Here is a 115343-nt window from a genome sequence, read left to right as displayed (position 1 = left end):
GTGTTGGCCGGGCATCAGCCCTGGCTGGTGTCTTTTACTCAGATGCTGGAAGCTGGACAGCGCAGCGTGGAACATGGTCGGCTATTTATTTTCGAATGTGCCGATGCGATCAAAGCCTATAAACAGCAACCACTTAGCCAGAGTTTTCAGCCAGAACAATGGCGTAAACTGCTGCTAAGTCAAAACCCGGAGTTATGCCAGCAACTGATGCAACACATGGCGTTATCCAACACCTGGTGGAGCCCTACCTTACTCACTTTGCAATTGGGCGCTAAAGCTGGTGATGCCGAATTCCGGCAGGATAAACGCCTGAAATTTGTGCCTTATCTGCTGCAGTTACTCTGGCAAGGCGATGCTGATGCCATGTTGAAAAAGGCCTACGATAGCAAAAGCCTGAATGTACATATCGAGTTGCTGCAGTTAGCGCAGCAGCAAGTAAAACAAGCTCAGCAAGCCGGAGTGAAAATTCTGGCAGGCACAGATACACCCGACTCTTTTGTCTTTGCAGGCTCTGGTTTACACGACGAGCTGGCCTTGTATCAGCAGGCAGGTTTAACAGCTTTAGAAGTGATTCAAACCGCCACTATAAATCCTGCTGTTTTTTCTGGCATGGCAGCACAAACTGGTTCAGTGGCAGTGGGTAAAACGGCTGATTTACTGCTGCTAAATGATAACCCCCTGTTGGATGTAGCCAGTATGCGTGAACCTGAAGCTGTGGTTGTGGCTGGGCACTGGTATCCAAAAACTGTACTACAACAGCTGGAAACTTTTGCTGAAGAGCAGGCCAATAGCATCAGGCTCAACCTGCATTTATTGCGGAATGCTTTGATCAGTGCGCCTATGCGCCAGCAGTTTGCGGACTGACAATACCCGTCGTACTTGCAGCCACAGCTTTGTTGTCTAACCAATAACATAACTCGCTTGTCCTGCTTCACCTGAAATAAAACTGCCGCTCAGGCCCAGCAATACTGGATGGGTAGCGCTGCTGATAATGACAAACTGGCTTTTGGCGATGCCCTTCTCAAAAGTGCCATCCTGTTTCAGCGTGAGTTGACAAGGTGTATCACCAAGGCTGCCGGTAATAAATTCAAAGCCGTTAAAGCTGGCATCTCCGGTGCTTTCGTAGCTCAGTTGGTAGTGTACTTCACTGCTGCCGGTGATATCGCCACTGTAGCTCTGGCTTACCAGCGCTTTGCTGAGTTTGGCTCCTTGTTCAAAGGATGTGGTGACCGATTCTTGCCAGTCGGTAATTTGAAAGGTGCCTTTCAATTGCATTAGTTTTTCTGCCTTGCCTGAATCATTGTGCTGATTTAACAGTATCATGTGGCGGATCTAAGGTATTGTAAAAACACGTCATTCAGAGGTTTTGTTGTGGAGTAGGGTTTTGCAAAGCAATCACAATCCAATCACCGGAGTGCTACACCAACGCCAAAGCGCTGAGCTCTACCAACTACGGCGTTATCTCCCAGATGCCGCACTGGCTGAATTGATTGAGCAATTTTGGTTGGTCGATTGGGACTTGCGTGGCCAAGCCGCTCATATTCAACAAAACTTACCAGACCCGAATTTCCACTTAGTGATCAACACTGGTACAGCCACTCTGCTTGGGCCTGTCAGCAAAAGTTATAGTTATGAAATGCAAGGCAAAGGCCAGATTATTGGCGTTAAGTTTGCGTTGGGTGCATTGGCTGAACCATTGAATTTCAAACCTGCTGACTTTATCGATAAGCAGCTTAAGGTGGATCAGGTTTTTAATATGGATATCAGTCGGCTGCTGTCTGAGTTGTCGGCGGCAAACTCAGATCAACAACGGGTAGCCATACTGCAATGCTGCTTTAAACCCTTTGCTATTGCGCCATCTGCTCAAGGTGCCAGAGTGCGGCAACTGGTTAGTCTTATCAAACAGCACTCAGACATCACTAAGGTTGAGTTGCTGTCTGAACGTAGCAATCTTTCGGTGCAGGCCATTCAGCGTTGTTTCCGCCAGTATGTAGGCGTAACTCCGAAATGGTTGATCCGTAAGTATCGGTTGCATCAGGCCTTGCTGCTGTTGGAGCAGCAATCCGCAGAGATTGCTGATTTGGTAGAAGCCTTGGGTTATACCGATCAGTCGCATTTAATTCGCGACTTTAAAGAGTTTTTAGGCGTGACTCCAACAGCCTATGCGCGTCTTCCCTGAAGGCAATGCCGCTAAAATCCGTTACCATGACAGTAGTTTTTAGCGGATGAGACAGAAAAACGTGATTGGACTAGGGGATCAAAACGCCAGCTTTAGGGTCTATGTGGAAAATCGACCCAAAATGCCACAGTATCAGCAGCTATTTGACTGCGAAGCGATGCAAGCGGGTGATATAGACCTGATTTATCAGCATTGTGGCAATGGCTGGCGCAAGTTATTTAATGTCTACGCCAAGTTGCTCTGTGCTCTGGATCCAAAGCTATTTCACTTCCCGACTCAGGCTGCCAGCTGGCAGCAGTATCGTGACCAATTTTTACTGCAAAAAGCTTCAGACACAGCCCTGTTATTTGATATGCCGCTGCTAAAGACCGCCGAGAATACTATTCATTTAATTGCTGGCCGCACCCATGCCAAACAGCTGATCCAGCAAGGTTTAGCTTGTCAGTTGCATTGGTTGAACGAAGAGTTTGCAATAGACCCAACGAACCAAGTACTGGTCACGCCTTACTTTGATTACAGGCAGTTGAGTAATGAAAAAATAGAGTTTAGTGCGGCTTTATTAAAAACATTAAAAGGAGCCTGAGCTCCTTTTGATACCTGACGTCAAATTAGCCTTTTGCAGGCAAAGCCCATAAGCTATTTGCAGGCCCTGTTCTGGCGCGTTTTTTGGCTGCCAATGCCATACGCCAAAAACACCAGGCCATTACCAAGGCTGTGACATCCACACTAAAGCGTATCCAATGGCCATGCCAAAAAGAGTGAAAAAGGTGCTGACCACTTTGTATAAAACTGGCGACAGGAATAAATGCGCTCAACAGGGCGGTAAGCATTAACATTTCCACTGCAGCTTTAGACGGATGACGCACTAAACACCACAGCAGCACCAGAAAAAACACCAGATAGTAGCAGCGGATATGCAAAGCTTCGGGCAATAAAGCGCCAGCTAAAAACAAGGCCGACACGCCCGCCATACAGCCCAGCGCTATACCCAGGGTTAATCCGGCCATAATGCGGGTGTTGCGTGGTTGTAGGGCTGTGTTGGCATTGCGTCTGGATTCAATCCATAACAAATTACCGCTGTAGAATAAAAAAGCTCCCGCCATGCCCAGTACAAAATACAGCCATTTCACCGGGTAATTGCCAAAGTCGCCATAATGCAGGCTTTGAATACCCCGCAGAAATGCTGTGCCCGGTGTAAATTCTTCCGGGGTCAGGGTTTTGATCAGTTCGCCGCTGGCTGTGTTGATCACTGCAGCAGCGGAATGTGTCACAGTGGGGCTGTCGATAGCGCCGTATAAAGTAACAGTGCCATTTAGATCGCCGGCGTCATGATAAAACATGCTTTCAACTTCTAACTGCGGCATGGCTGTTTTGGCTGTCGCTAATAATTCATGCACGCTGACCAAAGGTTTTTGTACTGCGGCAGGTTCGACATGAGGCACTACTTCAAAATCTGGCTCAAGTATGTCGAGTAACTTACCGTCAAAAACAGCAAGCTGAAATGGCGCCAGCATCAGAAAACCTGTAGTCAAAACCGCGCCGCTCCAGGCGAATAAAATATGGAAAGGCAAAGATAGAATCCCCACCGCATTATGAGCATCCTGCCACATGCGTTTGACGCTGGGGCCAAGGCGCAAGGCAAATAAGTCTTTTAAAAACACCGGTGCATAAATCACCACACCACTGACCAGAGCCAAACCATAAAGCAAACAAAATAGACCAAAGAGATACATTCCTGTGGTACGAGGTAAACCCGCAGTGAAATGCAAATCGTAAATAAAACTGACAAAGTCAGCTCTGGCTGGGTTTTGGCTAAGTTGATTGTCTGCACTGAGTTTAAATTTATGCTGAGTACCGCTGGAGTTGTCGTACCAATAGGCACTGAGTTCTGGCCCGTGATGGCCTGGCAGCAACAAAGTAAAACCATGGCTAGCTTCTGGTTGCTGTTGCAGCAGTGCGTCAACTAAAGGCTGAGCCTGCTGCAGTGAGTCGGCTTGCACCAGTTCACCTTGTTGTTGCCAGTCATACAACTCGTGCACAAACACGGAAATAGCGCCAGCGTAAAAGGCAATAAAAAGCGCCATACCAGCAATCAGACCAGTCCAGGTATGCACAGCACGAAAGGTGCGTTGGGTTGCTACTTTCATAAAGATGCGCTCACGAATTGTTTGACTAAGGACATCAACGCAAAACAGCTCAAGGTTGCGATACTCAGTACCAACCAGGCTTGTTTGCCGCTACGAAACAAAAAAGTACCAGCCATAATGCCAATCCAGATCGGGAACACTATCAGTAACCAGGGCAAAACCAACTGGTTATTTTGCCCCGGCCATAACAAAGCTAACAAACCGATCAGGCCCACACTCAAAGGCAAGCCAAGCAAAGCTGCGGCTGTTGATTTACCCCACATGCTGTTTTCTCCGGTAAGCGTCGATAAAAGGCAAAGCCACGAATACCAGCATCAAAACAGCTAAAGTGGCAAAAAATCCAGCCCATACCCCAAGCGCTGAACCTGCAAAAAACCAGGCCAGTATAGATAACAACAAAGCCAGAACCCGCAATGGCTTCACATTACTGGTTGCGGCTGGCCAGAGTTGTTGCCGTGCTGAGGCCAGATACAACAGCAGCGCAGCCAAAGTCGCGGTGAGCAGATAAAGTAATGTCGAAGTCATTGCTTGTGTTCCTGAGAATGATTACCAGCGACCTTCAAATCCAACGCCAACAACCCTAGGGTCACCAAAAATGGCGTTAGGCTCAGCAGGCCAGCGATACTGCACATAACCTTTGTCCAGCAGGTTATTGGCAAACAGATACACAGACCAGGCATCGGCCTCGTAACTCAGTTTGGCGTTGACTACAGTACGCGATGACAGCTCCTGATCACTGACGCCTACATTCATAAATACAGAGCTTCGGTAATTCGCATTCAGATTGGCTGTCCAGTTGTCGGCAAAGTAGTAATTTGAACCTATAGCGAAGGTATGGCGTGGTGCGTAGGCAAATTCCTGACCGGCATAATCGGTAATACTGGCACCCAGAATTGCGTCAAATTGATCATACTGAGTGCGTGAAAAGCCGTAAGAGCTATACCAGTCCACACTCTCATTCAGGCGTTGTCTGGCTTCCAGTTCAAGGCCATACAAGTGTGCTTTACCTGCATTGACTGTATGAGTGTCGAAGTTGTTTAAACCAAAAGAGGCTGTAACCTGTTTGTCTTTCCAGTCGATGTAATACAGGTTGCTATTGAGTGTGACGCTGTTGTCCAGCCAACTGCTGCGCCAGGCCAGTTCATAGTTAGTGGTAAATTCAGGCTCGTAAGCAAAGATCTCGCTGCGAGCAATATTGTAAGAGCTCCCTCCTGAACGATAACCACGCTGAGCAGTAAAAGCTAAAGACTGTTCAGTACTATAGTCCCAACGCAGGCCTAGTTTTGGTAAGAAAGCAGTAAAGTCGCGGGTACTGGATGGGGTGATGCCATTCGCGTCAGCCACTAAACCCAATACCGCGTAGTTAATGCCTGTCACTGCGGTATTCAAAGCTGTGCCCGCAGCGCCAAAAGCTAATGGGTCCGGCAGAATGCCGACAAAGTTGGCCGTTGTTTCTGAGGCATAAGTGTATTTTTCGTTGTCGTATCGAAAGCCAGCTAACAGTGCTATCTCAGGTGTAAATTGATATTCCAGATCTGTAAAAATAGCCTTGTTTTCCGACTTGCTTGGCGCTTCATTATGATAGTCCACAGGGATCAATGGCAAAGCCTGACCATACAGGTTTGCAAGGTAGTTGGCTGTTGTTGTATCTAAACCGTTTGCCTGTAACACGGCAGCTATAGTGCCTAGCGGAGTCACGACATTGCTTAAGGTTGTGATCTTATAATCAGCCTCACGTTTCGAGCCGTAGAGACCTACTAAACCTCTGAACTTATCATGAGTAAAATGCAGGCGTAATTCCTGCGACAGGCTATCGTAGTTTTCGTCTGTATTGCCAAAGGCTCTCTCTGCCTCTGTTAGATCATTATCATAAGATCGGATGGCATCTGAACTGGTGCTTGAAGTCACAGCGGATAAAGACCAGGCATCGCTGAACTCATAACTTAACTCCAGCGTACTGACATCGCTGACGATATCCGTGGTGTTTGGTCTGTTCGACGTGTTGACTCTGTTGTTGAAGTAATCGTTCTCGTCCAGCCGCGAGTAGCTATACATATAAGGGCCTTCGTGATCGTCACGCATAAAGCTAAGACGAGCGGTAAATCCCGGTAATGTTGAGGGGGTCCAGAGTAATTTGGCCCGGGCCACTAATGCGTCTACAGTATCTTCTTCCGTGTTGCGGGTTGGGTTATAGACAAAACCATCAAAATCACGCTGTTCTACTGCTAGCCGGAAAGCCAGCTCGTCTTCAATTAAAGGGCCGCCACCAGCAAAAGCGATACGACGGTCCGATGGATCAGACCAGAGCAGGCGAGCTTTCGCATTCCAATCCATGGTTGGATCTTCAGTGCGTAAAATGATGGCACCAGCCAACGCATTTTCACCCTGAATAGTAGACTGAGGGCCACGTAACACTTCAACCTGAGCTATATCCCATAAGTCGGTCGGGCCTGAATCGCCGATCTGGCTGGGTAAAGCCGCACCGTCCAAATACACTGTAGCTAAGGGGTTAGGTGCGCCAGCCTCATCTGCTATACCGCGAATAGTAAAACCTCTGTTGCCATACATTTGCGACACGTTAGCTGTGCGGTTCAGCACATCAAACAAGCTCTGCAGGTTTTCCTGCTCGATGCGTAAAGCGGTAGTAACCGCCACACTACTGGTGGTTTCCTGTAGCGATCGAGCTGTCTTTTCACCACGCACTGTAATTTTTTCAATGGCTGCTTCGTCTGCTGCGCCATCCGGGCTTTGTTGTGCCATCAATGGCAGGGTTGCACTCAGGCATAAAGCCAAAGCAGATAATTGAAAATGCTTCGCAGCAGTGCGTGTCATGAGGTTTCTCCGGCTGGTTTTAGTTGGCAGATCAAGGGGTTGTTTAGTTCGTTATTATATTAACCAAGATGCAAATAGATCTCAATTACAAATAGTAATAATTCGCAATTGTTTTTTTTCGCGTGGCAGCTGCCTTGGCCGGAGTGATGGATTTCGCTATCTAAAACAATGATTTGCTTTGAGAAATGGATTTAACCTGGCAAAGTTACTTTCAGTGGGTATCAAAACAAAAGATGTTTAGGTTGGCAGAGTCAAAACCTTGGATTAGGCAGCAGCTGTTGGTCGCATTTAGCCTTTATGTTCGTTTACCTTTTGGTCGGCTGCATGCGCGCAGCCCTGACATCATTCAATACGCCATGCTTATGGGTCGAACACCCTCTTCGTTGGCGATGAAGTTAACCAATATTGCGAGTTTAGATCCTGCTATCACTTCCACAGGCCGTGTTGGCTTAAAAAAAGCTTCTAACGCTGACCGTGCTATGTGGTTGGAAATGAAGGCGGATTGGTTGGCTTTTTCTGCACAGATGGACGCTGCCGTTTCTCTATTAGCTACTCCATTGCAACAAGTTTGGCCTGATGTTCGAGAAGAGTCGCCTATTAACTATCAAGGAATGAGTAAAGAAGCTATTACTCAGGTTCGTATAGGGCAATCATATTTTAGAGCCGCGGTATTAAGCGCCTATAACAACCGTTGTTGTATCAGCGGTTTATCTGTCCCTAAGTTACTGATAGCTAGCCATATTGTGCCTTGGAGTCAGGATGTTCATAACCGTTTAAATCCAGGCAATGGCCTAGCTATGTCGGCTTTGCATGATAAAGCTTTTGATTTGGGGCTACTGACTATTGATGAAAACTATCGTGTTGTGGTGTCGAATCAAATTAATCATAAAAATGACCAATTCTTTGACTCTTCTATAAAAAGCTTTCATGGTAAAAGTATCTTTTTACCAGATAAGTTCAGCCCTCAGGCCGATTTTTTGGCGATACATAGAGAGACAATTTTTGAGAAGAAGTTTCAGGTTGATGTATTAACTGGTTTATGACTTCATATGTAAAGCGCTTGAATTTTAGCTCATCATTCGTTTGTCTCTATGTTGCCCAACCCAAATGCAGCCCTTCGCAAGATCTGTAAGTTTTATTCCATTCAACATGTTCTCTCTATGGTTACTTCTTCAGCGCTACATTAGTATTCATGCTCTTTGCTGTAAAAAAATAAGTTTGGCAAATTTCTCCATATTCAGCCTTAGATGACTGTAATACATAGATTATTTCGTTACTCGTCCAGAGGTTATTACATTTTTATGCGCATAAAAGTGTGGTGACGACTATTAAGGTGGAGTTATGGAACGCGGTTTATCAACAGGTGCGGCGCTGCTTGTAGAGCGCCGCATCTGAATACTACATCCCCAACAACGGCTTCAGATAATGCCCTGTGTAGGATTTTTCATAAGCAGCCACTTGTTCTGGTGTGCCTGCGATCAGGATTTCACCGCCGCCGCTGCCGCCTTCAGGGCCTAAGTCGACCACCCAGTCTGCGGTTTTGATCACGTCGAGGTTGTGTTCAATCACCACTATGGTATTGCCGTGGTCGCGCAGTTTATGCAGTACGTTCAGCAACTGCTGGATATCAAAGAAGTGCAGGCCTGTGGTTGGCTCGTCGAGGATATACAGGGTTTTGCCTGTGTCGCGTTTACTGAGTTCACGCGCCAGTTTTACCCGCTGAGCTTCACCGCCCGACAAGGTAGTCGCTGACTGGCCGAGGCGGATATAGGTTAAACCTACGTCCATCAGGGTTTTCAGTTTGCGGGCTATAGCCGGAATGCTTTCGAAAAACTCGTGCGCGTCTTCTACTGTCATTTCCAGCACTTCGTGAATGTTCTTGCCTTTGTATTTTACTTCCAGGGTTTCGCGATTGTAACGTTTGCCTTTACAGACGTCGCACGGCACATACACATCTGGCAGGAAGTGCATTTCAACCTTGATCATGCCGTCGCCCTGACAGGCTTCACAGCGGCCGCCTTTAACGTTAAAGCTAAAACGGCCGACCTGATAACCACGAGAACGGGATTCCTGAGTACCGGCGAATAAATCCCGTACTGCAGTGAAAATACCTGTGTAAGTGGCCGGGTTAGAACGTGGCGTGCGGCCTATTGGGCTTTGGTCTATGTCGACACATTTATCAAAATGTTCCATGCCCTGAATAGCTTTGTGCGCCGCAGGTTCGTCGCCTTCGCCTTTGTTCAGTACACGGTGGGCGACACGGAATAAAGTGTCGTTTATTAAGGTGGATTTACCAGAACCAGACACCCCTGTGATACAGGTCATCACGCCAAATGGAATTTCTAAATCGACGTTTTTCAGGTTGTTGCCTGTTGCGCCTAACACCCTTAATTCTTTGCCTTTTTTGCCAACATGACGTTTGTCTGGCACCGCAATTTTACGCACGCCTGATAAATACTGGCCTGTTAACGACTCTGGGGTGTTCTTGATATCTTCCAGGCTGCCTTGCGCCACAATAGAGCCACCATGCACACCGGCACCAGGGCCAATGTCGATAATATGGTCGGCAGCGCGCACTGCATCTTCGTCGTGTTCAACTACTATGACGGTGTTACCTAAGTCGCGTAAATGCGTCAGGGTGCCTAATAATCTGTCGTTATCGCGTTGGTGCAAACCTATCGAAGGTTCGTCCAACACATACATAACCCCAACTAAACCTGCGCCAATCTGGCTGGCCAAACGAATACGCTGGGCTTCGCCACCTGATAAGGTTTCGGCGCTGCGGGACAGGTTCAGGTAATTCAGGCCGACGTTGACTAAAAACATCAGACGGTCCTGAATTTCCTTCAGAATTTTTTCGGCGATCTGAGCTTTCTGGCCCATTAAGGTAAGTTGGCGGAAAAACTCTAAACAGTCACCAATCGACAGCTCTACTACTTCTGGCAAAGTGGTTTTGCCAATAAAGACATGGCGGGCTTCTTCACGTAAACGTGAGCCGTTACAAGTTGGGCAAGACTGCGACGCTAAATACTTGGCCAGTTCTTCACGTACCGCATTGGATTCGGTTTCGTGATAACGTCGCTCCATATTCGGCAAAATGCCTTCAAACGGATGTTTACGTTTGATGATATCACCACGGTCGTTCAGGTATTTAAACTCGATATCGGTTTTGCCTGTGCCGTTTAAAATCACTTGTTGATGCTGTTTGGTCAGGCTGGCAAAAGGCGCTTCCAGCTCAAAACCATAATGGTCGGCTAAGGATTTCAGCATCTGGAAATAATAGAAGTTACGTTTATCCCAGCCACGAATAGCGCCGCCGGATAAACTCAGCTCGTCACTGACAATGACCTTATTTGCATCAAAATACTGTTTTACACCTAAACCATCACAGCTTTGGCAAGCACCGGCCGGGTTGTTAAAGGAAAACAACCGCGGTTCCAGCTCGGCCATAGAATAACCACAAGTCGGGCAGGCAAAGTTGGCAGAAAAAATCAGCTCCGGCGCTTTTTCATCGTCCATAGACGCTACTTTGGCTATACCACCAGACAGCTCAAGCGCGGTTTCAAAACTTTCGGCTAAACGTTGTTTAATATCGTCGCGCACTTTGATCCGGTCGATCACCACTTCAATGGTGTGTTTTTTGTGTAAGTCCAACTTTGGTGGATCAGACAAATCACAAATTTCGCCATTAATACGGGCGCGGATATAACCCTGAGCCGCCAGGGTTTCCAGCGTTTTGACGTGTTCACCTTTACGTTCCTGCACCACAGGCGCTAATACCATCAGCTTGGTGCCTTCAGGAAAGGCCACCACTTTGTCCACCATTTCACTGACCGTTTGTGCAGTTAACGGCAAATCGTGAGTAGGGCAACGCGGTTCGCCAACACGGGCAAACAACAAACGCAGGTAGTCGTAAATTTCAGTGATAGTGCCCACAGTAGAACGTGGGTTATGCGAAGTCGATTTTTGTTCAATAGAAATAGCCGGCGATAAACCTTCGATATGATCGACGTCGGGTTTTTCCATCAGGCTTAAAAACTGTCGGGCGTAGGCCGACAACGACTCAACATAACGGCGCTGACCTTCAGCGTACAGCGTATCAAAGGCCAAAGAGGATTTACCTGAACCGGATAAACCAGTGATCACTACCAGTTTGTCACGTGGGATCTCTAACGAAATGTTTTTCAGGTTGTGGGTGCGGGCACCCCGAATATCTATTTTATCCATACGGCTGGGTCTCTTGCCTGTTGAGGTCGGCTTGGGAAAAATGAATTATACCCTTCTTCATTAAAACCGCAGCTGTGTTGACTGCACGCTTTCGCTCCAATCACTTGTCGCCTTGCTGCAATTCCACTGACTTTGGCTATTCGATAAAAGATGCGGCTGGGCAACCACTTTGTCTTAGTCACAAGCTTTATGTGAAAAAGTAAAAACTGGATCAGCCGGGCGATAATTCAATTGGAGATACTGTATATAAATACATGCCTTATAGCAAGTAAGCAGCTTAGAAAAACAGCACTGATAAAGGCTGCAAGAAATGGATGCTGCTTGTGTTTTCAGGCAAAACTATAGTCTGCCTCAGGCAATACCTGTTGCAGCGGCGTTGTGCGACAGAACCGTTATAAAAGTGGCCGCAAGCATGCTGTCAGGCCTTGCCAGCTGTGCTACAATCGCCGCCCGCTTTAACCCGGAGAAGAGTCGCGGATGTCCCATCTGAATCCACTGGAAAAACGTGCCGCCTGGTCTTTGGCACTGGTATTTGCTTTCCGGATGCTTGGTTTATTTATGCTGATCCCCGTCTTTGCCATTTTTGGTAAAGACCTGATCGGCTTTTCGCCTATGTGGATAGGCTTAGCTATAGGTGCTTATGGTTTAACACAGGCATTGTTACAAATTCCTATGGGTTGGCTGTCCGATAAATGGGGTAGAAAACCGGTGATGTTGCTGGGCCTTGGCTTTTTTGTGCTGGGTTCTGTAGTGGCAGCCTTAGCCGATTCGGTTTATATGGTGACTTTTGGCCGGGTGCTGCAAGGCATGGGTGCTATTTCAGGTGCTGTAATGGCGTTGGCATCCGACCTGACTCGCGAAGAACAAAGACCCAAAGTGATGGCTGTGATCGGCATGACCATAGGTTTGTCCTTTACCATAGCTATGGTGGCTGGGCCTGCTATAGCAGCGGCCAGCGGTTTAAGTGGTATTTTCTGGTGCACTGCTTTAATGGCTATTACCGGTTTGCTATTGGTATGGAAAGTGGTTCCGGTGGCCGTCAGTAAAGCGCCAACTTCTGAAACGCTGGCGACCAAAGGCCAAATCAGTGCTTTATTCCGTCATCCTGAATTATTACGGCTGAACTTCGGTGTACTGGTACTGCATCTGTTGTTAACTGCTATTTTTGTGGTGTTGCCTACTTTGTTGTTACAGCTGAATTTTGTATCAGAGCAGCACTGGCAACTGTATCTACCTGTTTTAATTGCGGCTTTTATTTTGATGGTGCCATTGATGATCCTCGCCAGCCGTAAACAACAAGAAAAAGGTTATTTATTACTGGCAATTAGCCTGCTTATTGTTAGTTTTGTGTTAATTTTAATCAATCAGCAGTTGTGGTCGATCGCCCTGGCGCTGTTGCTATTTTTTGTTGGTTTTAACTACTTGGAAGCCAGCATGCCTGCTTTGTTGTCGCGTATTGCCCCTGCTGGATTAAAAGGTACTGCTATGGGTACTTATGCCAGTGCGCAGTTTTTTGGCGCCTTCGCTGGCGGTATTTTAGGCGGTGCTGTGGCTAGTTTCAGCAGCGGTGAATCCTTGTTTGCCGTGGCTGCCCTGATTGGTTTACTATGGTTGGCTTATGCCAGCAGCATGACAGTGCCAGCGCGATCGCAACGGCTGTCATTGCCTGTCAAAGTGGCCGATGAAGCCGCCGCAGCCCAATTGGCAGAGCGCCTGACCCAACTCAAAGGTGTGTTGGAAGTCACAGTGGTGGTTGCGGAACAACGTTTGTATTTAAAAGTCGGCCAGCAACATTTTGATTTGGCAGAGGCACAGTCTTTGGTTGAGAGCAGCCAAAAAAGTTAAGGAGAAGTCGCATGGCTCGTGGAATTAATAAAGTAATACTCATTGGTAACCTTGGCACTGATCCGGAAGTCCGTTATATGCCTACAGGTGGCGCAGTCGCTAACCTGACTATTGCGACCAGCGAGAGCTGGACGGACAAAACCACCAATGAAAAGAAAGAAAATACCGAATGGCACCGTGTGGTGATTTACCAGCGTTTAGCTGAAATCGCCGGTGAATACCTGCGTAAAGGCAGCAAGGTGTATATCGAAGGTCGTTTACGCACCCGTAAGTGGCAGGATCAGCAAGGTGTTGAGCGTTACACCACAGAAATCATTGCGAACGAGCTGCAAATGTTAGACGGCCGTGGTGAAGGCCAGAGCGCTGGCATGGGTCAGGCTCCTGCTATGGGTGGCGGCGCGCCAATTGGTCAGCAAGGTGGCTATCAACAACCTGCAGCAGCACCACAACAACGTATGCCACAAGCAGCTCCGGCTCAGGGCGGTTACGCTCCGCAAGCTCCTGCTGCAGCACCGGCACAAGGTGGTTACCAGCAACGTCCAACTCATGGTGGCTTCCAGCCTCAGGGCAATTTTAACCAGCCACAAGGCGGTTTTAATCAAGCGGCCCCACAACAACGTGGCCCAATGGAACCACCAATCGACTTCGACGACGATATTCCGTTCTAGGATTCGGTTTATTCGTTGTAAAACTAAGCCTCTGCAGTCAGAGGCTTTTTTATGTCCATGGATGGACGGTATGTCGAAAATGCAGGAGCATATTTTCGACTATGAAAAAACCAGGTAAGTTAACTACTGCTTCTTTTTTCTAAACTGTGCCGCTTTATACCTGTTGCCACATAAAGCCATGCTGCACCAACGGCGTTTGTGGGCTTTGGTTCTATCGTAAAACCACAAAATGCAGTCGGGGTGTTCGCATTGTTTGATCAGTGCAACATGGCCTTCCACCAATAATTGCGCCACAGCTTCTGCCACTGGCCCCAGCAGAGCGCCACTGCTGTCACTGCGTGAGATTCGGCTTAACATCAGTTGGCCATTAGGATCCCTTTCCAGAGTCGGCGCTGTCAGAAAAGCCTGTAAATACTGATTAAGTTCACCGATCTCCGGCGATTTTCCGTCTTTAAATTCAGTGATTAAACGCCGCGCCAGCGCACGTAAAGCCTTCGCCTGAGTGAGCAGTTCACCTGAAGGCATAGTCTTGCCTTCTGATGCAGGAGTGATGTCATAACGTGCCAGCCAGCGCAATACTTGTGCATCACTGTTCCAGAATTCAATAGCCTGACCATTGTCGCGTGCTTCTGTATTGAGTAAGTCCATCGCTAAATGATCGCCCAGCATCGGAGCACCACTCTCAGTCTCGTTGTGCAGAATTTCTGAAATTAGCATAGGCAACCTCTAAAAATAAATTTGACAGGTTACTTTGCTTCAGCCAGACTTGCGTCAAGTAACCAGTTAATTGCAATTATATGGGTTACTAAGTGAGATTGTCAACTTTAACTTCACGGAGTAACTATGAATACCAAACACATACTGCTGGCCGCTGCAACCTTAGTTGCATCTCTTTCTGCCTTTGCTGCAGAAGATAAAACCCAGGTGCGTTATCAAAGCCTGGATGTGCAGGGGGTCAATCTGTTTTACCGCGAGGCGGGTTCGCCCAAAGCGCCCACTGTCCTGTTGTTGCATGGCTTTGGTGCTTCGTCCTATATGTTTCGGGATTTAATGCCAAAACTGGCGGAGAAGTACCATGTGGTTGCACCGGACTTACCTGGTTTTGGCCAATCCAGCATCAAAGCCGGTGTTAAATTTAACTACAACTTTGACAAGCTGGCCTCGGTGATTGATGAGTTTACCCTAGCCAAGAAGCTGGAACGTTATGCGATGTACGTGTTTGATTATGGCGCTCCTGTGGGCTGGCGTCTGGCGGTGAAAAACCCGGACAAGATCACCGCTATTGTGACTCAGAATGGCAATGGCTACGAAGAAGGTCTGAGTGCAGGTTGGGCAGATATGCGTAAAGCCTGGGCCAACCCAACAGCGGAAAACCGCGAAGCCCTGCGTAAGTTCAATACCGCAGAGATGCTGAAATGGCAATATACCGAAGGGGTAGAAGATACCTCTGTGATCGCGCCAGAGCCTTATCAGTTAGCTCATGCAGCGATAGAGCGCCATGGTGTGGATGCACAGATGGATTTGTTATTGGATTACGGCAGCAATCTAAACCAATACAAAGAGTTGCATCAGTTCTTTCGCAGTAAACAACCGCCTTTATTAGCGATTTGGGGTGAAAAGGATCCGTTCTTTTTGCCAGCTGGCGCTAAAGCATTCCAGCGTGACAACCCAAAAGCCCAAGTGCAGTTTGTCAACAGTGGTCACTTTGCTATTGAAACACACGGCAACCAAATAGCAGCAGCTATGCTGGAGTTTTTGGACCGTAGCATCAAACCTTAAAGCGGAACTGCAGAGCAAGAGCGGGCTACATGCCCGCTTTGATGATCTTAATCAGCAGTTTTAGTAGTGCCTGTCATCTTCTCTACCAGATAATCAACAAAGACCCGGATTCTGGCGGGCATAGTGTGACCCCCAATAAAAACCGCATGAATGGCTTCGCGGTCCTGCGGATTGTACTCTTCCAGTAAAGCCACCAGTTGGCCTGTGGCTAGTGCCTGCTGCACATGAAACCGGCCGACACGGGTAATGCCTATGCCCTGCAGGGCCAGCTCTACCAGCGTTTCACCATTGTTTGCCATCACATTGCCGCTGACGGCGAGCATATAATCCTGATTGTTTTCACGAAATGGCCAGCCCGGCTCGAGTCGTCTAAAACTGAAATCCAGACAATTGTGCTTTGTTAAATCCGCTGGTGTTTGGGGGACTCCGGTTTTTGCCAGGTATTCAGGGGATGCAAGCACAACCCGGCCTGTTTCTCCCAAACGGCGGGCATTCAGGCCGCTGTCCGGCAAGGGGCCAAAACGAATAGCTACATCAACCTGGCCTGCATGAACATCGCGGATTTGGTCTGATACATCGATCTCAATGCGGATATCCGGGTAGCGTTGTAAAAACTCTTTCAGTAACGGCACTATGGTCAGGCGGCTATGGGCCGTTGCAGTGGTGACTTTGATGGTGCCGCTTGGGCTGCCCCTGCTGGCAATGCTGCTTTCTGTCTCTTCTAAATCTTTTAAAATGCGTCGGGCTGCCAGGGCATAAGACTCGCCTTCACTGGTTAAGCGCAGTTTGCGTGTGCTGCGGACAATAAGCCTGACTCCCAGGCGTTTTTCCAGACGGGTCATAATACGGCTGACAGCGGAAGGCGTGAGATCTAATTCCCGGGCTGCAGCACTTAAACTTCCGGTGCAGGCAACGGACAAAAAGGTCTCCATTTCAGCTGTTCGATCTGTCTTTCCTGTCTTTTCAACGCTCATTTGTGACTCCGAAGCAAAACTGAATGTACCATGCGCTACTTTTTCTGGGTGTTGCGATTGTTTATATTCCTTCGCATCACAAATTAGCGAGACTTTGCATGAAAATCAATATTCCTTTACTGGCCCTTGCACTGGGGGCTTTTGGTATAGGTGTCACCGAGTTTTCCCCTATGGGGATGTTACCTGTGATTGCCAATGACTTAGCTGTTTCTATTCCAACAGCTGGTATGTTAATCAGTGCCTATGCCTTTGGTGTGCTAATTGGTGCACCTTTGATGACCTTAGTTTTTGCCAATATGAGCCGTCGTAACCTGCTGCTGTTGTCTATGGGGATTTTTACTCTGGGCAATCTGATCTCCGCTATGGCGGATAGCTACAACCTGTTGTTATTTGGCCGCATTGTCACGTCCTTTAATCATGGTGCTTTTTTTGGTGTTGGCTCTGTGGTGGCTATGAGTATTGTGCCGCCAGAAAAGCGCTCTGGTGCCGTAGCTGCAATGTTCTCTGGTTTAACCCTGGCCACTATAGGTGGGGTGCCTCTGGCTGCTTACATTGGTGAAGTCATTGGCTGGCGTCCTGCATTTTTTGCTATGGCCGTTATAGGGCTAGTAACTATGCTGGCGCTGCGCTTGTCATTACCGCCACTGGCAAATGAAGGCAAAGCCAATGTGCGTAATGAACTCAGAGTGTTGGCCAAAGGTTCGGTAGTAGCGGCCTTGTTGTTAACTGTGGTTAGTTCCAGTTCAATGTTCACTGTCTTTACCTACATAGTGCCTATTTTGCAGGATGAAACCCATGCCTCAACGGCTTTTGTTACCTCTATGCTGGTGTTGTACGGTGTAGGTTTAGCGGTAGGGAATTATTTAGGGGGCCGTTTTGCCGACCGTTCGCTGCACTTAACCCTGATCAGTTCTTTAGTGGCTGTGACTCTGTTGTTAGCGCTGTTCTCCATGGTGCTGTCATCACAGTTGCTGGTTGCGCCTCTGATTTTTTTATGGGGTATCGCCAGTTTTGCCTTGGTGCCGCCTTTGCAGTCGCTGGTGGTACAAGAAGCCAAAGAAGCGCCGAATTTAGCCGCAGCTATGAATATAGGGGCTTTTAATCTGGGGAATGCTTTGGGTGCAGTGTTGGGAGCCGCCATTATCAAAACAGGTTATGGTTTAGGTTATGTGCCTTTGGCTGGTGCTGGTACAGCTTTGCTTGGACTTATTATGGTGTTCTGGTTTATGCGTAGTCGTCAGCAACGTAGCCAGAACAACCCAGCTGCTGTTTGTTAGCCTGGAGACTTAAAAAGAGGCTACAGCCAATTAAGCTGTAGCCCTGGTCTGGAGATTATTGAATTCCCTCTGCTGCACAAAGCTACTGTGCAACCAGTACAGCGCCCCATTTGGCAGGCACGGTCAGATATATTTTATCCCCTTTACGACTGACCGAAAGTTTATCAAGTTGCTCTTGCCAGTTCAGGCCATCATGGCTGAGTTCAAATTCGGCGGGGCTATTGCTATTGTTTAGCAACACTCTCACTCGCTGTTGCTGATAGGTACGCTCAAAAGCATAAAGATCACGGCCATCGTCAGTCACTAACGTAGTAAAGCTACCCAGCTGCAAAGCCGGTAAGCTATTTCGTAATTTCAGTAGCTTACTATAGTGTTGTTGCAGATCTGTGTTCACTGATACTGCATCAGCAGGGCGTTTACTGCCGTCCGGTTTGGTGACTTCGTCTTCATAGCGGATGTCGTCCCACACCATAGGTTTACGATCATCCGGGTCGTTGGCGCCCCACATCCCAACTTCATCGCCGTAGTACACCATAGGCGCTCCCACATAGGTCATCTGGAAAATAACAAAAAGCTTTTGCAGACGAATTTCTTCAGCATTAGGTTTGCGCACCTGATAGGCAGGGTTGCTACCGACCTGAGACAGCTGGAAATATTTACCCCAATCGCGGAAATTACCTATGCCGCTGTTCACGATATGAGATCCAATACGGTTGGAGTCGTGACTGCCAAACAGGTTTTGCGTGACATAAGCAACGCCTTTCGGATACAGGGCTCTGTCCTGTGCCAGCTTGGCATCGAACTGCTTAGGGCTGATTTTATGCGGAGCTGGATTAAACATAAATTCTGCGGCGTTAAAGGCGAAGTTGTAGTTCATCTCGCCATCAAATTCATCGCCCTGGAAATAAGGCTTCACTTGCTCTGCAGGCATCACCAGTTCAGCTGTAATGTAAGCTTGTGGATTGATGGTTTTGACATGACTGCGCCACTCTTTCCAAAAGCCATGAGCTACACAAAAGGCCACATCTAATCGCCAGCCATCCACGCCGTATTCTGCCCCTTTGCCTTTAGGGTTCATCCAGCGCTCTGTTGCGGCAAAAATATAATCCCTTGGACCTGCGGCTAGTCCTTTATTGTCTTCTTTAAATTCTGGTAACGAAGAGACGCCAAACCAGCCTTCGTAGCTGAAGGTGCTGCCAGTCTGTTTGTTATCAAAGCTCTTCACCGTAAACCAATCTTTATAAGGCGAGTTTTGTTGGTGCTGTTTCAGATGCTGGAAGGCAAAGCTATTGACGCCCATATGGTTAAAGACGCCATCAAAAATAATTCTGATGCCCCTTTGTTTGGCCTGTTTAATTAACTCCAGCGCCAGTTCATCGGCTTTAGTCCATACCCAGGTGGATGGATCAAGCGGGTTCTCTTTGGCCATCATAGCCCTATCGCCCTTTGGATCGGGGCCAAAATTAGGGTCGACATGATGGTAACTGGCTCCGTCATATTTGTGCAGGGATGGCGCGTCAAAAATAGGGTTCAGGTAAATAGCGTTAAAGCCCAAGCCTTTTATGTAGTCTAACTTGTCAATAATGCCTTGTAAGTCGCCACCATAACGACGACGCAGCAAATGTTTCCATAATTCAGGTTCGCCATTGGCTACCTCGTAGGGCTGTAATTTGTACCAGTCACTGCCCCAGGGATGAATTTGCCACTCTTTGGGTGGTTCAGCAGGATCTGCGCCAAGCAGATCTTTTGCAGTTGGATTATTCGACGGGTCGCCATCACGGAAGCGTTCTGGAAAAATTTGATACCAAGTCGCGCTTTTGGCCCAAAGTGGTACGAACTCACCTTGCTCGTTCAGCGGAATAGGACCTTTTGGCGTTGCGTCTGAGGTTTGGGGGCAATAAGCCAGGCTTGTGGCGCTGTAAAGAAAGCTTGTGGCTGCTAAGCACGAAAGTGAGAGTAGTTTTAGTGGTGATTTAAGCATTATTGTATCTCTTTTTTAATCTATAAATCCCCACAAAAAACACGGCAACTGCATCCTCTGTGCGTGATTCAAAGTGGGCCTGAGCCTCACTCTGTGATGGCCCAGCCGAATAGTTGGTTTTTTAACTTTTTTATACAAGGTATTGCATACGTATTCGGTCTGTCGTCTATGACAGCTTGCGATGAGAGGGCAAAAAACTCATATGAGTGTGTAACTATTCAGTTGTGGAGGCTGGGCAGGCCAGAGTTCTAACTCTGGCCTTTGATAAGATTATCCCTGCAGAGAAAACGCTGCCAGCATATACACCAGCGGCGCGTTCCAGTTGATGGTGACTTCGTTGCTGGCATAGCTGCACCAGTCGTCAACATAAGATTTGGCTGGTAATTTGCTGTTGTACTTACATTTATCCTGCTGTCCTGGCTGTGCACCTCCAGCCAGCCAACCCGGCACCGGCGCTTTGATAGCGTCAGCTTGCGAAGGGCGGTGATGGATACGCTGTGGGCTTTTTACGCCGAACCCTGTGACATAAGTTAAATCCAACGGATTACGGCCAAGCACATAATCCAGCAGGCCTTGCATTGCCTCGACGTAGCTGGCTTTGGCGGTGATTTGATTGGCTTTGTACAACAAGATGGCTTTATTCATCGCTACCGCATTACTGCCCCAGACAAAATCTTCCTGCACCATAGCCACTTTGTAAGCTGATGCCTGATGCTGAACCACAAACTGGTCGGCCGCTGTGGTAATAGCGCTGAACACCTGCTGCCGTTGTTCCGGCGTCAGATTAATTGCTTCTTTTGCCAAAGAGAAATAACCCAAAGCAGCGACTGAAGCCCAGGAGGGATTTTGTACTGGCTGAGCCAGCTGGAAAAATTGCTGCAAATAAGGTTCTTCACCTGTTAGCAGATAAAGCTCTGCTGCAGCCCAGGCAAATTCATCCGCCAGTTCTTTATCACCATAAGCGCCTGTGCTGACATCTGCAGGTTGTTGATAATAAATAGCCGGATTTCTGCTGGCCCATTGCCATGCCTGAATAGCTTGTTGCCTGAACAAAGCCGCTTTACCTGGTTGTTCTTTATCAAATTCGCTCAGCACTCTGCTAGCTTTTGCCATCACTGCGGCAAAGTTTAAAGCGGCGGCAGTAGTTTTTTGTACCAGATAACGTTGTGCTACCGCCTGGTGCGGCATAACGGCACCTTCAAAATTCAGAGTCGTCAGTTTATGGTAAACACCTCCATCAGCAGGGTCTTGCATACTGCTCATCCAGTCCAGATTCCATAACACTTCATCCAGTAAGTCTGGCGTGTTGTTGCCGGATTCAGGGATAGTCCATTGCCGTTCGCGGTAAAAGTCTTTGAAATCAGTCCAGGCATCCAACAAGGTAAAAGTGCTGATGCCGGAATTCACTATGTATTTATTGTAATCACCAGCGTCATACCAGCCTTTGGGCGACTGCACTACTGTGCCTGTGGGTCGGCTTTCTGAAGCGGCAGAGGTATGAATTTTTACCTGATCATCAGGATGTCCGGCAGGGCGAGCCCAGACGCCGGCATAAGCAGGGGCCAGTTGCTGTGACGCTCTGTTGAAGTAATAGGCTTTAATAGCCGCATCGTGCAGCTGCGCATAAGGTTGATTGGAGATCTGCACTTCAACAGGAGCATAACCTGCAACTTCAAGCCGGTAGCTGCCATTGCTCTGAACTTGAGAAAAATCAGCAATACTGACTGCCTCACCTGCCGGAGCCCAAAGCTGTGTCTCTGAACTTTGGCCTTTGAAGACAATCTGGCCCGATGGTAAAGCGACCAGTTGAAAAGCTTGTTGGCTTTTCCCTGGGATCACCGCTAGCTTTTGGCCCTTATGCTGGTAACCACTTTGGTTGAATTTTATTAGAGGTGCTGCGGCGTAAGAGCTGGCAGCAGAAACAAAACAAAGTACAGAAACAGCTAAGCGCATAACAAAATCCTTGTGCAGGGAGCTCGAGTCAGACTTCAACCCTAATAGGTTGATAAGGTTGAAGCCGTTGTTTGCTGATTTCTGGGGGTTAGGCCAGAATCTTAGCTGCTATTACTTCTGCATTAAAACCAAAATAATCCAGCAAAGCAGGGCCCGGCGCTGATTCACCAAAGCTGCTGATCCCTATAATCAGGCCTTTTTTACCGACGTATTTGTACCAGAAATCAGGGTGCGCCGCTTCAATAGCGACAATTTTTGCATGGTCCGGCAACACCGAATCACGGTAAAACTCAGATTGCTGATCAAACAAGGTGGTGCTTGGCATAGACACTACATTGACTTTTTTACCAGCTGCACTGAGTTTTTCTGCGGTATCGCACGCCAGTTGCAGCTCGGATCCTGTGGCTACCAGCACTATATCCGGCGCTCCGCCGCAGTCTTTTAAAATATAACCGCCTTTGCTGATTAACCTGATTTGCTCTGAATTACGTTGGAACTGACGCAGATTTTGCCGGCTAAAGACCAAAGCTGAAGGTGAGCTGGTGGTTGTCAGCGCTGTTTTCCAGGCTACTGCTGTTTCAGTTAAATCAGCTGGCCGCCAGGTCACCAGATTTGGTGTAGTGCGTAAGTTCGTCAGCTGTTCTATTGGCTGGTGCGTTGGGCCATCTTCGCCCTGACCTATCGAATCGTGGGTAAACACATAAATATTCGGCAGCTGCATTAAGGCTGACATTCGCACCGCATTGCGGGCATATTCCATAAACATCAGGAAGGTTGCGCCGTAACAACGGAATCCTCCGTGGGCTGTAATGCCGTTCATAATGGCGGCCATACCAAATTCACGTACACCGTAATAAATATAGTTACCGGAACTATCTTCTTTGCTCAGTCCTTTGCTGCCTGCCCATAAAGTCAGGTTTGAACCTGCTAAATCGGCAGAACCACCCAAAATCTCAGGCACTAAGGCGGCAAAGTGCCCGATACAAAGCTGAGAGGCTTTGCGGCTGGCGATATCCTGCTGCTGGTTTTGGCAATTGTCGATAAAGCTTTGCGTGGCTGCTTCAAAATTAGCTGGTAATACTCTGTCGATCACCCGGCGTTGATATTCAGCAGCCAGTTGTGGGTATTCCTTTGTATAAGCAGCAAATAACTCTGTCCATTGTTGTTCCAGTGCTGCGCCTTTAGTTTTGCTGTCCCAGGCTGCATAAAGGTCGGACGGAATTTCAAAAGGTGCATAAGGCCACTGCAAAAATTCACGGACTTTGGCGATTTCGTTGTCGCCTAAAGGTGAGCCGTGACAATCATGAGAGCCGGACTTATTCGGGCTACCAAAGCCGATAATGGTTTTGCAGCAAATCAGTGTAGGTCTGGATGTTTCTGCCTGAGCTTGTGTGATTGCATCTGCAATTTGGGCTGGATTGTGGCCATCTACCTGAATGACCTGCCAGCCATACGAGTGAAAACGTGATGGCGTGTCATCGGTAAACCAGCCTTCAACATGACCATCAATAGAAATGCCATTGTCATCCCAGAAGGCGATCAGTTTACCCAGGCCTAAAGTACCAGCCAGCGAGCAGGCTTCATGGGATATACCTTCCATCAGGCAGCCGTCACCGAGGAAGCAGTAAGTAAAGTGATCCACTACAGGGTAATCAGGTTGGTTAAATTGCGCCGCCAGAGTTTTTTCCGCTATGGCCATACCTACAGCATTAGCAATACCAGCACCTAAAGGACCAGTAGTGGTTTCGACACCTGGGGTATAACCCAGTTCAGGGTGGCCAGGGGTTTTGGAATGCAACTGCCGGAAAGACTTTAAATCCTCAATGGATAAGTCATAACCTGTTAAGTGCAGCAAGGAATACAACAACATAGAAGCATGGCCGTTACTCAAAACAAAACGGTCTCTGTTGCTGAAAGACGGATTAGCCGGGTTATGCTTTAAGAATTGTAGCCAGAGTACTTCGGCTATATCGGCCATGCCCATAGGTGCGCCAGGGTGGCCTGAATTGGCTTTTTGTACTGCATCCATAGCTAAAGCACGGATGGCGTTAGCGCGGCTTTGGTGATCAATCTGCATGACTCTATTCCTAAGACTGTTGGTTCAGATTCTGTAACAGTTGTTCCAGCTTGCACTGATCCACTGCAAATTTGCGAATACCTTCGGCCAGTTTTTCTGTGGCCATGGCATCTTCATTCAGTTGCCATAAAAATTGTGCCTGACTCAGGGCTTGGGGTGTGGCCGGGCTTTGAGTACTGACTGGCTGCAGCGCTGCAGGCAAAGGCTCGTTGCAGTCTTTCAGTTGCAGTAGCAAATTGGGCGCTATGGTCAACAGATCACAGCCGGCTAACTGGCGGATTTGCTCGACATTACGAAAACTGGCACCCATTACCACTGTAGGTATGCCATGGCTTTTGTAATGGTTATAAATAGTTTTTACCGATAACACGCCTGGGTCTTTTGCACCGGAAAAATCCTGCTCTGGCTGGTTTTGTTTGTACCAATCCAGAATACGGCCAACAAAAGGCGAAATTAAGGTCACGCCTGCATCAGCACAGGCTTTGGCCTGAGCCAGACTGAATATCAGCGTCAGGTTGCAATGAATGCCTAACTTCTCCAGTTGAGCTGCGGCTTGAATACCTTGCCAGGTCGCTGCCAGTTTAATCAGCACCCGGTTTGAGTCCACGCCTGCTGCGCGGTATCGCTCAATAATACTCAAGGCCTTGGCCACACTGGCTTGGGTATCAAAAGACAAGCGGGCGTCAATTTCAGTGGAAACACGACCCGGTATATGGCGCAAAATTTCACAGCCAAAATTTACTGTCACTTGCTCACAGGCTGCGGCAATATCCTGCTCATTGCCTTTGAGTGCGCTATGCAATAAATGCTGATAATCGGCCTGCTGGCTGGCCTGCAAAATAAGCGACGGATTAGTGGTGGCTTCGGTAGGTTGAAGCTGCTGTATAGCAGCAATATCACCGCTATCTGCGACCACTGTAGTGAGTTTGCTGAGTTGTTCTAGCTGATTCATTTCATCTGTATCCGTTTAGGTTTTATGTTATTTCTTCACGATTCTTTGGCTTTGCTCTGGCCCTAAATAACTGGGCTTCAGGCCGCCTGTATCGATCATCAGTTTTTGCAGCACTAAGGCCGGGTCGACCAGATAAACTCGTAGTTTGTGTTCGCCAGGCTTATTCACTTTGATGCCGGTTTTGATCACCCGGACCCCATCCAACACCGCGTTATCCCACACAGCCGGGCTTTTATTTGCCAGACTGTCGATCATCATAGGTTCGCCATTATTCAATGCCACGGCAAAACGCAAACCACGGCCAGGCACCAGATCTAAAGTAGGGGCTATGACGCTATGTAAAGTGAATTCGCCAGTGGAATGGAAATACAGCGGGTATTCCAGATAAGGGGATTTGCCAACATCTTTGGTTTGATAATCCAGTTCGGTCATAGCCGCCATAGAAGCTGCACCACGGCCATGGCCTGGGATCAGTTGCCACCAGCTGTGTTTATTATTGCCCTGCACTGTGGCACTAGCGGCGTCCAGCGCTATATAACCGTCTGCTTCAACAAAACCTGAAGTCGGCTCTGTTTTAGGTTTAACGGCAGATACTTTAATTTTGGCGCCGCCCCAGCCAGTGCCCTGCACATGCACTTCGCCTACATTCAGCCCTGTTTTCACTTTGCTCCAGTCGATCTTGACCTGCAGAGTTTTTGTTACCTCAACCTGGCCTTTAGTTTGGCTGAGCTTGATCCAGTCGGCTGATGCTTTAGCACTGAATTCAAAAGGCAGGCTGCCTTTATTAAAAACTTCAATAGCACGCTGTTGTTGGCCATGAGGGTAAAAAGGGTCCAACTCTAACGGCTGGCCTTTGTATTCGCTGATAGGCCATGAAAAAGCGGAGCCTTCGGGGGCCACACCCATATCGGCCACTGCCATAGGTTCTGCAACTGAAACCACAGGCATTAAGTTCGCCGGTGGGTTACGCCAGTAGGTAAAACCAATATGAGGCTGCGACATCATATGGTTCCAGCGGCCATCGCCCAGGCTGTGGTAAAGAGTGGTCAGCGCTGCGTCCTGTTTAAACCAATAACGCACCTGCTCAGCCCAATAGGTTGTTGTGACCCGGCCTTGTTCGCCATGTAATTTATTCATAGCCACAGCGCGGTTTAATTCATACACAGCCTGACTGGCTTTGAGAGGATGCGATACCAGTTGGATATAAGCATCACGTTGCTCTGTTGGCAATTGAGCGTACAGCTCGTCGGATTTTTTCACTAAAGTAGCCAGTTCAGCGCTGACGCGTTCTGCTTCCTGGTAATGCAAAATACTGTAGGTGTGAGGTTCTACAGCTTCTGGTTTACGACGGCCGTTGTGTTTGGTGTAGCCCTGGATCAGTTCAGCAACTGTGGCTGCATGCTCTGCACTGAATTGTTGTGTGGCCCAACTGACGGCAAATTGCTCTAAGTTATCGGCTTTAAAGGCAGGTGGGTTCCAGGCCATACGTAGGAAAAAGTCGATAGGAAACTCCATCGGCTTTAAATCCCCGACATTCACTATCCAGATACGATCAGCCTGAAATTGCCAGGCTAAATTCATCTGCTCCCAGATTTTTGCCATAGGCACTGTATTGATCCAGCGATAAGAACGGGGGCTACCGACATAATCAAAGTGATAATACACGCCAGCACCACCGGCACGGCCGCGTTCCTCCGCTGTTGGCAGACGGCGGATATTGCCGTAGTTATCATCAGCCCAAAGCAAAGTGACATCGTCTGGCACTCTCATACCGCGCTCATAAAAGCCCTGCACCTCTTTGTACAAAGCCCAGACTTGTGGTACGTCGCTGATGGCTTTGTCTTTAAAGGTTTCAGTTAATATCTGGCGTTGATCGGCAACCACTTGCTCCAGTAGACCAATGTTTTCACCTTCGCTCATCGGCTCATCTTCCTGACCACGCATGCCAAGAGTAAAAATGCTTTCCAGATGTTGATGCCGCTTCGCGCCTTCTTGCCAGAACTTGTAAATATTGTCGCGGTTGCTGGAATACTCCCATGGCCCTTTGCCGTATCTGTTCCACTCTTTGTCGGCACGCATCATAGGTTCGTGGTGGCTGTTGCTCATCACTATGCCCATTTCATCAGCCAGAATAGCGTTTTGTGGATCATCATCAGCAAAGGCATTATTCCACATCGCAGGCCAGAGAAAATTCGACTTCAGCCGCAGTAAAAGCTCAAACACATGCTGATAAAACTGGCTGTTGTAGCCGCCAAATTTTTCAGTGGTCCAGTTGGTTAAGGCCGGATGTTCGTCATTTAAAAAGATGCCACGGTATTTCACTTTAGGAGCATCGGTCAGGCGGGTGCCCGCTTTGATATAAAGCTGCTCCTGCTTTTTCACCGGCACATCAGCCCACCAAGACCAGGGCGATACCCCTATGGTTTCAGCTAAGTCATAAACACCAAAGATAGCGCCGCGTTTGTCACTGCCCACTATCACCAAGGCTTGCTCTACACCGGGCAGGGGTTGTTCAATCACCTGAATTAAATAGGCTTCCCAGCGCCCCTGAATGGCGCTTACATCCAGCTTGCCTGCGGTGATCAGTTGATCCAGCAGCGCATTGTTGCCCAGACTACCGATAATCAGCAGCTGTTTGGCATCCGCTTTTGGGCTGACGCTTAAGCTTTTGCCACTGACTTTTTGAATATCCTGTTGCAGGCTTTGTACCGCGCGTTTTAAGCCTTTATGGTCCTTCTCATCCAGTTGGATCTGGGCCACAGAACTTTTACCCACCAAGGCAAAGTCGCCTTTGGCGGCTTGCTGCGCCAGATAAGCGGAAGGCAAAGCCTGAGCCGTGCCACAGAGCAAAGCCAGGATCAGCAGGCACTGTGCTTTCATGGCTTATCCTCTTTTTCCTGTCGTGCATGCACACCTAGCGTGGTACCAACAAAACCACCAGCAACCTGAGTGCTTAAGATTTTGGCATCCTGCACCTCACCCAACTGTTGCCAGTCGCCAGTTTGATCGGCGTAATAAAAGCTGATTTCTCCGGCTTTGCCTTGAACTCTGAGCCGCAGTTGCTCTGTATTTGCAGCTAAGTCCTTGCTGCTAATCAAGCTGGGTTTAGCACCTTTAGCTTGCTCAAGAAATACAGTAGTTTTACCAGCTGCAGTTTTTACGCCCAGATAGTAGTGATATTGCTCGTTCTGAAAAGCCACTAAACCAGCTGAAATCTTGCCTTTGGGCACCACCAGGCTGGTGCTGGTTTCAAAGCTGGTATGTTGCTGGCGACGACCGATAAAAGCTGGTTGTGACAGCGAGTCCATGCCCACAGCTTTGGCATTTAGCAGCAGGTTTTGTCCATCTAAGGTGAGCCAGCTTTGATCAAATTCACGCAGCAGGTTCCAGTCGGGCTTTAAGCTTTGGTTATCAAATTCATCACGCCAGTTAAAGTTGCCTGTTTGTGTCATAGCGCCAATGCTGCTGATTAAACCGGTCGGTGCTGGATGGCGATAAGGGATTTCTTGTCCTTGAGGCAAAATAGTGGGCCATTCGTCTTTCCAACTGACGGGCAGCAAAAAGGTTTCGCGGCCTGTATTAAAAAAAGTTTGGTCATAGGTGCGGGTGGCCAGAAAAACAGCCCACCATTGACCGTTCGGTAACTGCACTAAATCGGCATGGCCAGCTGTGGTGATAGGGTTGGCTCTATCTGCTGGTAAGTCACGCTGCGTTAAAATAGGGTTATCGCCGTAAGGTACAAAAGGCTCACTCAGGCTGCGTGTTCTGAATACCACGGCCGAATGTTGATCGGCAGTACCACCTTCGGCACAGACCAGATAATACCAGCCGTTATGTTTGTAAATATGTGGAGCTTCAATCCAGATCGGCTTAGTACTTAAGTCAACACCACCATTGACCAGCAGTTTTTTGGAATCCGGCAGCACGGCTTTTTTCACCGGATCGTATTGCCACATCCAAATTGCCCTGTGGCCTTCATACAAGGCTTCGCCCGGCGCTTCGCCGTTATGGCTGATATAAACCTTGCCATCGTCATCAAAAAACATATCCGGGTCTATGCCTTCCACTTCCGGCAACCAGATCGGCTCAGACCATGGCCCGGCCGGGTCTGTCGCGGTCAGAATAAAGTTGCCGCCTTTATCCACTACTGTGGTGATGATGTAAAAAGTACCGTCGTGATAGCGGATTGTAGGGGCAAAAATACCACGCGACACTTGCATACCGGACATATCGACCTGCGAGGCGCGATTCAGTGCGTGGCCTATTAACTGCCAGTTCACCAGATCAGTGCTGTGTAATATCGGCAAACCCGGTGTATAGGAAAACGAAGACAACACCATGTAATAGTCATCACCACGACGGGTGATGCTGGGATCAGGGAAAAAGCCTGCTGCTACAGGGTTTTGGTAGCTACCTTGAGCTAATGGTTCTGCAAAAACAGCGTCTTGCCCCTGATAATCAAACCAGTGAAAAGTGGCAGTTGAGCTTACTTGGCCCGTTGGTTTTTCCGGCTGACATCCGCTGAACAACAGGCTCAAGCCCATCAGCGCTGAAGCGTAGATTGTCTTCATTTTTATCTGTTCCTTTGACTAGTTGCGTCAGGTCTGAATAGAAAAATACCATGACCATCAAAGGCTTCGGCTTTATGAAAATACGTCAGCTTTGTGCGTTTTTTTAGGATCTGAGGATGTAAAAACGACCGCGGATTAACCGCTACCTGGTATTGGATTGGAATTCGATGCGGGCGGGTTGTAGGGCCACGGCTTGTCCCGGCCCGTCCATCGGGGTATCGTCACGACGGGCGGGTACAAGACCCGCCCCAACAAATTTGTTTGTTATTTAGTCGTTTACCGCAACGTTATTCAGCATTTCGCCCCGTGCTTCACGGTATTCTTTTGGCGTCTGACCAAAATGGCGCTTAAACACCGCATACATATATTGCAGCGACGGATAACCGCAAATATTGGCGATGGCGATAGGGTTGACCTGAGTATCGACCAGCATTTTGCAGGCTTTCACCAGTTTTTGGTTATGCAGTTCGGTATGGATCGAATGGCCACGTTCAGATCTGAAACGTTGTTCCAGATTAGAGCGCGAAATACCTACAAAATCAGTGACCTGTTCTACTTTTGCACCGCGGGTAGCATGACGGCGGATATAGTGCATGGCCTGAATCACATAAGGGTCGCGCAGCGCTTTAAAGTCGGTCGATTGGCGTGAGGCTACACCCACAGGCGGCACCAGAATACGTTTTTGGCCTACTTCGATATTGTTCAGTTGGGTATGTAATAACTTGGCGGCTTTGTAGCCCATTTCAAAGCAACCCTGAGTCACAGAGCTTAAGCTGATGCGATTCAGAAAGCGGGCTATATCGTCGTCATCTATACCAATAATGGAGATGTTGTCTGGCACTACTATGCCCAGATGTTCACAGGCTTGTAGCAGATGGCGGGCGCGGGAGTCGGTGACGGCAATAATGCCAATAGGTTTTGGCAAGCTTTCCAGCCAATCCGTCAGCCGGTTCATGGCGTATTGCCAGGTTTCTGGTCGGGTGCAATGGCCCTGATAAATTTGACAGTCGTAGCCATCCTGAGCTGTTAATTTTTTCACCGCATTTTCGCGCTCACTGGCCCAGCGGTGTTGTTCGTCGGTAGGCACACTGTAAAAGGCAAAACGGTCTAAGCCTTTGCGTTTTAAATGTTCGTAAGCGGCTTTTACCAAAGCGTGGTTGTCGGTGGCAACATAAGGAACTTCAGGATAATCTGCAGCTTTGCCGTAAGAGCCGCCTACTCCAACTATAGGTTTGGTGGTCCCGGCCAGAGCGCGTTGAATATTCATATCATCAAAGTCGGCAATAATACCGTCGCCACCCCACTCATGAATGTGTTCGAGACGACAGAGGAAATCCTCCTCCAGGTATACGTCCCAGTCGACCTTAGATGATTGCAGGTAATGACCTATACCTTCGATCACTTGCCTGTCGAATACCTTATTGGCATTAAACAAAAGTGTAATGCTGTGTTTAGCCTTAAACATGTTTCTTATCCCCGTCTTGTCGATTTTTATACTCTTTGTAGTTGGAGCTGCGATGGTGTTGACTGCAACTTCATTTACTTTGGGTATTTATAGTTATCTTTTTTCGTTTTTGTATTTAAGCGGGTTAAATATTAGCCAGTCAGGCTTTTTTGGCAAACGATAAATCATAATTCAACAGCTAATTATGAATTTTCGTAATTGCTGGCAAGCAATCACTCGCCAAGTATTAGCTCACCAAAAGTCAGAACAGATTTCAGATTATGTACATAGGCATAGATTTAGGCACCTCGGGCATCAAAGTGATTTTGCTTGGCGAGAACGGCAAAGTGACAGATAGCGCCAGTGCAGAGTTGTCCGTCAGCAGGCCACAAGCTTTATGGTCGGAGCAAAACCCGGAGCATTGGTGGCTGGGCCTGCAGTCTTGTCTGGATCAGTTAAGCCAGCGTCAGTCTTTAGCTGCGGTCAAAGCCATAGGTTTAGCGGGTCAGATGCATGGTGCAACTTTGCTGGACCAACAAAACCAGATTATTCGTCCTGCCATTTTATGGAACGACGGCCGCTCTTTTGCTGAGTGTAAACAGCTGGAATTAAAAGTCGCAGATTTGCCTGAAATCACAGGTAACTTGGCGATGCCGGGTTTTACTGCGCCTAAACTGCTCTGGTTACGTCAGCATGAACCACAAGCTTTTGCCCGGGTCGCCAAAGTGCTGCTGCCAAAAGATTATTTACGTTTTTGCTTAAGTGGCGACTTTGCTTCTGACTTGTCGGACAGCGCCGGTACTTTATGGCTGGACGTGGCGAAACGGGACTGGAACGACGAGCTGCTGTGTGCTTGTGGTTTAAGTCGTGACCAAATGCCAAAACTTTACGAAGGCAATCAAATCACCGGAACTTTATTACCTGACCTCGCCAAACGCTGGGGTTTAGCTGAAGTGCCTCTGATTGCGGGTGGTGGTGACAATGCTGCTGGCGCTGTGGGCGCTGGCATAGTGCATCCGGGGCAGGCCATGTTATCGCTAGGCACTTCGGGTGTGTATTTTGCGGTCAGTGATGGTTTTCTGGCCAATCCGCAGTCTGCTGTGCACAGTTTCTGTCATGCTTTGCCCGGTACCTGGCATTTGATGTCTGTCACTTTAAGTGCCGCCAGTTGTTTGCAATGGTACGCCGAACAAATCGTCAAAACCCCAGTGGCGACTTTGCTGGCCGATTTGGATCAAGGCCCTGCTGCTGTTGAAGAGCTGCCGCTGTTTTTACCTTATTTATCTGGTGAACGCACACCTCATAACAACCCCAATGCCAAAGGTGTTTGGTTTGGTCTGGATTACAACACAGACCAAAAAGCTCTGACCTATTCAGTGCTGGAAGGTGTCAGTTTTGCGTTGTTTCAGGGCGCTGAAGCTTTGCATGCCAGTGGTTTACTGCCGACAGAAATCAATCTGATCGGTGGTGGTGCCCGCAGTCCGTACTGGCGGCAGTTGCTGGCTGATGTGATGAACCAGCCACTGACCTTCAGAGAAGGTGGCGAAGTAGGGCCGGCTTTAGGTGCTGCCCGTTTGGCGCACTTAGCAATGGAACCTGATACAGCCCTGGATCTGCTGTGCCCACCGCCGCCAGTGGTCAGTCAGCATCTGCCAGACGCTACACGTCACGCCGCTTTAGCCAAACGCTACAGCAAATTTAAAGCTTTGTACCAGTCATTGGCTGAGCATTTTTAATGGTAGGGGCGGGGCTTGTCCCCGCCCGTCTCAATAGAGCACCGATACCTTTAAAAAATAAATTGTAGGGGCGGGGTTTACCCCCGCCCGTTCAGGTATCTAACCGATATAGCAAAATCCACGGCAATAAAGCAAAAGCACAAGGTGGCTTTGAAAAAACATAATTGTGAACTTGGCTTGCAATGCCCACCATTAGCAGCATTGGAATTGATGTAACACAGGAGAGCAAAATGGCTCAGTATTTCGATCAGATTAACAAAATTGCGTATGAAGGTGCGGACAGTACTAACCCTTTAGCGTTTAAACATTACAACGCCAATGAAGTCGTTTTGGGTAAAACCATGGCAGAACATTTGCGTATGGCTGCCTGTTACTGGCACAACTTCTGCTGGAATGGTCAGGATGTATTTGGTCAGGGCACTTTTGGCCGTCCATGGTTAGAAGCCGGTGACGCAATGGCGCAAGCCAAAGCTAAAGCCGATGTAGCTTTTGAATTCTTCAGCAAGCTGAGCATTCCTTATTACTGCTTCCACGACATCGATGTTGCGCCTGAAGGCAACAGCATTAAAGAGTACATCAATAACTTCTCTGCTATGGTGGATGTGCTTGAGCAAAAGCAAGCTGAAACAGGCGTGAAACTGTTATGGGGCACGGCCAACTTATTCAGTAACCCACGTTACGCTGCAGGTGCTGCCACTAATCCGAACCCGGAAATCTTCAGCTACGGCGCAACCCAAGTTTTCCATGCGATGAACGCAACCCAGCGTTTAGGTGGTGAAAACTACGTATTGTGGGGCGGTCGTGAAGGCTACGAAACTCTGCTGAACACTGACCTGCGTCAGGAGCGTGAGCAACTGGGCCGCTTTATGCAAATGGTGGTTGAGCATAAGCATAAAATTGGTTTTAAAGGCACTTTACTGATCGAACCTAAACCACAGGAACCAACCAAGCACCAGTACGATTACGACTCTGCAACTGTGTATGGTTTCCTGAAGCAGTTTGGTTTGGAAAAAGAATTCGCCGTCAATATTGAAGCCAACCACGCCACCTTGGCTGGTCATTCGTTCCATCATGAAGTGGCCACTGCGATTTCGCTTGGCATTTTTGGCAGCATCGACGCGAACCGTGGTGATGCACAAAACGGCTGGGATACTGACCAGTTCCCGAACAGCGTAGAAGAGCTGAGCCTGGTGATGTACGAAATTTTGAAAGCTGGTGGCTTCACCACTGGAGGCTTTAACTTTGACGCTAAATTACGCCGTCAGAGTATGGATCGCGTCGATATGTTCCATGGGCATATAGGTGGTATGGATCACCTGGCTATGGCACTGAAACGTGCAGCAGTGCTGGTTGAAAAAGACTTTTTAGGTAAAGCAGTTGCAGAGCGTTATGCCGGCTGGAAAGGCGAATTAGGTGGAGCTATCCAAACAGGTGGCCACTCTCTGCAATCTTTGGCCGCTATGGTCGAACGTGAACAGTTAAGCCCGAAAGCCGTCAGCGGCCGTCAGGAGCTGCTGGAAAACCAAGTGAATCTGGTGTTGTTCAGATAAGGGAACCCGAACCCTGTCGTTGCCCGGCTTGCCCGGGTATTTTATCCGGGCGCAGAGAAGCTACTGCGCCCTATTTTCTTCTTCATCACTGCTTGACCTTCTATCTGCTGACATTCCGTTAAAAGCGTTTCGCCGCTGGCGAGATACTTTCTTTTGCTTCGCCAAAAGAAAGTATCCAAAGAAAAGGCGACCCCAGGTCGCAGCGACAACGCTTGCGTTGAACAGCTTTAGCTGGCCCCGAAGGGGTACGAACGAAGTGAGTATAAAACCCGGCCCAAAATCGCGCGTCCAAGGCGGCTGGGCAACTCGCTCGTCGCTACCACTCCTCACTCAAACACTCCCAGCCTTAAAACCTTGGCCACCCAATTTTGTCCGGCTCGCGCCCCAATGGGGATTTGGTGCCAGTAGTTGAATGATGGGTCGCAAAGAGCAAAAACCGGAAATGATACATACCGCAAGATCTGACTCTGCCGATGTTATTTATAACTACCAAGCTGCATCCTTAATCAAAGAAGCATATGCAATAAGGTAGCTAACTAAGAGCCTATATGGATCGTGATAGCTTTTAATGACGGGATGGTTATTTGTACGAACCTCTAAAATGAATACTTTATTATTGGACACGAACTGCGAGACGAATTCTTCGTAAAGACGTTTATTCCCGTTTATTCCAGAATCTTTGCATATTTTTCCGGTAAAAATCTCAAGACTGTGCAGTACACCTTGATCGTGTACTATGGAGTGTCTCATTTTTTCTACTAAATGGATTGTAAAACGCAGGTCAATTTTAAAATGATTTTTTGTCTCTCTGATTTTTATGCCATCAAATGTATTTGAAAAATAGCACAGCATAGTATTCAAATCTCTGGGTGGTGATTTACCGGTCGATTCCGAATAAGAAAACTTCAGGAAGGTCTCGAACTTTTCGTAAGCACTCATAAGAAGCCAGCAATACTGGCTGTTTTTATGCCAATACGTTAACTGCTTTAGATCATCAACAGATGATTTTCTAAAAGCATATTTTTCCGACTGACCTGTAAAGGGATTATCAAAAATAAATGCATCTAGGCTTACAATTTCTCCAGGACTACTTAAATCATTTAACCTTTCTAGTGATTCAAACTCTCTTCTAAACGCTTGACTAACAACCTGTTTAAGATGATGAAGATTTGCCAAACTTTCTCGAAACTCTTCAAATTTAGGATCGATTACACACTTGCGCATAAACTCTCATTCCGTATAACACGAACCAAAGGGGGCAAGTCTTGCCTTGTCCCCCTGAGTTTATCAGACAGTGTAGCTTTTGGTTATTTCTTGGTCTTGTCAGCGCTTTGCGCAAGTTGAATCAACTGCTGTACCACTTCTTTTGGCTGGTTTTTCCGGTCAAAGAGCAAGGGGTAGTCTGTTCTGCCTTTCATTGGCCAGTTGTTGCGCCAGGTTTGGTTGTCGTTGACGCCCCATAAGGTTACACGTTCAACGGCGTCGCTGTGGCGTAAAAATAACTCAAACAAGTGCAGGTATTTTTGCGTCAGTTGATCGCTAACTGCTTTGGGTAAGCCATCAGCGTAAGGGTTAAACTCTTGTTTTAACTTCATATTAAGTGAGATATCAGCGCCAATTTTTTCTGGCTCAGGGAAAGGCAGCGCTGAGATATCCAGCTCGGTTATCACTACTTTCAGGCCGGTGTTTTTAAAGGCCACAATAGAGTCTTCCACGTCCTGCAGTTTTGGGTAATCCAGGCTGTAATGGCCTTGTTCACCTATGCCGTAGATAGGCACATTTTTCGCTTTTAAAGCCGCCACCAGCTTTAATACACCGCCGCGTTTTTCTGGTTTAAATAAATTGAAGTCGTTGTAATACAACTGGGCCTTAGGGTCAGCCTGATGTGCCAGTTCAAACACTGTGGCTATATAGTCTTCGCCTAGGGCTTTGTACCATTTGGATTGGCGCAAGGTACCGTCTTCATTTAAGGCTTCATTGACTGCATCCCAGCCATGAATACGGCCTTTGTAGCGGCCCATCACGGCATTGATATGGTTCTTCAGTCTGGATAACACCAACTCTTTTGAGGCGGTCTGGCCTTTGTCGTCCAGAAACACCCAGTCTGGCGTTTGTTCATGCCATAACAGCACATGGCCTATCACCTTAATATTGTTGGCTTCGGCGTAGGCAATCATGGCGTCGGCGGCGGCAAAATTGAACTGGCCTTCCACGGGTTCAATGATTTCCCATTTCATCACGTTTTCTGCTGTAACCGCATTAAACTGTTGTTTTACCAGCTCTAAGGTCCCTGGCTCTTTACCTTGTATTTGCCCGGCGCTTAAGGCCGTGCCAATCATAAAATGCTTGCTGTACGCTTGCTGTAACGAGGAATTTTGCTCTTGTGCATACAGACCGCTGGTCAGCAGACTGCTGAGCAACAGTGCGCAAAAGGGAATAGCTTTCATCAGGTAGCTCCAAAGTAATGGTTAAAAATAAGCTGAGTTGCAGCTGTTATCCCGCCTTATCCAATTGATAGCGAATATGCGCCTTAAAAGGCTGGCCGGGGCGGGTAAAGTGAAACGGAAAACCTTTTTGGTTCGGCGAGTCGGGGAAAAACTGCGGTTCAAGGCAAATCCCCTGGCGCGCTTTGAATGGCCCTTTTAAGTGTTCTCCTGTGTACACCTGCAGGCCGGGGTAGTCGGAATACACACGCAGGCGCACTAAGCCATCCGGACTGATCAGTTCAGCAGCAGCCTGATGCAAATCGCCGTTCACCACAAAGTTATAATCCATACTGATGCCGGACAGTGGCTTGGCTGTGCTGAAGTCCAGCGGGCTGCCCTGCACCTTTGGCAGCTCACCTGTTGGAATGCAATGCGCGTCCACACTGGTGTAATGGGCGGCATGCAGGCAAAGCTTGTGCTCGTCGATCGGGGCTTGGTCCGGCGCCAGATTAAAATACGGATGCAAAGTGGGCCCCACCAGCGTAGTGACATTGCTGCTGGCTTCCAGTTCTACATCCAAAGCGCTTTGTTCAGACAATTGATAGGTGACGCGAAAATACACCGGCCCCGGATAACCACCCTGACCATCGGCCATTTCACAACCTAACACCAGCCTGGATTCCTGCTGCTCCAGTACTTGCCAGTTCATCTGGTGCAAACCTGCATCACCACCATGCAACTGGTTTGGTCCTTCATTTTGTTCCAGCTGATAAAACTGCTGACCAATCAGCAAGCGGCCTTTACCAATACGGTTGGCGTAAGGTCCAACTAAAGCTCCAAGATAAAAGCGGTCCTGAGTATAAGCCTCCGGCTCAGCGTAACTTAAGATCAGTTCACGTTTGCTATTACCTACAGCCGTAGTCCAGCGCTGCATAGCCGCACCACGCTCCAATATGGACAACTGGTCACCCGCTTTATTGGTCAAATGAAAGACGTTCATAAACTCGCTCTCTTCTTTAATACCACCGTAGGGGCGGGTCTTGTACCCGCCCGCCTCGTGTTCAAATCTGATGCCTAAAGGTATTGAACACGCCCTATAAAACAACAGCGCGGTATAGATAGACGGGCTGGGGCAAGCCCAGCCCCTACACCCGCCCGCCTCACATTCAAATCAAATGCCGGAAAGGGTTTAACCTTGCATATCTTCCAATTCAGTACCCTTAGTCTCATGCACCATCATGATCACAAAGAGGATAGATAGCGCTGCACCCAGCGTATAAAGACCGTAAGTTCCGGCCAGACCAATACCGCCCAGCAGCAAAGGGAATGTCATAGTGATCAGGAAGTTACAGCTCCACTGTGCCAGACCACTAACGGCCAGGCCTAAACCACGAATTTGGTTCGGGAACATTTCACCCAGCATCACCCACATCACAGGGCCCCAGGACAGGTTAAAAAAGAACACATAAGCGTTTGCACTGATTAAGGCGACCTGGCCCCAGTCACCTAACAGCAGATTGCCACTTTCGTCCTGGCCAGCATTAGCAAAACAAAGCACCATCAGGCCAAGTGTCAAAGCCATGCCCACTGAACCCCATTGCAGCAGAGGTTTACGACCCACTTTGTCGATAATCAGCAGGGTAATAACACAAGCCGCAATACTTAAACCGCCGCTAATGACGTTGATCAGTAAAGCGTCAGATTCAGAAAAGCCAACGGCTTGCCAAAGCACAGCGCCGTAATAAAACACCACGTTAATGCCCACCAATTGTTGGAAGCTGGCGAGGCCAATACCTATCCAAACAATTTTGCGCACTTTGCCGGTTTGGCTGCTCAATAAATCAGTTAATCGGGGTTGATGGTCAGCCGTCAGTGATTGTTGAATTTCAGCGAGTTTGCGGGTCGCGGCATCGCTGCCATACAAGCGGGTCAGTACTGCAGCTGCTGCATCGTTGCTGCCTTTTAACACCAGAAAACGTGGGCTTTCAGGAATAAAAAACAGCATTAATAAAAACAATACAGCGGGCAGAAGTTCCATCCAGAACATCCAGCGCCAGGCTGCAAATTCAAACCACAACACAGCAGTCGAAGCTCCGGCATATTCGGCCAGCAGGTAATTGCTGACAAAAGCCATAAACAAACCAAAGATGATGGCGATTTGCTGCAAAGTGGTGAGCATGCCGCGGTAACGGGCCGGAGCTACTTCACAAATATAAGCTGGCGTAATCACAGAGGCTGCACCTACAGCTAAGCCACCTAAAATACGGTAGATAACAAACTCAAATGAACCTTCTGCTACACCAGAACCCCAGGCGCTGACGATAAAAAGTACGGCGGAGATCAGTAAAATAGTTTTACGACCGCTGATATCGGCCAGTCGCCCGGCAAAAAATGCACCTACGGCACAGCCCAACAGCATGCTGGCGACATTAAAGCCAGTACCAACACTCTCTGAATTAAAGGCTTGTTGCAGGCCGTCGACAGTGCCGTTGATCACACCGCTGTCAAAACCAAATAAAAAGCCGCCTATAGTGGCGACTAAGCTGATAAACAAAATAAAGACCTTGTTGTCTTTTGAAACGGCTAGCTCGTTGCTGTGCTGCAAAATAATTACTCCTTTCAGTTAGCGCAGAGACTTAGCGCATTGCCTGAGCATAAGTTCTGTTTGACGGAAATACAGCCAGCTTGTTAAAAATCATAATTCTTTCAGTACATTCCGTTAGTCCGCTTTGGCCACTGTCGATGTATGTTAAGGTCAGAAAAAAATCAGTAGCAATAGCTTGCTGCCAGCTCATCCAGCAGTGCAAGCAATAGAAAAACATAAAAATAACGGCTTGCTTAAAGCAAGCCCGCAACAGGCGAATTGATATGCAAACAGAAGTACAAAAATTATCGGTCACCGAGAAAATCGGTTATAGCCTCGGGGATTTGGCGGCCAATTTGATTTTCCAAACCCTGATGACCTTTTTGGCTTTTTTCTACACAGATGTTTACCAGATCCCTCCAGGCGCCGCAGCTACTATTATCTTCATAGGCGGTTTAATAGGCGCCTGTTTTAACCCCATTATGGGCATTATTGCCGACCGCACTCAAACCCGCTGGGGTAAGTTCAGGCCCTGGATCCTCTGGACCTCTATCCCTTTTGGCATCATTGCGCTGTTAGCCTTCAGCACACCGGATTTCAGTCCGGAAGGCAAAATTGCCTACGCTTTTATTACTTATGTAGTGCTGGTGCTGGTGTATTCAGCCAATAACCTGCCGTATTCAGCTTTAAGTGGTGTGCTGACCGGCAATATGGCTGACCGGAACAGCTTGTCTGCCTACCGTTTTGTTGCTGTGATGGTGGCGCAATTTATTATTCAGGCTTTGTTGTTACCGCTGGTACTGATTCTGGGCGATGGCGATAAAGCTGTAGGTTTTGAAAACACCATGACGCTGTTTGCTTGCGTCGGTATTGTGTTTTTCCTTATTACTTTTATCACCACCAAAGAGCGGGTATTAACCTGCAGTGCGCAAAGTTCAACTATTCGTCAGGACATTGGTGACCTGCTGAAAAACCGGCCTTGGGTCATTATGCTGGTGCTGACCGTACTGGTGTTTATTACGCTGGCACTGAAAGGTGGCATGTATATTTTTTACTTCGAAAACTATCTGAATGAACAAGAAGTTGCTGTATTTCTGGAAGATATTGGCTTTAATGCTTTTATAGTTGGTTTAAATTCTATGCTAACGGGCATGGGGCTGACCGAATTCCTTTGGCCAAAAGATGCGGCCACTTCTGGTTTCAGTTTGTTTAATGCCGGCGGCATTATCTGCATGATTTTTGGTATAGGTTTTTCTAAAGCTCTGGCCGATCGTTTTGGCAAAAGGGATGTGTTTGCTGTAGCACTATTTATCTCTACTTTGTTTGTGATGGCGTTTTATCTGTTCCCTAACGATGCGATTGGACTGGTATTTTCCTCTCAGTTGTTACATGGCTTTTTCTACGGCATCACTATTCCATTGCTGTGGGCCATGATCGCCGATGTGGCCGATTATTCCGAATGGAAAAATCATCGCCGTGCAACTGCCATTATTTTCTCTGCGATGATTTTTGGTCTGAAACTGGGCCTGAGCATAGGTGGCGCTTTGGTCGCTGGTATTCTGGCGCATTTTGGCTATGACGCTCAACTTGAGGTACAGGCCCCTGAAACCATTCACGGTATTCAATTATCGGTCAGCCTTTATGCCTCTGTGCCTTTCCTGTTAGGTGTGGCCATTGTCTGCCTCTATGAAATTAACAAACACAAAGAAAGCCAGATCGAGCAGGAGCTGAATGAACGTCGCGCTGCCACTGGTTTAGCACAAGCGGAGTAAGTTTTATGTCTGAAGAATTACAAGCTCAGGATTTAAAGGAGCTGAAAGCCAAAGCTATTTCTCAGCCCTTAGTGGAACACATTTATACGGCAGACCCTTCGGCCCATGTGTTTGACGGTCGCATTTATATTTATCCGTCGCACGATATTGAGGCTGGTATCCCCTTTAACGACAATGGCGATCACTTTGGTATGCAGGATTACCATGTGTTGTCGCTGGATGGTCCGGGCAGCCCTGCTGTGGATCATGGCGTGGCTTTAGATATTAAAGATGTGCCATGGGCAGAGCGTCAGATGTGGGCGCCGGATGCCGCCAGAAAAGATGGCAAGTACTACTTTTATTTTCCGGCCAAAAAGCCAGACGGTATCTTTCAGATTGGTGTGGCTGTGGCCGACTCGCCTATTGGGCCTTTTAAAGCTCAGCCACAGGCTATTGCAGGCAGTTATTCCATAGATCCAGCCGTATTTGAAGACGATGATGGCAGCTTTTATATGTATTTTGGCGGCATTTGGGGCGGACAGTTACAAAACTACCGCAACAATCAGTACAGCGCTGACAATGCAGAACCCACAGCAGCTGAGCCAGCTTTAGGGCCTAAAGTGGCGAAACTTCGCGACGACATGCTGGAATTTGCCGAAGCGCCACGTGAAGTGCTGATCCTGGATGAACAAGGCCAGGTGTTATTAGCAGGCGATACAGACAGGCGCTTTTTTGAAGCCTCCTGGCTGCATAAATATCAGGGCAAATACTACTTCTCTTACTCCACAGGCGACACACACTTTTTATGTTATGCCACAGGCGATAACCCGTATGGACCTTTTACTTATCAGGGCCGGATTTTAGAACCTGTAGTCGGCTGGACCACTCACCATTCTATCTGTGAATTTGAAGGTAAATGGTATCTGTTCTACCACGACTCTATTTTGTCCGAAGGCGTCACTCATTTACGTTCAGTCAAAATGGCGGAAATTCAGTATGACGCGGATGGCAAAATTCAGACCTTAAAACCTTACAGGGATTAATCAGGGATTTCACAGGAGGCTCTAGTGGGCAAACAACTTCTCTCTGCGGTGCTGGGTTTAGGAGTCGCTTTTGCGGCTTCAGCTCAGCAGCCTTATCAAAATGCCAGTTTGCCAACAGAGCAGCGTGTGGATGATTTATTGTCCCGCATGACGCTGGAAGAAAAAGTGGCTCAGCTACAAACCGTCTGGCAAAAACGCCGCACTCTGGAAGACAAAGAGCTGCAGTTTTTACCGGAAAAAGCCAAAGAATTAATACCGCTGGGTATTGGCCATATAGGCCGCCCCAGCGAGTTTAAAACCCCGCAGCAAACGGCAGAATTTAATAATGCCTTGCAGCGCTGGTTAAAGGAAAACACCAGGCTGGGCATTCCGGCCATGATGCATGAAGAAGCTTTGCATGGGTATGCTGCTTTTGATGCCACCAGTTTTCCGCAGGCGATAGCTCTTGCCAGCAGCTGGTCGCCACAAGATATGCATGATGTTTATGCGCTGTCAGCCCGTGAAATGCGCGCGACGGGTTCGCACTGGGCCTTAACTCCTATTCTGGATATAGCCCGTGACCCACGTTGGGGCCGGATTGAAGAAACCATGGGTGAAGACCCTTACCTGATGTCGGCCATGGGTGTGGCCGCAGTCGAAGGTTTTCAGGGCAAAACGGGGAAAGCAGGCCCTTTTGCTGCAGATAAAGTAGTAGCGACCTTAAAGCATTTGACGGGTCATGGTCAGCCAGCAGCGGGGGTCAATATAGCTCCGGCCTTTATTGGCGAACGTGAACTCCATGAAGTGTTTTTACCGCCTTTTGAAGCTGCAGTAAAACTGGCGCATGCCAGCAGTATTATGGCGTCCTACAACGAAATTGATGGTATTCCATCTCACGTGAATAAGCCTTTACTGGAAGATATAGTGCGTCAGCAATGGGGCTTTAACGGTGTCATTGTCAGTGACTATTTTGCCATTGAAGAATTGGGCAGCCGGCATGGTTTATACGGCAGCGAAGCCGCAGCAGGCAAAGCGGCTTTGTTAGCTGGCGTGGATATGGAAACTCCGGACCCAAAAACCTTCCCCCATTTAACGGCCTTAGTGAAATCAGGTCAGTTGGATGAAGCTGCAATCGACAAAGCTGTGCGGCGGGTATTAGCGCTGAAATTCAGGTTAGGTTTGTTTGAACAACCTTATGTGGATGCAACAAAAGCCAATGGGATTGTTGGTGCTGATTCAGATCGTGTTTTTGCCCGTCAGGTGGCTGAAAAGTCGATGGTACTGCTGAAAAATGACGGAACTTTGCCGCTAAAAGCCGATAAAATCCGCCAGCTTGCGGTGATTGGTCCTCATGCTAATGAAGTTTTATTGGGTGGCTACAGCAGTATTCCGCGCCAGACTGTCAGTATTGTCGATGGCTTACGGCAAAAGCTGGAGGGCAAAGCCAAGGTAGAATTTGCTCCGGGCACAAAACTCACTAAAGCCTTAACACAAACTCCAGCTAAACAAGCGGCTTTTGTCACCAGTGATATAGCAGAACGCAGCAAAGCCGCAGGCACTTATTCGATGCAGCGCTGGAATTATGACGATATTCATTTAGCCGATGAGGCCGATCGCAAAGGTTTGCTGGATCAAGCTGTGGCATTGGCAAAAAAATCTGATGCAGTGGTATTGGTGTTGGGCGAAAACGAAGGCTTGTCCCGTGAAGCCTGGGCTGACACCCATTTAGGCGATCGCAGTAGTCTGGATTTAGTCGGTAATCAGCTGGAGTTAGCCAAAGCTATTTTGGCGACAGGTAAACCGCTGGTGCTGGTGCTGACCAATGGCCGGCCTCTGGCTTTGGGCGAACTGGCGGTGTCTATGCCTGCTATTATCGAAGCCTGGTATCTGGGGCAGGAAACCGGCTCAGCTTTAGCTAATGTGTTGTTTGGCGATGTAAGCCCTTCCGGTAAATTACCCCTGACTTTTCCTCGTAGCGCCGGTCATATTCCGAGTTATTACAACCATAAAATTTCTGCCAAAAGGGGGTATTTGTTTGACGACATCAGCCCTTTATACCCCTTTGGTCATGGCCTGAGTTACAGCAGCTTTGATTACAGCGCTCTTAAGATTGATGAAAGCCAGGCCAAAGCTAATGGCGAAGTGACTGTTAGTATGACGATTCGCAACAGCGGTCAATTTGATGCGACTGAAGTGGTGCAGCTGTATATTCAGGACCCCGCAGCCAGTGTGACCCGTCCTGTAAAACAGTTAAAAGGCTTTTTACCTGTACCACTCAAAGCAGGCCAACAGGCAAAGGTTGAATTTAAATTGCCGGTGAACTTATTGGCATTTTTTGATCAACAGATGAACTGGGTGGTTGAACCCGGTGAAATCAAATTGATGATTGGCAGCTCTTCAGCAGATATCCGCCTGAATGGTAGTTTTATCATCAAAGGTGACATAACAGAGGTCGGTGCCAATAAGGCTTATTTAAGTCAGGCGCGGATTCTTTAATGATTTAGCTCGAGGAGTCACAGCCTTGGGCTGGCTTCTCATTATAGGTTTGGAGGGCGTTTGAATGGCGAAGGTAATGGCAAAGGCGGCAAAAGTCAGTAAGCGTAAAGAGCTTAGTAAGGGGCTGTTAGTTTTGGCTGGTGGTCTGGTGTTAACCGGTTGTGGTCAGCCCGCAGTTCAGGTGCCCGAACCTGTTCCGGAGCAAACGGCCAGCCCAAGTACAACTGAAACCCCAGTGATCACGCCAACCAACTGGCCATTGCAGCAGCCTCCTATAGCGCGTAATCAGGCGATAGAAGACAAAATCAAAGCTCTGCTCGCACAGATGAGCCCTGAACAAAAAGTAGGGCAAATTATTCAGGCCGATATTGCCTCAGTCACGCCAAAACAAGTGCGGGATTATTATCTTGGGTCTGTACTGAATGGCGGCAACTCAGCGCCTGGCCGTGACAACAGAGCGGGCGCCGCCGCCTGGTTGGAGCTGGCTGATGCCTTTTGGCAAGCCAGTACTGATACCAGCGATGGCCGGCCTTATATCCCTGTGATGTGGGGCACAGACGCCGTGCACGGCCATAGTAATGTCAAAGGCGCCACTATTTTCCCGCATAACATAGGTTTGGGCGCCATGCGTGAACCAGAGCTAATGCGTGAAATAGGCCGGGTGACTGCAGCTGAAATGCAGGTGACAGGCCTGGACTGGACCTTTGCTCCCACTATTGCCGTAGTGCGGGACGACCGCTGGGGCCGCACTTATGAATCTTACGGCGAAGACCCACAACTGGTGGCTTCTTATGCGCCTCATATCCTGCAAGGTATTCAGGGTGTTCCAGACTCTGCCGACTTCTTAAAAGGTCAGCATATGCTGGCAACGGTGAAACACTTTTTAGGTGATGGCGGCACTGTGGATGGCAAGGATCAGGGTGATAACCAGCATACCGAAGCAGAGCTGCGTGACATCCATGGAACGCCCTATTACAGCGCAATAGCTGCTGGCGCCAGGGTTGTGATGGCGTCTTACAACAGCTGGTTTGGCGAAAAGATGCATGGCTACCGTCCTATGCTGAACGATGTGCTGGTTAACCGTATGGGTTTTGACGGTTTTGTCGTAGGCGACTGGAATGGTCATGGTCAGGTGAAGGGTTGTACACCTACAGATTGCGCTAATTCACTGAACGGTGGTTTGGATATGTTTATGGCACCGGACAGCTGGGAGAAGTTGTATCAGAACACTTTAGCTCAGGTGAAAGACGGCCGTATTTCTACAGAACGACTGGATGAAGCAGTCAGCCGAGTGCTGCGAATTAAAGCCGAAATGGGTTTGTTTGAGCAGGTGAAACCTTCAGAGCGGCCTTTGGCTGGCCGTTATGAATTGCTGGGCAGCACTGAACACAAAGCCATTGCTCGTCAGGCGGCGCGTAAGTCGTTGGTATTACTGAAAAACAACCAGCAACTGCTGCCACTCAAATCCAGTAGCAAGGTGTTGGTGGCTGGTGATGGTGCTGACCATATTGGTAAACAAAGCGGTGGCTGGACCTTAAGTTGGCAAGGCTCTGGCAATAAAAACACTGATTTCCCGAATGGTGAATCCATTTATACCGGTATTAAACAGGCGGTTGAAGCTGGTGGTGGCAAAGCAGAGCTGAGCGAAAATGGTCGCTTTAATGACAAACCTGATGTCGCAGTCGTGGTCTTTGGTGAAGAACCTTATGCCGAGTTTGTCGGCGATCGCAGCCATCTGGCTTTTGATGATGGCCGGGCTTTGCAAATTTTGACCGAATTAAAAGCGCTGGGTATTCCAACGGTTTCGGTGTTTTTGTCAGGCCGGCCTTTGTGGGTCAATCCTGAGCTGAATCAATCCGATGCTTTTGTTGCTGCCTTTTTACCTGGCAGTGAAGGTGGTGCTGTGGCTGATCTGCTGTTCCGTTCGCCTGAAGGCGAAATCCGTCATGATTTTCAGGGCAAGTTATCCTTTTCCTGGCCAGCCAAAGCGACAGGTGAGTTGCTGAATCTGGGCGACAAAAATTATCAGCCGCAGTTTGCTTATGGTTATGGCCTGACGTATAGCGACAAAACGGAACTGGCTAAGCTTAGCGAAGAGTCTGGCATTAGTGCCGACCAGGTGCTGAATTTCAGCCGTTATCTGCATGCCGGCAAAGCTGTTAATCCATGGCAGTTGCAATTGTTAGATAAAGGTCAGGTAACAGTAGTGACTGAACCGTTGCAAAAATCTGCTGGCGGTGCATTAGAAGCTGCTGCCACAGACAGATTACAACAGGAAGATTCAGTACTCTTGAGCTTCCACAAAGATGCTGCTGTGTCTTTAAATCATGCTCAGGGTGTGGCTTTGGATCTAAGTCGTCAGGCCAATGGCGATATGACACTGGAGCTGGAATATCAGGTGGTTGCGATGACTCAGGGTAAAGTCAGTGTGGCGATGCAGTGTGGTGATAACTGCAAATCTACTCTGGATTTCAGTGGTTATTTTGCTGGTATGGCGGGCAAAGGCTGGCACAGTGTGAAGATACCACTTCGCTGTTTCACTGAAGCCAATAGCAGTTTTGATCTGACCAAAATCAGCCAGCCGTTGCTGCTGGAAGCCACAGCAGGCTTAAAGCTGCAATTGGCTAAAGTACGTCTGGCTGAAAATGAAGGCCAGGGTCAATGCGGCAATTAAAAAGGACATTTTTATGTTAAGACTCATACTAACTGCAGCGTTATTGCTAAGCCCTTTGGCTCATGGGGATATTCGCCTGCCTAAGTTGATCGGCGAAGGCATGGTGTTGCAGCGTGATACGGCCATTCCACTCTGGGGCTGGGCTGCTGCGGATGAAACCGTTGAGGTGCGTTTTAATGGCCAGCTGCTTGGTCAGGTCAAAACAAAAGATGGCCGCTGGACAGTGCAACTACCAGCCCAACAGGCCGGTGGTCCACATCAGTTAAGTTTTAAAGGTCGTAACCAGATTGAACTGAAAGATATTTATTTTGGTGATGTCTGGGTAGCGTCTGGCCAGTCCAATATGGAACTGGAAATGGCGCGGGTGGCTGAGGCGTATCCGGAGGATTTAACCAGCGCCAATTATCCTTTGATCCGCCAGTTTAAGGTGCCGCAAGAGTACAACTTTAAAGCGCCACAACAGGATTTCAGTGCCGGGGCCTGGGTTTCTGCCAGCCCGCAAAGCATAGCCAATTTCTCCGCTGTGGCTTTTTACTTTGGTCGCGACTTATTCCGGCATAACGGCGTGCCCGTTGGCATTTTAAATAATGCCTTGGGCGGTTCACCTGTAGAGGCCTGGATGAGTGAAGAGGCATTACAGCCTTTTCCTGAAGCTTTGGCCGAAGGCATAAAGTTTCGTGATGACAAGTTGATCCAGTCCATTACAGCGGCGGACAAAAGCAAAAATGAGCAGTGGTACGGTGATTTACAGCGCCGTGATCCGGGCTTGACCAGTAAAACTCCCTGGTTCAGCGAAAGTTTCGATGACAGTTCCTGGCAAAAATTTACAGTGCCTGGCTTCAGATCAGAGCCTTTCACTGGCGTCTGGTGGCTGCGTAAAACAATAGAGCTGACAGCAGCCCAAGCCCAAGAGGCCAGCATAGTGCGGCTTGGCTCCATAGTGGATGCTGACGAGGTCTATATCAACGGTAAGCAAGTGGGGAATACCACTTACATGTACCCGCCACGCCGTTATGAGTTACCTAAAGGACTGCTCAAAGCCGGCACTAACTTAGTTGCGGTACGGATCACTGCCACCAACGGCAAAACAGGGTTGTTGCCGGATAAACCTTATTGGATAGGCACAGACAGCAATCCACTGCCCCTGACTGGCGAGTGGAAAATGCAAACTGCGGCTGTGGCGCAGAATTTACCTGGTGATACTTTTATCCGCTGGAAACCTCTGGGTTTATACAATGGCTTGTTAGCCCCTTTAACTTCGTTGCCGATCAAAGGAGTGATTTGGTATCAGGGCGAGTCCAATGTGGGTGCCTATAAAGACTATCAACCACGTTTTACCACTATGATCCGTGACTGGCGCGCCAAATGGGCGCAAGGCACAGGCCAGCCTAATCAGTTTCCGTTTTTATTGGTGCAACTGGCGAATTTCCTGGAAAAAACACCAGATCCTGTCGACAGTGCCTGGGCAGGTTTACGCGAAGCACAGCGTCAAAGTTTATCCGAAGCCAACACAGCTATGGTGGTGGCTATCGACAAAGGTGAATGGAACGATATTCATCCGGTAGATAAAAAGACCATAGGACAGCGGTTGGCTTTAGCGGCCCGCGCTGTAGCTTTGGGCGAAAACCTCGAATACAAAGGGCCAGAACCAGCTGCTGTGACCTCTGAAGGCTCGCAGCTCAAACTCAGCTTTAATCACAGCGGTAAAAGCTTAGTGCTGAAAGGCACAGGCAACAGCTTTGCTATAGCTGGCGCAGATGGTAAATATCGTTGGGCACAAGTTCAGCTCAAAGATCAGCAACTGCTGTTGTCACACCCTGAAATTAAAGCACCAGTCAAAGTGCGATATGGCTGGGCTGATAATCCAGAGGCGGTACTTTTTAATAGCGAAGGTCTACCCGCAGGGCCTTTTGAAGCAAAAATAATGAAATGAATCCGTAGGGGCGGGTCTTGTACCCGCCCGTCTCATGATACCGCGGTACGGATGGAAAGGGCCGGCACAAGCCACGGCCCCCGTAGGTTAAGCCGGGTCAATAAAGCTACTGATAGTTAGTCTGCCCACTCTGGGGTCTGCTGAAAGACTGGTGTGCTGGGTGATCATGCCGCTGTGCAACAGCTGGCGGCGATACACGACCAGCCGGTTAAATACACCGGGCTGTGCTGCAATTTGCTCAAACAAGGGCGTATCCCCCTGAATATAACCATCAACGGCCTTAGGTAAATAAGGGCCGTCGTTTTCGCTTTCCAGTGAACGGTAATACTCCAGAGTGCGGCTTTCATCTATAGACTCAAAGCCTGTTTTGCGATGCCGGTAAAAGGCTGTGCCGCCCTGATCACCCTGAAATAAATAATGCACTGCAGCCAGCGCATGTTTTTCTGTGGTATCAAAATGGGGGATACGTTGCAGTAGCTTGAGTTGTGTGGGTGGCGTAGTCACCAATGAAAAATGACAGACGGAGAAACCAAGCTGAGTCGCAGGTAGTTCAAAGTAATCAATCAAGGTCTGTTGCAGGCTGTGCAGCATAAATTGCTGGTAGGCCTGCGGTGCCGCCGCGCGAATACCCGGATAATAAGGTGAATTGGCCAAAAACTTCTGACTGGCGGCAAAGTTCACCAGGCTTTGTGGCTCTGGCACAAAGTTATCCACCACCAAAAGCGGTGATTGTTCTTGCCCTATGGTCAGCCTGGTGATCTGCATGGCGACTGTCAGTTGAGATTAGAAGGACAATAGTGACGTAAAAAGTCACGATGCGACGGCAGTCTGTCGACCGCAGCGTTAATGGTCTCGCGAATACTCTGCAGATGACGACTTAATTCGCCCTGACCTAAACCCGCTACCAGCTGGTGATAACTTTGTGGTTGCAGCCGTTGCCCTAACATTACATGACTCCAGGACTCCAGCCTGAACATTTCATCTCCTGTCTGGAAGGCATGGGCGCTTTCTTTGAACAATTCGATGCGGTGCGCCAGCGTATCCGGGATCGACATAGTGCGGCAATACTGCCAAAACGGACTGTCGTTTCGCTCAGTCTGGTGGTAATGCAAAATAATAAAGTCGCGGATTTTTTCCACTTCGGTAATGGACTGCTGATTGTATTCATCCATCAGAGCTGGCGTAACGCCGTTAAATGGAAAGAGTCGTAATAAGCGGATAATGCCGCTCATAAACAGGAAAATGCTGGTCGATTCCAGCGGTTCAATAAAACCACTGGATAAACCAATGGCGATACAGTTTTTATTCCAGAGTTTTTTCCGCCGCCCTGTCTGATAACTCAGCATTCTGGGCTCGATCAGGGCCGGGGTTTCCAGATTGCCGAGCAAACGCTGTTTTGCCTGTTCATCCGACAAATAATCGCTGGTATAGACCAGGCCGTTGCCGACTCTGTGCTGCAAAGGAATACGCCATTGCCAGCCACTGTCGTGCGCCATAGCTCTGGTGTAAGGGGGTAATGTGGCAGCTGATTCGGTTTGTACCACCACAGCTTTATTGCAGGGCAGCCAGTGGTCCCAATGTTCATAACCTGTTTTTAAGCTTTGTTCGATCAGCAAAGCTCTGAAGCCTGTGCAGTCGATAAACAAATCCCCGGTTATTTCCTGGCCTGATTCCAGCACCAAAGAGCGGATATCGCCGTTGACATGTTGCAGCACCTGAGCAATTTTGCCTTCAATCCGCACTGCGCCTAAATCTTCGCTGAATTTGCGCAGAAAACGGGCATAACGGCCAGCATCTAGGTGATAGGCATAGTTGATGCTCGATTTGTCGGTTTTGCCGAATTTATGCTGTTTAGCCGCCTGCAATTCATAACAATAATCACCAAAAGGCGCATCAACGCCCTGGCTTAAGCCGTGCAAATAATAATGCTGAAAGTCAGTTAAAAAACTGCCTTTGCCTGTGACGCCAAAGGGGTGGAAATACTGATCGCCCGTCTGGCCCCAGTTTTCAAAAGAGATGGCCAGTTTAAAAGTCGCGTCCGTGGCTTTCATAAACTCCTGTTCGTCTATGCCCAACAGGTTATGAAACAGCAGTACAGGAGGAACAGTTGACTCTCCAACACCTACAGTGCCAATTTCTTCGGATTCAATGAGCACAACTTCAATCAGGCCTTTCAGGCGTTTGGATAAAGCTGCGGCTGCGACCCAGCCCGCTGTGCCTCCACCTGCAATCACTACTTTTTTAACCTGTTGCATCTAGTATTCCTCGTCGCTTTTTATTGTTTGTTTTTATTGTTTTAATTAGCGGTTTAATCTGTTTAACAGCATGGCGCGCAATTGTCTGGCCTGCATTTCATTCAGATCACCCAACACACCACGGGCTTGCTCCGGCAAATGCGCGCCGGCTTTTTTCGGGTCGTCAAATACATAGTGGTTTAGCAAAGCCTGCCAGGCTTTGCGTTCATGTTCTGGTTTATCGCGCAGGCATAGCAGGGCGTGATACAGCAAATTCATGCCTGAGCCTGTGTAGCGGGGCGCTGTGCTCCACCAGTAGTTGATCAGAATATTAAAGCTGCTTAAGCCTTCGACCTGATGCCACCACATACTGGGCAGATAAAGCGCATCTCCGGGCTCAAGTTCAGCAATCTGGCCAGCAGCTATGGCTTTTGGAAAATCAGGGAAACGTTCTAAATCCGGCTGGTCGAAATCCACCATGCTGATCACCTGACCACCTGGTGTTGGTTCTAAAGGTCCCGGATACAAATGGCTGACCTGATCCGGTGGAAACAGGGTAAAACGCCTTTTGCCCAGCACACAGCAGGCCAGATTTTCCGAGGAATCGTAATGACAAGCCGCCAGCGATTTATTGCCCAACCAGATACTGACTCTGTCTGGTTCTGTTTCGTAGTTCACTACAGGTTTTGGCAGTTCAATATCGTTCTGTTGTCGCAAGCCGGGGAAATGCGTACTGAGCAAATTAGAGGCTATATAGACAGAAGGAGATTGCTCTTGCTGCTGCCATTGCAAAATTTGCTGCAGCACCTGATCCACCTGACCCAGCCGGGTTTCATAATTGAGTTTGCTGCAGCTATCGTCATAAAAATAACGGCCATTCAGAGCGGGTTCGCCATAAAATACCTGAGTGGCTTTGCCGTTGTAATAACTGCAGAGGTAATCCACCACTGCGGCAGAACCCTGCTGCCCCAGTTGCACCAATGGCCAGTGATGGACCAGACCACGCAGTATTACCGGCTCAGCAGCAGCGAATACCTCAGGCGGAATCTGCCCGTTTTTGCAGTGAATTTCTTTGGTTGTACGACTGACCCTTAACATAGGCTTTGCTGTCACTCCGGGCTTTGTTGGCGCATGCTATTGTTTTTTCGTTCTATTAAATGTCGGATGTTGCCCATTGAAAAAACCATAGCGTAAATCAGTGCTAAAAAGCCAGATTGGTGTAACTTCAGCAGTGCTTCGGCCGGTAAAGTCGCCAGTCGTTGTTCGTTAATGCAATAGTTGCCTGTTAAGCGGATTTTTTCACTGGTATGCAAAGCAAATTCAATAGTGACGGGCTCCACCAGTTCCAGTTGCTCCAGTGCTTTATAAAACACAGGCGCTAAGTTTGTGCCTTGATGAATAGTATCCAGCCGCGCAGAGATATGTTCCAGGTAAGGGCTGTTGCCACCCTGAGACAAAAACAATTGCTGACCTTGTTCTGTGCCGACTTTGGGGTGATCCATATCGATATGGACCACAGCATCCGGTGCTTGATCCTGCATACTAGCAGCGCGCTGAAAGCCGATCAGGAAAGGACCTTTTTCAATACTGGCCGGAATATAGCGGGCATCCCAGCCTGTGGGGTGTTGGGCATTCAGATATAAATTTTCAGCTGCGGCAAAGCCTAATAAAGCTATGGCCTGAAAGCTGCCTTGTGGATCATCTTTGCGCAACAGAACAGGATATTCTTTCTGTAATTCAGTAAATTCATTGGGGAACACCAGAGCGCTGTGCAGATTGTCGCCGAACTCCGGGCCAAAGTAGTGGATAACGCGGGTGTGCTGATGGTCGATATTATTTAATAACACATGCCTGGTCATATGATTTTCCCTGTGACTTCTTAGGTAGCATGTACAGCAGAACAGGGAAAAGCCGCAGAAGCAACTTTTCCCTGTGTATATCTTTGTCGTTTAGAAGGGCGGGTGTAAGCCCATTCCAAACCGTGTTATTGTCCAGACGGGCGGGGACAAGCCCCGCCCCTACTAGAACTGATAACGCATACCTACCTGATAACGAGCATCCAGGTCTGTCAGATACCACAACATGGATTCGTTACGGGCATGTGAACGGCTGTCTTCACCCGTCAGGTTCAGCGCTTCAAAGAATACCGTCAGCTGATCATTTACATCGTAGCTTACGTTCGTATCCAGCTGCCAGTAGGCTTCTTCAAAGCGAGGGTTGTTTGAACCGCCTTTGTTCACTTCTGCCAGATACTCATCACGCCAGTTCCAGGCAACCCGTGCAGTCCAGCCATCTTTCTCATAGATACCGATCAAGTTGGCTGTATCGCTTAAGCCCAGCAATGCAAACTGAGACTCACCCGGGTTAGCATTGACGTCAAAGCCAATATCACCCCGTACTATGGTGTAGTTGGCCTGTACGCCAAAACCTGTTTCGCCAAAGAAATGCTGGATAGCAAATTCAGCACCGTGGATTTTTGCGGCTCTGTTGTTATCCGGCGTGCTGGTACGGAATACCATTTCCGGATCATCAGGATTCGCCACTAAGTCAAAACCTGCGTTGTTGGCCAGGAAGTCAATTTGATCCGGAGTACCGGTAAACTGTGGGTTAGCACCATATTTGGCAATCATATCCGGATGGTTTCGGTATTCAGTAAATACCATCATTGCATACAGATAAGTGTCATCCAGCGGGAAACCTGCATCCTGTACTGCCTGTGCAGCAGCTAAGGCACGTGGGCCACCAGTGACGTCAAGAATACCCAATAATGGCTGGTCTACCTGACGGCTACCGATAAAGTTCACTACGTCTTTCTGGAACAAACCAGCAGACATGTAGCTGCCATTATCGTAGTACCACTCTAATGATAAATCGTAGTTAGAGGATTCCAGTGGCAACAAGGCCGGGTTAGAGGCGTTGGCTGTAGGTTGAGCACCTAACAGCGTAGAACCACCACCACCACCAAAGTTGGAAGCCGATACACCTAAGCTACCTAAACCTGCACGAGCTATTGTTTTACTAAAGGAGAAACGGCTGATTAAGTCGTCATTCAGATGCAAAGTAAAGTCTAAGCTTGGTAACAGGTAGTCGTACTTGTTTTCTGCATTAAATGGCTGTGCTGGCACAGTACTGTCGACATAAGCGACGATGTCGTTATTATCTTCCCAGCGGAAATAGTTTCTGCTCACCAGAGAGCTGGATTCAGATTCAGTTTCTTCGTAACGTAAGCCAGTTAATACATCAAATGGCATTTTACCGATTTCACCACCCAAAGAGATCTGGAAGTAAGCAGCCATAGTGTCTTCTTTCACTATATTGTCAGCAGACAAGGATGTTTCAGAAGCCGTTGGAATACCTGGATATAGGCCTAAAGCTGCTGTATATAAAGCGCGCGGGTCGGCAATAAAACCATAACCACCTGGTAATGTTTTAAAATCATTAAACTCGCCTGGTAAGTCAAAAGGTTGGATTAAATCACCAAACTCACCCGGATTCCCTACGTTCCAGTTACCTAAAGCAATGTTATTGCCGGCAGTCTGAATAGTACGGGATTCCATATTGCGCATCTCAACACCAAAGTCGAAACGGCCGTTGTCTACCACATAAATAGCATCCAGCTTAAATTGCTGAATATCACTTTCCTGGCCAGCGTTACGAATGCGGGCAATAGATGAACCTACGTCACCAGCATCCACCATACCGTTTGCATTAGCGCCTTTGCCAGGAGCTGCATCGTTATAGACGTTCAGATAGGTAGGTAAATCTGCACCCCAGAACCATTCACGGGATTCCACTATAGGAGCACCTAAACCTACAGCCAATTCACCTGAATTGCGTGGGCCAGTGCCGCGGCTGTGCATTTTTGAATCGTGAGCGTCAAACACAAAAGTCAGATCGTCACTGTAGTCGTACTCTAAGTTCAGGCCTATAGATTTCAGCGTGTTGGTTTGTTCACGCCATTGTTGCTCATAGCCCTCGTCTACAGCGCTTGCATACTCTTCTTTAATATAAGTTGGAGTTTTAACAATGTTGTTATCAAATTCAATTTCTTTAGTGTTGCTACCCGTCTGCATCCAGTTGGTAATTTCACCTCTGTGCTCAACAATATTGTTTTCAGCGAAGGTGTAATCACCTGTGGCTGTAAATTTTTCGGTAGGTTTAAACTGCAGCGTCAATTGAGCATTATCGCGTTCACGTTGTGAGTCTGAAAACGCATAACGAATATCGTTAGGGCGGGTGTACAATTGACCCTGGCTAGGACCGTTGGTGACCACAGTGTTTGCGTTGTTCCATAACCGATCCGCATCTGCCAGATCATCCCAGTAAGCCACCTGCCAGTCGTTCACTGTGGCGCCTGTGTAACCTGAGTCACGTTGTTGGTGACTGGCTGACACACTTACACCGAATTTACCATCGTCAGTTGCATGGCTGTAAATACCTGAAACCTCAGGAGTCACATCATCACCGGCTCTGTTGGTGGTGTCGTGAGCGGCTTTTACACCTATGCTGGCGACGTCCTGAGAGTTTTCCAGTGGACGTGCTGTTTTGATATTTAAAGTGGCGCCTATGCCGCCAGTCGCTATGTTCGCTTTACTGGTTTTATAAACCTCAACACCACTGATACTTTCTGAGGCCAGATTTGAGAAGTCAAAAGCCCGGGCGCTACCGCCACGGCTTGTGCCATCAGCACCTGAACCTGCTGCATAAGTATTAGCTGCTGGCATAGTACGGCCGTTTAGCGTGACCATGTTATTGTCACCACCAAAACCCCGTACTGTGACTTCTGAACCTTCACCGTTAGTGCGGCTGATCGATACACCAGATATACGTTGCAGAGATTCTGCCAGGTTGGTATCCGGGAACTTACCTATATCTTCAGCAGAGATGGCGTCGACCACCCCCATAGAATTCCGTTTAATTTCTGCAGCCTGCTGCAAACTTGAGCGCACACCACGTACAGCTATCACTTCAATAGAAGCTGTTTCTGATGCTTTTGTTTCCTGTGCTTGTTGTGCTTCCTGTGCATAAAGTGGCAACACTGCTGTGCCACTCAGTAGCAGGGTGACAGCCCTTGCCACTGCGGTTCTGGTAAATATCTTATTATTTTTCATTCTATCCATACCCTCTTGATTTGTATAAGTCACCTGAATCAAACATATAACCAGCGAAGTGCGACGCCCCCGCTGAATGCCATCATGCTGTTTGTTTTTTTAAGGTGCTGAACTTACCGGCATCCTCCACTTCCGCGCCGAATTGCCAACTCCCCAAGCTGAATTGTAGTGACAGAGCGGAAAATTTAACGTTGTCAAAATGCGTTAGCCTTTTGCTTTTTTTTATAATTTTCTTTGGCGAAGAACTGAACCGCAGATTTGGCAGCTAAAAGCATCAGCTAATTTAGTGAGTTGTTACTATAGAGTTTGTTGTCTGGTTTACGAAAATTAATCGCTGTGACTGTTTTTTAGCCGCCGAGATAAAGCGGTTGAATGAGATATAGTGGGGAAAATAAAACACCCGCTATAAAAGCGGGCTTGGATTTTAATCAGTAGTTGTGTGCGTCACGAGCTCACAACTTTACGGGCGGCTAGATTTGCAGTCAGCTTCAGCACAACAGCAGGCACCATGATGCTGAACGCAATCAAATACCATGGGGCATCGGAATTCGTTTATAAAACGACAGACAGAAAATAGCGGCTATGACCCAGGTACCTGTCGAGTGCAATAGTTTCCAGAGGTTGAAACCCAGCAGGCGGACATCACTGGAAAAGAGGTGATGCTAAGCAACAAAATAAACATAAGCTAAGGGTCACACAGGCAGCATCTGAAGCTGGACAGGCGTAGCTTTAATTGCCCGAATAAACGCAGTGCTTTAAGGTAACTGCAGAAGCAGATAAAAATGATGGATAAAAGATGCTAAACGCCGTTGCTAAACCCCTGGTTAAACTGGTCGAGCGTTACCTGCCTGACCCTTATATTTTTGTGTTGTTATTGAGCTTGTTGGTGTTTGTTGCAGCCATCCTGTTTGAACAACAAAGTCCTTTGGCTGTGGCGCAGCAATGGGGCGATGGATTTTGGGGTTTGCTGAGTTTTTCGATGCAAATGCTGTTGGTGCTGGTGACAGGTTTTATGCTGGCAAGTACTCCTTTAGTCAGCTCTTTGCTGGATAGGCTGGCGCTGCTGGCTAAAACTGCGGGTCAGGCCATAGTGCTGGTGACCCTGGTGTCTTTAGCCGCCAGCTGGCTGAACTGGGGTTTTGGTTTAGTCGTAGGGGCTTTATTTGCTAAAGCTTTAGCGCGGCGGATCCAGGTCGATTACCCCTTACTGATCGCCAGTGCTTATTCAGGTTTTGTTATCTGGCATGGTGGCTTGTCGGGTTCAGTGCCTTTAACCATCGCCACGTCCGGTCATTTTTCCGAAGCTCAGATTGGCATTATTCCAACATCCGACACTATTTTTTCCTCATTTAATCTGCTGCTGGTGGCGGCTTTATGTCTTGTGGTGCCGCTGTTGAATTACCTGATGCGGCCTAAAGTGGAAGATGCGGTTTATATAGACCCGGCTAAGTTAACCCCTGAAACTCTGCCTGATTTAACCACAGAGCGTCCTGCCGATAAGCTGGAAAACAGTTTTGTGATCACAGCTTTAATCGTCATGGCCGCGGTGGCTTATTTGCTGCAGTATTTTGCTAAAGCCGGTGGGCTGAATCTGAATATAGTGAACTTTCTGTTTTTGTTTCTTGCGATTTTGCTGCATGGCACACCAAGGCGTTTATTGCATAGCCTGCAGCAGGCCATTCAGGGCGGGGCTGGCATTGTTATTCAGTTTCCGTTTTATGCCGGCATTATGGCGGTGATGATGCAGTCGGGTTTAGCTCAGTCTTTATCGCAGTGGTTTGTCAGCTTTGCTACTGCAGAAAGTCTGGCGTTCTGGACTTTTATCAGCGCTGGTCTGGTGAATATATTTATCCCCTCCGGCGGTAGTCAATGGGCGGTGCAGGCTCCTGTGATGATACCGGCGGCTTTGGAATTAGGGGCTGAAGTTAATCGTATTGCCATGGCTGTGGCCTGGGGCGACGCCTGGACTAACTTAATCCAGCCGTTTTGGGCTTTACCTGTGTTGGCTATAGCAGGCCTTAAAGCCAAAGATATAATGGGCTATTGCCTGCTGCAATTGCTGGTGACAGGGGGGATCATCTGTCTGGTGCTGAGTTTTGCCTGAGTCAGCCTGAAGTGGCAGACAAAAAAGACGCTATGGTGAATCGTCCTGACAGGGGATTCAGGTCGTATTGGTAGTCAGGCCCTATATCGCCTGAGTGTAACGAAGAACAGCGGTACAACACCAGCCGGTTAAAACGGGCAGGCACAGTGGCTATCACTTCAAACAGGGGGGTGTCGCCGCAAATATAACCGCTGGGCTGCCCATGCTTTTGAACATCGGCGTGCAGTGCGTGCTGATAATGGTTTTGGCGCTCTGGGGTAATGGCTTCGTAGCCTGTACTGCGGTGACGGTAAAAACTGGTGCCGCCATGCTGTTCATCACATAAATAATAAATGGCTGCCAGTTGGTCCGGGCAGGGCCGGTCAAAATGCGGAATAGATTGCAGCAGCGACAATTCGGCTGCCGGGGTACAAACCAGAGAAAAGTAGCTCTGAACCTGCTGGAGCTGATCTGGTGTCAGGCCAAAACAGTCCCGAATGGGCTGGGCTAACTGTTGCAGCAGAAACGCAGAAAAAGCCGCTGGCGCCGCAGAACGCAAGCCCGGATAAAGGCCTGCCGCCTGCCGCACGTCCCCTTGTTGCAGGGCGTAGCGGATCAGTTGCTCGGGCTGAGGAATAAAATCATCCACCACCAGCAGCGGCTGTTGCTGCTGGCCTATCCGGCTAAATTGCATCACAGCTGGTTTCATCAGTAGATTTTTCCGGCTTTGCAATGCTGGTCGATAAAGCTTTGGTGCGACGGCATATAGTCGACAGATTTGCGGATCACGCTGCGAATACCTTCCAGTCGTTTTTCCAGTTCAGCTTCAGGAAACAGGTCCACCATAGGGTGGTAGGCTTTGGGTGTGATGCCCTGACCCAACATAACTTCAAACCAGCTCAGATCGCTGAACATTTCATTGTTAAAGCGGAAGATACGGCCACTGGCCTTAAATTGTTGGATTTTCTGGTTTAGCTCTTCCGGCACTGACATAGTGCGGCAATAGTTCCAGAACTCCGAATCATTCCGCTCTGTGGCATGGTAATGCAGGATCAGAAAATCACGGATCTTGTCATAGTCAAAATGCATCTGACGGTTGAATTCGTCTATGTCACTTTGGGCAAAGTTGCGATCAGGGAAAAAACTAAACAGCTTGGAAATAGTGGCTTGTACCAGATGCAAACTGGTGGACTCCAGCGGTTCCATAAAACCACCCGCCAGCCCGACAGCCAGACAGTTTTTATTCCAGAATTGTTTGCGTTTACCTGTGATAAAACGGATAGGTTTGGGGTCTGCCAAAGCTTCCCCATCCAGATTTTTCAGCAAAATAGCGGTTGCTTCGTCTTCCGACATAAAACGGCTGCAAAAAACATGGCCATTGCCGACTCTGTGTTGCAACGGAATGCGCCATTGCCAGCCAGCGGGCTGCGCTGTGGCTCTGGTAAAAGGCCAGGGTTCAGACGTGCTGGCACTGGGCACGGCTATAGCTCTGTCGCAGGGCAGCCAGTGACTCCAGTCTTCGTAGCCGGTTTTTAAGGTTTGCTCAATCAGCAGGCCACGAAAGCCTGAGCAGTCGATAAAAAAGTCTGCTTCATGTTCAGTGCCATCGGCCAGACGCAAAGAGTGAATAAACCCATTGTCCAGTTGTTTGACCTCAACCACTTCACCTTCAGTGCGTTGCACGCCCCATTGTTCCGCGAGTTCCCGTAAATACTTGGCAAAAAGCCCGGCGTCAAAATGAAAGGCGTAAGCGATATTCGACAGCGGCGAGTTACCTGCATCCATGGACCGCATAAAACGATGTTCAAGGCAGGCCAGCGAACTAAGGGTGTATTCATCCAGCGGCGCCGCTTTACCCAAAGAGCGCATTTTTAACCAGTAGTGATAAAACTGCAGTCCTTCCATATTTTTGCCGACATCACCAAAAGCATGGAAATAGCTGCTGCCCGGTTTTTGCCAGTCCACAAACTGAATACCCAGTTTAAAGGTCGCCTGAGTGCGGCGCATAAAGTCATTTTCGTCCAGGCCAATCAAATCGTTGTACAGCATGATTTGCGGTATGGTGGCTTCACCTACGCCTACAGTACCTATCTGTTCGGATTCAATGACCTGAATTTGGCAGTACTGATTTTTTAATACTTTCCCTAAAGCCGCAGCTGTCATCCAGCCGGCAGAGCCTCCACCTAATACGATGATTTTTCTTATTTTTTCTATCATAACAACCTCAATGTGAAAGCTGCTGCAGGCAGCGATTCAGGGTATCAGCCTGAGTAGGCATAGTTGCAACTAATCTGGCGATCTGTTGCTGCACCTGCCTTAATCCTTGTTGTATTTCTGAGTCTGTCCTGCTGGCCAACAGCCGGCCTGCTAGTTCAGGCCGCAGGCCAAGCCCTTGCAACAAACCAAACCATTGACCGGCTTTAATAGCATCAGTTTCTGTGCTGAGCACCCGGCCTAACCGGGCAAAAGCCTGGCCTGTTTTGGTCGCAAGGGGCTGCTGATGGAGCAGTAAAAAGTCCTGTACTTCAGCCTGAAACTGCTGCCAATGCTGGTTATACATCAGGGCTGTCGCAGGACAATGGCTTTGATTGGGCAATAAATCCAGCCAACGTATCACCAAATATTGCAGCGCGCTCAGGCCGTTGTACAGAGGGCAGTCCACACTGGCCGCCGCTTGGCCAAAACGCAGATGATTGCCTTGCCAGGGCTGAGCTTCCGTTTGCTGCTGCCTGCTGTCAAGCTGCCAGTCAGCCAGTCCGGTTTTTTGTTGCAATTCTTGTTGGATCTGCGCCATATCTGCCGCAGCACCACTGTATTGGCTGGACCAATAGCTGCCTTTCTGCAAGGGCAGCCTGACTACATAGCCCCAGGAGGTTTGGATCACAGTGCTAAAAGGTTGGTGCAGCAGCTCTGCTTGGTCTTGTGCAGAGAACAGCTGCAGAGTCTGACCTGACTGTTCAGCTTCAGCTCTGCAATCCAGGCAATAGCCTACAGGGATATCTTCGCCTTGCTCCAGCCGCAGACTGCGGATCAGCCCCTGCGCGTCGTACTGCAATTGCAGTTTTTGGCTGGACAGCAAGCTGACACCAAGCTGCTGATTAAAGTGCTTCAGACAAGCAGTGAATTCAGCTGTGCTCAGATGCAGGCCAAAACTTAAGGCCTCGGCCAGGTCGGCTCTGTTGGCCGGCGCCAGCGCAAATTTCCCTTGCTGGGCTGCGACTGCCGCTATACAAAACTGCTCGGCGTTGGCGCTTTGGTCCTGTTGCAGCAGTTGCAGTATGGCCTGATCAAACTCAGCGGCAGCAGCATTCAGGCCATAATGTGCAAAAGGCACAAAGCAGCTGGCATTGTTGTGCTGATACTGACTGCCCAAAGAAAAGGTACCTTTGGCTTTGGCCAGCAAGAGTTGCAGTGGTAAACCCAGCATCTGACAAAGTGTGGCCAGCTCAGGCCCACAGGCCACAGCAGCAGGTTCTTTGCTTTGCGCTGGTAACTCCACAGCGACACAGCGAAAGCCAAAAGGTTGTAAGTGCTTTGCTACTATGGCGGTCGCCATCTGTAGCCAAAGGCCATGGCCTATCAACACCAGAGGTTGTTGCATCCGTTTTACCCCCTGTGCCCGTACAAACTGAACGCAGGTGCCACTGCTGCCCCTGCCAGTTCGTTGTGCTGTAAGACCTGAAAATGCTCTGGCATCGCCTGCACTAAGTGCTGTAACTGTTGCTGATACTTCGTAAACCAGGCCTCTAATGGCATAGGGTCTAAAGCATTGAGACGTGCATCCAGTTGTGTTGGCTGCAGGCCCTGACCCAGAAAAACAGCCAGCCAGCTGGCTTGTTGAAACAGCCCCTGGCGGTACTCCAGCAGATGACCTGTTTCTTTAAACATCTCCAGTCGGTGCGCCAGGCTGTCAGGCAGGGCCATTTCAGCGCAATAACGCCAGAACGGCTCTGGTCTTGTATTGAGTTTGTAATGCAGTATTAATAAGTCACGCACCCGCAGGTATTCGAGCTGCATTTTTTCGTTAAACAGCTCACGTTCTATATGCCCAACCGGATGGGATGGGAAATACTGCAGCAAGCTTTCTATGGCAACTTGCACCAGATATAAACTGGTTGATTCGAGGGGTTCCAGAAAGCCGGAAGACAGTCCTATAGCGACACAATTGTTCACCCAGCTTTGTTTACGGCGGCCTGTGACAAAGTGCAAAGCCCGGGATGGCGCTAAAGCCTGTTCTTCCAGCCCAGCCATTAAGGCGTGCTCAGCTGCACTGTCACTTAAATAAGAGCTGCAATACACCAGTCCATTGCCGGTGCGGTGTTGCAGTGGAATACGCCATTGCCAACCAGCAGCCATAGCTTTGGAGCTGGTGTAAGCAGGCGGAGTAGGATCTTTTTCGCTTGGCACGGCCAAAGCTTTATCGCAAGGTAGCCATTGCTGCCAGTTGTCAAAACCAGTCTGCAGGGTTTTTTCAATTAACAAGGCGCTAAAGCCCGAGCAATCGATAAAGAGGTCACCCTCGATCAAGCGGCCATCTTCCAGTTGCAACTGTGTGATGTCACCGTTGGGTTTTTGCCTGACAGCTGTTACTTTGCCGTCCAGCCATTCAACGCCATGAGCAATAGCATGCTGGCGTAATACAGTGGCATACAAAGTGGCATCCAGATGATAGGCGTAGTTAAAGGCTGAAAGTGGGTTGGAGAGATCGGCAACAGGACGGCTGAATTTGCCTTGTTGTGCCATCAGTATGGCCAACGAGTACTGACCATAGTCTTTTAAAGAAGCGGTATTTTGCTGCTGCAACCAAAGCCAGTGCTGATGAAAGGGCAGGCCATATAAATCTTCACCACTTAAACCAAAAGGGTGGTAGTAGTCGCTGTTTTCCTGACCCCAGCCACGAAAACGGATCGCCAGTTTGTAGCTGGCTCCAGTGGCCTGCATAAAGTCTGTCTCGTCCAGACCTATCCATTGATTAAACTGGCGGATATGCGGAATAGTGGCTTCGCCCACGCCCACAGTCCCTATCTGTGCCGATTCAATCAGCTGAATACTGTAGAGGTGTGTGGGTAAATATCTGGATAAAGCCGCGGCTGTCATCCAACCTGCAGTGCCACCACCCAGAATAATAATTCGTTGTTTAGTTTGCATAGTGACTGATGTAGAGCCCCCGGATAACAAGCTGCACTTTGGTGTTTACCACCAAAATGCAGCTTGAATACTACAACTTCAAAGTGTTACAGAGTACACACTTTAGAAGTTACCACGCATCACTAAAGCGATACGACGGTCAGCCACAAACCATGAACGGCCTGCTTCCTGTCCATCATTATTCAGCAGCATCAGGGTTTCTGATTGCGCGTTGGTCAGGTTGGTTGCCTGTAAACCTATGCTGAAATTGTCGGTCATGTTGTAGAAGATAGAACCGTCTAACTGGCCACTGTCGTCATACCACAGAGGCGCTTTACTGATCACGTCCCTGGTCGTTAACAGATACTTGGAACGCCAGTTATAAGCCAGGCGAGAACTCCATTTACCTTTTTCATACATACCGACCAGGTTAAAGGTGCGATCAGACTGACCCTGTAATGGCACATTGTCCAGACTGACACGTATACCAGTGTCTGTGCTGTCATCGCCAATCCAGCTTTCATCTTCCACATCTATCTCGTCGTTTGGTACACCACTGGCATCTATGTAAGTAAAGCTGGCTTGCATACCTAAACCGTTCCAGGGCTCAGGTAACATGTCATAAAACTGTTGGTAAGACAGTTCCAGACCATCCATTTTGCCATCGCCACCATTGGTTGTGGTGCTCACCAACGAGGTTTGGCTGACACCGCTGACCGGGTTCGTCGTAGACTGCGCGAAGGCACCTTGCACAAAGTAGTTTTTCAAGTCTTTGTGGAATAAAGTGGCACTCAATTGGCCTACGTCAGCGAAATACCATTCCAGTGAAATGTCGTACTGCACCGACTCCATAGGCTTCAGATAAGGGTTACCACCGCTACCTGTCCAGGACGGTACATAGGCGCGTTCGATCATATTGTCCTGTGGCGGAGGCGGATTATCCGGATCAATCACCTGTATTGGTCGTACCGACTGTACTGATTCATTACCCAGGCTCACTCTGTTTTGCACATCACCCATATCAGGCAAAGCGACTGCTTTAGAAAAAGCAAAACGGCTAATCAGCTCATCCGTCAGCTCCACCTTAATGTTAAAGCTAGGCAGCAGCATTGTGAACCTGGTGTCTGCGGTCAGGCGCTCTTCAGCATCGTTACCAAAAGCCCTGTCATTATCTGGCAGGTAATTGAGTGGATCGCCAGCCCAGCGATTTTCCGGCGCTTCCAGTGCTGATTCGAGGTCGGCATAAGTGCCAGCTGCTATCTGCTGATTCAGGTAATCCAGCACCATAGGTTGAGTCAGCTGTCTGTTTTGCAGTGCTGTAGGTGGCAGGAAATCAGGGATCAGATCAGGGAAAGTAACAAAACCATTGGCTTCGCGGTCTAGTACCACATAACGCAAGCCGATGTTACCGCTGTAGCGCAGCTCACCATCGCCTTCAAAGTTCAGGCGCATATAAACGGCTTTGTTGGTTTCTGTGGTGTCGTTGACTTCACCTGGGGTAAAAATGCCAAACTCAGAATCTACACCAGCACGTTGTGGATAAGGAGTCCAGCTACCACCAGCGGACTGGAAGATTTGTCTGGCAGGGTTGGCGCCCATAATAGAACGGACATAAGCTTCGGTGGCATGTATGGTTTGATTGCCAGGTATATTGGCTATGCCACCACCATGGAAATCAGACCAATCCACTAACTCAAAATCTGTCGCTGAACCTTCCAGCGTGTCCAGCCAGCCTGCAGGAGCAGCAGAGCTAAACTCTGGTGCTAAAGCGCCCCAGTTCCAACTGGTATTCCGCACGGTTTGTTCACGTTTGGCATAACGAACACCAGCCTGAATGGAAGTCATAATACCTTTGTCTTCCAGATGATAAGTCGCATCCAGACGGGTGGCAAAAGAGTCACCTTCCGAACGTTCATAGTGATCCATGGCACTGCGCAGCAAATAGGAGCTTGGGTCCTGGAAGTAATTGCTGTCTCCGGCCGGATCACCGCTAAAGCCAGGGTAACCATTGGCAAAAGCAGCAGGGTTCGCATCACGATAACCAAACCAAGGGTCTATTAACGACATGGTTGGAGTATCGCCAGTGACATTGTATTCCTGACCGGCAAAGGCGGCGGTATGCACCACTACATCATCGTCGCTGGTTTCAGCCTGTACTACCTGGAAGTCGCTGCTTAATTCCCAGCGCTCGTTAGGTTTCCATTTTAAATTCAGCGAAAAGTCTTCAACTAAAGTTTCAGTGTCTTTGACCCTGCTATCAAACTGAGTGATGTAACCAAACTGGCTGCGGGCGTTGTCTCCCCAAGCTCTTGGCACCCGGTCTGCGTTACCATCTGCGGCGCGCCAGCCGTCAACGCCTTGGGTAATAATGCCGGATTCAAACAAACCCTGATCGTCGAATTCGAACTCTGTGCCTTCGAGCGGACGGGTACGACGATTCTCTATGCCGTAATAACCACCCTGATATTTCACCGCCTGTTCATGCCAGGACAGACGTGAGTCAGAACGAATATACTGGAAAGTACCGAGGAAGCTGTCATCGCTGTTTTGCCACTGTAAGGCGGTCGACATACCAGTACGTTCGCGGTCATCAAACTTTTTCAGTAAGTTAGCAGCGTTAGGTAACCAGACAGTGCCGTTGCCATCTGCGCCGACAAAATCTTCAGCACCAGCCAGCGTCCGGGCATAAGTCTGTACGTAGGCATCTGATTGGATACCATGAGACTCACCATAAAGTTGGGAGTGGGCGGCGTTCAGCAAAATGCCAAATTCGCTGCCGTTGTCGAGCTGATATCTGTCGCTAAAAAGCGCGGATAAAGTAGGACTGCCTTTTTCCGCCAGATCACCATAAGAATAGTCACCACTGATAGCAAATAAACGATCGCTGGCATCAAAAGGTTTACGGGTTCTCAGACTGACTGTGCCACCTATACCACCTTCAATCATATCGGCAGTCTGGTTTTTATAGATATCCACACCACCCATTAACTCAGGCGAAACGTCCTGGAACGACAGGCCACGACCAGAGTTAGCGGTGAATGAATCCCGGCCATTAAACTCGCTGCGGGTTTGTGTCATACCGCGGATAATAGCGCCGCTACCTTCCACACTAAAATGGTCCGGGTCATCGGGACCGGCAAAACGTTCTATCGATACGCCTGGCACCCTTTGGATGGCTTCCAGTACGCTGCGATCAGGCAATACGCCAATATCTTCAGCAGAAATACCATCTACTACTGTGTCTGCCAGACGTTTGATGTTCTGAGCACTTTGCAAATTCGCTCTGGTGCCTTTTACCTCTATGATTTCGACACCTTCTTTGACTGCTTCCTGCTCTTTAGTTTTATCGGCTTCCTGAGCCTGAGCAGAAACTGACATCCCCACTATCGCCATCGCCAGCAGCGATCTTCTGAATATGGGCCTGTCAGGCTTTTTGTGTAATGCACTTGTTGTCCGTGCCATCAGCACTCTCCCCTTTTTGTTTTTGTCTTGCCACCTAACAGCAGTCAGTTGTCTCCCCCCGGCTGTCCCTGTGGCGCTGTTTGCCAGCTATTATTTTTTTCCTGCACTTCTAGGCTAACGTACCGCTTTTTATACCGTTATTTATCGTCATAGCTGCCCAAAATGATAGTGCGTGGTGTGAGTCTGGACGTCAAACCGTCTCCGAAAAAACAGAATAGCGAAAACAGAATTCGCACCTTTTCTGGGCGGCTTTGCATTAAGCTGGTGCAGAGAGAGTCTGAGCAGAAGTGATAAAAAACAGTGATTTGGCTAAGTTGGAATTGAGGTTATAACCTAAGAATCAGCTTTAGGTACGAGGTGACGCACAAAGCTTTTGCTGAACCTGAACGACTGAAGTGCTGCCTGGACTTTTGGTTTTAACCACAGGTTATTGCAGTTTGCCTTGAAAACGCCCCCTGAATTCGTCTTTAAAACGCCGGGATAAATTCAGTCGCTCGCCGCTGTTTAACAATATCTCGCCATCACCGCTGGGGTCGTAACTGATGCTGTGAATGGCATGATGGTTGACAGCTAAACTACGGTGAATACGACTGAAGCCTTTGTGTTGCAGCAGCTCCACTATGTTGGCGAGGGTAGCTCGCAGCGGGTAAATCCGCCCTTTGCTATGTAAGTTGACATAGTTACCGGACGATTCTAACCAGTCGATATCCTTCACTTTCACCAGAAATTCTTTATCCAGTTTACGTACCAGAAAATGTTCAGGTGAACTGGTGTTGTTGTGGCTTCATTAGTTGAGTCTTTAATTTCGGTAAAAAAACTCTTGACACACAAATATTAAACATTAAGTATACATGTGTGCCTGAAATGGGTTTAAAAATGATAATCAAAGGAAGATTTTATGAAACTAAAAAATTCGTTTATGTTTAACCACAAAAAGAAGTTATTTGTAGGCTTATCGCTGCTTATCGCTGCTTATTGCTAGCGCTTCCGCTTATGCTTGGTGTACTGAGCTTGTTAATTGTTTTGGTCCTGGTCAATGCATTAAAGTTGTAGTCTGTGGTGATGATCCATCACTTCCAGAGCTTCCAGATGTTCCGGTTATGAATTAGCCGTTAGTATCGAATCACACATACAAACAGAGGTTCGTTTCAGGTGCATCGTTATATCTTATTAAAATCTAAACCTTCTTTTCGCCGGCGTGCTTTGATAGCAGTGCTGGTTGGGGCTTTGCTTTGTCTGCTGTTGATCAGCATAGGCTTGCTGTCAGGCCCGGGTTCTGCTGTTCGGCAGCGGTTGGCGTCACCCGGCACAGTCTGGAGTGAACAGCGGCAACAAGCTGTTTTTGGCACGGGCAAAATAGTTAGTTTACAACAGCAACTTATTGCGGCGCCTGAAAGCAGCCTTATTGAAAGTGTCACCGCATCACAGGGTCAATTTATAGAAGCTGGTGCCCCTTTGTTTGTGTTAAAAAATCTGGCGCTGTTACGTGAACAAAAAGAAGCTGAGCTGGCTGTCGCTGAAGCCAGTTCTGACGCAGCCCTGCGAAAAAGTGAGCTGAATACTCAGCAATTGCAACTGGAAATGGCAACAGCCAAAGCTGAAAGTGAATACCAACGCCAGCTACTGGAACTGTCGGCCAATGAACAGCTAAAAAATAGTGGTGTGTTACCCGCTGTGAAGTACGAACAATATCGGCTGATGGCGGAACAAGCCCGTTTTGAAGCTGAAAATTTGCGCAAGCAAATCCAGCTGTTTCGCCAGTCTGTTACCGAGCAAAGCGCAGCGATGGCGACCAAGCTTCATGTGGTAAAAGAGCGGGCCAACTATCTGGCAGAACGTTTAGCTGCACTGACTATCTATGCCCCAGCTGCCGGAGTGATTAAAAGCCTGAGCGCCCATGTGGGTCAATCTGTCAGCCAGGGCCAGGTATTGCTTGAGCTGGTGAAAAGCAGTCCTTTGTATGCAGAAGTGATGGTTCCTCAGTATTCAGCCACAGCGCTGGCCGCTGGCGATACGGCTGTGATTAAAACACCGGCAGGCGAGTTTCCAGGTGTGGTTGAGTTTATTGACCCTATAGTACGGGAAGGCGCTATTCAGGTGCGGTTGCGTTTAACAGCGCAAAGCGACAGCCTGAACCTGGACCAATCCGTTGAAGCACAGATCCAGTCCAGTCGTACCACCAGTGTTGCGGCAGTGCAGGCGCCAGATGATTTTGAGCTTTTTGACAAATGGTGGGTGTATCAGTATCAGCAGGGGCAGCTGGTTAAAAGCCAAATTACAGTCCACCAGAGTGCCAAAGGCCATCTGGAGCTGACTCCTTCACTTTCAGCCGGGGAGCAGGTTGTGCTTATTCCGGCACAACAGGCAGAACAAGACGTATATCACTTATGACACAAACTTCAGAACTTATACGGTTACAACAACTTTGTTTTTCTTATCATGGCACTGAACAGTTAGTGCTGGATCAGCTAAACCTGACGATAGAGCAACAAGACTATGTGGCTATTCTTGGTACTTCGGGTTCAGGCAAAAGCACCTTGTTATCTATTTTGGGACTGGTGAACCCACCAGGTCAGGGGCACTACTTTTTGCTGGGGCATGACGTCAGGCAGCTGACGGAAAAATCTGTTGCTTTGTTAAAAAACCGGGAAATTGGCTTTATTTTTCAAAACTTTAACCTGCTAAACCATTTAAGTGTTTATCAGAATGTTTGTGTTCCTCTGAGTTACAACTCGGATGTACCTAAAGCCCAGTACCGGGAAAAGGCGGAGCAGGTACTGGAACAGGTGGGCATGCTGCAGTTTAAGGATCGTTTACCCTCGCAGTTATCGGGTGGTCAGCAGCAAAGGGTGGCTATTGCCCGGGCTATTATCAATAACCCGTCGTTAATTTTGGCCGATGAGCCTTCCGGCAACCTCGACAGCGCTACAGCAGAGCTTATTTTCGATATTTTGCAGCAACTGAATGACTCAGGTAAAACCATTTGTTTGATCACCCATGATGTTAGTTTTGCCAACAAAGCCAAACGAGTGCTGCGTTTATCTGATGGGCGATTTGTCTGAGATGGCTGAGTTGAAATTAATCGCAGATTTACTGCACAACTGGTGGTTACGCCATAAAACCAGTGCTGGCACCTGGCTAAGTTTATGCCTGGTGTCCTTACCTATCGCCTTACTACTGCAAGTCTGGACTATTCAGGCAACCTATCTGAGCCCTGGTTTTGCTGCGTTGAAGCCTTCAGGCACTGTGACTCAAATTGTGCATCAACAGGGTAATAATGCATCGCCTTTAGCTTCGTATCTGGCAAAAGAATTCCAGCAACGAGCACAACTGACAGTGCTTTACGAAAAAATGCGCTGGCTGAAATGGTCTGACGCTGAGCAGGAGCATGAAGTTGCTGCTGCTTTTATTTCCGGCGGTTTCAGTGAGTTAGGTTTAAAACCTGCGCTTGGCAGCTTTACGGCTATGGAATTTCCTACGGCTGATATGCAACTGCAGCTTGCCATTAGCCACCAGTTTTGGACCGCGCATTTCCAGCAAAAAAATGTGATAGGCCAAACCCTGACGTTAAACGGCAAACTGGCGGTGATAGCTGCTGTAATGCCGGCTGATTTTGTTAGTTTTCGCTCGGAGCAACATGCTGATCTGGTGGTGCCTTTTAGCTTTTTAGCGCAGTTAGGGCTGTCAGATGGCGACCAGCTAAGCCCTGATGTGTTCAGCTATGTGCTGCATAACAGCCCAGTTTTACCGCAACTGGCACAGCTTGAAACTGAACTAAAAGACGAAGCGCTGTTATTTGATGACGAAAGCTTTAGTACCTCAGCAGCTTTTGGCATGTCGGTCCGCCAATTTGAGACTATTAAAGCCAGGCTGGAATTACTGAGTCAGCTATTTATTGGTTTGCTGTTATTTAGCCTGCTGGCTTTTACCAGCCATATTGCCAGTGCCAGCGACAAAAGGCTGAATGAAATGTCGCTGCGCCAAATGCTCGGTGCCACTGCTGCGCAATTGGCTTATCAGCGCCACCTTGAAATGTTGGTCACTGTTGGCCTGGTACTGATGGTTTCTTTGTTACTGTTCTGGCCAGGAGCCTGGCTGTTAAGCCTGATGCTGCCGGATATACCTGCTACTCAGTTTGAGTTATCAGTGGCAAAACTCAGCCTGTTGCTGCAATTGTTGGTGGGTGTGTCTATTGTGATCAGCCTCATTTTGTATGCACAGCATAGATGGACTCAGCATTCTCTGGGCCGTGGTGCTACTGTGTCTAAAGCAGAGAAAGTACAAACCTTTGTGCTACTGGCTGCACTTTTTGTGCTAAGCAGCGGCGCGCTAACTTACTCCAGTCAGCTATTGCAGAAACAGTGGCAGTACAGTCAACTGGATCGTGGCTACAGCACCGATCAGCTATTTATTGTTAGCTTCGATTTTCCAAAGTTTGGCGGCACTTATTATGTCAATAAGGTGCCTGCGTTACTGGTTAATAATTTAACGGCTACAGCTGAAATCGAGCAGGCAGCGCTCACCTCAAGCCCAGTGCTGTTTCCGTCAGCTGCTTATGTCAATTTTTACACCAGTACAGGCGCAGCGCTGACAGGGCGAAATAATGCCCAGGTATTAACCAACCATATTTCGCCAAACTATTTTGAGGTTATGGGTATAGAGCTGCTACAGGGCCAGCACCTGAACTGGGACAACTACTGGCAAGTGGTGATTTCAGAGTCGTTATGGCTGCAACACTTTAAAGATATGCCGCTTTCTCAGGCACAAATAACCCAGACGATGACTGATGGCGAGCGCCGCGCCATTCAGGTGGTTGGTGTGGTTAAAGACATTCACCGCATAAACCCGGACGACCCGGTTACCCCCACTGTATATCGCACTATGCCTACTATTACCGGGGAGGAATATATAGTGCTTAAAAGTACAGCCTCGCCTGAGCCTTTGCTGCAACTGGTACAACAGGAATTAAGCAGGTTGGATACGACCCTGCAAAACCCGCAGGTGGTTTCAGCCTCAGAGTTGATTAGCCAGCAGCAAGCACCGCAATTGGCGCTATTAAGTACCTCTTTGGTGTTAACGCTAGTGGTCTTGGTGAGCAGCCTGTTGTTTTGCCTGAATGCCGTCAGCTTATTGACAAAAAAATCAGCCAGAGAGTTGGCTTTGCGCCTGACCTTAGGTGCCAGGCACAGCCAACTTATACTTAAAGAACTAGTAACTCTGTCGGCGATTTATGTGCCACTGGTGTTTTGCTGCGCGCTGGCATTGCCGTACTTATTTGTGCAATTGGACGCAGCAAGCAGCAATTTCAATCTTGATCTGCTGTTTATTGGCTTTAACTTCGCTTTTTTGTTTTTTACTCTGGTTGTGTTGCATGTATCGGTAAGCAAGATAAAGCACCACAGCTGGCATCATCTGCAATAAGGACTTCGGATTATGCGTATTTTATTTTCTTTGTTATTTGTTGTGACTGGTGCGTTGGCTCAGCCGAATGAAGTCACTTTGAACGTTCCATCGCTGGATTATAATCAAGTGGGAGTACCGGTATTTATACCAGAGATATTCCTGGTTAATAAACGTGGTGAGTTTTTGCTGAAATTTAATGAAGTAACACGCGATCTTGCCAGCCATATCAATGCAGAGCACCAGGTGCTGGGCAAGCTGGAGTCGCACCGGCTTTATAATGCAACCAAAGGCAAATACGATTTTGCTGGCTCAGACTATACGCTGGTGTTCATCAGCGATTCAGACGCAGAAAACTACTGCCCGCCTTGTGTCATACAGGACAAAATTAATCGAGCGGTATTAAAAAAAATCAAAGATAAAAACATCAGATTATTAACAGTGAATAAAGTCTATTCAGGCGAGCGAACTATTACATTCTCCCCGGAAGCGTTGGAGCAATCTGAAGGTAGTCTGAAACAATGAGGCGTTTTTTCTTAAAGCAGATGCTGCCCCTGTTGTTATGTTTAGTCACCACAGCGATGGCTCAGGCCGATGACGTCATTCTGAACGTTCCTTCAGATGATTATGATGAGGTCGGCAAACCCGCAATTGTGCCAGAGATATTTCTGATTAATAAGCGAGGTGAGTTTTTACTGAAATTTAATAAAGTAACACGCGATCTTGCCAGCCATATCAATGCAGAGCACCAGGTGCTGGGCAAGCTGGAGTCGCACCGGCTTTATAACGCAACCAAAGACAAATACGACTTTGCAGGCTCAGACTATACACTGGTGTTCATTAGCGATGCAGACGCAAAAACCGACTGCCCACCTTGTGTCATACAGGCCAAAATTAATCGAGCGGTATTAAAAAAAATCAAAGATAAAAACATCAGATTATTAACAGTGAATAAAGTCTATTCAGGCGAGCGAACTATTACTTTCCACCCAGAGGAAGCATTTGAGCAATTTGAAGGAACACAAAAACAATGAGGCGTTTTTTCTTAAAGCAGATGCTGTCCTTGTTGTTATTAGTTGCCGCCACAGCGCTGGCTCAGGCCAATGAAGTGACTTTGGATGTTCCTACTCTGGATTATGCTGAGGTTGGTAAACCTTCATTTATACCCGAGATATTTTTGGTGAATAAGCGAGGTGAGTTTTTACTGAAATTTAATAAAGTAACACGCGATCTTGCAAGCCATATCAATGCAGAGCACCAGGTGCTAGGCAAGCTGGAGTCGCACCGGCTTTATAACGCAACCAAAGGTAAATACGACTTTGCAGGCTCAGACTATACGCTGGTGTTGATCAGTGTCTCAGAGGCGGATAAATTTTGTCCGCCTTGTGTGATACAGGAGAAAATTAATAGGGCTGTATTAAAAAAAATCAAAGATAAAAACATCAGGTTATTAACAGTGAATACGGTAAGCCCAGGCGAGCGAACTATTACATTCCACCCAGAGGAAGCACTGGAGCAATTTGAAGGTACACCAAAACAATGAGGCGTTTTTTGTTTGGTACCTGGGTTCGCGATTATGGAGCTTACTTGCTTTGTTTCTTGTTGCTGGTCTTTTCGGCTTATTCGTATTTCAGCCGAAACAATAACTTCAGTTCGTATTTCAGCCGAAACAATAACTTAAACATCGTGGATAAAGGCGACTTCAGTCATTTTGGCGTATCGGCACAAATGCCATTAGTGATCTACACCTCTGAACATTGTTCTTATTGCAAGGCATTAAAGAGTGATTTGGATAAGTTGAAGGTGAAGTATAAAGACATCAGTCAGCAGAAGGACTCCGCTCAGTTTGCAGTATTAAAAGCATCTGATCTGGCGGTGGTGCCGGTGATTTTTATCGCTGATACCAGGATTGTTGGTTACAACGAGCAATTGCTCCGGCAGACTCTGATTGAGAAAGGTTTCATTCCTTCACCTTGATGTATGCAGCACCTGTTACTTCTTTTTCGACTTAACCTGCCTGAAAACGCCCCCTGAATTCGTCTTTAAAACGTCTGGATAAATTCAGCCGCTCGCCGCTTTTTAGTAGAACTTCGCCATCACCGCTGGGCTCGTAACTAATGCTATGAATGGCATGATGGTTGACAGCTAAACTACGGTGAATACGACTGAAGCCTTTGTGTTGCAGCAGCTCCACTATGTTGGCGAGGGTAGCTCGCAGCGGGTAAATCCGCCCTTTGCTATGTAAGTTGACATAGTTACCGGAGGATTCTAACCAATCGATATCGTCCACTTTCACCAGAAATTCTTTATCCAGTTTACGTACCAGAAAATGTTCGGGCGAAGCCTTGTTGGGGCTAGTCGCAGTGTTATCTTCGGTTTGCTCAGCACCAATCAGCATAGCGTCGCCTTTTAAGCGGCGATATACAAAAAGCCCTAGCTGAAACAGGCCGAAGATAAACAAATAACCCCAGACATCTTTGCGGTATTCATAGAAGAACTCACGGGCTAAAGGGCCAAAATCATAACCCAGACCCAGCAGGCTATAGACCAGCTTACGCAAAGCGACCATCAGGCCTATATGTCCGATACTAAAGACCAGGCTGGCGCTAAAATGCAGAGATAACTGCCAGCCTATCGCATGAAAACGCGGCGGTACTTTGTGGAAAAACCAGACTAAAAACGGTGTCATTAGTAAAGTGGCCACAGCGCTGCTGTATTCCCAGAGTAAAGGTTCCCACCATTGCAAAGTCGCAAATGGATCTCTGTGGTGTTCCATCCAGACTGAGCTGGCGTTAATACTGTTGTTGAGCAATAAATACAAAGCAAAAAGCAGATAGCTATACAACACCTTGTGTTGATCAAATTGTTCAAACCAGTTTTTAGCCACAGCGTTCGTCCCCACCAGCCACCTCTTATCCCTCAATTCCACCACCAACCTATTCAGCACTGTTTGCTTGCGTTCACAGCAGACAGAATCAAGTCCAACATTACAGCACAAAATAGGATTAGCAGAATGACACGAACTGACACTGGCCGTCGATATGAACTGGACTGGCTCCGCAGCATTGCTTTTGCACTGCTGATTTTGTACCACATTGGTATGTATTATGTTGCCGATTGGGGCTGGCATATTAAAAGTGAGCAGACCTTCACCGGCCTGCAGGATTTAATGATTTTGACCAATCCATGGCGTATGTCTTTATTATTTTTACTGGCAGGTATGGCGCTGAGTTTAGTCTTGCCGCGTATCAGTCGATTGAAACTGTTAGGGCTACGTTCCACACGTTTATTGATCCCGCTGCTGTTCACCATGTTTGTGGTCGTAGTGCCGCAAGTTTATTACGAGGCCTTAAGCCAACAACTGATCCAGCCGGGTTATTTGCAGTTCTGGTGGCAATATGTCAATCCTGTCACCGACTTATTGCCTGACCATCATAGCCCTATAGGTTTACTGACCTGGAACCATGCCTGGTTTATTCCGTATTTATGGTGTTACAGCCTGCTGGTGCTGTTGTTTTACCCGCTGCTGAATGTAGTTTCACAAGCGCGCTGGGTGCAGCAATTAAAGGGGCGTTATGCTTTGGCATTGGTGTTTGGCTTGATGTTTTGCGCCTGGTGGATGCTAAAAGCTGACTTCCCAAGTACTCATGCTTTAGTGGATGACTGGTATAACCATGCCAAATATTTTCTGGTTTTTATCGCTGGGTTTTTACTGGCAAGACAGGATTTGTGGTGGCAACAATTGGTAGCAAACAGAAGATTGTGGCTGGTGATAGCACTGTGCTGTTACTGCCTTATTATTGCTGAGCGCAATGATGTTTTTGACTATTACTCAGGCCCGACAAAGAGTGAAACTCTGCACAATATGCTGTTTGGTTCTGTACTGGTGATTAATCATTGGGTGTGGTTGCTGGCCATTTTAGGTTATGCCGGAGCTTATCTGGCAAAAACAAATAACCAGCTGTTAAGGTACTGCAATGACGCCGTATTGCCCTGGTATATTTTGCACCAAACATTAATTATTCTGTTTGCGGCCTGGTTAAAACCCTTGGCTATACCCGCAGTTGCAGAGTTTCCATTGTTGCTGGCTTTGACTGTTGCAGCATGCTGGCTGGGCTATGAACTGATACGCCGTGTTAGCCTGTTGCGTTGGTGTTTTGGGTTAGGCAAAGCCCGGCAGACCATTCAGAACTCAACATCCTCTGAATCGTTGTCAGAAGCCGGTGCTGTGCGCTGAACTATTTGAACGAGGTCATGTTTTGCCTTGTCCACCTATCGAATCAATAGCACTAAGCGTAAAGGGGATGATACTCTGATGCAGATTGTCTGGATTAAGCTGATAGGTCGGATCGTTAAGTCTGACAAAACGGCCAGTGAACTGCGGGCCGTTGCAGCCTTGAACATAGAAGGAAGACACACAACATGACGGATAGAGTTGTATCTGCCGAAGATACGATAAACAAAGCCTTGTATCTTGGAATAGACGGTGGGGGCAGCCATTGCCGTGTTATGTTACAGGACGATACTGGTCTTCTGCTTGGCGAGGGCCTCGGCGGACCAGCCAATCCTGTCTACGGCACAGAACAAGCTATTCAGTCTATTCTCACTGCAACAGATGAAGCCTTGGTGCAGGCAGGTTTGACTCCTGCTGATAAAAACCAACTGATTGTCGGAGCAGGCCTGGCTGGTCTCCACTTACCGCAGATGCAGCAGGTGATGCAGCAGTGGCAACATCCGTTCAAAGCTTTATACCTGACCACAGATTTGCATGTTGCTGCAACAGGAGCTCATCAGGGATTGGATGGGGCCGTGATTATTCTGGGGACAGGTTTTAGCTCTTTAGCGGCCCATCAGGGGCAACTCACCCAAATTGGCGGTTATGGTTTTCCTATTAATGCAACTTGCAGCGGTGCATGGTTTGGCCTTGAAGCTGTTAAAGCTGTATTACTTGATGCCGATGGTGTTGGCTTACCCACCCGACTAACGTCTGTATTACTAAAAGATAAAACGGCCACAGCACTGGCAGAACAATACATGAATGCTTCTGCCACACAATACGCAAAGCTTGCACCACTGGTGTTTGAGCTGGCGGATCTGGGTGACAAAGTCTGTCTGTCTTTTATTCAGCATGGCGCTGCTTTTATCAATCAGGTGATCCGCAAACTTCTGAGTACTCAGGCGTCCAGAGTCTCGATGATAGGGAGCATCTCTGAACGTATTAAGCCCTGGCTGGATCCTCAATTATCTGTATGTATCAATCCTGCTTTATCTTCACCAGAGCAGGGAGCCATTTTATTTGCCAGACAGTCGCATCAGGCGGCTCCGCGTGTTGCTAAGGAAAACTAATGCGCTCAAGACGTGATTTTCTGAAATTATCTGCTTTATTGGGCCTGACGACAGGCCTGATGAAAACGACAACTGCTTTTGCTGCAACAAAAAAACAACCCGAAGCCATAGTGGTATCCACCTGGGAACATGGTTTGGCTGCCAATGAAGCCGCCTGGCAAATTCTGGCCAAAGGTGGACGGGCTTTGGATGCGGTGGAAACTGGAGTGCGGGTGCCTGAAGCCGACCCTAAAGTGCGGACTGTAGGTTATGGCGGTTATCCGGATCGGGACGGCATAGTGACGCTGGATGCCTGCATTATGGATGAGCATATGAACTGTGGTTCAGTGGCTTTTCTGCAGAATATTAAACACCCTATTTCGGTCGCCCGCCTGGTGATGGAAAAAACACCTCATGTGATGCTGGTGGGCGAAGGCGCAAAACAGTTTGCGTTGCAGCAGGGTTTTAAAGAAGAAAACCTGCTGACCGCAGAATCCGAAGCCGATTGGAAAGCCTGGTTAAAGGATCAAAAAATCCAGCAAATTAATATCGAAAATCACGACACCATCGGCATGCTGGCGATGGACGCTGCCGGCAATTTAAGCGGAGCTTGTACCACCAGTGGTGCTGCTTACAAAATGCATGGCCGGGTTGGGGATTCGCCGCTGATTGGTGCTGGTTTGTATGTGGATAACGATATTGGCGCAGCCACAGCCACAGGCATGGGCGAGCTGATGATCAAAACAGTCGGCAGCCATCTGGTGGTTGAGCTGATGCGTCAGGGCGCAAGTCCGGAAGAAGCCTGTAAACAGGCAGTGCTGCGCATCGCCCGTAAACTGGGAGATTACGCTCAGTTTCAGGTTGGGTTTCTGGCCTTAAATAAACAAGGCCAGTATGGCGCTTATGGCATTCAGCCTGGCTTTAATTATGCGGTGCAAAACAAAGCGGGCAGCAAGCTGATTGATGGCAAAAGCTTGCTTGGAGCCAAAGCCTGATGTGGCGTTCTTTCAGGCAAAACGCGGCGGAACTTTTTGCATGACGCAGCTGGAAATCTGTATTAACGCTGACGATTTACACTATCTGGAAGCTAATGTAGCCGCCGCCTTACAAGGCGGTGCCAGCCGTATTGAGCTCTGCGCTGATATGCAACAACAAGGCATGACGCCAACAGTGCTGGCTATGCAAAAAGCGCGTCAGGCCTTTGCAACCGTCCCCGGCTTACTGGTGATGGTGAGGTTTCGCAGTGACGATCAAATTCAGACTAAATCTGAGTTGGCGGCTATGCAGCAAGCCATTCGTCAGGCCGCAGACTCAGGGGCTAATGGTGTAGTGCTCGGGCTATTAAATGCGCAGCGATGTCTGGATTTAGCGTCGCTGGAACTGCTAGTGAGCCAGGCTAAAAAGCTGGGTTTGCAGGTGACTTTTCACCGGGCTTTTGATGCCATTGCGAAGCAGCAGCAAGCGCTGGATCAACTGATCGATGTTGGGGTCGACAGAGTGCTGAGTGCAGGTACTTTATGGGGCAGCGATTTAGGTGTGATGCATGGTCTTGAACGCTTACAGCAATTGAAAACTCAGGCCGCAGGCCGCATCGAGCTGGTGGTGGGCGGAGGCGTGAACCTCGGCAATTTGGCTAAAATAGTAGATAACTTAAAAGCTGCGGATAATTTGTGTTCTGTGCACAGTTATTCAGCTGTGCTTAGTCAGGGCAAAGTAGACCCGCAAAAAGTGGCCGCTATGGTCCGGCTTTGCCGCTAATAGCTAAGTGAGCCGACTGGTTTATCCCAGTGGCATATTCGGATAGCTGGTTTTGCTTTCCATACCCAACAGGTTTTGCATCAACTGGCGTTGCTGAGCCAGCAATTCACCATTTTTCTGATCTAACTGTTGGCAAAGTTCGGTGTGCCGTTGCACTTTGTTGTGTAGCCATCTGAAGCAGCTGTTTCAGTTGAGGCCAAGAAAGCCTGCATAAGTCACTCTTTTCTAAATCAAAATTTTCGGGCTACACTGGATGTAACGCAGATTTTTGCGTTTACAACCAGAAGAGAGTCCTCAACCAGAAGAGAGTCCCGATGAAGCTTATAAAAATAATACTGATTGGTTTTTTACTGGCAGTGGCTGTGTTGTTGCTGGCCGCTTTGGTGTTGCCTTCGTCTTATCAGGTGGAACGCAGCGTCAGCATCAATAAACCCAAAGATCAGGTGTTTAGTTATCTGGTGCTGTTAAAAAATCAGGATAACTTCAGCGTCTGGATGGCTTTGGATCCGAATGTGAAAAAAACCTACCAGGGTGAAGATGGCACAGTAGGTTTTGTCTCGGCATGGCACAGCGAAAAAGATGATGTAGGTTCAGGCGAACAGGAAATCAAAGCGATCAAACCCGGTGAACGTATTGATTACGAACTGCGTTTTTTAAAACCTTTTGCCTCAGTATCGCCAGCTTATCTGCTGACTGAACAAAGTACTGCCAGCGAAACTAAAGTCACCTGGGGATTTCAGGGCGACATGCCTTATCCGATGAACCTGTTATTACTGGTGATGGATATGGAAGGGATGATAGGCAAAGATCTGCAACAAGGTCTGGATAAACTCAAATATTTGCTGGAACAGCCCGCAACCTGATTTGAGTTACAAGGGCTGGAAAATCAGCAATTACAGCTGAGAAATCATTAATGATGTTCGGTTACAATTGTGCTGGCGACTTAACAGCAGAGCCTCCAGGTGTTAAGTTGTCAGCCATTCATACGGACAGGCAATAGTGTCAAAAATCCTTCATGTAATACAGTATTTCTTAATGAACCTAAATTATTGATAAATAAATATAAAAATTAATTTTTGGATTGCGTTAATTTTAAACGGTCAAAAAAAATTCATCAGACAGTTGTAGAAAATTTTTGCATGTACTACATTCGTAAAACCTTGGGGAAGGTGCAAATTAAAATGTAACCGGTTACCGATAGGTTTCATCGTTACAAACTTAGAAATACAACGGGTGTTTTGCTTGAGTGCTCTGGTTCTCGCTGTCATAAACAGTTGGGCTCTGGTATTGCTTTTGGCAAAAAGCGCGTACATACAACAGGACAATGGATTCATGAACAATTCCCAAAACCAGTTTAAGCGTTGCGCTCTGGCGCTTAGCGTCAGCTCCATATTGGCTTGCAGTGTCGGTTATGCCCAGGCACAGGAAGCAAATACCGACGAAGCTCAAATCGAAAAAATTCTGGTCCGTGGCGTCAAAGGCTCCCAGGTCGCCTCGATGAACACTAAACGTAATTCTGATCAGGTGGTAGACGCCATAGTGGCGGAAGATATTGGTAAACTGCCTGATACCACTATTGCAGACTCTTTACAGCGTATTAATGGCGTGCAAATTCGCCGTTCTGCCGGCGAAGGCTCCACAGTAAACGTTCGTGGTATGCCGCAAGTGGCTACTCTACTCAACGGCGAGCAGTTTTTAAGTGCGGGTTCTATTACCACAGTGCAACCTGACTTTACTGATATTCCGTCCTCACTGATCTCTGGGGTAGATGTATTTAAATCCCCTACTGCCAGTACTCTGGCTGGTGGTATTTCAGGCACCATCAATTTAAAAAGCCACAGACCTTTTGATTTGGAAGAAGGTTGGACTTTAGTCGGTTCTACAGAAGGCACTTACGGTTCTTACACTGAAGAAGTGGATGATAAAACCAGTATGTTTGCTGCGTACAATGGCGAAAAATTTGGTGCGGCTTTTTCCGCAACCTACTCGAATTCAAACCTCGCCAACTACCGTAACGGTGCACAAAATGACGGCTGGTGGGGATTAGCCGGTGAAAGCTGGGCCTGGCCTCAAGGCGCCGCTGATGTAAATGCTGATGGCGATACTGACGACACCTTTTTTAGCTTTCAAAGCCACAGCGCGATGAACCGTTTTGTTGAACGGGAGCGTTTAGGTTTAACCTCATCCTTTCAGTATGAGATTTCATCCAGCTTAAAACTAACTGCAGACGTGTTTTACACCGATATGGATCAGTATGACAGGGCATCCGGCATAGTAGCTCACAATGCTTGGCAAAACTGGGGTTGGTTTAAACCTGATGCAGCCACTGAAGTCGCTCCTGGGTTTTACGCTGTGGAATCTGTAGATTTAGAAGCCCGTGGTTTAAATGCCTATTCGCGCAGCGAAGTGGATTACCGTGAGTCACTGAATACGAATCTGCAGCTGGATTATGACAATGGCGATAAATTTAAAGGTTCATTGCGGTATTTACATGGAAAGGCAACTGCAGAACGCACCAAGAACTTTGCGGATTCCTACTTAAACGATGGTTTATCACAAGTAGGTGCAGATGCAAACTTTGGTAGCGGCCCTGTTGCTGTGAACCCTGGTGGTATTCAGGGCTTGCCTATTACTCAGGCCAATGGCCAGCCTTTATTGGGCGACAATGGCCAACCGCTGTATTACTACATTCCGGTTTCTATTGATTATCGTGGTGAACATCCAAACTGGAACATAGGCGTAGATACCGGCAACATGGCCAACTATGGTCTGGTGTCCACTTACTCTGAGCATAACTCAGATGATGAAGCCAATCTGGATATTGTAAGAGCAGACGGCAGTTATGCTTTTGATTTAGAAAATTTAACCTCTGTTGATTTTGGTGTGCGTTACGCTAAACGTGATGTGATCCGATTTACTTACGATTTGGTATCACCTTTTACCTCCAGTGCAGGCAATACAGTGTATGCCAAATGGAAAGATCCGGCTTCTGCACTACCTGATACCGGCTTGTCTATTGCCGCTTTGCAGCCGTTTTCTGGTTTACCTTCGGGTTGGGTGAAGCAAATCAATGATTTTGGGCCTGTCACGGGTTTGCCGTCTGGAGGTTTGTATTTTATTGATCCAAAAGTGATGGATGATGCTTTGGGCTTCCAGAATGCGTTGTATGGCGGTAATGTCAGACAAAAAAATCCGGCTGACTCTTACGATGTCGAAGAGAAAACCAGTACTGTATATACACAAGCTAATTTCGAAGGCGATATCAGCAGTCTGGATTTACCTTTCCGCGGAAACATTGGTGTTCAGGTGGTCAAAACTGAACTGAACGTGGTACAAAATATTTTGGGTGCGACTTCGGTTGTTACTGTCGATGGTGTTGACTACGAAGGTATTTCAGGCACACCTTTGTCTGATGCCGGTGATGTGGTGACAGACCGTGATTACACTGATGTACTGCCTTCTTTTAATATTTCCTTCGATTTAACCGACGAACTGAAGCTGCGTATGGCCTACGCTAAAACCATGACCGCATTAAACAGCGATGATTTGGGTTTAGGCTTATCCGTGACCCGCACCATAGATCCAAACAATTCCAGCCTGTTTTTGGCGCAGCAAGCTCAGTCCAATGGTAATCCTATGATGGACCCATGGCGTTCTGACAATTTTGATATCAGTCTGGAGTGGTATTTCAGTCCAAGCGGTTTGGTCAGCCTGGGCGCTTTCCGTATGGATATTGAATCCTTCATTGAAACCGGCACTGTCTTACGTTCAGACATTCCGGATTCGGACGGTGTAGTGCGCAACACTGCTGTGCCTACCCAAACCAAACAAAATGGCCAGGGTGGCACTATTGACGGTATAGAGTTTGGTTACCAGCAAGCCTTTGATTTCCTGCCTGATTTCTGGAGCGGTTTTGGTGTGACTTTTAACTACACTTATGCCCCTAGTGAAAGTGCCAGCAAAGATTATTATGGTGAAACTTTGCCAATTTCGGACAACTCAGAGCATTCTGCCAACTCCATTATCTGGTATGAAAAAGATGGTTTCCAGGCTCGTATAGCCCATAACTACCGTAGCAAACGTTTGCAATATCCGGTCAACGTCTGGGGTCAGGCCGACTTTGGCTTCTGGCAACAACCTACAGCTTATGTAGATGCTTCAGTCAGCTATGACATTACCGATAACTTTACCGTATTTGCTCAGGGCACTAACCTGACCGAAGAATACGAAGAAAGTTACCTGCAATGGGAAAGTCTGAAAATAAACCAGAATATTTATGAGCGTCGTTATACCTTAGGTGTAAGAGCTCGTTTCTAAAGCACTCAGAGCCGGATTTTAGCCTTATGCTTGATCCGGCTTTTCTTTTTCAGTCCTGATTTTAGGTTCAATGCAATTTTACGGCTTGAGCCGCTATACAGAGAAAGAGCACACTGATGTCTAAATTACTACATTGTTGTTTGATCCTTATGACTCTAATCACCCCAGGCCTGATGGCTGATGAATTAAAGCTACCGCCACTTTTTGCTGATCATATGGTGCTGCAACGTGACCTGCCGTTAAAGGTGTGGGGGCAGGCTAAAGCTGGTCAACAGCTTGAAGTAGAGCTGGCGCAAAGCAAAACCAACGTTACCGCAGATGCAAAAGGCCAGTGGCTTGCGACACTCAAACCACAAGCCGCAGGCGGGCCTTACCAGCTGACTATCAGCAGTAAAGAGCAAAAAATTAGCTTTACCGATGTCTGGTTAGGGGATGTTTGGGTTGCCTCAGGCCAATCTAATATGGAATGGAAACTGGGGGCGCAAACTGAAAACTGGCAGCAGGAAGTGCAGGATAGTCAGTTGCCGAAAATCCGTTTTTACACTTTGCCCAAAACCTTATCAGCCTTATCCAACCAGCCTGTGCCTGAGGCAAGCTGGATTAAAGCTTCGCCTGAAACTGTGGCTGATTTCTCTGCAATAGGCTGGTTTTTTGCCAAGCAAAATCATCTGCAAAAAGGTGTGGCAGTCGGAATTATTGATGCCACCTGGGGCGGCACTGCTGCTGAAGCCTGGACTCCGGCTCAGGCTTTGTTGACTGTGCCAGGTTATGAAAAAGATGCCGCTGATATGCAGGCTCAGCCAGAAGTATGGCAGCAACGTATTGAAGAGAATAAACAAAAAGATCAGCAAAAATGGCAGTTGATTGGCAGTAACGCTGGTGTTGAGCAACTAAAACTGGCTGAGCCAGCCACAAATGACAGCCAATGGCAGCAGGTGAGCTTACCTAACGCCACACCGCTAAGTGATATTGTCTGGTTACGCAAAACTGTAAAGCTGGCTAAAGCGCCGACACAAGCCTCACTGTTTTTTGGCGACATTAATCAAATAGGCCGGATTTTTATCAACGGCAAACAAGTGGCCGAAGAAAGTTGGGCTGATTCCACTACTGAAATTAAGTTGCCTGCCGGTCTATTAAAGGCGGGCGATAACCTGATAGCGCTGCGGGTGATCAACAGCTGGGATAATAAAGTGTCAGTAGGCCGGGCCGGTCAGTTGTGGTTAAAAGCCGATACGACACAGCTCAATCTGGAAGGGGACTGGCGTTATAACAACACAGCTGAACCGAAACTACCAGATGTAAAATTTCTGAACTGGAAACCAGGCGTATTGTTTAACGCCATGATCAAACCTTTAATGCCTTATGCCGTAAAAGGTGTGATCTGGTACCAGGGCGAAAGTAATGGTGATAAACCACAGTATTATCACAAGCTATTCAGCACGTTAATTCAAAGCTGGCGTCAGCATTGGCAACAACCATTGCCATTTTTATATGTGCAGCTGGCGAGTTATATGCAACCTAAGGCTCAGCCAGCTGAAAGTAGCTGGGCAGCTTTACGTGAAGCTCAAACTCAGACTTTGGCTTTGCCTCAGACTGCTATGGTAGTGATCACAGATTTAGGTGATATCGAAGATGTGCATCCGCGCCGGAAAAAACCTGTGGCTGAACGTTTATGGCTGGCGGCCCGTGCTGTGGTATACGGAGAAGACTTGCTGTATTCAGGCCCAGTGTTTAAGTCAATGCAAGCTGAAGGCGCCCAACTGCGTTTGAGTTTTGATCAGGCAGGTACCGGGTTGTCAGTGCAAGGTGAAGCGTTAAAAGGTTTTGCCGTTGCTGGATCCGATGGCAAATACCAAAATGCGCAGGCCAGACTGGATGGCAATCAGGTGCTGGTCTGGAGTGATAAAGTGAAACAACCGGTATCGGTACGTTTTGGCTGGGCCGACTACACCTATGCCAATTTATACAACAGTGCTGGTTTACCTGCGGTGCCATTTCGTGCCGGTGAAAAGGGCGCGGCAGGAGGCGTGAAATGAAGCAGTTGCAAAGCCTGATGGGTTTGATTTTTATACTGGTAGCTATGACGGCATGCAATAAAGCGCCCGTGGCCGAACCGCAGCAACACTCTGTGGTTGAGCCTGCTGCTTTTGTGCAGGTGAAAGGCAAACAGTTTCAGCTGGCGGGCAAGCCCTATTATTTTGTGGGTACTAATTTCTGGTATGGCGCTTATTTAGGTGCAGATGGGGATAATGGCGACAGAGCACGCTTAATCAAAGAGCTGGACCAACTAAAAGCTGCCGGCGTCACCAATTTAAGAGTACTGGCTGCGTCTGAGGCCAGTGCACTGGTGATGTCGCTAAAACCAGCTATTCAGACAGCTCCTGGTCAGGTTGATGAAGAGTTATGGCAAGGGCTGGATTTTCTGTTGTCAGAAATGGCGAAACGCGAGATGAAAGCTGTGTTGTTTTTAAACAATTTCTGGCAATGGTCCGGCGGTATGTCGCAATACGTCGCCTGGCAAACCGGCGAGCCTGTGCTTGACCCGGATTTAACCAAAGACTGGAATGCCTTTATGCAAAATTCAGCACGGTTTTATCGTCTGGCTGAGTCGCAGCAGTTGTATCGAAGCCTGATCCAAAAACTGATTGAGCGCACCAACACAGTGACAGGAGTAGCCTACAAAGCAGATCCAACCATTATGAGCTGGCAGTTGGCGAACGAACCCCGGCCAGGCAGTGGTGAGGCCGGTGCCGAAAACGCGCAAGTTTATGTGCAGTGGGTCAATGACACAGCTCAGTTTATTAAGCAGCTGGCGCCACAGCAGCTGGTGTCGACCGGCAGTGAAGGCAGCAGAGGCGCATTGGATGATATGGATTTGTTTATCAAAGCGCATCAATCTCCTTATGTTGATTATCTGACCTTCCACCTGTGGCCGAAAAACTGGCAGTGGTTTGATATCACTCAGGCGGAGCAGACCTATGCCTCTGGTTTGGCAACAGCTAAAACTTATATCGAACAACATATTGCTGTGGCGGATCAAATGAACAAGCCACTGGTGATGGAAGAATTTGGTATAGAGAGGGATGGAGCAGATTATCGTCCTGAAGCGACAACTGTCTGGCGCGACAAGTTTTATACAGAATTTTTTCAGCTGATAGAACAACAAGCCAAAGCTGGGCGTGCCATTGCAGGCTCTAACTTCTGGACCTGGAGTGGCGCAGGCCGCACTCAAAGAGCTGATTTTATCTGGCAAGTGGGTGATGATTATCTGGGCGATCCGCCGCAGGAACCTCAGGGGTTAAATTCAGTGTTTGATCAGGACCAAAGCACCATTAAAATTCTGACTGAGCATGCCAAAGTGATGCATGCGTTATAAAACGAAGGGCGCTTAACAGCGCCCTTCGTTTTTCGACAGAAAGAAATATCAGACTAAGAAGGGTTGTAAGGCTGAGGTCAGCTCCGCAATTTTTGTTGCCAGCAGCTTTGCATCAGCCCGGGTTTCTACATTCAGCCGTAACAAAGGCTCGGTGTTGGACATGCGCAGGTTAAAACGCCAGTCAGCGAAGTTCAGACCTAAACCATCCAGCAGCTCCACTTCAAGTGCCTTGTGCTGATACAAGGCGGCAATGGCCGCTATAGCCGCTTTGGCATCTGTGACTTTAAAGTTCAGTTCGTCGCTGCAAGGAAATTGATGCTGCAACTGCAGCACCAAAGCCGACAGAGGTTGGCCAGTAGCCGACAACAAGGCTAGAATTAATAACCAGGGAATAGTGCCATTGTCGCAATACGCGAAGTCACGGAAATAATGGTGAGCACTGATTTCACCGCCATATAATGCATCTTCAGAGCGCATTTTCTCTTTAATGTAAGCATGACCGGTTTTACTGATCACAGGTACTCCACCTGCGGCTTTTACTGTTTGCTGCGTCGCCCAGTATAACCTGGGGTCATAAATGATTTTTTCAGCCGGATTTTTCAGCAATAAAGCTTGGGCTAATAAACTGACCAGATAATATCCATCAACAAACTGACCTTGTTCGTCAAAGAAGAAACAGCGATCAAAATCGCCATCCCATGCCACGCCTAAATCGGCTTGATGTGCTTGAATTGCTGCACTGGTGCTTAAGCGATTTTCGACTAACAAAGGGTTAGGTACGCCGTGTGGGAAAGTGCCGTCCGGCTCAAACTGCAGCGGAATAATCTGTATTGGCAATAAGGGCGCCAGTGCATTGACCACTAAACCTGCACCACCATTGCCTGGGTTCATCACCACCTTCAGCGGTTTCAGTGCTTGCACATCCAGATAAGTCAGCAGATGGTCAACATAAGCAGGCAGTGTATTTTGTTGCTGATAGCTACCGACATCAACAGGGGCGGCAAATTCTGCGTTTGCCACCAGATCCCTGATGGCATTTAAACCTGTGTCGGCGCTGATAGGGGTGGACCCTTTGCCCACAAACTTCATGCCGTTGTAATTCGCCGGGTTATGGCTGGCTGTGACACAAACACCGGCGTCTGCCTCTAAATGAAATACAGAAAAATATACCTGCTCAGTGCCACATAAACCTATGTCGATCACATCAGCACCACCCTCTTGCAAACCCTGAGCTAAAGCTGCACTTAAGGATGGGCTGGATAAACGGATATCGTGGCCTATGACCACTATTTTCGCCGACAGCTGCTGGCATAAAGCCCGACCAATACGGTAAGCCAGCTCTTCATTGAGCTGAGTGGGCACTATGCCGCGAATATCATAGGTTTTAAAACAGTCGGTTGACCACATCAGAGTTTTCCATTTTGCTGGGTTTGACAATAAGCCCGTGCTTCTAAGCCGGCGACCATCAGATGATAAAGCGTACTGGCGGGTGCGTCAGCTACACAGACCTGATTATTTGCATCCAGTTGATCAAAATATAAACCGGTTACATTGGCTGGCAGGTAAAAACGAAACAACAGATCTATAGTGAAAGCCGCTTGTTGCTCTGCCTTGAGTTGGTACTCCGGCTCTGAACTGGCTTTTGCCTGAGCCAGGCTGGCTTTAATTAATTCTGTTAATGGCCAGAGCCTTTTGGTTTTTTTTAACGGCTCCTGCCCTGGTACTACTTCGTCATAAATCAGCCCTGTGCTGGCTTCCAGCCCAAGTTTCAGGCCATTCTGGTATAAAGTTTCGCAGTAATAGTCAACCGGAGTGCCTGTCAGTTGTTGATACCAACGCAATAACCAAACCCATTCAAACATATGGCCTGGTTCAACAATTTGCCCTTTCGGACCGGGCAATGGCTGCCATTCATCGGTAAAATACTCAAGCAAGACCCCCTGATCGGCACGAAAAAATACCGTCTCGAATAAGGTGTAGATTTGTCCTGCTTTCGCCAGCCACTTCCCGTCTTTTGTTACCTGATACAAAGCTAAAAAGGCCTCGAATAAGTGCATATGCGGGTTTTGCCGACGATAAGGGCTGCTGTAATCACCTTCCATCCAACCGCCAGGCACAGAACGGAATTGGTGTTCTATTTGCTGCAATAATTTGTTGGCCTGATCCAGTGCTTGCAGATCAGAAAAGCTTTGGTAACGATAAGCGCAGGACAGCAGAAAAAAGGCAAAATCGTAGGCATCCAGCTTTTGATCAAGCTGCTCTCCTTCTGCCGTCAGGCTATGCACATAGCCAGCGTCAGAGCTGTCTTTTTTTGCATGCCGGTTTAAGAAGTGTTGTATGCCTGCCACAACTGGCAAGGCATCAGGTAACCAACCTTGCTGATAAGCAGCGGCAAAAACAAAAATTTGTCTGGCTTGCACTCTGCTGCGAAATACTGCACCGAGGTCTGGTTGATGATCGGCGTTAAATTTTTCGTATACAGCGCCAGTTTGTGGGTTTATGCCTTGCTGACTCCAGAAGGGCAGTGCTGAGTTTTGTAGCCATGCCGTGAATCTCTGGCTTTGAACGGGTAACGACAACATACAAATGCACCTGAAACAGGATGCCAGCCCACTATTTTTAGGTCTGCTTGGGGAAGTCCGGCCAATAGTGGGCTGACAAAACTAAAGTTGCACTGAATGTAACTGGTTACATTTGTCTTTGCAAATCGATTTTGTGTAATTTGTAAGCTTACTTCAGCCTGGATTAGTCTCTTTTAGGTGCTACGGCTGTACTTTGGCGGATGACAAACTCATAAGGCAAAACAAATTCACTGCTGCCTTCATGACTGCCATCCAGCAATTGAAACAATAGCTCTGCCGCTTTTTCGCCTATTTTTCCGGCAGGTTGCGCTATGGTGGTCAGCGCAGGGTCACTGTATTTAGCAAATTCCAGATCGTCAAAACCCGTCACTGATATATCTTCTGGAATTTTAAATCCCTTACTTTTCAATCCTTTAATCGCACCTATGGCCATTTCATCATTCATGCAAAACAGAGCTGTTGGTGGTATAGGCATACGACTGAAATGGCCGGACGCATTTAAACCTGACCATAAAGTAAAATCACCTTCAGCGACTAACGCCGGGTCAAACTCAATACCAGCTTCAGCTAATGCAGCTTTGTAACCCCGCATCCTGTCTATCGCATGCGGGTTATCTTTTAAGCCTGAAATCATGCCAATACGCTTGTGGCCTAACGAGATCAGATACTGCACTACCTCTTTTGCTGCTGCGACATTGTCAATCCGTACCGCTGGGTAAGGTGTGTTTTCGCAACCACTGGCGTTGACTGCTGTTACGTGGGCTTTAGGCAGCAGGCTGTTGTTGGCTCTGTATGGTCTAAGCTGAATTAAACCATCAGCCTGGCGTGTTTCCACCAGATGTATAAATTCTTGCTCGCGCTTCATCGAGTCACGGGTATCGCCCAATAACACATTAAAACCGCGCTTTTGCGCGACGTTTTCAATACCGCTGATCACAGTAGAGAAAAACAGGTTTGCAATGTTTGGCACCAACACTACTATGCTATTGGCCGTGTTATGGCGGAATTTTTGCGACAACATATTAGGTCTGTATTGCAGCTTTTCGATAGCAAGCTGAACCCTTTTCAGGCTTTCAGGTGACACTTTTTCCGGTGTACTCAAAGCGCGTGACACTGTGGCAATAGATAAACCGGCCTGTTTGGATACATCGCGGATTGTGGACATGAATATCGACCTTTGTGACTGATTTAAGAGCTTTTTTCAGCATTGTTATTTTGTATTCTACACAAAGCGTTATAAGTCAGTGCAGAAATAAACGCAAATAACAGCTTGCCAACTGAACATAAAAAGGTAAACTCAAAATCAATCAGTAACCGGTTACATCTGCGGGTGTGAGCAGCGACTGTAAAAAATAAAATGAAAAACAGGCCCGCTGGTTCATAAACATCAGCCATGGCCGGACAAGTCAACAGAGACGAACAGCAAATGAATTTAGCTCCTATAGATATTGCCATAGTGCTGGCTTACATTGCCTTATCGCTATGGATAGGCTTTTGGATAGCCAATAAAGCCAACAAGGATATGCAAAGTTACTTCCTCGGAGGCAACAAAATGCCTTGGTATTATCTGGGCTTATCGAATGCTTCCGGTATGTTTGATATCAGTGGCACTATGTGGATGGTGTATCTGTTGTTTATTTACGGTTTAAAAAGCGTATTTATCCCCTGGCTCTGGCCTGCTTTTAATCAAATTTTCCTGATGGTGTTTTTGTCCATTTGGTTACGTCGCTCTGGAGTCATGACGGGTGCTGAATGGATCACTTTCCGTTTTGGCAATAGCCGCGGCGCTCAGTGGAGCCACCTGATCGTGGTGTTGTTTGCGTTGTTGAGTGTGATTGGATTCCTCGCTTATGGTTTTATTGGAATAGGTAAATTTGCTGCAGCCTTTTTACCCTGGCAACTGGCGGCGGACGCTCATACCAATGAAGTGCTTTATGGGTTGCTGGTCACGTTGATCACTACAGCTTATGTGGTGAAGGGAGGCATGTTCAGTGTGGTGATCACTGAAGTGGTGCAGTTTATTATTATGACCTTTGCTTGTATTGCTATTGGCGTCATTGCCATGCTGCAGGTGTCCCCTGATATGCTCGCCGCTGCAGTGCCTGAAGGCTGGCATAGCCTGGCTTTTGGCTGGACTTTGGATTTAGATTGGTCGGAGTTACTGGCATCCGCCAATCAGAAGATAGTTGAAGACGGTTGGTCGTTATTTTCAGTGTTTTTTATGCTGGTGTTGTTTAAAGGCTTTTTACAAAGTCTGGCAGGACCTGCGCCAAACTTTGATATGCAACGGGTACTCTCAGCAAAAACTCCGGTTGAAGCTGCTAAAATGAGCTGGATTGTCAGTGTGGTGTTGTTATTCCCACGTTATATGATGATCACCGGTTTGGCTGTACTGGCTTTGGTGTTTTTCCGTGATGAACTGAATGCTATGGGCCCGAACGTTGATTTTGAACAAATTCTGCCTTTTGCTTTGGCCAATTATATTCCGGCTGGTTTATTAGGATTAATTGTCGCAGGTTTACTGGCGACCTTTATGTCGACCTTTGCCGCGACTGTCAATGCTGCCCCGGCTTATCTGGTGAACGACATCTATAAAAAGTATGTCAATGCCAACGCAGCCCCAAAAACCTATGTGAAACTCAGCTATCTGGTGTCGATATTATTTGTACTGATTGGCACCGCCATTGGCCTATTTATTCCGTCGCTGAATGAATTGATTTTATGGCTGGTTTCGGCCTTATACGGTGGCTACACAGCCGCAAACTTATTGAAATGGTACTGGTGGCGCTTTAACGGCTATGGCTATTTCTTTGGCATGCTGGCCGGCATTTTAACCGCCATACCTATGATGTTTACCTCGGTATCACCTTTGTATGCTTTCCCTGTGCTGTTCGCGTTTTGTTTATTGACCTGCATAGTCGCAAGCTTACTGACTCCGCCGGATGAAATGGCTGTGTTAAAAGAGTTCTACTGTAAAACCAGGCCTTGGGGCTTCTGGTCTCCGGTACTGCTTGAACTGCAAAAAGACAATCCGGCTATTCAGCCCAACCGTGATTTTGGCCGCGATATGGCCAATGTCTGTGTTGGCATTGTCTGGCATACCAGTTTAACCGCAGCTCCTATTTTTATGGTGATCCAGCTGTGGAGTGCTTTTGCTGCGGCAATGGTAGTAGCAGTTCTGACCAGTTTGTTTCTGAAGTTTTACTGGTGGGATCAATTAAGGGATGCACCGGAAGATCGATCTGCAGCTGCAGCACTCTCAGACGAGGCCATCCATAGTAAGTAAAAAAACTTCATCTATGGTTGAGTATTCTATGCTCAATCATAGGTAAATAATGTAACCGGTTCCTGCTGCAAGAGATGGTCAGGTAATGCAGAAACAACAAAGTATCAGTGATAAATTTGGAAAGGGTGAACAGTTCCCATGACTTTTAAGCAAAATGTAGCGCAATTATTCGCAGAACATCAAAAATTACTCTCGTTACCAAACCAGCCTGTTGCAGGCGGTAATGGTATTTATCGCCGCTGGCAGAACCCGATACTGACCGCCGCTCACACGCCTTTAACCTGGCGTTATGACTTCAGTGAACAGCGCAACCCTTTACTGCTGGAACGCAATGGTATTAATGCAGCCTTTAACTCGGGCGCTATCTATTGGCAGGGCAAATACATTCTGGTGGTGCGGGTGGAAGCTAATGACCGCAAATCTTTTTTTGCCGTGGCTGAAAGCGCTAATGGTGTGGATAACTTTGTGTTCTGGCCCAAGCCGGTCACTATGCTGGAAACCGACAGACCCGACACCAATGTCTACGATATGCGTCTGACGGCTCATGCCGATGGTTATATTTATGGTCTGTTCTGCACTGAACGCAAAGATCTAAACCGCCCTGATGACACGTCGGCTGCTGAAGCCCAGTGTGGTATTGCCCGTACTAAAGATTTAGTCAACTGGGAACGGTTGCCGGACTTAATCACTTACTCTGGTCAGCAGCGTAACGTGGTGTTACACCCTGAATTTGTCGAAGGCAAATACGCTTTGTACACCAGACCACAAGATGGCTTTATCAGCGTTGGTGCTGGTGGCGGCGTCGGTTGGGGTTTAACTGACTCTATGGTTGGCGCAGAAGTAAAACAGGAAGTGATAGTCGATCCTAAGGTCTATCACTGCATCAATGAAGTGAAAAACGGTCAGGGCCCGGCACCGATTAAAACTGACAAAGGCTGGCTACATCTGGCGCATGCAGTGCGCAATACGGCAGCAGGCTTGCGTTATGTGTTGTATGTATTTATGACCGACTTGCACAAACCCTGGTTGGTGACACACAGACCTGCAGGTCATTTTATTGCACCAGAAGGCGTGGAGCGGGTAGGCGACGTGTCTAATGTGACCTTTAGCAATGGCTGGATAGTCAACGAAAACAACGAAGTTTTTATTTATTACGCTTCATCTGACACTCGTATGCATGTCGCGACCAGCACAGTTGCACAACTGCTGGATTACGCCATCAATACACCGGAAGACGGCTACCGTTCGGCCCTGACAGTGCAGCGTATTAATGCTTTGGTCGATGGCAATGAACAGGCGTTAAGGGATTTAGCTTTATGATCCAGACTTTGCCTCTGACAGCGCCCCATTGTCGGGCGCATTGTGCAACTATTGCGCGCTGGTGGGCCGATCATGCAGTCGACCCGGCCGGAGGTTTTTATGGTCAAATAAACGACGATGGCAGTGTCGAAGCCAATGCCAATAAAGGCATTATTCTGAACACCCGCATTTTATGGTTTTTCAGTGAAGCGGCGGTTTTTCTGGACTCAGCAGAGTGTAAAACTCTGGCTAGCCGTGCATATCAGTACCTACTGGAACATTTTGACGATAAAACGGCAGGTGGTGTGTTTTGGGAGCTGGATGCTCAGGGTCAACTGGTCAATGGTAAAAAACAAACCTATGCCCAGTCTTTTGCCATTTATGCCTTGTGTGCTTATTTCAAAGCCACAGGCGATCAAGCCGCTCTTGCTAAAGCGCTGAGTTATTTCCAGTTGCTCGAACAGCATAGCTGGGATAAAGAAAAGCAGGGGTATCTGGAGGCTTTTTCTCAAGGCTGGCAGGGCTTACAGGATTTGCGTTTAAGTGAAAAAGACTTAAATTACCCTAAAACGATGAATACTCACCTGCATGTACTGGAAGCTTATACCGCTTTGTATTTACAGCACAAAACAACTGATGTGCAGCAGGCTCTTCAACGTCTGACGTTGTTGTTTGCCGAGCGCATCGTCAATGCAGCCAATGGCCATTTGCGTTTGTTTTTGGACCTGGACTGGGTGGATCACTCGCCTTTTTATTCCTATGGCCATGATATTGAAGCCAGTTGGTTATTATGGGAAGCACTGCGTGCTTTAGACAACCAGATTTTGCTGAATACATACCGGCCTTTGGTATTACAGATGGCTGATGTCGCCTTGCAACAGGGCTTATGTGATGATGGTCATTTGGCCGACGAGTGGCATCTGGCGACTCAGCATCAACATCAGCAAAGTTGCTGGTGGATCCAGGCTGAAGCTTTAGTGGGCTTTTTAACCGCCTGGCGTTTAACAGGCGACATGGGCTACTTCAGCGTGGCAGAAGGGCTCTGGGCTTACATTCAGCGTGAGCATATAGACCCCATAGGTGGTGAATGGCATTGGCTGGCGGCATCGCATCCGGATCGCGCCACTCACTACAAGGTAGGGTTCTGGAAAGGGCCTTATCATAGTGGCCGCGCTATGATGGAAGCTGCTTTGTTGTTGGCACAGCCCATTAATTGACGCTATGGTATCGGGCTGAAAGCCCTAAAGGAGTAACGATGCATCGTTGGGTGTTGACTGTGCTGCTGTTGATCAGTAGCTATCCGGTGTTGGCCTTTGAGCACTTTATCAGTCGTCAGGGCCATCAATTGATGGATGGCAACAACGAATTCAGATTTGCCGGTTTGCATGCACCTGAGTTGCATCGATTAGAAGACGACGCCCGCGGAGTTTGTGCTGCAGATCCACGTGGCTGGGGCCAGTACTTTAGCTGGCCTACTGCAGAAGAGCAGGAAAACTGGTTTCAGGCCTTAAGTTTTACTGGCCATAAAGCCATGCGGGTTTATGTATTGTCGGTGGCTCATCCGGCCGATGTTGCTTGTGGCCGTGAAACTCATATTTTAGCTCCGGTTACAGAGGGCGGCATGCCTGTGCTGAACGAAAAAGCTATGCTGGTGTACGACCGTATGATTGCGCTGGCAGAAAAATATCAAATCCGGCTTATTTTGCCCTTTATTGATCATTGGGATTGGTGGGGCGGCCGCGCTCAACTAGCCGCTTTTTATGGCGAAACCGCCGATGATTTTTACCGCACAGACAGTCGTACTTACGCTGCCTATCTGGATATTATCCGTCAGGTGATCCAGCGCAAAAACAGCATCACAGGCCGGTTATACTCTGAAGAAAAAGCCATCATGGCCTGGGAGACTGGCAATGAACTGAAAGACAGTACAGCGGAATTTGTACAAAAAACTGTGGCCCAGATTAAACGCTATGCTCCTCAGCAACTGGCAGTCGATGGCACTTATTTAAAGATTATTCCAGAGTCTTTGACCAACCCGCAGGTCGATATTATCTCCAATCATTTTTACACCACCAACAACAATAACAACCCAGAGCAAGTCAGCAAAGATCTGACGGCTATTGGCGGCAAAAAAGTGTATCTGATTGGTGAGTTTGGCTTAACCGACAGCAAAAATATTGCCGCTATTTTGGATGCTGCGGTAAAGACAGAAGTGAAAGGTGCTAAAACGGCTGGTGTTTTTGTCTGGGGCTGGCGTGGGCAGCGTCACAACGGCGGTTTTTATTTTCATAAAGAATACACCGGGCATTACAGCTATCGTTTACCCGGCTTTGCCGAAGCTGAGTTTAATCAAGAACAACAAGTTGTTCATTTAGTGCGTCAGGCTCAGGCAACTTTGGCGGGAAAAGTTAAACCTGATGCCTTGCCTGTGCCTTTAGCTCCAACGTTAAGAGCCATCACTGATCCCCTAAATATTCAGTGGCTGGGCTCTGCAGTGGCCAGGTATTACAAGATCGAAAGGTCCCCTAAGAAGCTGGGGCCCTGGCAGTTGATCGCAGATAAAGTCTCCAATGCGAAACTGCCTTTTGATCCAGCTACAGATAGAATTTTTGCCGATCCTGATGCGCTGAAACAACAAGGGACAGTGTATTACCGGGTGATTGCGGTGAATGAAAGTGGTGAGTCGGTGCCTTCTGCCGTACAAAGCTGGAGTCAGCCAATCTAGTTGACTCGGGCTTTTCCACTATGGGCTGATGTTACTTCTCAGGAAAACGTTGTTTCTCGGCCATGCATTTGGCGTGTTCCAGCACAAAAACCTGTCCTGATTTATTGTGTTTTAACTGACAGCGGCCTTGCTCAATCTGCAGGATAAACAGGTTGGCTAAATCCATATGACGGCCGTCTAAAGGACGGCCTTTGTCATCTTTTAGCACTACGGATTCGACCCAGATCTGGCTTTCAAACAAATAAACGTTATCGGCAAGTTTCACCAAAGGCCCACCTATAGCTTTTTGGATCTGCTGCTGTAACTCCATTTTTACTTCTGGAGACGTTTGAGTCAGTACAGCAGGTTCTGCGACAGCCTGAACCTGCTGACAAGCACTAACAATCAAAAGCATAGTGCCTAAAGTGGCGTATTTTAAAAACAAGCTGTTACTCACTCTTGTTGGTCCCTAATGGGTTGACGAATACTATTGTTCAAAGTCCTTTCGGACGGATCTTTGACCGCTAAGCCATCTGCTGTAGTGGAGCCTGATAAAGCTGCCGCAATGCCTGACCGCGCCCCAAGAGCCTTATTCACAGCTGAACCAGGCAAAGTCAGACAGCTGTTATTATCCACATAATACAAAGCTGCCTCCAACATATCTTCTTGTGGATCCCCCAGCACTTTAGAGAAATCATCAGCAACAGGGCAGCCTTTCACATCAGCAGCAAAAACAGGGCTGTTGGTTGGATTAAAACCATCCGCATAGTCACCAAAACCTTTGAAGTTTATACCGCTGAATTGAATGCTGAAGTAGGTGGTACCACAGTTATCTTGTGGGTAAAAACCATAAGGTTTTCCACAGGTTTTGCCGCCAATCTGGATCACTTCTACATCTATACCCCGCAGTCCATTCATAAAAGCTTCGCTGGCGGAGCAGGTATTGTCTGTGGTTAACACATAAATCCGGCTGAGGTTTAAACTGGGTAAAGTCGTGTTGGTCAAAGTCCCTGTTTCATAGTTGATTTCGCGGCTGTAAAAAGGCGTTGGGCTTAAACTGTCACCAGTAATAGGGTTAGTACTGGGGTATTTATTATTAAACTGCAGGCGCTCAAAATACCTGCCTTGTATAATATCCGGGCCTGTCACCATGTAACCCAGTTGCCCTGCTAAGGCTAATAAACCACCACCGTTGTAGCGCAAGTCCACTACCAGTTCTGAGATAGCAGCATCCCGGAATAATTTAACTGCATCAATCAGTTGCTGCTGTGCCGGCACTATATAACTATTAAACTGGAAATAACCTACAGGGCCAGAGGCTGTATTGATCACTTTCGCATTCTGCACAGGACTTGAAGCAACATCCGCTGATCTGAGCTGATAGCTGACTTCGGTTTTTTCAACAGTACGGAATTTAAAACTATGTGTTTCACCGGAATTGGCAGGGAACAGGCCGGCATTTAGGGTATTGACGCCGCTGCTGGTGCTATTATTTACAAAATCTACACCGTCAACTTCAAGTAAAAAGTCACCTCTTTTAACCCCGGCTAAGGCCGCGGGAGAATTGGGTTCGGTATAAGCCACTGTAAAAGAACGTGGTGCGCTGGTTGATACAACAGACCATTCAATACCATAACCTGAACTGACACCGGATTGAGATTGTTGTTGGTATTCAGCTGTATTTTCAGTGAAATGAAATTGATCTTTAGCAACGCCTGAATCAGTAACCGCTGTGGTTTTTAACAGATTAAAATAAGCAGAAATACTGTAGTTTGTCGGGTCCAGATCGGCCACTTCGCTATACCAAAGATAAGTTCTGTTATTCCATGACCTTAACCACATTTTTTCATGCATGGCGGTACCGGCTTTATCCGGATAATTACCACCATTAAATGGGTCAGCACCTGAACGGGGGGCAGCACAAAAGTTCTTAAATTGAGCTTCGTCGCTGAATTGTCCTGCAGTCCAGACAGGTGCCGTAGGTACTCCACTTCCTGAACCGCCCGATCCTCCGCTATTGCCAGAACCGCCAGAGCTATCGCTTCCTCCGCCTCCACCACAAGCTGTTATTGTTGCCAGTGCAACGAAAAGGGCGAAAATACGTTTAAGATTCTGTTGCATCAGGTCTCTCCATTGGACTGGGTTCTAAGCCAGGTGTTGATGACTTGCACCTTTATTGTTCTAGCGCCAGTGTATGCTAACTTGGTCATGTTTGCCTGACCAGACTGGATTGTGAAGCTTTATAGTGGTCTATGACATCAGGTAGCATAAAACAGCAGCGGGGAAAAAACAAAGTCAGCGTTCAGTGCCAGGGTACTTACGTTTGGCGGCGCAGACAAAAGCAAAATTTCCAGGCATGACTAATTCCGGGTGGCGAATTTTATTAAATAAAGCCCAACCTCCTTTGTAACGTCCAGGCTCTATGCGATGCATATACTGGCCGCCTTTTTGGCCATCGAGCATGGCAATTACCCTGTTGCCTTCGACGACAAAACCATCACCAAATAGATCGACAAAATGCCCTTTGGTCAATAACACCCTGTCATTGCAAAGCTGGGCGGTAAACTGCAGTCGGCGTTGTTGGTCTCTGATCTTCAGGGTATTCACTTCATAGCTGTATTCCCAGTGTTCAGGGCTTTGTTGCAGCTCGCCTTTCTCTACTTTGATCAGCGTCTGTCCTGAAGCATCGGACATTATAAAAGAAAAACACAACCAGCCTGATTCAGAGTGCAGCGTAAAAAATTCTTGTCCATTGACCCAGATACAGTGCTGTTCACTATCAACTGGGGCAAAATCGGCATACACAGTATTCATTCCGACTGATACCTGCACTCTGCGGTTGGGATCAAAACTAAAACCGGGTTTATTGATACGTTGTTGGTTAAAAGGCTGGCTGATACGTTCCGCTAAAGTATTGCGGCTGAGTAAAGCGCTGCGCAATTGTTTGGCATGCAGGGGGCAAATGAGCACTGCAGAGAGGCTGCCGGGCAACTCAGCCGGTAGAGGAGCGGATTGAACTCTGGGTTGAGCATAGTAGCGAAACACCGGACTGCCGCAGAATACACAGCCATAAAAACACTGCTGGCGTGTTTGCAATTTTTGTTGTTCTGTTAAATCTGCTGCCAAAGTTAATTCTGGTCTGCGTTCCTCAACTGGCTGCATATCGATAAAACCTGCATAAATGGCAATGTAAATCTCAAGTCTCTAAATTAACTGAGGATCACGAGCTTTCACAATGCCTGAACGTGGAAAAAACACAATAAAGAGCGAAAAAATATGAGCTATGTCAACTAGGGTAGTTTTCAGCTTGCAGTGCTTTTGATCTGAGTAAAATAAGCTGGATGCTGGCGCCATAACTCTTTGGCAGGTTGTTGTTGATATTTCTGCAGTAAAGGGCCGAATACTGCACTCTTCAGCAGTGCATCCAGCGAGCTTATTAATTGCTGCAGGTTTTTGTCTTTTAGCCGATTTTGCCGCTGATAACGTTGTATCAGCTCGGGCAGGCTGGTGCCTTGTTGTTGCAGCCTCTGGTTGGCCTCAATAAAAAATAAGGTGCTACCCCAGTACGCTGCTTTATAACGTCTTTGTTGTAGCCAGAGCTTCAACTGCGTTACCAATGTTAGCTCTGAAGCCAGCAGTAAAGGCGCAACCTGCTGTAATTTTTGCTGATACCTGGACGCAGGACTGCCCGTTAATTGCTGCTGTTGCTGTAACACCAGGTATTGCATATAACTGGCAAAACCTTCGGCAAACCACAAATCTTCTCTGTCCAATAATGGCAAAGCTAAATGACTGAATTCATGGGCGGCGGTCCAGTCTTGCTGAAATTCACTCAAGTCAAAACTACTGTTCACCTGAAAAAACACTTGCTGTTTGTCCATACGTTGGGTGTAAGCCCAGGGCACTGGTTCGCTTGCTGTGCGGCGCGACAAATAGACGTGAGTGAGCAATGGATAAGGACCCAACAGATGATTGGCTGCGTTAAAGCTTTGATCCAGCCAGAGCCTGAGTTTCTGCTGCTCTGCTTTGGGGAATTCTTCAAGGCCATTAAGCTGCATGCCACCATTGGCGCAAGCAAAGCCGGATATAAGGAACAACAAGGCCAGTAAACGCATACCACTCCACAAAGGTCAGAACGAGGTGCCAAATACCTGATTATAGATTTGAGTCAGTTGAGCCCGGTCCGCAGCATCCACCCAACCTAAATGGGCATCCAGATAACTTTTTTGTTGCGAGACTTGCTTCAGGCGTTGCTGAAAAAATTGTGTGAGCTGCTGGCCTTCCGGTGTTTTAGCACAAAGGATATAGCCCAGCATATAAGGTTCAGCCTCTTCAATGCCAAAGCTTGTCAGCTCAGTGCGCTGACTCTGCTGCGCCAGATAGTGCTGCATTACGTTAGGGTATTCGATGAGTAAGTCGACTCTGTCTTGTACCAGCATATCAATCAGCCCTGCAGACATGTCGACAGAACGTCGTTGCCAAAACTTATGTTGCCACTGGGGTTGTTTCAGCAAAGTATCCAGCTGGTCACCATAAGAGCGGCCCCCACCTACGGCAAAATGCAGTTTATTGTCGTCTTTAAGCAACTGTTCCAAACTGATTTTTTTCTGCTTGTTTAGTTGCTGCTGCAGATATTGCGTCGTTTTAGAGGAGGTTTTGCTGTACAGCCTTAATCCTGGAAATACAGTGTGAGGAATAGCTGTAGCGTAGCTGAAGGTTAAACGTTCAGTGTTTTTAACTCTGTTACCAGCGCACGCTGAAGCTTCGGTCTTTAACATCGCCATAGCCCGATCAGTGGTGGCTTGCAGCGGTTGTGCCTGAAAGTCAGTTACATCCTGCATCAATAGCTTTAAGGTTAAACCATTCACATCAAGCGCCTGACGGTATTGTTTGAGGTTCTGGTGAGTACTGCTGTCGGTTAACCAAACAAATTTTTGCACCGCTGCACAAGGCGAAGCCAGCATGAATCCAAACAAAAGAATAAACAGCGATTGTCGCATCTGCTTCGTATCCTGCACCGCATCTGAAGCTCAGCATAGAGCAGGATACGAAAGAATCACAATGTTATTTCATAAAACAACTTTTTAAGAGACGACTTCGGTCACAGGTTTTTTCCCGGCCGTCAGGCTACTCCCCAATGACGCTGCTATCACTGAGAGGATGGCCAGCCACTGCAGCACACTTAATTGCTCAGCAAGAATCATAAAACCTGCCAAAGCAGCGATGGCAGGCTCCATACTCATTAAAATACTGAAGCTTTGTGCCGGTAAACGTTTAAGCGCCACCATCTCAAGACTGTACGGAATTGCACTGGATAACAGCGCTACTGCAAAAGCAAATGGCAGGACGCTCCAGCTAAAAAGCGTAGTACCGGCAGAAACTAAACCTATAGGAAACAAAAACAAAGCAGCCACAGCCATACCTAAAGCGACAGCAGTACCGCCATGGACAGCTCCCCCCGTTTTTTGGCCAAAGATGATATAACCAGCCCAGCAAGCTCCGGCACCAAGCGCCAGAGCGACACCTAGCGGGTCTAAAGCTGTTGCTCCACTTTGCCATGGTAATAACAAGGCAATGCCTGTCATCGCCAAAGCGACCCAAAGTAAATCCAGTTTACGTTTGGACGACAGCAGCGCTACAGCTAAAGGCCCTGTGAATTCCAGCGCTACCGCTATACCCAAAGGAATGCGTTCAATTGCCAGATAAAACATCAGGTTCATACCACCTAAGCTGATACCGTAAAACCACAAAGCCTTTTGATCTTGTTTGGCTGGCCATTTTTTCCAGGGCTGAAAAACTAAAGATAAAATCAAAGCCGCAAAACCAACCCGCAATGCAGTGGTGCCTTCAGGCCCTATTACAGGAAACAAGGTTTTGGCTAAAGATGCACCGGATTGGATCACCACCATAGCAACCAATACACTGGCAATGGCCCACCAAAACGACGCATTACGGCTTTGTGGCATAAGATTCTCATAACAAGGACAAAGGGGACTGCATTTTACCACTCAAGCTCAGTCTGGAGCGACAGGAAATATCAGATCTTTCAAAGCCTTTGACTGGTGGGCTGATTCAGTTTGCGCTAGTCTGCTGCATTGGTTTTTGGGTTTTCAGGATTGTTATGAAGTTATTCCGTATTCCGCTCTGGTTTTGGCTGTTATTTATCGTGGCAGGACTTGGTTATGCGTTTCATCCTTATGTGTTAGAGCAGCTGAACCACATGGAGCAAAAACGCTTGTTGGCTCAGCCTGCGCCTGTGGTGAGCCAGATGCCGCAGCGGCTGGACTTTGTACAACAAATGACAGACCTGAGCTATTTAGCATCTGACGAACTGGCGGGTCGGGGCACTGGGCAACAGGGCGGCGCAAAAGCCCAGCAATGGCTGGTCACAGAGTTCACTCAAATAGGTTTAGTGGCGGCGGGTACAGAGGGTTATTTGCAGCCATACCAGCCTACAAGCGGCAAGGCGCAGCTGATGCAAGGTGCTGCTAATGTGCTGGGCCTGATTGAAGGCTCGGATCCTAGCTTACCCATGCTGGTGCTGACTGCGCATTACGATCATTTGGGCTTGCATCAGGGCAAGATTTATTTTGGTGCTGACGATAATGCATCAGGTGTTGCCGCTTTGTTGGCGATGGCGCGTTATTTTAAGCAGCATCCACCTCGCCATACTCTGCTGTTTGCCGCCTTGGATAACGAAGAAACCGGCATGTGGGGCGCCCGTATGTTGTTTGAGCAAGAGCTGCTGACACCACAACGAGTGAAGCTGAATATCAATATGGATATGCTGAGCCACGACACCAATAAGCAGTTAATTGCTGTGGGCTCGTATCATTACCCAGAGCTGGAAAAGCCATTGCAGCAACTGCAGCAACAAAGTTCAGTGCGCTTATTATTAGGTTATGACAGACCAACATGGTTGGTTGGCACGCATCAGGACTGGACCTTCAGTTCAGATCACAGAGAGTTCCACAAAAGAGCTGTGCCTTTTGTCTATTTTGGTGTGCCGGATCATGCCGATTACCACCAGCCAACGGATACAGTAGAAAATATCGATCAAGAGTTTTACCGCGAAGTCAGTGAAACAGTGCTGGATGCAGTGCTGTTATTTGATGCTGGCTGATGAATATTATATGCCTGTGCTATGCTGGCCCCATTGTGGCATAGTGCGGCGTCTCTAAGTTTTTATGCGTATTCTTCATAGCTCCGACTGGCATTTAGGCCAGCATTTTATTGGCAAAAGCAGGGCAGACGAGCACAGGGCTTTGTTTGGCTGGCTAAAGCAACAAATTGAATTGCATCAGGTTGATGCCTTGATAGTGGCTGGGGATATTTTTGATACCGCCACTCCTGCCAGTTATGCCCGCGAGTTATATCATCAATTGATTGTTGATTTGCAATCGACAGGCTGTCAGTTGGTGCTGCTGGGGGGAAATCACGATTCGGTGGCTGTGTTACAGGAAGGCAAGGAGTTACTGGCCTGTTTACATACCCAAGTGGTGCCAGGCTGGATGGGTGCTGCAGAATCTCATCTGATCCTACTGAATACGAAGCAAGGTGAGCCCGGCGCTATTCTGGCGGCCCTACCTTTTTTACGCTCCCGCGATCTATTACAAAGTCAGAGTGGTCAGCAGGCCAGTGATAAACAGCAGCAATTACAGCACGCCATAGCAGACTGTTATCAGCAGTGCTTTACGAAAGCTCAGGCGCTCAAAGCACAACTTGGACTGGAACTGCCGTTGTTGGCTACAGGGCATTTAACCACAGTAGGGGCCAGCAGCAGTGAGTCGGTGCGGGAGATTTATATTGGTTCTTTAGAGGCCTTTCCTGCCAGCGCTTTTCCGGAATTTGATTACATAGCCCTTGGCCATATTCATCAGCCCCAGTTAGTGGCTGGCAAAGAACATATTCGTTACAGCGGCTCGCCTATCCCATTAAGTTTTGATGAGGCTAAGCAGCAAAAATCTATGGTGTTGCTGGATTTCACTAAGGATGACCTTGCGATTGAATTGTTGCCTATTCCTTGTTTTCAACCGCTTTTAAGTCTGAAATGCAGCTTAACGGAACTTCATTCCTTATTACAGCAACCTCTGGCAGAGCTTAAACCAGAGCAAAAACTCTGGCTGGAGCTGGTGTTAACCGGTAGTGATGGCTATCTGAGTGATTTACAAAGTCAGGTACAGCAGCAATTGGATGCTTTGCCGGTGGAGTTGCTGAAACTACGTCGCGCCAGACAAGCTGCAGTGGGAGTTTTAAGTGCAGAGCAACAAGAGTCTTTGCATGAAATGACACCTGATCTGGTGCTGGAACGCAGACTGGCGGCGGAAGATCTCACTGACAGCGAAAAAGCAGAGTTTCAGCTGATGTTGCAACAGGTTATGGCGCAGTTAGAACAACCAGAGCAGCAGTCAGAATTGCAGGTACAGCCATGAAAATTTTATCGGTACGGCTGCAAAATTTAAATTCACTGAAAGGCGAGTGGAAAATTGATTTCACTCAGCCGCCTTTTGATCAAAGTAACCTCTTTGCTATTACAGGCCCGACTGGTGCAGGCAAAAGTACCATTCTCGATGCGATTTGTCTGGCTTTGTATCACCAGACGCCGCGTTTAAAACTCCTGTCGCAAAGCAGCAACGAGCTGATGACCCGCCATACCAGCGAATGCCTGGCCGAAGTAGAGTTTCAGGTACGCGACCAGCGTTACCGCGCTTTCTGGAGCCAGCGTCGTTCCCGTGGTGCAGTGGACGGTAATTTGCAGGCCGCCAAAGTAGAACTGTCCAAAGCCGATGGCGAAATACTGACAGATAAAAGCAATGAAAAGCTGAAGCTGACCGAACAAATTACTGGTCTGGATTTTGGCCGCTTTACCAAGTCGATGCTATTGGCTCAGGGTGGTTTTGCCGCCTTTTTAAATGCGCCAGCCAATGAACGGGCTGAACTATTGGAAGAGCTGACTGGTACTGAAATTTACGGTCAGATTTCGATGCAGGTGTTTGAGCAAAACCGCCAGCATAAAACGGCATTGGAATTATTGCAGGCCAAAGCCTCAGGTGTGGTGTTGCTGGACTTAGAACAACGCCAGCTGTTGCAACAGCAGTTGGCGGAGTTAGAACAACAACAGCAGCAGTTGAAAACAAAACAGCAGCAACAGGCGCCTTTATTGGTCTGGCGACAGCAGCAACAGCAAGCAGCGGTACAACTGCAACAAGCAGAGCTGAAGCAGCAACAATTTGAGCAAGAACAGGCCATGCAACAAAGTGCATTGGTCAAATTGCAAAGTTATCAAAAAGCCGCAGTGCTATTGCCTCTGTATAAAGAGCTGCAGCAGCAACGATCGGCTGTGACAGAAACACAAGAACAGCAGCAACTGCAGTCCCGCCAGTTGCATGATTTAAAATATCAGCAGCAGTTGCAATTACAGCAAGGTCAAGCCTTAGCGCTGCAAATACAGTCGCAGGCGCAGTACCAGGTTCAGCAGTTGCAGCAACAGGGGCAGGCTTTAACAGCGCAACTGGCAAAACAACCTCGGGGCGCAGATCTCGCAGCAGCAGTCGCAGGTTGGAAACCTTTATTGCAGCAACGTCAGCAGGGGTTAGAGCAGCAGAAAAACCTGCAGGCGCAAGTTGCGAATAATCAGACTAAAGCCTTACAGCAGCAGTTGCAGCAGCTAAGCACCGAATTAAAGCAACTGGATTTTCAATTGCAGCAGAGCACTCCGGCTTTCTCTATTGAACTGCCCGGGTTGCAACAGCAAATACAAGGTTGCAAAAATCAGCTGCAAACTTATCCGTTATTGCTTAGGGTTGCCGCCGGGTTACAACAGAAACAGCAGCAACAGCTAAAAGAACAGCAGGAACTGCAACAAAAACAACAGGATAGCCAGTTATTGCAACAACAGGTTGCGACTTTGCGTGAGCGGTTCAGGCACTGTAGCGACAGAGTGGCTGATAAACAAAAACTGGTGTTACAGGAACGATTGATTGCAGAGCTCAGCAGTCACAGAGCCAAGTTGCAACCAGGCGACGAATGCCCGCTGTGTGGCAGCACCACACATCCTGCTATTACTAGTTATCAGGCACTGGATTTAAGCCAGACTGAAACAGAATTAGCGGCTTTAACGGCTGAACTGAAACAAGTCGAAGAGCAGGGCAAAGCTTTGCGTGAGAAACAACTACAACTGGAAGAGCAGCAAAAGGCGCAGCACTATCAGTTAGAGCAGCTGGGTGCAGATATTAAGCAGCAAAACGAGCAATGGACTGACTTGTTGCAAAACCTGCCAGAGGTAGAGCAACAGCAGTTGCAACAGGCCAGCTTAAAAAAAGCGTTATTACAGCAATTTCAGCAGAAGGCTCAATTGGAGCTGGAGCAGCAACAACAGCTGGAGCAGCAACTGCTGCAACGGCAGCTTTGGCAACAACAGCAGCATGAGCTGGCACATAAGCAGCAATTGGTGCAGCAGCAACTGTCTGTGCAACAACAACAGCAGCAGCAGCTAGGCGAGGCTCTGCAACAAAATCAATTGCACTTGCAGCAATTGGAACAGCAGTGGCAACAAGAGCTGCAGCCATTTGGCTTTGCGTTGCCTACCTCGGCTCAACAGCAGCAGGCCTGGCAGCTTTGGTCACAACAAGCGCAGCAGTGGCAGCAGTGGCAACAGGAGTTGCAACGACAGAGTCAGCAGTTGGATAAAGCGCTGATGCAGCAGCAACAGGCCAATGTGCAGTACCAAAGCTGGTTAGATAAACTACAACAGTCGGGTTTAGCGCAAGTATCGGCCGGTCAGAGTGCAGCGCCACAGCAAGAACTTGAGCATGTGCTGCAACAGCTCAGTGTCTTAAGCAATGAACTGCAGCAAAAAACCGGACAGCAGCAACAAAGCGATGCTCAGTTACAACAGCTGCAATTGAAGTTAACTGCATTGCAGCAAGACTGGCAAAAACAGCTGGAACAGCAGCAGTTTGGCAGCGAAACCAGCTTTTTAGCTATGTTGCTGACCGAACAACAGGTGCAGCAACTGACAGAGTTAAAAGACAAGCTGGCCGCTGAAAAAATTCGTTGTCAAAGCCAGTTGGAGCAAGCCCGGCAGCAGATTGAGGCTTTGGAAAAGCAGCAACTGACAGAGCAAAGTCTGGAGCAATTACAACAGCAAAGCACAGAGCTTGAACAGCAGTTATTTAGTGCGCTGGAGCAGGCCGGCCAATGCAGGCAGCAGTTGCAAAGCGATCAGCAGCATCAACAGCAACAACAAGAGCTGTATAACCAGATTGAGCAACAGCAACAGCTAGTGCAGCAATGGCATAAATTCAACAGCTTAATAGGTTCAGCCGATGGTGCTAAATTCCGTCGTTTTGCGCAGGGCTTAACGTTATTGCAGTTGGTGGGGTTGGCTAATCAGCAGCTGGATAAACTGCACAGTCGATATCAGTTGGCACGTAAAGCCGATGCGGAGCTGGAACTGCAAGTGCTCGACAGCTGGCAGGCTGATACCACAAGAGACACAAAAACCTTATCCGGTGGGGAGAGCTTTTTAGTTAGCCTGGCGTTGGCTTTAGCCCTGTCGGATTTAGTCAGCCATAAAACCCGCATCGAATCTTTATTTCTGGATGAAGGATTTGGCACTTTGGACCCGGACACGCTGGAAACGGCATTGGCTGCCTTGGACCAACTGAATGCCAGTGGCAAGATGATCGGCATTATCAGCCATGTGGAAGCGCTAAAAGAACGTATTCCGGTGCAAATTAAACTGCAAAAACAGCAGGGGTTAGGCTACAGCAGTCTGAGTTATTAACGCTGTTTATTCATGACAAAAGTCATGCTCAAGTCATGACTTTTGTGTCTGATGTTTTTCTATGGATTTTCCGATACTGGCTTCACACCACTACAGAGTGGTCGGAATGAAACCACAACGGAGAGACATTATGAAAACTTTACTGATTGCCTTAAGTGCGTTAACGATAACAGCAGCTCAGGCTGCAACCATCGAACAAATCGATGCGGCCACCAATGCGATGGATCTGAAGCAACTAGCCAGCTACGCAGCTGAACAGACCGCAGATTACAACAACGCCTATGCCAACTACCGTTTGTCTATTATGGCGGGCATTACAGGCCAAAAAGATCAGGCAGAACAAGCTTTAGATTTGGCGCAGTCCACACTGGAGCAGTTGACTGCAGCACAACCTCAAGCGGATCACCTGGCTTTATTGTCCAGTGTCTATGGAATGCAGATTGGCAATAACCCAGTGAAGGGAGCACTGTATGGTCCTAAATCTAATAAAGCCATGGCTCGGGCCGCAGAGCTTGAGCCTGCCAACCCAAGGGTCACCTTGGTAAAAGCTATCATAGCGTACAATACGCCAGCAGTTTTTGGCGGCAGTAAACAAAGTGCTATTGAGCTGAGCAGCAAAGCTATTGAGCTGTATGCACAGCCTTGTCAGCAAATTTGCTGGGGCCATGCCGAAGCCTACACCTGGCGTGGCTTAGCCAAACAGGAACTGGGCGATAAAGCTGGTGCTATTGCTGACTGGACTAAAGCGACAGAGGTTGAACCCTCCTACGGCTGGGCTAAGTTTCTGCTGACTCAACAACAAAGTTACAGTCAGAATCGTTAATCATCCTGGCTTGGGGCTCTTTTGAGCCCCTGTTGGTTTTGAAGGAATAAGAGATGTTAGAACTGGAAAAACGCTTATCCTGGGTATATCTGATTAATCTGGTGTTTTACATAGCGCCATTTTTTTATATTGATTACAACCTGACGCAATATTGTTGGATGACGCTGGCTTTAGTGGCTTTTGTTGGCTGTTATTATTGGATTTACTGCAGTCATACTTCACAGATGTTGTGGCCTATCTTGCTGATGGCGTTAATTGCAAGTGCCATCACTCCAATGAATTATGGCTCTATCTCCATGTTTGCCTATGTCAGTTTTTTTATTGGTTTTGCATATAATTTCCGCCAGTTTTTAGCTGGTGTTACTGCATTGATCTGTGTGCTGGTGCTGCTAGATCACTTTTTTGTCAAAGGGGCGCCTTATTTTCTGCTCTATGGCTCTGCTTTAGTGCTGGCAATAGGTGTTTTTGGTGTGCTCGATAGAGCCAGACGCGCTAGCTTATTAAAAGAGCAGCGCAGTGCAGAAGAAATTAAGCAGCTGGCTACTATAGTGGAGCGGGAGCGAATTGCACGGGACTTGCACGATATTATGGGCCACAGTTTATCCGGCATAGTGCTCAAAGCCGATTTAGCCGATAAGTTATTGCAACAGCAGCAGTATCAGGCAGCCAGCCAGCAATTGCAGGAGCTGGCGTTTATTGCCCGCGAAAGTTTAAGCCAGGTGCGTCAGACGGTTTCAGGATATAAACACAAAGGTTTAGCAGGGGAGGTACAAATCTTAACCAGCAAATTACGTGAGGCGGGATTTGGTGTGGATGTACAAGGGCAAGTTCCGAACCTTTCGGCCCGGGAAGAAACGGCTGTCGTACTGATCCTGACTGAGTTGGTGACCAATGTTCTCAAACATAGCAATGGTGACGAAGTACAGATCCGATTTAGTGAAAATGAGCAAGGATATCAACTGATGGTCTCAGATAATGGCAAGGTAGCTGAGTTGCATCAAGGCAATGGTTTAACCGGTATTCAGGAGCGTTTAGCAGCGCTAAACAGCAGCCTGCAGTGGCAATTGTCGCCCAGTCGTTTTAGTTTTACTTTGCCAAAGGAGGCCTGATGCGTATTTTACTGGCGGAAGATCAAGCTATGGTGCGGGGCGCTTTAGCGGCCTTATTGGGCCTGAATGCAGAGTTTCAGATCTCTCAGGCGGCCGATGGTGATCAGGCGTTGACACTGCTGAAACAACAGGACTTTGATCTGCTACTGACTGATATTGAAATGCCGGGTCGCAGCGGTCTGGAATTAGCGCTTTATTTGCAGCAGCAACAAAGCAAAATCAAAGTGATAGTGATCACCACCTTTGGTCGCTCTGGGTATATTCAGCGCGCTATTGCTGCTGGGGTGCAGGGTTTTTTACTGAAAGACGCGCCTTCAGAGCAGCTGGTGCAGGCTATTTATCAGGTGATGGCTGGAAAACGTGTGATAGATGCTGAGCTGGCTTTATCGGCTTTGGGTCAGCACGACCCTTTAAGTGACAAGGAACGCCGGGCTTTGCGATTAGCCTCTGAAGGCAAAAGCACAGCTGAAATTGCGACAGCGCTTTTTATTGCTGAGGGCACGGCACGGAATTATTTATCGGAAGCTATTAGTAAACTGAATGCAGCAAACCGGGTTGATGCCGCCAGAATAGCCCGACAAAAAGGCTGGTTGTAAGCAGCACCCGTCCTACCTGAAGCTGTAGCTTTGTTGAGATAGAGGGCGCCGATAAAACGCCCTTGTAAAGATAGATTTATTAGAAAGAATAGACAAAAGTTAACGAGGTTTGTGTATCAGTTTTCTTTTTGCCTACTGGTACTTTCGAGTCGTTTTGCACTAAAAAAGCAGCTTTCATTTGCATCCGGCCGTTAATTTTAGCGGTTAGTGATGATTCGGCTATAGAGCGTCTGTTGTCTTCACCGTACTCCAGGCTGACCGTTTGTTTAAAACGCGCTGACTCACTGATCTGCCAGCGATACGTGGCAGCACCACGTACTATCATGCCATTTTCCGTTTCTTCCAGATCCGTTTTACCTCTGTAATAACCCGGACCTACTTCACCTTCCAGCGACATCGTATCTGTTTTAAACAGCTCATCACCATAACCTATGGCTAGCGTAGTGTATTCGGTGTAGGCACCAAATCGGTCATCGACATGAGAGCCATAAACAAACAAGCGGGCAGTGTCTTTATTCAGTTTGTAACCACCTTTGGCCGAGGCGGCATATTTCTCGGCTGAGGTTTCTACTATGGTTTGGCCATCATCGGCTTCTGTTTCGTCGCGTTTAAAAAAAGCACTGAAGGTGTAGTCGTTTGACCACTGTTCTAGCTCTTGTTTAGAGTCAATTTTACCAGTAATGGACGTACCCTTAGTGTTACCTGAGGTGGTGATAGCGCCCAATTCGGCAGAAGTGCTCCAGCCTAGTTTGGTCTCATTGGATGAGCTTTCTTCGGCCTGTACTGTCAAAAGGCCGCTTAAAACCAACAGACTGCCCATAGCTGACAGAGAGCAGAGAGTTTTTTTCATACCTTACTTTTCCTTTTTTAAATGCAGGTCCATTTGTGGAAAGGGAATCACAATCTGATGTTCATCAAAGGTCAGTTTGATTTTTTCCAGAGAGTCCCAGTACACAGGCCAGTAATCGGCCGCATTTACCCATGGACGTATTAAAATATTGACTGAGCTGTCGGCTAAAGCGCCTACAGCTATAGTTGGTGCGGGTTCGGCCAGAATACGACTGTCTGCCTTGAGTATTTGTTCCAACAATTGTTTGGCTTTTTTCAAATCGGAGTCGTAACTGATGCCTACTGTTAAATCCACTCTGCGGGTTTTTTCAGCAGAATAATTGATAATGGCTGAGCCGGTAATTTGCGAGTTCGGTACAATAATTCGTTTGTTATCCGGGCTTTTCATTACCGTTTGGAATATCTCAATTTTTTCCACAACGCCTGAAACTCCGGCTGCATCAACAAAGTCACCTGCCCGGAAAGGACGGAATAAAATAATCAGTACGCCGGATGCGAAGTTGGATAAAGAACCTTGTAAAGCCAATGCTATAGCTAAACCGGCAGCACCTAAAATAGCGATAAAGGAAGCCGTCTGAATACCCACTTGTGACAAGGCTATCAGAATAGTCGCTACCATAATGGCCGCCTGAATAATGCCACTTAAAAAAGACACTACGGCTCTGTCCACTTTGCGGTGGATTAAGCCTTTCTCCAGCATGCGGGTCAGACTTTTCGACAACCAGCGACCCAAATATAAAATGACTAAAGCGACCAGTACCTTGACGCTATAACTTAAAATCAATTGCTGATTTTTTTCTAAAAAATCGAGGAATTGCTGCATATTTTTCTCCATGTTCAAGTCGCTGGTCTGATGAGTGCCAGGTAATCTGACGGCCATACCCTAGCATAACCAGTGCTCTGACCCAAGCCAAACGCGGCTTCTGGCTTAGATTTGTAAAAAATAACTTTGCTTCATCGCAGAATTTCGCTAGAATCCGCGCCGCTTGTGGTGACTGTAGCTCAGTTGGTAGAGTCCCGGATTGTGATTCCGGTTGTCGTGGGTTCGAGCCCCATCAGTCACCCCAATTTCTTTATTACAAAAACCCAACGCCGGGTTCGAGCTTCGTAAGTCACCCCAATTTCTTTATTACAAAAACCCAACGCCGGGTTCGAGCTTCGTAAGTCACCCCAATTTCTGTATTACAAAAACCCAACGCCGGGTTCGAGCTTCGTAAGTCACCCCAATTTCTGTATTACAAAAACCCAACGCCGGGTTCGAGCTTTGTAAGTCATCCCAATTTCCCCTAACAGCCTTCTGTTGTTATGCTCTGCAAGTCTCTTGCTTATTCGTTGCGCCATCATGGATTTAAAACAACTACAACTGTCATTACAGCAGCCTCATTTAGCCCCTATTGAACTTTGGGATCCAGCTTTTTGCGGTGATATCCCTATTCGCATCGATCGGCATGGTGATTGGCATTATTTGGATTCAAAAATCCAGCGGCCACAGCTGGTTCAACTTTTTGCTTCGGTACTGACCCGACAGCAACAGGAGTATTTTCTACTGACTCCGGTCGAAAAAGTCCGTATTCAAGTTGAAGACGCTGCCTTTGTTGTTGTGGCTATAGAACAACAATCAAATCAGGCTGGCTCAGTTGTTATTGCGACCACCAATTTAGGTGAGCAGGTATTAATTGATGCTGAATATCCGCTGTTTTTGCAAGCTCAACCCGATGGTCAGTTACTTCCTTATCTGCAGTTGTGGCGTGGTTTAACGGCTAAATTCAACAGATCGGCGTATTATCAGCTGGTTGATTTAGCATTACCTGTTCAAGTGGCTGGGAAAAATACTCTGCAAATTAATTCTGCTGGCATAAGTTTTACGCTTGGCATGCTGGATTAACCATTAATCCCGGATCCAAGGCTCTGTATCGCATTCATTTTTTCTTCGCTTGCTGCTTTGTCATTCATGTTTCATAGTCGATGCAAAGCAGCTGGAAAAAGCTGTGTTCATCCAACAGGAGAAATAATGAAACTGCAACTCACCCTTATCGCCAGCGCTTTGCTTGTAACTGGAACAGCTCAGAGTGCGACTTTAATTCATGCCGGAAAACTGATTACCGCTGACAGCGACAAAGTGTTAACACAACATACTGTTGTTGTCGAAAACGACAAAATTATTGCTGTCGAATCTGGTTATAAAACCCCAGCTGACGGCGACCAGGTTATTGATTTAAAAAACCATACACTAATGCCTGGCTTGATGGATATGCACACCCATTTCTCCACTCAAATGAGCCCTGGTACTTATACTGAAGACTTTTTCCTGAATGAAGCAGATGTAGCTCTACGCGGGGCTACCTTTGCAGAAAAAACACTGATGGCAGGCTTTACCACAGTACGTGAACTGGGTGATATTCACCACACTAGCACAGCGCTGCGTAAAGCCATTACAGCAGGTTATGTCAAAGGCCCCCGTATTTATACGGCGGGTAAATCTATTGCCACTACTGGGGGTCATGCCGACCCAAGCAACGGTGTTGCTTATGCGCTGATGGGGGACCCTGGTCCAAAAGATGGTGTAATCAATGGTCCTGAAGAAGCCCGTAAAGCTGTACGACAACGTTATAAAGAAGGGGCAGATCTGATAAAAATCACCGCTACTGGTGGTGTGCTGAGTGTGGCAAAAAGTGGTTCTAATCCTCAATTTAACAGCGAAGAGCTGAAAGCTATTGTAGAGACAGCCAAAGACTATGGCATGACGGTCGCCGTGCATGCCCACGGTAAAGAAGGCATGGATAGAGCTATTGAGGCGGGTGTGGATTCGATAGAACATGGCACTTTAATGGATAAAGCCACGATGAAGCTGATGAAAAAACATGGCACTTATTATGTGCCAACCATCAGTGCCGGCAAGTGGGCTGCAGAAAAAGCTGCTATGCCTGGTTTTTTCCCTGAGCTGGTTCGTCCTAAGGCTCTGGCTATAGGCCCTAAAATTCAGAAAACTTTTGCTGATGCCTACAAAGAGGGGGTAAAAATTGCTTTTGGTACAGA

General features: G+C 47.9%; 86 protein-coding genes and 1 tRNA gene (2 of these 87 running past the window's edge). 44 read left to right on the top strand and 43 right to left on the bottom strand.

All coding sequences use genetic code 11. The annotated features are described in order from the left end of the window. Positions 1-864: the 3' portion of an amidohydrolase family protein gene (locus EK374_RS20005; protein ID WP_127026279.1), read on the top strand. It extends 738 nt beyond the left edge of the window; 864 of the gene's 1602 nt are visible here — the last part of the coding sequence; the start codon falls outside the window, past its left edge; its stop codon occupies positions 862-864. Positions 865-900: 36 nt separating this feature from the next. On the opposite strand, the gene EK374_RS20000 is transcribed toward EK374_RS20005, so the two are convergent. Continuing rightward, positions 901-1323, bottom strand: coding sequence for a DUF3224 domain-containing protein (locus tag EK374_RS20000; RefSeq protein WP_127026278.1), 423 nt, complete (start codon positions 1321-1323; stop codon positions 901-903). A gap of 61 nt (positions 1324-1384) precedes the next feature. On the opposite strand from EK374_RS20000, the gene EK374_RS19995 reads away from it, so the two are divergent. Together EK374_RS19995 and EK374_RS19990 are read left to right on the top strand one after the other, a co-directional pair. Beyond that, positions 1385-2179 (top strand): helix-turn-helix domain-containing protein, encoded by a 795-nt coding sequence (locus EK374_RS19995; protein WP_127026277.1) that lies wholly within the window; start codon positions 1385-1387, stop codon positions 2177-2179. A gap of 46 nt (positions 2180-2225) precedes the next feature. Beyond that, on the top strand, positions 2226-2762 hold the full coding sequence (locus tag EK374_RS19990) for a DUF6942 family protein (RefSeq protein ID WP_127026276.1): 537 nt from the start codon (positions 2226-2228) through the stop codon (positions 2760-2762). A gap of 25 nt (positions 2763-2787) precedes the next feature. Here the strand turns inward: EK374_RS19990 and EK374_RS19985 are convergent, their stop codons facing one another. Genes EK374_RS19985 through EK374_RS19970 form a run of 4 tightly spaced genes read right to left on the bottom strand, consistent with a single transcriptional unit; the run spans position 2788 to position 7158 of the window. Further along, positions 2788-4326: a PepSY-associated TM helix domain-containing protein gene (locus tag EK374_RS19985; RefSeq protein WP_127026275.1), complete on the bottom strand. Its 1539-nt coding sequence runs from the start codon at positions 4324-4326 to the stop codon at positions 2788-2790. Further along, entirely contained in the window at positions 4323-4589 is a 267-nt protein-coding gene (locus EK374_RS19980) for a hypothetical protein (protein WP_127026274.1), read from the bottom strand. The genes EK374_RS19985 and EK374_RS19980 overlap by 4 nt, the downstream gene beginning before the upstream one ends. Continuing rightward, positions 4579-4851: a hypothetical protein gene (locus EK374_RS19975; protein ID WP_127026273.1), complete on the bottom strand. Its 273-nt coding sequence runs from the start codon at positions 4849-4851 to the stop codon at positions 4579-4581. The genes EK374_RS19980 and EK374_RS19975 overlap by 11 nt, the downstream gene beginning before the upstream one ends. Positions 4852-4872: 21 nt before the next feature. Next, a complete protein-coding gene (locus tag EK374_RS19970) occupies positions 4873-7158 on the bottom strand; it encodes a TonB-dependent receptor (protein WP_206099252.1) in 2286 nt (761 codons plus the stop codon). Between the two features lie 185 nt (positions 7159-7343). Here EK374_RS19970 and EK374_RS19965 point away from each other — a divergent pair, with 185 nt between their 5' ends. After that, positions 7344-8201 (top strand): HNH endonuclease, encoded by an 858-nt coding sequence (locus EK374_RS19965; RefSeq protein ID WP_233280292.1) that lies wholly within the window; start codon positions 7344-7346, stop codon positions 8199-8201. A gap of 355 nt (positions 8202-8556) precedes the next feature. Here EK374_RS19965 and uvrA read toward each other — a convergent pair whose 3' ends face one another. Then, positions 8557-11385, bottom strand: coding sequence for an excinuclease ABC subunit UvrA (gene uvrA, locus EK374_RS19960; RefSeq protein WP_127026272.1), 2829 nt, complete (start codon positions 11383-11385; stop codon positions 8557-8559). A 477-nt stretch (positions 11386-11862) separates the two neighbouring features. On the opposite strand from uvrA, the gene EK374_RS19955 reads away from it, so the two are divergent. Beyond that, the gene (locus EK374_RS19955) at positions 11863-13230 is read left to right on the top strand and encodes an MFS transporter (protein ID WP_127026271.1); all 1368 of its coding nucleotides are present in this window, start codon (positions 11863-11865) and stop codon (positions 13228-13230) included. Positions 13231-13241: 11 nt separating this feature from the next. Next, positions 13242-13898, top strand: coding sequence for a single-stranded DNA-binding protein (gene ssb, locus EK374_RS19950; protein WP_127026270.1), 657 nt, complete (start codon positions 13242-13244; stop codon positions 13896-13898). Between the two features lie 123 nt (positions 13899-14021). Here the strand turns inward: ssb and EK374_RS19945 are convergent, their stop codons facing one another. Next, entirely contained in the window at positions 14022-14615 is a 594-nt protein-coding gene (locus EK374_RS19945; protein WP_127026269.1) for a CGNR zinc finger domain-containing protein, read from the bottom strand. Between the two features lie 126 nt (positions 14616-14741). Here EK374_RS19945 and EK374_RS19940 point away from each other — a divergent pair, with 126 nt between their 5' ends. Next, complete coding sequence (locus EK374_RS19940) at positions 14742-15677, top strand: alpha/beta fold hydrolase (protein WP_127026268.1); 936 nt, start codon at positions 14742-14744, stop codon at positions 15675-15677. Positions 15678-15724: 47 nt separating this feature from the next. Here EK374_RS19940 and EK374_RS19935 read toward each other — a convergent pair whose 3' ends face one another. Further along, positions 15725-16609 carry a LysR family transcriptional regulator gene (locus EK374_RS19935; RefSeq protein ID WP_127026606.1) on the bottom strand — a complete coding sequence of 295 codons (885 nt, stop codon included), beginning with the start codon at positions 16607-16609 and terminating at the stop codon, positions 15725-15727. Between the two features lie 140 nt (positions 16610-16749). Between EK374_RS19935 and EK374_RS19930 the strand changes: the two genes are divergently transcribed. After that, positions 16750-17928: an MFS transporter gene (locus tag EK374_RS19930; RefSeq protein ID WP_127026267.1), complete on the top strand. Its 1179-nt coding sequence runs from the start codon at positions 16750-16752 to the stop codon at positions 17926-17928. Positions 17929-18010: 82 nt separating this feature from the next. Here EK374_RS19930 and EK374_RS19925 read toward each other — a convergent pair whose 3' ends face one another. The 7 genes from EK374_RS19925 to EK374_RS19895 all read right to left on the bottom strand — a co-directional run bounded on the left by EK374_RS19925 (position 18011) and on the right by EK374_RS19895 (position 30927). Continuing rightward, positions 18011-19909: a glycoside hydrolase family 13 protein gene (locus EK374_RS19925; protein ID WP_127026266.1), complete on the bottom strand. Its 1899-nt coding sequence runs from the start codon at positions 19907-19909 to the stop codon at positions 18011-18013. Positions 19910-20179: 270 nt separating this feature from the next. Then, positions 20180-21862, bottom strand: coding sequence for a glycoside hydrolase family 9 protein (locus tag EK374_RS19920; protein WP_127026265.1), 1683 nt, complete (start codon positions 21860-21862; stop codon positions 20180-20182). Positions 21863-21950: 88 nt separating this feature from the next. After that, positions 21951-23939, bottom strand: a complete 1989-nt coding sequence (gene tkt, locus EK374_RS19915; RefSeq protein ID WP_127026264.1) for a transketolase — start codon at positions 23937-23939, stop codon at positions 21951-21953. Between the two features lie 10 nt (positions 23940-23949). Beyond that, positions 23950-24891: a transaldolase gene (tal, locus tag EK374_RS19910; RefSeq protein ID WP_127026263.1), complete on the bottom strand. Its 942-nt coding sequence runs from the start codon at positions 24889-24891 to the stop codon at positions 23950-23952. A gap of 27 nt (positions 24892-24918) precedes the next feature. After that, positions 24919-27771, bottom strand: a complete 2853-nt coding sequence (locus EK374_RS19905; protein WP_127026262.1) for a glycosyl hydrolase 115 family protein — start codon at positions 27769-27771, stop codon at positions 24919-24921. Continuing rightward, positions 27768-29462: a glycoside hydrolase family 43 protein gene (locus tag EK374_RS19900; RefSeq protein ID WP_127026261.1), complete on the bottom strand. Its 1695-nt coding sequence runs from the start codon at positions 29460-29462 to the stop codon at positions 27768-27770. The genes EK374_RS19905 and EK374_RS19900 overlap by 4 nt, the downstream gene beginning before the upstream one ends. A 268-nt stretch (positions 29463-29730) precedes the next feature. Then, positions 29731-30927, bottom strand: coding sequence for a XylR family transcriptional regulator (locus EK374_RS19895; RefSeq protein ID WP_127026260.1), 1197 nt, complete (start codon positions 30925-30927; stop codon positions 29731-29733). Positions 30928-31187: 260 nt separating this feature from the next. Between EK374_RS19895 and xylB the strand changes: the two genes are divergently transcribed. Both xylB and xylA read left to right on the top strand, forming a co-directional pair. Then, complete coding sequence (gene xylB / locus EK374_RS19890) at positions 31188-32642, top strand: xylulokinase (protein WP_127026259.1); 1455 nt, start codon at positions 31188-31190, stop codon at positions 32640-32642. A gap of 230 nt (positions 32643-32872) precedes the next feature. Next, positions 32873-34192 (top strand): xylose isomerase, encoded by a 1320-nt coding sequence (gene xylA, locus EK374_RS19885; protein WP_127026258.1) that lies wholly within the window; start codon positions 32873-32875, stop codon positions 34190-34192. 486 nt (positions 34193-34678) lie between these two features. Here the strand turns inward: xylA and EK374_RS19880 are convergent, their stop codons facing one another. The 4 genes from EK374_RS19880 to EK374_RS19865 all read right to left on the bottom strand — a co-directional run bounded on the left by EK374_RS19880 (position 34679) and on the right by EK374_RS19865 (position 39223). Continuing rightward, the gene (locus tag EK374_RS19880; RefSeq protein WP_127026257.1) at positions 34679-35416 is read right to left on the bottom strand and encodes a hypothetical protein; all 738 of its coding nucleotides are present in this window, start codon (positions 35414-35416) and stop codon (positions 34679-34681) included. A gap of 83 nt (positions 35417-35499) precedes the next feature. Further along, complete coding sequence (locus EK374_RS19875) at positions 35500-36639, bottom strand: endo-1,4-beta-xylanase (RefSeq protein ID WP_127026256.1); 1140 nt, start codon at positions 36637-36639, stop codon at positions 35500-35502. Positions 36640-36685: 46 nt separating this feature from the next. Continuing rightward, positions 36686-37618, bottom strand: a complete 933-nt coding sequence (locus EK374_RS19870) for an aldose epimerase family protein (protein WP_127026255.1) — start codon at positions 37616-37618, stop codon at positions 36686-36688. 189 nt (positions 37619-37807) lie between these two features. Next, positions 37808-39223: a sugar porter family MFS transporter gene (locus EK374_RS19865; protein WP_127026254.1), complete on the bottom strand. Its 1416-nt coding sequence runs from the start codon at positions 39221-39223 to the stop codon at positions 37808-37810. 263 nt (positions 39224-39486) lie between these two features. Between EK374_RS19865 and EK374_RS19860 the strand changes: the two genes are divergently transcribed. The 5 genes from EK374_RS19860 (at position 39487) to EK374_RS19840 (ending at position 49078) form a co-directional block, all read left to right on the top strand. Then, entirely contained in the window at positions 39487-40974 is a 1488-nt protein-coding gene (locus EK374_RS19860; RefSeq protein WP_127026253.1) for an MFS transporter, read from the top strand. Between the two features lie 5 nt (positions 40975-40979). Next, positions 40980-41996 (top strand): glycoside hydrolase family 43 protein, encoded by a 1017-nt coding sequence (locus tag EK374_RS19855; RefSeq protein ID WP_127026252.1) that lies wholly within the window; start codon positions 40980-40982, stop codon positions 41994-41996. 24 nt (positions 41997-42020) lie between these two features. Then, a complete protein-coding gene (locus EK374_RS19850) occupies positions 42021-44471 on the top strand; it encodes a glycoside hydrolase family 3 N-terminal domain-containing protein (protein ID WP_206099250.1) in 2451 nt (816 codons plus the stop codon). A gap of 64 nt (positions 44472-44535) precedes the next feature. After that, on the top strand, positions 44536-47145 hold the full coding sequence (locus EK374_RS19845; protein ID WP_127026251.1) for a glycoside hydrolase family 3 protein: 2610 nt from the start codon (positions 44536-44538) through the stop codon (positions 47143-47145). A gap of 13 nt (positions 47146-47158) precedes the next feature. Next, a complete protein-coding gene (locus EK374_RS19840) occupies positions 47159-49078 on the top strand; it encodes a sialate O-acetylesterase (RefSeq protein ID WP_164731924.1) in 1920 nt (639 codons plus the stop codon). A gap of 87 nt (positions 49079-49165) precedes the next feature. Here EK374_RS19840 and EK374_RS19835 read toward each other — a convergent pair whose 3' ends face one another. From EK374_RS19835 to EK374_RS19815, 5 genes are all read right to left on the bottom strand, one after another. Beyond that, positions 49166-49843: a DUF6445 family protein gene (locus EK374_RS19835; RefSeq protein ID WP_127026249.1), complete on the bottom strand. Its 678-nt coding sequence runs from the start codon at positions 49841-49843 to the stop codon at positions 49166-49168. An 8-nt stretch (positions 49844-49851) separates the two neighbouring features. Beyond that, positions 49852-51333, bottom strand: a complete 1482-nt coding sequence (locus EK374_RS19830) for a tryptophan halogenase family protein (protein WP_127026248.1) — start codon at positions 51331-51333, stop codon at positions 49852-49854. A 45-nt stretch (positions 51334-51378) separates the two neighbouring features. Further along, on the bottom strand, positions 51379-52410 hold the full coding sequence (locus EK374_RS19825) for a cupin-like domain-containing protein (protein WP_127026247.1): 1032 nt from the start codon (positions 52408-52410) through the stop codon (positions 51379-51381). 11 nt (positions 52411-52421) lie between these two features. After that, positions 52422-53171, bottom strand: a complete 750-nt coding sequence (locus tag EK374_RS19820; RefSeq protein WP_127026246.1) for a SapC family protein — start codon at positions 53169-53171, stop codon at positions 52422-52424. A gap of 162 nt (positions 53172-53333) precedes the next feature. Then, complete coding sequence (locus EK374_RS19815) at positions 53334-56423, bottom strand: TonB-dependent receptor (RefSeq protein ID WP_127026245.1); 3090 nt, start codon at positions 56421-56423, stop codon at positions 53334-53336. A gap of 796 nt (positions 56424-57219) precedes the next feature. Between EK374_RS19815 and EK374_RS19810 the strand changes: the two genes are divergently transcribed. Continuing rightward, a complete protein-coding gene (locus tag EK374_RS19810; protein ID WP_127026244.1) occupies positions 57220-58527 on the top strand; it encodes a short-chain fatty acid transporter in 1308 nt (435 codons plus the stop codon). Between the two features lies 1 nt (position 58528). Here the strand turns inward: EK374_RS19810 and EK374_RS19805 are convergent, their stop codons facing one another. The 6 genes from EK374_RS19805 to EK374_RS19780 form a co-directional block, all read right to left on the bottom strand. After that, positions 58529-59215 (bottom strand): DUF6445 family protein, encoded by a 687-nt coding sequence (locus EK374_RS19805; RefSeq protein ID WP_127026243.1) that lies wholly within the window; start codon positions 59213-59215, stop codon positions 58529-58531. Then, positions 59215-60723, bottom strand: coding sequence for a tryptophan halogenase family protein (locus EK374_RS19800; protein ID WP_127026242.1), 1509 nt, complete (start codon positions 60721-60723; stop codon positions 59215-59217). Before EK374_RS19800 ends, EK374_RS19805 begins: the two co-directional genes overlap by 1 nt. Before the next feature lie 7 nt (positions 60724-60730). Further along, entirely contained in the window at positions 60731-62107 is a 1377-nt protein-coding gene (locus EK374_RS19795; protein ID WP_127026241.1) for a tryptophan 7-halogenase, read from the bottom strand. Positions 62108-62112: 5 nt separating this feature from the next. Next, on the bottom strand, positions 62113-63654 hold the full coding sequence (locus EK374_RS19790; RefSeq protein WP_127026240.1) for a tryptophan halogenase family protein: 1542 nt from the start codon (positions 63652-63654) through the stop codon (positions 62113-62115). 102 nt (positions 63655-63756) lie between these two features. Beyond that, the gene (locus EK374_RS19785) at positions 63757-67095 is read right to left on the bottom strand and encodes a TonB-dependent receptor (RefSeq protein ID WP_206099249.1); all 3339 of its coding nucleotides are present in this window, start codon (positions 67093-67095) and stop codon (positions 63757-63759) included. A gap of 427 nt (positions 67096-67522) precedes the next feature. Continuing rightward, on the bottom strand, positions 67523-67816 hold the full coding sequence (locus tag EK374_RS19780) for a LytR/AlgR family response regulator transcription factor (protein WP_233280291.1): 294 nt from the start codon (positions 67814-67816) through the stop codon (positions 67523-67525). A gap of 431 nt (positions 67817-68247) precedes the next feature. Here EK374_RS19780 and EK374_RS19775 point away from each other — a divergent pair, with 431 nt between their 5' ends. From EK374_RS19775 to EK374_RS19745, 7 genes are read left to right on the top strand one after another with little or no spacing between them, the layout of a single operon-like run. Then, positions 68248-69486: an efflux RND transporter periplasmic adaptor subunit gene (locus EK374_RS19775; RefSeq protein WP_164731923.1), complete on the top strand. Its 1239-nt coding sequence runs from the start codon at positions 68248-68250 to the stop codon at positions 69484-69486. Further along, on the top strand, positions 69483-70157 hold the full coding sequence (locus EK374_RS19770) for an ABC transporter ATP-binding protein (RefSeq protein ID WP_127026238.1): 675 nt from the start codon (positions 69483-69485) through the stop codon (positions 70155-70157). Before EK374_RS19775 ends, EK374_RS19770 begins: the two co-directional genes overlap by 4 nt. Beyond that, positions 70093-72516 (top strand): ABC transporter permease, encoded by a 2424-nt coding sequence (locus tag EK374_RS19765; protein ID WP_127026237.1) that lies wholly within the window; start codon positions 70093-70095, stop codon positions 72514-72516. Before EK374_RS19770 ends, EK374_RS19765 begins: the two co-directional genes overlap by 65 nt. 12 nt (positions 72517-72528) lie before the next feature. Then, positions 72529-73020 (top strand): hypothetical protein, encoded by a 492-nt coding sequence (locus EK374_RS19760; protein ID WP_127026236.1) that lies wholly within the window; start codon positions 72529-72531, stop codon positions 73018-73020. After that, complete coding sequence (locus EK374_RS19755) at positions 73017-73529, top strand: hypothetical protein (RefSeq protein WP_127026235.1); 513 nt, start codon at positions 73017-73019, stop codon at positions 73527-73529. Before EK374_RS19760 ends, EK374_RS19755 begins: the two co-directional genes overlap by 4 nt. Next, a complete protein-coding gene (locus tag EK374_RS19750) occupies positions 73526-74038 on the top strand; it encodes a hypothetical protein (protein ID WP_127026234.1) in 513 nt (170 codons plus the stop codon). The genes EK374_RS19755 and EK374_RS19750 overlap by 4 nt, the downstream gene beginning before the upstream one ends. Next, entirely contained in the window at positions 74035-74472 is a 438-nt protein-coding gene (locus EK374_RS19745) for a glutaredoxin family protein (RefSeq protein WP_127026233.1), read from the top strand. The genes EK374_RS19750 and EK374_RS19745 overlap by 4 nt, the downstream gene beginning before the upstream one ends. A gap of 31 nt (positions 74473-74503) precedes the next feature. Here the strand turns inward: EK374_RS19745 and EK374_RS19740 are convergent, their stop codons facing one another. Next, entirely contained in the window at positions 74504-75382 is an 879-nt protein-coding gene (locus tag EK374_RS19740; protein WP_233280290.1) for a LytR/AlgR family response regulator transcription factor, read from the bottom strand. A 126-nt stretch (positions 75383-75508) separates the two neighbouring features. On the opposite strand from EK374_RS19740, the gene EK374_RS19735 reads away from it, so the two are divergent. From EK374_RS19735 to EK374_RS19720, 4 genes are all read left to right on the top strand, one after another. Next, positions 75509-76732: an acyltransferase family protein gene (locus tag EK374_RS19735; RefSeq protein ID WP_127026231.1), complete on the top strand. Its 1224-nt coding sequence runs from the start codon at positions 75509-75511 to the stop codon at positions 76730-76732. A 185-nt stretch (positions 76733-76917) separates the two neighbouring features. After that, on the top strand, positions 76918-77841 hold the full coding sequence (locus EK374_RS19730; RefSeq protein ID WP_127026230.1) for a BadF/BadG/BcrA/BcrD ATPase family protein: 924 nt from the start codon (positions 76918-76920) through the stop codon (positions 77839-77841). Beyond that, positions 77841-78815, top strand: coding sequence for a N(4)-(beta-N-acetylglucosaminyl)-L-asparaginase (locus EK374_RS19725; protein ID WP_127026229.1), 975 nt, complete (start codon positions 77841-77843; stop codon positions 78813-78815). The genes EK374_RS19730 and EK374_RS19725 overlap by 1 nt, the downstream gene beginning before the upstream one ends. Before the next feature lie 40 nt (positions 78816-78855). Then, complete coding sequence (locus tag EK374_RS19720; protein ID WP_164731922.1) at positions 78856-79578, top strand: copper homeostasis protein CutC; 723 nt, start codon at positions 78856-78858, stop codon at positions 79576-79578. Positions 79579-79599: 21 nt separating this feature from the next. Here the strand turns inward: EK374_RS19720 and EK374_RS21030 are convergent, their stop codons facing one another. After that, positions 79600-79734 carry a hypothetical protein gene (locus EK374_RS21030; RefSeq protein ID WP_267898322.1) on the bottom strand — a complete coding sequence of 45 codons (135 nt, stop codon included), beginning with the start codon at positions 79732-79734 and terminating at the stop codon, positions 79600-79602. A 158-nt stretch (positions 79735-79892) separates the two neighbouring features. Here EK374_RS21030 and EK374_RS19715 point away from each other — a divergent pair, with 158 nt between their 5' ends. The 4 genes from EK374_RS19715 (at position 79893) to EK374_RS19700 (ending at position 87271) form a co-directional block, all read left to right on the top strand. Then, a complete protein-coding gene (locus EK374_RS19715; RefSeq protein ID WP_127026227.1) occupies positions 79893-80441 on the top strand; it encodes an SRPBCC family protein in 549 nt (182 codons plus the stop codon). Between the two features lie 469 nt (positions 80442-80910). After that, the gene (locus tag EK374_RS19710) at positions 80911-83895 is read left to right on the top strand and encodes a TonB-dependent receptor (protein ID WP_127026226.1); all 2985 of its coding nucleotides are present in this window, start codon (positions 80911-80913) and stop codon (positions 83893-83895) included. Between the two features lie 116 nt (positions 83896-84011). Beyond that, positions 84012-85931 carry a sialate O-acetylesterase gene (locus EK374_RS19705; protein WP_127026225.1) on the top strand — a complete coding sequence of 640 codons (1920 nt, stop codon included), beginning with the start codon at positions 84012-84014 and terminating at the stop codon, positions 85929-85931. Next, a complete protein-coding gene (locus tag EK374_RS19700; protein WP_127026224.1) occupies positions 85928-87271 on the top strand; it encodes a glycoside hydrolase 5 family protein in 1344 nt (447 codons plus the stop codon). Before EK374_RS19705 ends, EK374_RS19700 begins: the two co-directional genes overlap by 4 nt. Before the next feature lie 48 nt (positions 87272-87319). On the opposite strand, the gene EK374_RS19695 is transcribed toward EK374_RS19700, so the two are convergent. The 3 genes from EK374_RS19695 to EK374_RS19685 form a co-directional block, all read right to left on the bottom strand. Further along, the gene (locus tag EK374_RS19695) at positions 87320-88678 is read right to left on the bottom strand and encodes a phosphohexomutase domain-containing protein (RefSeq protein ID WP_127026223.1); all 1359 of its coding nucleotides are present in this window, start codon (positions 88676-88678) and stop codon (positions 87320-87322) included. Further along, a complete protein-coding gene (locus tag EK374_RS19690) occupies positions 88678-89853 on the bottom strand; it encodes an AGE family epimerase/isomerase (RefSeq protein ID WP_127026222.1) in 1176 nt (391 codons plus the stop codon). Before EK374_RS19690 ends, EK374_RS19695 begins: the two co-directional genes overlap by 1 nt. 163 nt (positions 89854-90016) lie before the next feature. After that, positions 90017-91018, bottom strand: a complete 1002-nt coding sequence (locus tag EK374_RS19685) for a LacI family DNA-binding transcriptional regulator (protein WP_127026221.1) — start codon at positions 91016-91018, stop codon at positions 90017-90019. A 228-nt stretch (positions 91019-91246) separates the two neighbouring features. Here EK374_RS19685 and EK374_RS19680 point away from each other — a divergent pair, with 228 nt between their 5' ends. The 4 genes from EK374_RS19680 to EK374_RS19665 all read left to right on the top strand — a co-directional run bounded on the left by EK374_RS19680 (position 91247) and on the right by EK374_RS19665 (position 97163). Then, a complete protein-coding gene (locus EK374_RS19680) occupies positions 91247-93139 on the top strand; it encodes a sodium:solute symporter family protein (RefSeq protein WP_206099248.1) in 1893 nt (630 codons plus the stop codon). Between the two features lie 138 nt (positions 93140-93277). Continuing rightward, positions 93278-94459, top strand: a complete 1182-nt coding sequence (locus EK374_RS19675) for a glycoside hydrolase family 130 protein (RefSeq protein WP_127026220.1) — start codon at positions 93278-93280, stop codon at positions 94457-94459. Then, on the top strand, positions 94456-95655 hold the full coding sequence (locus tag EK374_RS19670) for an AGE family epimerase/isomerase (RefSeq protein WP_127026219.1): 1200 nt from the start codon (positions 94456-94458) through the stop codon (positions 95653-95655). Before EK374_RS19675 ends, EK374_RS19670 begins: the two co-directional genes overlap by 4 nt. 38 nt (positions 95656-95693) lie before the next feature. Next, the gene (locus EK374_RS19665; RefSeq protein WP_127026218.1) at positions 95694-97163 is read left to right on the top strand and encodes a glycoside hydrolase 5 family protein; all 1470 of its coding nucleotides are present in this window, start codon (positions 95694-95696) and stop codon (positions 97161-97163) included. Positions 97164-97194: 31 nt separating this feature from the next. Here EK374_RS19665 and EK374_RS19660 read toward each other — a convergent pair whose 3' ends face one another. The 6 genes from EK374_RS19660 to rhtA form a co-directional block, all read right to left on the bottom strand. Beyond that, entirely contained in the window at positions 97195-97599 is a 405-nt protein-coding gene (locus tag EK374_RS19660) for a hypothetical protein (RefSeq protein WP_127026217.1), read from the bottom strand. After that, entirely contained in the window at positions 97596-99263 is a 1668-nt protein-coding gene (locus EK374_RS19655; protein WP_127026216.1) for a S41 family peptidase, read from the bottom strand. Before EK374_RS19655 ends, EK374_RS19660 begins: the two co-directional genes overlap by 4 nt. A 174-nt stretch (positions 99264-99437) precedes the next feature. After that, positions 99438-100304 carry a hypothetical protein gene (locus tag EK374_RS19650; protein ID WP_127026215.1) on the bottom strand — a complete coding sequence of 289 codons (867 nt, stop codon included), beginning with the start codon at positions 100302-100304 and terminating at the stop codon, positions 99438-99440. A gap of 140 nt (positions 100305-100444) precedes the next feature. After that, positions 100445-101257: a hypothetical protein gene (locus EK374_RS19645; protein ID WP_127026214.1), complete on the bottom strand. Its 813-nt coding sequence runs from the start codon at positions 101255-101257 to the stop codon at positions 100445-100447. Positions 101258-101272: 15 nt separating this feature from the next. Next, the gene (locus EK374_RS19640) at positions 101273-102142 is read right to left on the bottom strand and encodes a hypothetical protein (RefSeq protein ID WP_127026213.1); all 870 of its coding nucleotides are present in this window, start codon (positions 102140-102142) and stop codon (positions 101273-101275) included. 84 nt (positions 102143-102226) lie between these two features. Further along, entirely contained in the window at positions 102227-103108 is an 882-nt protein-coding gene (rhtA, locus tag EK374_RS19635; protein ID WP_127026212.1) for a threonine/homoserine exporter RhtA, read from the bottom strand. A gap of 155 nt (positions 103109-103263) precedes the next feature. On the opposite strand from rhtA, the gene EK374_RS19630 reads away from it, so the two are divergent. The 6 genes from EK374_RS19630 to EK374_RS19605 all read left to right on the top strand — a co-directional run bounded on the left by EK374_RS19630 (position 103264) and on the right by EK374_RS19605 (position 111458). Next, positions 103264-104265 carry a M20/M25/M40 family metallo-hydrolase gene (locus EK374_RS19630; protein ID WP_127026211.1) on the top strand — a complete coding sequence of 334 codons (1002 nt, stop codon included), beginning with the start codon at positions 103264-103266 and terminating at the stop codon, positions 104263-104265. 64 nt (positions 104266-104329) lie between these two features. Then, on the top strand, positions 104330-105574 hold the full coding sequence (gene sbcD, locus EK374_RS19625) for an exonuclease subunit SbcD (RefSeq protein ID WP_127026210.1): 1245 nt from the start codon (positions 104330-104332) through the stop codon (positions 105572-105574). Beyond that, positions 105571-108930, top strand: coding sequence for an exonuclease subunit SbcC (gene sbcC, locus EK374_RS19620; RefSeq protein ID WP_127026209.1), 3360 nt, complete (start codon positions 105571-105573; stop codon positions 108928-108930). The genes sbcD and sbcC overlap by 4 nt, the downstream gene beginning before the upstream one ends. 130 nt (positions 108931-109060) lie before the next feature. Next, the gene (locus EK374_RS19615; protein WP_127026208.1) at positions 109061-109753 is read left to right on the top strand and encodes a tetratricopeptide repeat protein; all 693 of its coding nucleotides are present in this window, start codon (positions 109061-109063) and stop codon (positions 109751-109753) included. Positions 109754-109806: 53 nt separating this feature from the next. Beyond that, on the top strand, positions 109807-110862 hold the full coding sequence (locus EK374_RS19610; protein WP_127026207.1) for a sensor histidine kinase: 1056 nt from the start codon (positions 109807-109809) through the stop codon (positions 110860-110862). Further along, positions 110862-111458 carry a response regulator transcription factor gene (locus EK374_RS19605; protein WP_127026206.1) on the top strand — a complete coding sequence of 199 codons (597 nt, stop codon included), beginning with the start codon at positions 110862-110864 and terminating at the stop codon, positions 111456-111458. Before EK374_RS19610 ends, EK374_RS19605 begins: the two co-directional genes overlap by 1 nt. Before the next feature lie 79 nt (positions 111459-111537). Here EK374_RS19605 and EK374_RS19600 read toward each other — a convergent pair whose 3' ends face one another. Both EK374_RS19600 and EK374_RS19595 read right to left on the bottom strand, forming a co-directional pair. After that, on the bottom strand, positions 111538-112308 hold the full coding sequence (locus EK374_RS19600) for a DUF481 domain-containing protein (protein ID WP_127026205.1): 771 nt from the start codon (positions 112306-112308) through the stop codon (positions 111538-111540). 3 nt (positions 112309-112311) lie between these two features. Then, entirely contained in the window at positions 112312-113187 is an 876-nt protein-coding gene (locus EK374_RS19595; protein WP_233280289.1) for a mechanosensitive ion channel domain-containing protein, read from the bottom strand. A 111-nt stretch (positions 113188-113298) separates the two neighbouring features. Here EK374_RS19595 and EK374_RS19590 point away from each other — a divergent pair. The 3 genes from EK374_RS19590 to EK374_RS19580 form a co-directional block, all read left to right on the top strand. Then, a tRNA-His gene (locus EK374_RS19590) sits at positions 113299-113374 on the top strand. 275 nt (positions 113375-113649) lie between these two features. Beyond that, positions 113650-114192 carry a DUF1285 domain-containing protein gene (locus EK374_RS19585; protein ID WP_127026204.1) on the top strand — a complete coding sequence of 181 codons (543 nt, stop codon included), beginning with the start codon at positions 113650-113652 and terminating at the stop codon, positions 114190-114192. Between the two features lie 126 nt (positions 114193-114318). Next, positions 114319-115343, top strand: the 5' portion of a protein-coding gene (locus EK374_RS19580; protein ID WP_127026203.1) for a metal-dependent hydrolase family protein. 256 nt of this gene lie beyond the right edge of the window; only the first 1025 of its 1281 coding nucleotides appear in the window; its start codon is at positions 114319-114321; its stop codon lies off the right edge, out of view.

Source organism: Rheinheimera mangrovi (assembly GCF_003990335.1).
In the GTDB taxonomy this organism is placed as follows: domain Bacteria; phylum Pseudomonadota; class Gammaproteobacteria; order Enterobacterales; family Alteromonadaceae; genus Pararheinheimera; species Pararheinheimera mangrovi.
Note: the sequence above shows the minus strand (reverse complement) of the source record. Positions and strands in the feature narration are given on the sequence as shown.

Bases quoted from the DNA above. Each gene is read 5' to 3' on its own strand.
- EK374_RS19970 (WP_206099252.1), bottom strand. From the start codon at position 7,158: ATGACACGCACTGCTGCGAAGCATTTTCAATTATCTGCTTTGGCTTTA.
- EK374_RS19900 (WP_127026261.1), bottom strand. From the start codon at position 29,462: ATGAAGACAATCTACGCTTCAGCGCTGATGGGCTTGAGCCTGTTGTTC.
- uvrA (WP_127026272.1), bottom strand. From the start codon at position 11,385: ATGGATAAAATAGATATTCGGGGTGCCCGCACCCACAACCTGAAAAAC.
- EK374_RS19835 (WP_127026249.1), bottom strand. From the start codon at position 49,843: ATGCAGATCACCAGGCTGACCATAGGGCAAGAACAATCACCGCTTTTG.
- EK374_RS19680 (WP_206099248.1), top strand. From the start codon at position 91,247: ATGGCCGGACAAGTCAACAGAGACGAACAGCAAATGAATTTAGCTCCT.
- ssb (WP_127026270.1), top strand. From the start codon at position 13,242: ATGGCTCGTGGAATTAATAAAGTAATACTCATTGGTAACCTTGGCACT.
- EK374_RS19840 (WP_164731924.1), top strand. From the start codon at position 47,159: ATGTTAAGACTCATACTAACTGCAGCGTTATTGCTAAGCCCTTTGGCT.
- EK374_RS19920 (WP_127026265.1), bottom strand. From the start codon at position 21,862: ATGCGCTTAGCTGTTTCTGTACTTTGTTTTGTTTCTGCTGCCAGCTCT.
- EK374_RS19870 (WP_127026255.1), bottom strand. From the start codon at position 37,618: ATGAACGTCTTTCATTTGACCAATAAAGCGGGTGACCAGTTGTCCATA.
- EK374_RS19855 (WP_127026252.1), top strand. From the start codon at position 40,980: ATGTCTGAAGAATTACAAGCTCAGGATTTAAAGGAGCTGAAAGCCAAA.
- EK374_RS19710 (WP_127026226.1), top strand. From the start codon at position 80,911: ATGAACAATTCCCAAAACCAGTTTAAGCGTTGCGCTCTGGCGCTTAGC.
- EK374_RS19765 (WP_127026237.1), top strand. From the start codon at position 70,093: ATGATGTTAGTTTTGCCAACAAAGCCAAACGAGTGCTGCGTTTATCTG.
- EK374_RS19595 (WP_233280289.1), bottom strand. From the start codon at position 113,187: ATGGCCGTCAGATTACCTGGCACTCATCAGACCAGCGACTTGAACATG.
- EK374_RS19845 (WP_127026251.1), top strand. From the start codon at position 44,536: ATGGCGAAGGTAATGGCAAAGGCGGCAAAAGTCAGTAAGCGTAAAGAG.
- EK374_RS19720 (WP_164731922.1), top strand. From the start codon at position 78,856: ATGACGCAGCTGGAAATCTGTATTAACGCTGACGATTTACACTATCTG.
- tkt (WP_127026264.1), bottom strand. From the start codon at position 23,939: ATGCAGATTGATCACCAAAGCCGCGCTAACGCCATCCGTGCTTTAGCT.
- EK374_RS19955 (WP_127026271.1), top strand. From the start codon at position 11,863: ATGTCCCATCTGAATCCACTGGAAAAACGTGCCGCCTGGTCTTTGGCA.
- EK374_RS19600 (WP_127026205.1), bottom strand. From the start codon at position 112,308: ATGAAAAAAACTCTCTGCTCTCTGTCAGCTATGGGCAGTCTGTTGGTT.
- EK374_RS19830 (WP_127026248.1), bottom strand. From the start codon at position 51,333: ATGCAACAGGTTAAAAAAGTAGTGATTGCAGGTGGAGGCACAGCGGGC.
- EK374_RS19815 (WP_127026245.1), bottom strand. From the start codon at position 56,423: ATGAAAAATAATAAGATATTTACCAGAACCGCAGTGGCAAGGGCTGTC.
- EK374_RS19690 (WP_127026222.1), bottom strand. From the start codon at position 89,853: ATGTTGTCGTTACCCGTTCAAAGCCAGAGATTCACGGCATGGCTACAA.
- EK374_RS19630 (WP_127026211.1), top strand. From the start codon at position 103,264: ATGAAGTTATTCCGTATTCCGCTCTGGTTTTGGCTGTTATTTATCGTG.
- EK374_RS19990 (WP_127026276.1), top strand. From the start codon at position 2,226: ATGAGACAGAAAAACGTGATTGGACTAGGGGATCAAAACGCCAGCTTT.
- EK374_RS19800 (WP_127026242.1), bottom strand. From the start codon at position 60,723: ATGATAGAAAAAATAAGAAAAATCATCGTATTAGGTGGAGGCTCTGCC.
- sbcC (WP_127026209.1), top strand. From the start codon at position 105,571: ATGAAAATTTTATCGGTACGGCTGCAAAATTTAAATTCACTGAAAGGC.
- EK374_RS19980 (WP_127026274.1), bottom strand. From the start codon at position 4,589: ATGTGGGGTAAATCAACAGCCGCAGCTTTGCTTGGCTTGCCTTTGAGT.
- EK374_RS19705 (WP_127026225.1), top strand. From the start codon at position 84,012: ATGTCTAAATTACTACATTGTTGTTTGATCCTTATGACTCTAATCACC.
- xylA (WP_127026258.1), top strand. From the start codon at position 32,873: ATGGCTCAGTATTTCGATCAGATTAACAAAATTGCGTATGAAGGTGCG.
- EK374_RS19715 (WP_127026227.1), top strand. From the start codon at position 79,893: ATGAAGCTTATAAAAATAATACTGATTGGTTTTTTACTGGCAGTGGCT.
- rhtA (WP_127026212.1), bottom strand. From the start codon at position 103,108: ATGCCACAAAGCCGTAATGCGTCGTTTTGGTGGGCCATTGCCAGTGTA.
- EK374_RS19930 (WP_127026267.1), top strand. From the start codon at position 16,750: ATGAAAATCAATATTCCTTTACTGGCCCTTGCACTGGGGGCTTTTGGT.
- EK374_RS19605 (WP_127026206.1), top strand. From the start codon at position 110,862: ATGCGTATTTTACTGGCGGAAGATCAAGCTATGGTGCGGGGCGCTTTA.
- EK374_RS19820 (WP_127026246.1), bottom strand. From the start codon at position 53,171: ATGACCAGGCATGTGTTATTAAATAATATCGACCATCAGCACACCCGC.
- EK374_RS19975 (WP_127026273.1), bottom strand. From the start codon at position 4,851: ATGACTTCGACATTACTTTATCTGCTCACCGCGACTTTGGCTGCGCTG.
- xylB (WP_127026259.1), top strand. From the start codon at position 31,188: ATGTACATAGGCATAGATTTAGGCACCTCGGGCATCAAAGTGATTTTG.
- EK374_RS19675 (WP_127026220.1), top strand. From the start codon at position 93,278: ATGACTTTTAAGCAAAATGTAGCGCAATTATTCGCAGAACATCAAAAA.
- EK374_RS19880 (WP_127026257.1), bottom strand. From the start codon at position 35,416: ATGCGCAAGTGTGTAATCGATCCTAAATTTGAAGAGTTTCGAGAAAGT.
- EK374_RS19730 (WP_127026230.1), top strand. From the start codon at position 76,918: ATGACGGATAGAGTTGTATCTGCCGAAGATACGATAAACAAAGCCTTG.
- EK374_RS19645 (WP_127026214.1), bottom strand. From the start codon at position 101,257: ATGCGTTTACTGGCCTTGTTGTTCCTTATATCCGGCTTTGCTTGCGCC.
- EK374_RS19905 (WP_127026262.1), bottom strand. From the start codon at position 27,771: ATGAAAGCACAGTGCCTGCTGATCCTGGCTTTGCTCTGTGGCACGGCT.
- EK374_RS19805 (WP_127026243.1), bottom strand. From the start codon at position 59,215: ATGAAACCAGCTGTGATGCAATTTAGCCGGATAGGCCAGCAGCAACAG.
- EK374_RS19945 (WP_127026269.1), bottom strand. From the start codon at position 14,615: ATGCTAATTTCAGAAATTCTGCACAACGAGACTGAGAGTGGTGCTCCG.
- EK374_RS19860 (WP_127026253.1), top strand. From the start codon at position 39,487: ATGCAAACAGAAGTACAAAAATTATCGGTCACCGAGAAAATCGGTTAT.
- EK374_RS19700 (WP_127026224.1), top strand. From the start codon at position 85,928: ATGAAGCAGTTGCAAAGCCTGATGGGTTTGATTTTTATACTGGTAGCT.
- tal (WP_127026263.1), bottom strand. From the start codon at position 24,891: ATGAATCAGCTAGAACAACTCAGCAAACTCACTACAGTGGTCGCAGAT.
- EK374_RS19795 (WP_127026241.1), bottom strand. From the start codon at position 62,107: ATGCAACAACCTCTGGTGTTGATAGGCCATGGCCTTTGGCTACAGATG.
- EK374_RS19695 (WP_127026223.1), bottom strand. From the start codon at position 88,678: ATGTGGTCAACCGACTGTTTTAAAACCTATGATATTCGCGGCATAGTG.
- EK374_RS19745 (WP_127026233.1), top strand. From the start codon at position 74,035: ATGAGGCGTTTTTTGTTTGGTACCTGGGTTCGCGATTATGGAGCTTAC.
- EK374_RS19935 (WP_127026606.1), bottom strand. From the start codon at position 16,609: ATGGAGACCTTTTTGTCCGTTGCCTGCACCGGAAGTTTAAGTGCTGCA.
- EK374_RS19655 (WP_127026216.1), bottom strand. From the start codon at position 99,263: ATGCAACAGAATCTTAAACGTATTTTCGCCCTTTTCGTTGCACTGGCA.
- EK374_RS19670 (WP_127026219.1), top strand. From the start codon at position 94,456: ATGATCCAGACTTTGCCTCTGACAGCGCCCCATTGTCGGGCGCATTGT.
- EK374_RS19755 (WP_127026235.1), top strand. From the start codon at position 73,017: ATGAGGCGTTTTTTCTTAAAGCAGATGCTGCCCCTGTTGTTATGTTTA.
- EK374_RS19760 (WP_127026236.1), top strand. From the start codon at position 72,529: ATGCGTATTTTATTTTCTTTGTTATTTGTTGTGACTGGTGCGTTGGCT.
- EK374_RS19940 (WP_127026268.1), top strand. From the start codon at position 14,742: ATGAATACCAAACACATACTGCTGGCCGCTGCAACCTTAGTTGCATCT.
- sbcD (WP_127026210.1), top strand. From the start codon at position 104,330: ATGCGTATTCTTCATAGCTCCGACTGGCATTTAGGCCAGCATTTTATT.
- EK374_RS19925 (WP_127026266.1), bottom strand. From the start codon at position 19,909: ATGCTTAAATCACCACTAAAACTACTCTCACTTTCGTGCTTAGCAGCC.
- EK374_RS19640 (WP_127026213.1), bottom strand. From the start codon at position 102,142: ATGCGACAATCGCTGTTTATTCTTTTGTTTGGATTCATGCTGGCTTCG.
- EK374_RS19665 (WP_127026218.1), top strand. From the start codon at position 95,694: ATGCATCGTTGGGTGTTGACTGTGCTGCTGTTGATCAGTAGCTATCCG.
- EK374_RS19965 (WP_233280292.1), top strand. From the start codon at position 7,344: ATGGATTTAACCTGGCAAAGTTACTTTCAGTGGGTATCAAAACAAAAG.
- EK374_RS19825 (WP_127026247.1), bottom strand. From the start codon at position 52,410: ATGTTAAGGGTCAGTCGTACAACCAAAGAAATTCACTGCAAAAACGGG.
- EK374_RS19725 (WP_127026229.1), top strand. From the start codon at position 77,841: ATGCGCTCAAGACGTGATTTTCTGAAATTATCTGCTTTATTGGGCCTG.
- EK374_RS19650 (WP_127026215.1), bottom strand. From the start codon at position 100,304: ATGCAGCCAGTTGAGGAACGCAGACCAGAATTAACTTTGGCAGCAGAT.
- EK374_RS19610 (WP_127026207.1), top strand. From the start codon at position 109,807: ATGTTAGAACTGGAAAAACGCTTATCCTGGGTATATCTGATTAATCTG.
- EK374_RS19685 (WP_127026221.1), bottom strand. From the start codon at position 91,018: ATGTCCACAATCCGCGATGTATCCAAACAGGCCGGTTTATCTATTGCC.
- EK374_RS19875 (WP_127026256.1), bottom strand. From the start codon at position 36,639: ATGAAAGCTATTCCCTTTTGCGCACTGTTGCTCAGCAGTCTGCTGACC.
- EK374_RS20000 (WP_127026278.1), bottom strand. From the start codon at position 1,323: ATGATACTGTTAAATCAGCACAATGATTCAGGCAAGGCAGAAAAACTA.
- EK374_RS19585 (WP_127026204.1), top strand. From the start codon at position 113,650: ATGGATTTAAAACAACTACAACTGTCATTACAGCAGCCTCATTTAGCC.
- EK374_RS19790 (WP_127026240.1), bottom strand. From the start codon at position 63,654: ATGCAAACTAAACAACGAATTATTATTCTGGGTGGTGGCACTGCAGGT.
- EK374_RS19750 (WP_127026234.1), top strand. From the start codon at position 73,526: ATGAGGCGTTTTTTCTTAAAGCAGATGCTGTCCTTGTTGTTATTAGTT.
- EK374_RS19895 (WP_127026260.1), bottom strand. From the start codon at position 30,927: ATGTTTAAGGCTAAACACAGCATTACACTTTTGTTTAATGCCAATAAG.
- EK374_RS19615 (WP_127026208.1), top strand. From the start codon at position 109,061: ATGAAAACTTTACTGATTGCCTTAAGTGCGTTAACGATAACAGCAGCT.
- EK374_RS19770 (WP_127026238.1), top strand. From the start codon at position 69,483: ATGACACAAACTTCAGAACTTATACGGTTACAACAACTTTGTTTTTCT.
- EK374_RS19785 (WP_206099249.1), bottom strand. From the start codon at position 67,095: ATGGCACGGACAACAAGTGCATTACACAAAAAGCCTGACAGGCCCATA.
- EK374_RS19985 (WP_127026275.1), bottom strand. From the start codon at position 4,326: ATGAAAGTAGCAACCCAACGCACCTTTCGTGCTGTGCATACCTGGACT.
- EK374_RS19735 (WP_127026231.1), top strand. From the start codon at position 75,509: ATGACACGAACTGACACTGGCCGTCGATATGAACTGGACTGGCTCCGC.
- EK374_RS19810 (WP_127026244.1), top strand. From the start codon at position 57,220: ATGCTAAACGCCGTTGCTAAACCCCTGGTTAAACTGGTCGAGCGTTAC.